Here is a 115,343-nt window from a genome sequence, read left to right on the forward strand (position 1 = left end):
CCCCACTTTGAGGCAGGTTACCCACGTGTTACTCACCCGTCCGCCGCTAAGAACGCTTCTATGTAAACATATCCGCATTCTCCGCTCGACTTGCATGTGTTAGGCACGCCGCCAGCGTTCGTCCTGAGCCAGGATCAAACTCTCAATTTAAAAGTTTGAACTAGCTATTCATTACACTAGCTTCTGAACTCCATTTTCATGAAGTTCGCACTTTCTTTTCAGAAAGTGGTTTTTTTTGATTTCTCAAAAAGAATTACTTTGGTTTTTTACCTATATTCTGTTTAATTTTCAAAGAACTGTGTTTGCTTTCGGCCGCTCTCATCAAGCGACTTGTCTATCTTATCACGGAGAAAGAATCTTTGTCAACATCAAATTGTATTAATTTCTCAAAAATTTTAGTTATTTTTATACAATTCACTTTCCTGTTGCCAGGCAGTATATTTCGACATATTCATAAAGTCTGTTCTTCGTGCTCTATAATCATACCCGATTTACCAAAACTTTACAATGACCCTTCTGAAAAGTTAAATGATAGTTCATAGACCAGAAAGAGAGCCCTTTCAGGCTCTCTTAGATCTCAAACATTCAGTTATGCGATGTCTGCGGACTTGAACTGTGAGTTGTACAGTTTGAAGTATTCGCCACGTTTCTTCATAAGTTCCGTATGCGTTCCATCTTCTTCTATCCCATTTTCAGTGAGCACTATAATTCGTTCCGCATTCCGGATGGTGGCCATCCTATGGGCAATGATAAAGGTAGTTCTGTCTTTGGCCAGCTCACTAATGGACTCCTGAATCACCGCTTCACTCTTATTGTCCAGTGATGAAGTGGCCTCATCCAAAATAAGGATGGGGGGATTCTTAAGAAACATTCTCGCAATGGAAAGTCTCTGCTTTTGCCCGCCAGAGAGCTTTACACCCCGTTCTCCAATATAGGTGTCAAATCCATTGGGCATATCCATGATAAATTCATAGGCATTGGCTTTCTTTGTGGCCTCAATGACCTCTTCTTTTGTGGCGTCCAGATTGCCATAAAGTATATTTTCATACACACTGCCGCTAAAAAGAAATACATCCTGCTGAACAATCCCGATGTTTCCACGAAGGCTTTCCATGGTCACTTCCTGTATATTCTTCCCATCTATATAGATTCCTCCGCTGCTGATTTCATAGAACCTCGGAATCAGATTGCACATGGTGGTTTTCCCTACTCCGCTGGGTCCAACAATGGCAATGGTCTGACCTTCCTTCACCATCAGATTGATGTTTTTCAGCACTGCTTCCCTGTCCCCATAGGAGAAAGCCACATCCTGGAACTCCACAGTCCCTTTGACGTCATGAAGATCTTCCGCTTCATCTTTGTCAATGATATCCGGAGTAATGGCCATGACCTCACTGAACCTTCTAAAGCCAGCCATTCCGCGCTGGAACTGCTCCACAAAATTCGCCAGTCTCTTCACAGGCTGAATGATGATGCCCATATAAATGATGTAGGCAAAGAGATCCCCTGTGTTGATTTCCTCCAGATGGAGAAAATAGCCCCCGAATGCCAAAGTCACAAGGTTCAGGATATTGGAGAAGAAATTGATCCCGCCGGAGAAGATCCCCAGCTGCCTGACACTTCTTGTCCGAAGCTTTTTGAAGGCATTGTTTCCTTCATCAAACTTCTTTTCCTCATACTCCTCATTGGTGAAAGACTTCACTACACGCACGCCAGAGATGGAGTCTTCCAAGCCTGCGTTGATGTCTGAAAGCTTCTCTCTCATCTGGCGGAAGGTTCTTCTCATCTTGCTGTTGTAGAAAACCGCAAACAGCACCAGGAAAGGAACCACGGCAAAGACGATGAGCGTAAGCTTCACATTCACAGTAAGAAGTAGACCAAAAGATCCAAGAAGCATGAGGCCTGAGATGAAAATATCCTCTGGACCATGGTGCGCCAGCTCACTGATTTCATTTAAGTCGTTGACCAGCCTGGACATGATATGCCCTGTTTTTGTTTCATCATAATACTTGAAGGACAGCTTCTGAAGATGAGAAAACATATCCTTACGCATGTCATATTCCATCTTCACTCCCAGAAGATGCCCATAGAAGCCCACCACATAATCCATCAAAAATCGGAAGATATAAAGGAAGAACATGGCAATGGCCACCTTCACAAGACGCTCCATATCATTGTTTGGAAGAATGTCATTAATAAAAGTCCTCGTGATCTGAGGAAAAATAAGATCCGTTGCCGCGATGAGGGTCGCTGCCACCATATCCAGAAGAAAAAGCCACTTATGCGGCTTATAGTACGATATAAACTGTTTGATCATTTCATTCACCTGCACATATAATTTCGTTCACCTTTCCATTATACCGGAGGAAATCCGAAAATGTGGAAAGGAAGTTCAAATCTGTTCTGGTTTATCGATAATCTCACTAGGTTCCTTTACCATAATTTTACTTTTGCATTCTCATAATTCTGTCACAACAATGCTAAAACAAGGGTATAATAAAACTATATACCAACCTAGAAAACAAACTGGAGGTAATCTATGCGAATTTATGCACACAGAGGTAACTCCTCTGTATATCCTGAGAATACCATGGCTGCTTTCCGATCCGCTCTTCATGTGGGCGCAGAAGGCATCGAAACCGATGTGCATCTGACAAAAGATGGTATCCTTGTAATCACCCATGATGAAGACATCAGCCGGGTATCGGACGGAAAAGGTCAAGTGAAGGATATGACATTGGAAGAACTCCAAAAATACGATTTCGGCAGCTGGAAAGGAGAGGCTTATAAAGGAGAGAAAATCCCAACTCTGAAAGAACTCCTGGACCTTATAAGAGACACCGACCTCATGCTGAATATAGAAATCAAAATGGGGTTTGTCCTCTACCCGGGTCTTGAAGAAAAACTTGTGGAGATGATCAGAGCAGAAGGGTTCCTTCACCGGGTCATCTTCTCCAGCTTCAATCACTACTCTCTTGCCCTGATCAAGCAGCTGGAGCCAGAGGCTAAAACCGCTCCATTATATGAGTGCGGACTCTTCCAGCCCCACGACTACGCCAAAACCCTTGGCGCTTCCTATATCCACCCCTCCTATACATCCATGGATCCGAGGCTCCTGGAAGATCTCAGAAAAAACGGCATAGGGGTCAATCTCTGGACCGTCAATGACGTCCGCACCGCCCACTACTTCAATACCCTCGGGATTGATGGTATCATCACAGATTATCCTGAAGAACTCATACAAGCACTATGGAGGCCGTAACTATGGAACACAAACTGGACTACAAAAAGACCTTTACTCTAGGCTTTGGTTTTTTTGCCATCAGCATCACTTGGAGCGTCTACAACGCTTTTATGCCACTGCTTCTTGGCAACTACCTGAAAAGCGCAGCACTTATTGGTTTTATCATGACCATCGACAATTATCTGGCTCTTTTCATTCAGCCCGCAGTGGGCTTCTACTCCGATAAGATCAACACAAAGTTCGGCCGAAGAATGCCCTTCATCATGGTGGGCATGCCTCTGGCAGCTGTTTTTATGTTTCTGATCCCTCAGACCAAGAGCCTCTATGCACTGGTTTTTGCTTTGCTCTTCATGAACCTGTCCATGAGCATCTACCGCTCTCCGGTGATAGCCCTAATGCCCGATATCACGGCGAAGCAGCACAGATCCAAATCAAACTCCATCATCAACTTCATGGGCGGCATTGGATCCCTCATCGCCTATCTCATTGGCGGAAGGCTTTTTGAGCTGAATGAAGGCTATCCCTTTATCCTCTCCTCCTTCCTCATCCTCTTTTCCTTTGGTGTTCTTTTCCTGAAGATCAAAGAGCACCGGGATGTGCTTCATTATGAATCCGCAGAAGAGAAAAGAAACCTCATTCAGGGTCTAGGCATTGCCTGGAAAGACAAAAATGCCAGAAATCTGCTCTTTGCCATCTGCAGCTGGTTCATAGCCTATAACGGTATTGAGACCTTCTTCACAAAATATGGACAGAGCTATTTGGGCATTCAGCCTGCTCAAGCCACCACAACCCTGGCATTCATCAGCTTAAGTTTCCTTGTGTTTGCCATACCTGCTGGAATCATTGGAACCAAGATCGGAAAGAAGAACACCATTCGTATGGGTGTGGGACTGGCTGTAATTCTCACCCTGACACTGTATCTTCTGAAGCCGCAGCAGAGCAACATGCTCCTCTACATGAGAATTCTCTTTCTTGGGGTAGGATTTGCCTGGGCTTCCATCAACATCAACTCCTATCCTCTGGTAGCCGACATGAGCCCCTTGGGACTTCTTGGCACCTATACCGGAGTTTATTATCTCTTCTCCTCCATCGCCAATATCATCTCCCCTGTACTTTTGGGTTTTCTCATTGATCTCATTGGATATCAGATCGTCTTTCTCTACGGTGCTTTCTTCTTTGGACTTGCGTTCCTCTTCATCAGCCAGGTCCATGACAAGAGAGCAGAAAACGGCAACGACTAAATAACCTTATGAAAGAATGGTGTCATTGTATGATCTACTTTGAAACAGAGCGGCTTCGCTTCAGAGACTGGACCCGGGAGGATCTTCCCCAGTTCAGGAAGATGAATAAAGATCCTCGTGTCATGCGATATTTTCCCGCTCCCCTGGAGGACGCAGAAACCGACGCTTTCTTTGACAGGATTCAAAATGAGTTTAAGGATTCAGGCTATGGGCTCTACGCGGTGGAGCTCATAGAGACTGGCGAATTCATTGGATTCATCGGGTTCCATGAAGCCTCCTTCAAAGCTTCCTTCACTCCTTGTATTGAGATCGGTTGGCGGCTGAAATCTTCTCACTTCAGAAAAGGCTATGCCACAGAAGGTGCCAGAGCCTGTCTAGACTATGGATTCAAAGTGCTGAAGTTCAAAGAAGTTTACAGCTTCACCGCTAAAATCAATCTTCCGTCTGAACGTGTCATGCAAAAGATTGGTATGACCAAAGCTGGAGAATTTGACCATCCCAATGTGCAGGAAGGGAGCCCCCTGAAGGCACACGTCCTATATAGAATAAATGCATAAGACAGAAAAAACCTGGTGTCTAAAAGACTCCAGGTTTTTCTTCGTTCATTTTTCTAGTTCAAATGTCTTCCAGTCGATGATGGATCTCATCCAGAAGAATACCGCATTCTTCATCTGAAATTCCTTCTCTCAATCTTGCGCCAAGGAGCACCGTTTCCCATAAGTAAAGATTCCTTTCCTCTTCCGGAGTGATCCCTCCCGTAAAATAAACCGCATGATATCCACTGAGAAGCTCACCTCTTAAGAGCTGAAGGGCATCTTTGATTTCCACGACCACGTCTGGAAACACTGCAAACTTCAGAATCATCTCCGTTCTCGCCACATCGGCCAAGGGATCCCCACTTCCTGCAGTCATCCAGTCCAAGACTACAATGCGCTCCTCGTCCAAAAAAATGTTATCCGGATGAAAATCCATATGGCAAAGGGATTCTTTTTCAGGCAGCTCTGACAGAATCTCAAGGAGCTTCCTCTTCATATCATCAGACAGTTTCTCAGCGTGTGAAAGTGCATGTTTTGTCCCTTCCTTTATGGATGGCAGGGACTTTAAGCCCACTGCATGGATTTTGTGATGGATCTCTGCCATAAGCTTTCCCATATCGCGGCTTTTCTCCGGTGAGGATGAGAGAAGCTTCGTCATGGAAGAACCTTGCACCTTCTCATAGATGAGGCCACTTCTTCCTTCAACCATTTCCCTCCCATATATGCCAGCGCAGAAGGGAAGGTGCTCACAAAGCAGTTTCTGCATCTGATATTCTCTGTCGGCTTCCTCTGCACTTACGAAGTCATTGAACAATTTGATGACGGTATCCTCTGACCAGTCATATACTTCAGCGGTTCTGCCTTCGCCAATCTTTTTCCCGATCACGCTTATCACCTCAAAGCTTTTTCAGTTGGAACGGTAGAGGAGAAATAAATTACCTTCTATTCTTCCTCTTTCTTCTGATACACTGTAAAATCCAGTTCTATCCCTGAATACTCATCCAAGGCTGTTTCACTATGAATCTCGACAAAGTCTGTAAGTTTATCCAGCGAGAAATACGTATCTCCCTGAAACTCTTTTTTCACATAAGTGATATAGAGCTTTTCACAGTAAGGCATGAAGTACTGGAAGAGCTCTCCTCCACCAATGATCATGACTTCTTCGGATAAGTCTCTATACTTCAGCACCTCTTCCAGATCATGAAGCACTTCTACCCCTTCCGGAAAGGAAAGATCTCGGTTTCTTGTGAGAACCACGTGTTTTCTTCCTGGCAGCATTCCGGGCAGACTCTCAAAGGTCTTCCGGCCCATAACCATGGTTTTGCCCATGGTCACTTTTTTAAAGTACTGAAGATCCTTTGGAATTCTCCAGGCCAGCGTGCCTTCTTTTCCAATGACCCCTTCTTCGGTTGTGGCAACAATAAGGCTCAGCATATCAGACAGACACCTCCATGGCGATTTTCCCCAGATGATTGTAGTCTATAAGCTTGATGTCTTCGATGGTGAACTCATAGAAGTCTTTCACCTCAGGATTGATCCAAAGCTTTGGCGCTTCCGGAGCTTCTCCTCTGGAAAGCTGCTCTTTCATCCCTTCCACCTGATTTTCATAGATGTGGGCATTGTTGATCACATGAGTAAACAGACCAGGCCTCAGCCCTGTCACCTGTGCTATGAGATGCACTAGCACCGCATACTGGGTCATGTTAAACGGAACACCCAGCGGAAGATCTCCAGATCTTTGCACCAGCATGCAGTTGAGTCTTCCATCGGTCACATCCCACATGGTCATGAACGCGCAAGGGTATAGGGATCCGCCTTCCAAATGGGGGATCTGCCAAAGACTCATGATCATCCTTCTGTCCTGGGGGTTGTTTTTCAGGCTGTGTATCAGCTGATCCACCTGATTGTATTCCTTCACCACCCAGCCATAGGAAGTGCCGATGGTACCGTCTTCCTTCATCCATTCATCCCAGATATGGACATTCTCTTCTTGAAGCTTCAAAACAGAATTGGACTGGTCCCGGTAGATCCAGAGCATTTCCTTCACTGCAGTCTTGAATCCCACGAATTTTGATGTAAGAATGGGGAATTCCTTCTCCAGATCAAACTGCATGATTTTGTGGGGGAGTTTATAGGTAGGCATCCCGGTTCGGTTGCCGTCATAGTATCCATGTTCCAGCACCTCTTTGACAATGCTGAGATATTGTATGTCCGCACGATTCATCTAAAATCCTCCTTCAGAAAAAACTTCTTCTATTCATTATAAAAGTTCTGCAGCGATTTTGGTAGGGTGTCCAAGAAAATCATCTGTTTAACAAAAACCATCTTAAAAGAAAAAGCGCCAGATCCTAAGACCCGGCGTACAGTTTCCGTATTTGTTTGTTTGGCATTAAGGGGGGTATGTGTTTGGTGTTCGTATATATACCAGAGACTACGTATAGGCCTAGTCTGCGAGTATTCTCTTTTCTCCCTCGAGCTCACGGATGCCTTTGACATTCTGTGTCACTTCCAGGGTGCCCATGTACTTTCCTTTCTCATCTCTCACCGCATAGTAGGTGATGAGAATGAACATGTTACGGGAATTGATCCAGAAACTTTCCTCATCCTTCACACCTGCTTTGAAGTCCGCCAGGAGCTTCTCCACCGTGCCCACACTTTGTGGTGGATGACAGTTCTGCACCGTACGTCCGATGACGGACTTGGTTCTTGCAAAGATTCTTTCTTTGGCCAGATTGAAGTATTTCACTGTGTCCTTCTCATCAATAAAAGTGATGTCCACAGGCAGAGTATTCATGATTTTTTCCAGTTCTTTCACAGAAAGATAGCCCACTCCGAACCGTACATTTCCATCGGGTGCATTCTCTTCTTTCTTCTTCGGATTCCCGATGAAGGAGACTCTGTCAGGTGCCCATTTGCCTTCAGGGGATACGATGCAGTAGCCGATTTCTTCACTGTCCTCAGCAATCTCCAGCCACTCATCTTCTGTGAAGACTTCCAGAATCATCGGGATGAGGATCTGCTCTTCTTTAAAAATCATTTCTTTGATTTTGGTGAGGGTCGCTGGTGCATGAGTCTTCAGAGCTTCTCTGTTCTCATCGATGACCATCTGCTTCATTTCTTTGATGGCAAGACGGATCTCATCATCCACACCCCACATGACCTTCGGTGGTGCACTCATGCCGTACTTTTCCATATAAGGGAAAATCACATTCTCTTTTCTGGAGTAGTGTTTGTCAATATCCCAGAGCAGATTGATGTCCTGAAGAAGAAGATTCTTGATGGGCGCTTCCGGATGGTTGATAAAAGCCTCCATCTTTGGCTCCAGATCCTCTTCCAGAAGACTGGTCAGGGCATAGTTTTCTTCTCTTATGACTCGCACTGGATGACCAATGCTTTCTTCTTCCTTGCTTCTGGTATGGACCTCATCCACAGACCCCTTGAAGATATCCGCATGGACATCACAAAGTCTCTGGATCTCTTCCACAGGCATGCCTTCCTGTACCAGTCCTTGTTCCATCTGAGTGATTTCAAAGGAGGAGACTCCTGTGAAATTTGCTCGGAATTCTTTTTTCACTTCTTCAGGATCTACGCCATCATGAAGCTTCAGGATCATTCCTTTCAGAAGTTCCTGTCTTTTATTTTTGTTGGTCTCATTCAGTTCACGGTTGTTGATTACGTTGCTCATTTTTCCCTCCACTTTCCATTCTTACTCTAGGATGGTGATGCCACTTTTTGAAAAAGCATCGATGATGGTTTCCAGCGGTACATTTTTCGCTCTGGAAACCTTCGGCAGTGTCATGATTTTTCCCATGGTCTTCAGCATGATGGGGTTCGTAATCTGGTCAAATCCCAGCGACTTCAGAACTTCCGCAGCTTCGGGGCATTTCTTTACAATTTCTTCTACCGTATCCTGCATCTGTATGGTCAAATCTCTTCACTCCCTTCACTTGATGAACTCATTATAAATGGAGAGCCATTGCTAAAACTTTGACCTGCATCAAATTTCTTCAACTTTTCTTTCACAGGACAAATAAATCTTACCATTTTACTCGGATTTTGAAAAGTACTTTTATAAAAAATGAAGATTTTACCTTTTCTTTACCAAAAACCATGATTTTACCTTTATAATATAAGCATAAAAAGAATATTCAGTCTATTTAGGAGGGATCTGACATGTCTAGAGTCGTATTCTACCACAAGAAATTCAAGGTTCTCCAAATCGGAAAATCTTCCTATGTCGTTGTGCGAAAGAATACCACTAACTACAGCCAGCACTCCCATCTTTCTTCCTTGAATGGAGCCATCCGCCTCATTAAACTTCTCGATGAAGGCCGTCTACCCCGCTCAGACTACTTGAAAGAATCCGCACGGCGCCTTCTGAAGGATCAGGAGTATATGAGACTGAAATCCATCACCTCATAGATAAAAGCTTCCACACGGATCGTTCTCCATAAAAGAGAACTTCATCGTGCCGGAAGCTTTCAGTTTTTCCTTATGAAATTATGAACGGATCTGTCCTTGACCAAAAATGATGTATTTGGTGGAGGTGAGCTCCGTCAGTCCCACAGGACCTCTCGCATGAAGCTTCTGGGTGGAGATGCCCATTTCAGCACCCATCCCCATGGCCTGTCCGTCAGTGAACCGGGTGGAGGCATTGACATAGACCGCCGCCGCATCCACTTCATTGAGGAAGGTCATCGCATGTCCATAATTTTCTGTGATGATGGCCTCGGAATGCCCTGTACCATACTTTGCAATATGTTCCATGGCTTCTTCCAGACTTGCCACAGTCTTCAGGGAAAATGCAAGGTCCAGATACTCCGCAGCATAATCTTCTTCCGTGGCTTCGTTAAAGGAAGCAATCACTTCTCTTCCCTTCTCATCGGCCATGACTCTCACACCATGTTTCTTGGTCAGTTTTTCAAGCTTAGGCAAAAAGCGCTCTATAATGGCTTCATGAACCAATAGAGACTCCATGGCATTACAGACTCCGGTTCTCTGGGTCTTCGCATTCTCGATGATGGAAAGAGCCATGGTCTCATCCGCACTTTCATCCACATAGATATGGCAGTTGCCCACTCCGGTTTCAATGACAGGCACCGTGGATTCTTTCACCACTCTTTGAATAAGTCTTGCAGACCCTCTTGGAATCAGCACATCCAAATATTCATTCATTCTCATGAACTCTCCTGCCGTCTCATAGGAAAGGTCTTCAATGAGCTGCACCATGTGGGGATTCAGCCCCTTCTTCACAAGAGCGGCCTGTATCACCGAAACCAGTGCCTTATTAGAGGAGATGGCCTCTTTGCCTCCCCTTAAAATCAGTGCGTTGGAGGACTTGAGACAAAGAGCTGCAGTATCAATGGTCACATTAGGTCTGGATTCATAGATGATTCCCACCACGCCCAAAGATACGGTCTTTTTCCCAATCTGAAGACCATTTTCCAGAGTCTTCATAGAAAGCACCTTCCCGATGGGGTCCTCCATGGTACGGATAGATAAGATCCCTTCCACCATGCTGTCGATTCTCTTCGGATTCAGAAGAAGCCGGTCCAGAAGAGCTTCCGAAAGATTTCCCTCTTTCCCACTTCTAAGATCTTCCTCATTGGCCTGCAGTATTTCTTCTTCCTTCACTTTCAGCTCTTCTGCCAAAGCAGCAAGAAGTTCGTTCTTTTCTTTCGTAGAGAGTCTCGCCAGTTCTCTGGCGGCCTTTTTCGCTTCTCTGCCAATCTCTATCATGGTCATTTCTTCTTTCCTCCCAAAAACAGTGTGCCGATTTCTTTCCCCATGAGGATCTCTTCCACGGTCTCATTTCCTGCACCATTGGCCAGCACCACATGGATGCCTCTTTTTGTGGCATACTTGGCTGCCTTAATCTTCGTGATCATGCCTCCCGTGCCAAGCTTCGTGGAAGAATCTTTGGCGATGGACTCCACATAGTCATCGATCTTTTCCACCAGGCTCATGAGCTTCGCTTCCGGATTCTTTCTGGGGTCATCGGTGTACAGTCCATCGATGTCCGAAAGAAGAATGAGAAGGTCCGCATCCACAAGGGAAGCCACCACTGCAGACAGCGTGTCGTTGTCACCAAAGATGATCTCATCTGTGGAGATGGTGTCATTCTCATTGACGATGGGTACTATGCCGTTTCTCAAAAGTTCCTTCATGGTATTTTTCGCATTGAACTTCATGAATTTGTCTGTTTCCACCTGTTTGGTCACAAGAATCTGAGCCACCTGATAGTTGTACTCCTGGAAAAACTTCTGGTACATATTCATGAGCACCACCTGCCCCACAGCAGCGGCCGCCTGTTTTCCTTCGATGTCTCTGGGACGCTCTTTCAGATGCATTCTCTGTGCCCCTACGCCTATGGCCCCAGAAGATACAAGAACCACTTCATAGCCCCTGTTCTTCAGATCAGAAATCATCCGGGCCAGATGCTCCATTCTATAGATATTGATGAGTCCCCCTGTATGAGCAATGGTGGATGTGCCTACCTTGATGACCACTCTTTTGACCTCTTTGATTACTTCACGTTCTTTTATCATATCATTCCCTCATTATTCGCAATTTCTGCCTGTTCATATTTCTTCATTTTATCCTTCTCACACCAGAAATTCAATGACTGCAACATGAGATTGCCATTCCTTCACCCGTAAACGATACCCATCACTATTCTTGCAAGGAAAAGGGAAAAAGCAGGTCATATCCTTAGGAAGAAGAAAGCCCCTCAGCGGTCCAGCCTTACGATCTCCGCATAGGGATTCTCTCTGCCCAGGAGAAGATCTTTTATGATTTTTGCTCCAGCCATACTGTAACAGGTGCCATTCCCCTCATACCCCAGCAGATAGTAGCGGTTTTCCCTGCCAGGTTCTTTTCCAATGAGGGGCAGTCCATCTTTCACACTGCCAAAGAGCGCATTGTAAAAATGTTCCACTTCTAAGGGCAGTTTATGAAACAGAAGCTTCTCGCAGGACGCTTTAAGCTCCGCTTCCTTCTCTTTGAGTTTTTTCTCCTCTTTTTCCACATGGCTCACTTCTTCGTCCAGTCCTCCCGCTACAATCCTTCCCTCCTGGCTGGTTCGAAGATAAAGGTACGGATCTCTCGTCTCCCAGATCATCACTTCATCTTTCCAGGGGCTTCCGCTGATCTTTTCAGTCACCAGAGCATAGGTCCTGCCAATTGCAATCTTATCTTTCAAAAAGGGATAGACATAGGCATATCCTGTGGCAAAGATCACTTCCTGGAAATGGATCTTATGGCCGTCTTTGGTGAAGATTTCCTGCTCCTTCACAGAGGAAAGATCCACTTCTGTATCCTCATAATACTGTACTCCTTTTTCCGCATTCTCTCTTGTGAGGGTTTCGATGAATTTCACCGGGTCCACATCTGCATCTCCATCTATGAGCAGGGCGCTGTAGCAGTCTATATCATACTCTTTCCTGGCTTCTTCCCTAGAAAGATACCGAAGGCGCATTCCCTGGCCTTTCAATGCCTCATATTCTTTTCTGAGCTTTTCCTCATGGTCCTTTTCTGTGGCCATATAGAGGCTCTGCCTTTCCCTTAAGGAGCATTCTGGAAAGATCTCCCGGATGCTGTGAAGATCCATCAAGGCTTCCTGACACATCCGGTAAAACCTTCTGGCGTTTTCTTCACCAATGGTCTCCATGAACGCACTGAGCATCGTGTCGCTGGATACTTGCAGAAGCCCCGTGTTGGCTCTGCTGCTTCCTGAGGCAATGTCTTTGCCGTCGATGACCGTGATTTTCCTCTCCGTTGACTTTGAAAGCACGTACGCTGTGAGGGTGCCTGACATGCCTCCCCCGATGATCAAAACATCTGTTTCCAGATCATTTTTCACCTTTTCAAAATGGAACCGTCTATTTCTTTCATCCCAGTGGGTATCTCCGTATATCAAATCCTTCATAGTCTCCTCCTTCAGCACTTTTCTTTCTATGCTACCCTTGTGCCATACAGGTGGCAAGTGAACATAGTTTGAAACATCTTTGAACAAGAGAAGAGGAGTGGAGCCTGCAGAAGGATTATCTAAGCGTAAAGAAAGAGAAGCTTCATGCTGAATACTTCTCTTTCTGTCTTAGAATACTATACTGCTTCTACTTCACTTATGGTCTTTCCTTCCTTCAGAAGGCTCTTCTTATGGAAGGTTTCCACAAGGATGGCCAGAGCATTGTCACCGGAGACATTAGCGGCTGTGCCGAAGCTGTCCTGGGTGAGATAAAGGGTGATGAGAAGCTGTCCCATGGTTCCAGTGGGATCAATGCCCACCAGAGTCAGAAACGGCAGTGCACTCATGATGGCCCCACCAGGGGCTCCTGGTGCTGCCACCATAGCTACACCAAGGGTCGCTATGAAGGTCGCCATGAGAGAGATTCCATGGGGCAGATCATAGATGAGAAGCACCGCTGTGACACAGCTGGTGATGGTGATGATGCTGCCTGCCAGATGTATGGTGGCACAAAGAGGCACCACAAACTCCCTAATTTCTTTAGACACACCATTTTTTCGTGCACATTCCACATTTACCGGAATGGTGGCTGCACTGGACTGAGTCCCCACTGCTGTCACGTAGCCTGGAATCTGATTCTTAAGAAGCATCCATGGATTCTTCCCAGAAACACCACCTGCCACAAAGAACATGAATCCCACATAGAGCAGGTGCAGCGCGATGATGAGGAGAAATACCTTCCAGAAAATGGACAGGATGGAGAAAACGGACCCTGAATAGCTGAGATTCAGAAAGTTCCCGAAAATATACACTGGAAGAAATGGAATGATGATGGTGGACAGCACTTTGGAGATGATCTCCGAAAATTCTTTAAAGAATCCATAAAGATACTTTCCGCTTCCCTTGGATTTCAAAGCCGATATCCCCACTCCCATGACGAAGGAGAACACAATGGCTCCTGTCACATCTAACAGTGGTGACAGCGGAATGGAAAATAAAGTGCTGAGGCCCTCACCGGAACCGCTGATCTTCTCTACCAGTGATTCTCCGATAAAAGAAGGGAAGAAAGCTGAGGCCATAAGATAGGAAAGGATCCCCGCCGTAAGCGTCGAACCATAGGCCAGGACCGTTGTCATGCCCAGGAGCTTTCCTGCTCCTTCCGTCAGGTCCGAGATCCCCACAACCACAAAGCCCAGAATCATCAGTGGAATGATAAAGGAAAGGAAGGTGGAGAAGATACTGGAAAAGGTGACAGGAAGCCTCAACACTCCTTCTGGAAGGAATCTCATCTGACCCACAAGAATACCCAGAATAATAGCAATGATCAGTTTCGGGACGAGTCCCAGTTTCTTTTTCTTCATAACAGTTCCCCCTGCTTTATTTCTGCACTCACAGAAACACATTTCATTTGTTCTTCCATTAAAGACAGTTGTCCTTAACACGAGAATGTTTTGATTATACTATCGCGTCAGAAGGAAGGCAATAGGAGAAATTCATGTTTTCGTTTACAATTTAGAAATATTTTATCTGGGCTGAGTACAGCAAAAAACAGCAAAATAAAAAAGCCTTCTCGCATTACATTTCTGTATCTGCAAAAAGACTTTGTTTTGGTGCCCCATGAGCGACTCGAACGCCCGACCAATGGTTTCGAAGACCACTACTCTATCCAACTGAGCTAATGAGGCAAAAGGATATCTTTTGAAAAAAACCTGCCATCAGGCAGGTTTTAGTGGAGCGGGTGAAGGGAATCGAACCCTCACGACCAGCTTGGAAGGCTGGAATTCTACCATTGAACTACACCCGCAAGTGGAGCGGAAGACGAGATTCGAACTCGCGACGTTCACCTTGGCAAGGTGACGCTCTACCACTGAGCCACTCCCGCATAAAGAGTTTTTGGTGCAGATGAAGGGAGTCGAACCCCCACGCCTCTCGGCGCTAGATCCTAAGTCTAGTGCGTCTGCCAATTTCGCCACATCTGCATTATTATTGTTCTGAATGGCTGGGATAGCTGGATTCGAACCAACGAATGCCAGAGTCAAAGTCTGGTGCCTTACCACTTGGCGATATCCCACTAGATAAAAATGGGGTGAACGATGGGACTCGAACCCACGACAACCAGAATCACAATCTGGCGCTCTACCAACTGAACTACGTCCACCATAATGGTGCGTCTTAAGAGATTCGAACTCCTGGCCCACGCCTTAGAAGGGCGTTGCTCTATCCAGCTGAGCTAAAGACGCAAAATGGAGCGGAAGACGAGATTCGAACTCGCGACATTCACCTTGGCAAGGTGACGCTCTACCACTGAGCCACTCCCGCGTATTTTAAAATTAATGGTCGGGGTGACAGGGATTGAACCTGCGACCTCATGCTCCCAAAGCACGCGCGCTCCCAGCTGCGCTACACCCCGAAGGTATTTGGTTAAAATGGAGCGGGTGAAGGGAATCGAACCCTCACGACCAGCTTGGAAGGCTGGAATTCTACCATTGAACTACACCCGCATAGATGGTGATCCACCGGGGAATCGAACCCCGGACACCATGATTAAAAGTCATGTGCTCTACCGACTGAGCTAGTGGATCATAAGAAATGGCTGGGATAGCTGGATTCGAACCAACGATGCCAGAGTCAGAGTCTGGAGCCTTACCACTTGGCGATATCCCATTAATGGTGCGTCTTAAGAGATTCGAACTCCTGGCCCACGCCTTAGAAGGGCGTTGCTCTATCCAGCTGAGCTAAAGACGCATATCCTTTTACCTAAGGACTATGCCCCCGATAAAATGGTCGGGGTGACAGGGATTGAACCTGCGACCTCATGCTCCCAAAGCACGCGCGCTCCCATCTGCGCTACACCCCGTCAGTCATCTGTTTTCGACGACAATAATGATTCTATACTAAAATCCGGGGCCCGTCAATAGCTAACTTGGAAGATTTTTTGAAGATTTTCACCCGGGAGGCTAAACTCCTTAGGACTCAATCTAAAAACACGAACATTTTTTTTAAGGACTCACGCCTTAAGACACTTTGTGCTACCTGATGGCTGATTTTTCTCATTCCGCTCTTCAGGAGTCAATTATGATTATAACCCAACTTCCTGAAGTTGAAAAGGCCAAAAAAAAGAAAATTCCCAGAAACCTAGGAATTTCCATCCACCTTTTCTTGAGGCACCGCTGTGATCAGCTGCTCCTTGTTCTTCAGAAACAAGGCCAATGGTTCTTTCAGGAAAGCTGAAAAAACACCAACAAATTTCCCAATAAGCAGTGCCGAAATAAGCGTACCAAGACCAATCCCCTTAATGCTGCCAAGGAAAAACACGGAGAAAAGAACACTGATTGCGAGCATGGTGAGATCAAAAAATACTTTCACTTTTGAAAAAGGCTTCTTCACCTTCACGGAGATCACCTCTGTGAGGCCTTCAGCAGGCAGCGGCATCACCCGGACCCCCACATAAAGAAATATGCCAAGACCGCACACCGCAGCGCTCAGTACCGCCAAAAAGAGCCTCACAGGGAGATTTGACGGCACCTCTATAGAAAAGAGCAGCGCATTGGAAAAATTGACAAAATATCCGAATAAAACAGAGCACAGCACCTGAAGAGAAGAAGTGAACTTAAACTCTTTTCCCAAAAGAAGAAACTGCACCAGAATAAACAATATGAACACACCCATGGTGAAATATCCCATCTTCACTGGAAAAATCAGACTCAGCACATAAGCCAGAGAGCTTACGGGCGAGACGCCCAGATTTGATTTCACAGAAATGGATACCCCAAGAGCAAGAATAAAAAGACCCAGGACATAAAGTCCGATTTTTTTCAGCATGATTTCCCCCAACTTCTACTTTTTTTACAGATGAATGAGCTTGAATGAAGCCGATGTGCCCACCGTCACCATGGCAAGACTGGGCTTCTGTCCTCTTTTCGGCAAAGCTGCGCTGCCGGGATTAAGAAGAGTCACCCCATCCACGACACTCTCATCCGCAATGTGCGTATGGCCGTAAAAAGCCACCTGTGCGCCTCTTTCTTTTGCGTGACGGGCCAGAAGCCCTAAGGTGCTTTTCACCCCTTGAGCGTGTCCATGGACCGCTAGAAGCGTCAAATGCTCTGTTTTTATGAGAAGTTCCTGGGGTTCGTGGACACTGTAGTCACAGTTTCCTGGAACCCTTCTCACTTCCCTCTCCAAGATGGCTTCCATGACCTCCGCATCGTCCATCACATCCCCCAGATGGATGATGAGATCCGGTTTCTCTTTCTCGATGATTCTGCAGGCTTTTTCTACAGAAGACAGGATATGGTGGGTATCAGACACCAAAGCGATCTTCAATCTTTCTCAGCTCCTCCTTCAGTTTCATCAGGGCATTGGCCCGATGGGAAACAGCATTCTTTTCCTCTGAGGAAGCTTCCCCAAAGGTTTTATGCAGGTCAAAGGAATAAAACAGAGGATCATAGCCAAATCCGCCGCTTCCTGTCAGCTCCTGAAGGATTCTTCCTTTGGCGTATCCTTCTACCCGGATGTCCACCTCATTTCCTAAAAACACAATGGCAGAAACAAATTGTGCGGTTCTGGCTTCTTCCTTCACAGAAGAAAGCTCTCTCAGAAGCTTCTCGTTGTTCTCCGCGTCATTATGGCCTTCTCCCGCATACCGCGCAGAATAGACCCCTGGCGCCCCATCGAGATAATCCACGGCCAGACCTGAGTCATCAGACAGCACAAAAGACTCTGCCTTTTCCTCTTCACTTAGTGCCTCGTAGAGCTCAAAAGCCTTTTTGTGGGCGTTGCCCAGAAAGGTATCTTTATCCTCCACCACATCCATGTTGATTCCAGCTTCACTCTGGCTGATGATCCTCAGCGGAAACTCCTTCAATATATCTTTGATTTCCTCAATTTTATGTGCATTATTGCTTGCAATGATCAGTGTCTTCAAAATTCTATCCTCCCTAAATCGCTGCCAAGGGTCTCTTTCACAAAGTTCTGGAGATCCATGTTTCCTTTTTCTCCAAGAGCCAGAAGCGCTGTGAGCTCTTTGGCTGTGAAAGGACGTTCTTCTCCTGTCCCCTGCAGCTCGATGTATTCTCCTTTATGGTTCATGATGACATTCATGTCCACCATACAGCTGGAATCCTCCACATAGTTGAGGTCCAGGATCGCTCCCTCCTCATGGATGCCCACACTGACGGCAGAAACCATCCCCTGTAGAGGATACGTCTCAAAAGGCGTCAGCTTATCGACGGCATTCAATGCGTCCACCAGGGCCACAAAAGCACCTGTAATGGAAGCGCATCTGGTTCCACCATCTGCCTGGATCACGTCACAGTCGATCCAGACGGTTCTTTCTCCTAAGGCTTCCAGATTCATCACAGAGCGCAGTGAACGCCCAATGAGCCTCTGGATTTCTGTGCTTCTGCCATCCAGCCGAAGCTTTGCAATATCTCTGTTTTTTCTCGTCTGGGTGGAACTTGGGAGCATCGCATATTCCGCTGTAACCCATCCTTTTCCTGAACCCTTCAGAAACATGGGTACTTTCTCCTCCACCATGGCGGTGCAGAGCACTTTGGTATCTCCCATTTCTATAAGCACAGACCCCTGAGCATGTTTCGTGAATCCACGGGTCATCTTGATCTGTCTTGTTTCGTCACTCTTTCTTCCATCAAATCTCATTTATCATTCTCCTATCAAAATTATTCATCATACATCTTATATATCTCATCCCGAAGAGGTGCCTCCACTTGGAGCTCTATACTGCCGGACACAAGAGACGCTCCTTCTTCTGTGATTTCTCCAATGACTGTGGCTTTAATTCCTTCCTGTGCCAGGAGGCTCAGCGCTTTTTTCTCATCCTCCACGGTAATCAGCATGCTTCCGGAGGAAATGAGCCTCAAGGGATCCAGGGAAAAGCGGGCACAAAGCTTCTTCGTCACTTCTGTTACAGGCAAGAGCTCCTCAAACACCCGAAAGCCTTTTCCCGATGCTTCCTTCACTTCCCACAGCGCGCCCAGAACTCCACCTTCTGTAATATCATGCATGGAAGATGCAGCTTTTCCCATGAGGCTTCCCTCTGGCAGTACAGATAAAGCGTGTGCATAGCTTCTAGCTTCCTCATATTCATCCTCTGTGAGAACCTCCAATGCCTGCTTCTTGAAATCAGATGCCAGGATGGATGTACCTTCCAGTCCTAAGGTTTTGGTCACAAGGATTTTGTCTCCCGCTTTCGCTCCACTGGTCCAAGTCACTTTTTCTGAGCGGTTCATGGTACCCAGGGCAGTGACCGATACCACCATGCGGTTCACAGCGTCCGTCACTTCAGTATGACCTCCAAGGATCATCACCTGATGCTTCTTGGCTTCTTCCGAAATCTCTCTCATAACGGTTTCGATATCGGAAATCTCTGCGCTGGGTGGTGCAAGGATGGTCACCATGATGCCCAGAGGCTTTGCTCCGGTGGTGGCAATGTCATTGATATTGATATGGTAGGCAATGTGCCCGATGTTCTCTGAAGCCGCCGTCACAGGATCTGTAGACAGAATGAGCCTTCCCGCTTCCAGGGAGACCACAGCGCAGTCTTCTCCAACGCTGCCGCCTTTCTCCACTTCCTTACGGACTGCTCCCTGATTCTCATGAAGGAGCTTCTTCAGCACATCCCAGTTGAGTTTTCCAGTGTTCATCTATATCCACCAAACTTTCCTTAGTTTTACAAATCTCTTTTCATTTTATCACAGAGAGAAAGAAAGAGAAAAGAATCATAACACGTCAAAGAGCCTGGGCTTCCCCAGGCTGCTTCTCATTTACTGTATTCTTCTGTCCAGCTCTTCTTGCACCAGTTTGTTGATGATGGCAGGATTTGCCTTTCCTTTGGTGGCCTTCATGGTCTGACCCACAGCAAAGCCCATGATTTTGGTTTTGCCGTTTCTGTAGTCTTCCACCACATTGGGATGGGCATCCAGCACTTTCTTCACTTCGTCGAGAATATAGCCCTCATCACTGTTCTGAACCAGGCCATGCTCCTCCACGAGGACCTTAGGATTTTTTCCTTCACTCATCATGAGCTCCACCACTTTTTTAGCGATGGCTGTGGAAATGGTTCCTTCCTTAATAAGCAGGAGAAGATCGCTGAGATCCTGTGGGCTGAAAGGAAGGTCCTTCGCCAGGATATCCTTTTCGTTCATGAGCCTAGAGATGTCTCCCATGAGCCAGTTGGATGCCCCTTTGGGATCCTTGGAGATCTTTGCGGTCTCGTCAAAGAAGTCCGCAAGACTTTCTTCCAGGGTCAGCACCATGGCATCATACTTCGGAATGCCATACTCTGCCACGAAACGTTCTTCCTTCTCATGAGGCAGCTCTTTGATGCTGGCTCTTATTCCTTCAATCCATTCCTCACTGATCTTTAAGGTGACCAGGTCACCTTCTGGGAAGTAGCGGTAGTCATTGGCCATCTCTTTGGAACGCATGACCACGGTCTTCTCTTCTGCCTCATCCCATCTTCTAGTCTCCACTCGTAAGGTTTCCCCTTCCTGCAGAGCTTTCACCTTACGGTCAAACTCATAGCGGAGGGCTTTCTCCAGAGCTTTAAAGGAGTTCATGTTCTTGATTTCTGACTTCACCCCTAAGACTTCTGTGCCTTTTTCACGGATGGAGATGTTGCCATCGCAGCGCAGGGATCCTTCTTCCATCTTCACGTCTGAAACACCTAGGGAGAAGAGGATGGACCTTAGCTTTGTCAGATACTGGGTCGCTTCTTCTGGAGTTCTTAAATCAGGCTTTGAGACAATTTCAATCAGCGGAACACCGGAACGGTTGAAATCCACCAATGTGCCGTTTTTGGAATGGAGCTGCTTTCCTGCATCCTCTTCCATATGGATTCTCTCGATGCCGATTCTCTTTTTACCGCTTTCTTCGGTTTCCACGTCAATATATCCCTCATAGCAGATGGGAAAATCATTCTGTGTGATCTGATAGTTTTTAGGCGCATCGGGATAAAAATAATTCTTCCGGTCAAAACGGTTCATCCTGTTGATGCTGCAGTTCAGCGCCAGTCCTGTTTTGATGGCTTTATTGACCACTTCCAGGTTGATTCTTGGCAGCGCGCCAGGAAGCCCTAGACAGACTGGACAAACATGGGAATTGGGCTTTCCGCCGTACTCTGTGGTACATCCGCAGAAAGCTTTGGTTTTTGTGGATAATTCTACGTGGACTTCCAGTCCGATGACTGCTTCATAATGCTTCATGAGGCACCTCCTAAAGGGATTTTGGGGACAGCGTAAGAGACAGGGCCTGTTCCACCGCATAGGCGATGTTCAGGATTTCCTGTTCCTTAAAGTAGTCTCCCATAATCTGAAGTCCCAGCGGCAGCCCGTCCACATGACCTGAAGGCATGGAAAGAGCCGGAATGCCGGCGATGTTCACAGGCACGGTATAGATGTCGTTGAGATACATCTGAAGGATGTCCTCTTTATTGTCTCCAATCTTGAAGGCTGGAGTAGGCGTTGTTGGAGAAATGATCGCATCATAGTTCTTGAAGATGCTGCTGTACTCCTCCTGAATGAGCTTTCGCACTTTCAGTGCCTTGGCATAATAGGCATCATAGTATCCGGCGGACAGCACATAGGTCCCCAGCATGATTCTTCTTTTCACTTCAGGACCAAAGCCTTCACTTCTGGATTTTGCGTAAAGGTCCATGACATCCAGAAGATCTTCTGCTCTCTTTCCATAGCGGACTCCGTCAAACCTTGCGAGATTTGAGGAAGCTTCTGCTGAGGATACGATATAGTACACAGCTAAGGAATAGTGTGCCAGGTTAAGATCAATAAAATCCACAGTGGCGCCCAGATCCTTCAGCACCTCGATGGTCTCCATGAGGTTTTTACGGACTTTCTCATCCAGGCCTTCTCCAAGAAAATCCTTGGCGATGGCAATTTTCTTTCCTCTGATGTCTTTATTGAGACCTTCATAAAGATTGACGGTTTCTCGTTTGTTTGTTGTGAAGTCCATGGTGTCATGGCCACTCACGGCTGTGGTGAGAAGCGCCAGGTCCTTCACATCCCGGGCAAAGGTTCCCACCTGATCCAGGGTAGATCCGAAGGCGGTGACGCCATATCTTGAAATATTGCCATAGGTAGGCTTCAGGCCCAGAATCCCGCAAAATGATGCCGGCTGTCTTACAGACCCGCCTGTATCTGTACCCAATGAAAGGGGCACTTCCATGGCTGCCACAGAAGCTGCGGATCCGCCTGAGGATCCGCCAGGAACTCTTTCCAGATCATGGGGATTTCTTGTAAGCTGATATGCACTGTATTCCGTGGAGGAACCCATGGCAAATTCGTCCATGTTGAGCTTTCCAAGGATTACCGCACCTTCTTCTTTCAGCTTGGTGGTCACCGTGGCGTCATAAGGGGCAATGTACCCTTCCAAAAACTTCGATGCACAGGTATTCTGCATCCCCTTCACGGAAATATTGTCTTTGATGCCCACTGGAATTCCACCAAGAAGGCCCTCCTTGTTTCCTTTTTCATCAAAAGCTCTGGCGCTCTTTAGGCTTTCTTCCCGGTCCACATAAAGAAAAGCACCTACTTTATCTTCCACCTGATCCACTCTGTCCAGATGGCTTTTTACGATTTCTTCACTGTTCACTTCGCCCTTTTTCAGAAGCTCTTTAAGCTCATGGGCTTTTAGGCTGTATAATTCCATCTACGCTTCCTCCCGATCAATGACACTGGGCACTTTCAGGTAGTCTTCCACCCGTTCCGGCGCATTCATTAGAAAATCTTCTGAAGTGAGGGAGCTTTCCACCACATCTTCCCGATAAACATTTTCAATATAAAGCGGATTCACCAGCATCTCCACCGCATCGGTATCTACTTCATTCAGCTGGTCCACATATTTCAGGATGCTGTTGAGATCTTTCACAAGTCCCTCCGCTTCCTCTTCACTGACTCGAAGTCTTGCCAGCTCTTTGATATAATCCACGTCTTTTTTGGATACTGACATAGAGCACCTCCATAAATTTCTTTCCATAATCATGAGGAAGTTACAACCTGCTGTCATAACTTCCCCAAAAAACCTTCTATTATTTTAGCATAAGATGACTTAATATACACCTGCAAGGAGAAAAATTAACTGAATCAAGGCAAATACAAACGCAAAAGCGCTGTATCTCAAATAGCTGGGATATTTCCTGGAATTGAGATAGAACCGTATGCCCCAGATAAAAAGCCCAAAGAAAATGGACAAACTGAGGGGGAGATACGTATCAAATACAGGCCAGGAAATGATCCGGTTCAGGTTCAGCACTGTGAACACGAGAAGGAAAAGGATGACAATGAGCATAAACCAGCCCAGTCCGCCCAGAATCCATTCAGATTTTATTCTTTTCTTCTGATTTTCATCCATGGCTATCACCGCTCATTTCCAGAAATTCTGCTTCTGTGAGGGTTTTCACCCCAAGACTCTCTGCTTTGGTCAGCTTGGAACCGGCTTCTTCTCCATAGATCACATAATCCGTCTTCTTTGAAACCGAGGAGGTGACTTTCGCGCCAAGGCTTAACAGCCTCTCCTCCGCATCTTTTCTGGTGAACTGCGTGAGGGTTCCTGTGAGGACCACAGTCTTTCCAGTAAAAGGACTTTCTGTCACTACAGTATCCTCATACTGCAAGGTGACATACTGCAGCAGTTTTCCAATTTCTTCCCGGATTTCTTCTGATTGAAAGAAATTTAGAATACTTTCTGCCACGATGTCTCCCACATCCGGTACCTGTAGGAGCTCTTCTTTCGATGCCCTCATCACTTCCTCCAAGGTCTTGAATTTTGCTTCCAGATCCCTGGCGGTGGAAATGCCTACATTAGGAATACCTAAAGAATAGAGGAAGGCGTGAAGGGGCCGCTTTCTGGAGGCTTCAATGGCACTGAGAAGATTCTCCGCCTTTTTGTCCTTCACCTTGTCCAGACTCAAGAGGTCTTCTTTACTCAAAGTATACAGCCTGGAAAGCTCTTTCAGATCCAGCTTCTCAAAAAGCTGCTCTACGGTCTTCTCGCTGAGGCCTTCTATGTTCATGGCGTCTCTACCAGAGAAATGCACAATGCTCTTGATGAGCTGTGGTTTGCAGGACAAAGTGTTCTCACAGAAATAATGAGCACCATCCAGGATCAATGGCGTACCGCAGGAGGGGCAGTGAGAGGGTGGAAGGATCTCTTCCCTTTCTTTCTCGTCTTCTTCGTCTACAACTCCCATGATTTCTGGAATGACATCGTTGCTTCTTCTTACGAGAACGTTGGCCCCAAGATACACTCCTTTTCGCGCAATATCATCCATGTTGTTGAGGGTGGCTCTTTTCACCGTGACACCGGAAAGCTCCACAGGCTCCAGTACTGCTGTAGGATTCACCCGGCCGCTTCTGCCCACGTTCCATTCCACAGACAGAAGCTTTGTCACTGCTTCTTCCGCCTCGAACTTGTAGGCAATGGCCCAGCGGGGGAACTTGATGGTATATCCCAGAAGATCTCTGGTCCGCATGTCATCTATGGCAATGACCACACCATCAATATCAAAGTTTAGGGAGGAACGCTCTTCCTCAATTTCTTTGATATAGGATTCCAGGGTGACAAAATCGTCTGCTTCTTTAAAGTATCCATCGGTGAGGAAGCCCATTTCATGAATAAACGCAATCATATCCCGATAGGTTTCAAAGGGTGTCCCTTCTTTATACCCGATGTCATAGAAAAAAGCTGTGAGGTTTCTTCGCCTGGTCTCTTCCAGGTTGAGATTCCGCAACGCTCCTGCAGCACCGTTTCTCGTGTTCTTCAGCGGAACTTCAGCCGTCTCGTTGTAGACACGGAGGGCCTCTTTGGTCATCATGGCCTCGCCATGGATCTCCAGCACATCCTCTGAAGCAATCTTAAGAGGCACTGAATAGATGGTCTTCACCTGAGCGGTGACTTCTTCACCAAGTGCTCCATTACCTCTGGTCGCTGCTGTTTCAAGAATACCTTCCTGGTTGTAGGTAAGATTCACCGTGAGCCCGTCAAACTTCCGGGTGACAATATACTTTACTGGAGGCAGCTTGTTCTCATGGTCTTTGTTATACTCTTCCACAAAGGAAAGATTCCTCTCATGCCACTGGGAAAGCTCCAATAGACTCTGAGCCTTATCAAGGCTCCAGAGTTTCGCCAGATGCCTGTGTTTTGGCATGGCGGAGAGCACTTCATCCCCAACCCTCTGGGTGGGAGAATAAGACAGCCGGTATCCTGTTTCCTTCTCCAGAGCCACCAGCCGGTCATAAAGGGCATCATACTCTTTGTCTGAAATGCTTGGCGCATCCAGCGTATAGTATTCTTTGGCATAGACATTGAGCTTCTCCACCAGAGACTCAATCTCTTTTCTCAGATCTTCCATAAAATCACTTCCAAAAAGGAAAGAAAGACCGCAGGTCCTCTTCCCTTTACTCCTTTTCTTCCTATTTCTTTATGCAAGCTCCAGGGGAGCAATGGACAGCATCAGATTCTTGATGCCTTGGTTGTCAAAAGCGATGGTCACTTTCAGATCTCCCTTGGCGTCTGCTGTGGCCACTACGGTGCCCACACCAAACTTCGGATGTTTTACCTTGGCACCGGGTACCACATCCTCCTGACCGAGAACTTTCTTATCTGGAAAATCCAGAATCTTCTTCGCATCCTCCAGGGCTTTTTCCACATTATAGTCCACATACTTCATATTCTTATCTTTATATTTGATGGTATGGGGATTCACATCCCGGTGATGCACTTTCTTCTCTTCGTTGAGATGTTCCTTGATGTTCGATGGGATATCCAGAATAAAATCAGACACTGGGTAGGACACCATACGGCCAAAGACCATACGGTTCTCCGCATAGGTCATATAGAGCTCTTCCATGGCTCGCGTGATCCCCACATAGGCAAGTCTTCTGGCTTCTTCCATCTCATTAGGGTCCGTGAGACAGCTGGCACTTGGGAAGAGCCCGTTCTCAAGCCCTACCATGAAGACCACCGGAAACTCAAGACCTTTGGCGCTGTGAAGGGTCATAAGCGTCACACTGTCATCGGCTTCATTATACTGGTCCACATCGGACACCAGCATCACAGACTCCAAAAACTCCTGGAGAGATGGCTCCTCAGCCTTCATTTCATACTCCAGCACCACATTGAGGAATTCTTCCAGATTCTCCACTCTGGATTCATCTTCTGGATTTTTGGAGGTTTCCAGCTCCTTCATATATCCAGAGGTTTTCAGGATATATTCCACCAGCTCTGAAACCTTCATCTCCAGCTGTTTCTCGTTAAAATCCAGGATCATCTCTCTGAACTTCACAACGGAAGCCTGGGTTCCAGCGGCAAGCAGACTATACTCCTCCAGATTCATGATGGTGTCAAATAGACTCTCTCCCTGATGGTTCGCATTCTCCTGGAGCTTCTCCACGGTGGTGTTTCCAATTTTTCTTTTTGGCACATTGATGATTCTTCGTAAAGACACTTCATCAAAGGGATTGTTCACCAGGCGCAGATACGCCAGAAGGTCTTTGATTTCCTTTCTGTCATAGAACTTCAGCCCGCCGATGAGTTTATAGGGCACCGCTTCCTGCATCAGGATATCTTCAAACTTTCTCGATTGGGCATTGGTCCTGTAGAGCACCGCCATCTCCTTGTAGTTTCTTCCTTCCCGATAGAGCCTCTGCATCTCCCGGACCACAAAACGCGCTTCCTCAAAATCGTCATAAGCCCTGTAAATTTTGATTTTTCCGCCCTCATCCTTGGTTTTTTTCAGCGTTTTCTCTTTTCTGTCCCGGTTGTTTTTGATGACAGAGTTCGCCGCTGCCAGAATATTTCCCATACTGCGGTAGTTCTTTTCCAGCTTCACCACTTTGGCATCGGGAAAATCCATCTCGAAATCCAGAATGTTTCGGATATCCGCGCCTCTGAACTGATAAATACTCTGGTCATCATCCCCCACCACGCAGATGTTCTGGTGGTCTTTGGTGAGAAGATTGATGAGCCTGTACTGGGCATGGTTTGTATCCTGGTACTCATCTACCAGCACATAACGGAACTTTCTCTGGTACTTTTCAAGGATCTCCGGGAACTTCTCGAAGATCTCCACGGTTTTCATGATGATGTCGTCAAAGTCCAAAGCATTGTTCTGTTTGAGCTTTTTCTGATACAGAATATAGGCATCTGCTACTTTATTCATGCGGAAATGGTACTCATATTTCTTTTTGAAATCCACCGGATTGAGCAGGGTATTCTTTGCCGTGGACACATGAGAAATGGCTTCTTTCTCGGTGAGGTCCTTCTCATCCACAGAAAGCTCCTTCAGCACCTGCTTCATCAGAGACTTCTGGTCATAGCTGTCATAGATGGTGAAGTCCTTCTTGTAGCCTAAGGCTTCAATTTCTCTTCTGAGAATTTTAGCGCAGCTGGAGTGGAAAGTGGAGATCCACATATTGTCCGCAGTTTCTCCCACCAGAGAGCGCACTCTCTCTTTCATCTCACCTGCAGCTTTATTGGTGAAGGTGATGGCCAGAATCTCATAGGGCCTGATGTTCATCTCTTTCATCATATAGGCAATACGGTGGGTCAGCACTCGGGTCTTACCGGAGCCTGCTCCAGCAAGAATGAGAAGTGGTCCTTCTACGGTGGTGGTGGCCTCATATTGCTCTTCGTTCAAAAGTTTCTTTAAGTCCAAGGGGAATCCCTCCTTTTCTATCACTCATAATTATATCACAGAACCTGCTGCCTTATGAAGTTATAATTTGAACTTACGTTCTATTTTTAAATACAAAAAAACCTAAACGACAGGCGTTTAGGCTCTCAAAATCGCTGCCCTCTGATAATTGGGGGGAACCAGAGGGAGTAAAAGGCTTTCACAAGACCGATTGGGGGGTGGTCTTATGTCAATAAAAAGGGGCTATTCATCTTTTTATTTGTCCTTACAGATATGATTATAATGCTTTAAGCTGTTCATTTTCAACGGTTTTCCGTAAGTTTCAGAGGATGGTATTTTGAAACCTTTACATTTTATGAAACGCAATCTGTAAACCATTAACTATTTTCATTTCTGAGAAGTCTCAACTCTTCTTCGGTGAGTTCACGGAACTCTCCTTCCTCCAGATCCTCTGGAAGGGTCAAGGAACCGAAGGAGATTCTCTGAAGATACTCCACTTCATTTCCCCGGGCATGCCACATTCTCTTCACCTGATGGAATTTCCCTTCCCGAAGGGTCACATACACCTCACGCTTGTCCTCTTCTCCTATGGAAAGACCTGCCGGCATGCATTTGTAGCCGTCTCCCAGCACAATGCCTTTTTCGAAGGCTCTGATGTCCTCTTCCTTTGCCTCTTCTTTCAGATAGGCATAATACACCTTATCCACATGGTTTTTGGGAGACAGAAGCTTATGGTTCAGCTCTCCATCATTGGTGAGAAGAAGAAGCCCCACGGTATCTTTGTCCAGTCTTCCAACCGGGGCAGGGTCAAAGGATTTGTAATCAAAGGGCAGAAGATCCACCACCGTCTGGTCATGATTGTCAAAGGTGGCCGAAACCACCCCTTGAGGTTTGTTCATAAGAAGGTAGATGTATTTGCGGTAAAAAACTTCTTCTCCTTCAATGATGATCTTGTCTTCCTCCGGATCCACCTTGAGCCCCGGGTCCTTCACCAGTTCTCCTTCTACGGTCACCAGGTTCTTCTTGATTTTTTCTTTGATTTCTTTCCGGCTGCCATAGCCCATATTGGACAGCACCTTATCAATTCTTTCTTTTGGCATAACGTTTCCTCCTGCATCGCATCTGAGAAATCCCTACCTGTGATTTGAGAAAGGCCCGGAAATATTCTTCCGGGCCTTTCTTCCAGGTCTTTCGTCTCTTACAGTCTTTCTTCCAGTTCTTTCTTCAGCTTCTCATATCCAGGCTTTCCAAGAAGTGCGAACATGTTTTTCTTGTAGTCTTCCACGCCAGGCTGATCAAATGGATTGATGCCCAGCATGTATCCGGACACGGCATTGGCCAGTTCAAAGAAGTAGACCATATATCCAAAGCTCTTTTCTTTCTTATCCTTCAGCGTGAGAACGATATTGGGCACACCGCCGTCGATATGGGCCAGTAAAGTTCCCTTGAACGCATTCTTGTTGACTTCATCCATGGTTTTTCCTGCCAGGAAGTTCAGTCCGTCCAGATTGTCCTCGTTCTTCTCTATGGTGAAGCTGGAGTTCATTTCCTCCACGTTGATCACAGTCTCGAAGATGTTTCTTTTTCCATCCTGAATGAACTGTCCCATGGAATGAAGGTCCGTGGAGAAGTTCACAGAAGCTGGGAAAATCCCTTTTCCGTCTTTACCGTGGCTCTCGCCGAAGAGCTGCTTCCACCATTCAGAGAAATAGGTGAGCTGTGGTTCGTAGTTCACGAGGATTTCAATGTCTTTTCCTCGGTTATACAGCGCTGTTCTTGCTGCCGCATACGCGTAGCATTCATTCTCTTTCACAGAATCCTTCTGATAGTCTCCGTGAGCAAGCTTTGCGCCTTCCATCATTTCATCAATATCAATGCCGGCTGCTGCAATGGGCAGAAGTCCCACTGGAGTCAGCACCGTAAATCTTCCTCCCACATCATCCGGTACAATAAAGGTCTCGTATCCTTCTTCATTAGAAAGACTCTTGAGGGCTCCTCTTGCTTTATCGGTGGTGGCAAAAATTCTCTTGGCCGCCTCTTCTTTTCCATACTTCTTTTCCATATAGTCTTTCATCACACGGAAAGCCACTGCAGGTTCTGTGGTCGTTCCGGATTTACTGATGACATTGACAGATACCTCTTTTCCTTCCAGCATTTCCAGAAGATCATTGAGATAATCTCCGGAGATGTTCTGACCTAGGAAATAGATTTCAGGACCCTTTCTTTTTGCTTTGGGCAGTGCATTGTAGAAATGATGGCTCATCATCTCTATGGCTGCTTTTGCACCCAGATAAGATCCTCCAATACCAATGACCACAAGCACATCAGAATCCTTTCTGATTTTCTCCGCAGCTTTTTTTACACGGTCAAACTCCTCCTTGTCATAGTTCAGGGGAAGATCCACCCAGCCCAGAAAATCATTTCCAGGACCATTTTTTTCTCTCAAAAGTGTGTGGGCAGCCTTCACCAGAGGATCCAGATACTCAATCTCGTGGCTTCTCATAAATCCGTCCAGTTTCTTCAAATCTACTTTTAACATAGGGTTTGCACCAACCTTTCATTTCTTTGGTTTTAAATCATCTCTTTTAATAGTATACCATAGGGAATTATAGCATTTTTTGAAGGTTTCTAGAATACAGCTTCCTTTATTTTAATCTTCCCGTGACAGCAGGAGGATACTTTTGTTCTCACAATGCTTTTCACCGCATCTGCACGCCTTCTTCTGCCAATGGTTTTTCCGCAGCTTGCGCAAAGAAGAAGATATCCTTTCTTGGGGGAAAGCGCCACAAACTCCTTGAAGTACGTGTGGTCACTGATGCCAAGAGACCGACAGGCTTCCTTGAACACCGCATCATGATGATGATTCACCTGATCTCTCATGTTGACATAAAAATGGACAAATTCATGAAGAATCACCTGCTCCACAATCTCCCCGCTGTAGGTTCCATCCAGAAGCTTTGCTGAGAACCGGAAGGAATGGGGCTCCATCTTTCCGCCACGCATTCTGAAATAGAAGGATCCCATGGTTTTCTCCATCTTTGTGCTGATGACTACGGGCACCTCCTCACAGGGGAACCCCTCTTTCTTCCCTGTTTCAGTCAGGAGTTTTTTCACATCTTCCAGGGACCAGATTTTGTTCATATGCCACCTTCTTCGCCTCTGTTACTTGATTTTCAGAATCAGGTCCAAGGCATCTTCCAGCTGTTCTTTACCAACTTCTTCACCGTCTTTGATCATGCACTCCATCAGGTTCTCCGTGACAATGATGTGGATGATTTTTTCAACGCTGGCTTTTACCGCTGCCAGCTGTATGACCACGTCTCTGCATTCCCGCTCCTCTTCCATCATTTTAACGATGCCCCGAAGCTGTCCTTCTGCACGGTTGACCCGGTTGATTAGTTTTTTACGATCCACCAAAATATATCTCCTTTGTGTTTATTATTCTCTTCCCATTATATCAAATCCAGCGGAGAAATGGACAAAAAATGCACCTGAGGGGTATATTCCCCTTCGGTGCATTTTCTCATCTGCTTTTGAAAATCAGCTTCAGCGCCTGCTCTACTTTGTCCCGCTGGTCCTCGGTGTTTTCTTCTGCCACGCAGGTCATCAGATTTTCAGTGACCATCAGTGCAATGACCTTATCAATACCCGCCTTCACTGCGGAAAGCTGAGTCACCACATCCTGACAGCTTCGGTCTTCTTCCAGCATTTTGGAAATGCCCCGAATCTGACCTTCCAGTCTGGAGAGCCTGTTGATATAGCTTTTCTTATCTTCCAAAGATCACATCACCCCTGTACGCGGACATGCCTCCCATCACATTGACTACCTTGAACCCGTTCTGAGCCAGGTATTTCGATGCCATGGCGGATCTTGATCCGGAGAAGCAGACCACATGGTATTCTTTGCTCTTGTCGAGCTTTCCTAGACTTGTTGGGATTTCTCCCAGAGGAAGGTGCTGTGCACCTTCGATGTGGCCAGACTCAAACTCATCGTCCTCCCGCACATCAAGAATGTTCAAGTTTCCTTTTCTTAACAGCTGTTCAAACTCCATCATCATTACTGAATTAAACATACTTATATAATCTCCTCACTCTTTACCATACTATAAATATTGAATGCGCCAGACAGATTCATGGCCTTGTATCCTTTTTGTTTCAGCAGTCTTTCTGCCATATAGCTTCTCTGTGCACTGGCACAGCTGACCACAACTTCCTGATCCTTTGGAATCTCTGAAAGCCTTTCTCTTAAGCTGTTCAGCGGAATATTCACAAAGCCTCTGATGGCTCCGGCTCTTCTCACTTCGCTCTCGTCACGGACATCCAGAAGAAATGCCCCTTCTTCTCTCTTCTTCTCCAGCTCATGCCACTGGATACTGTCGGAGAAACCTTCCACAATGTTGGTGGCCGCATAGCCCAGCATGTTCACTGGGTCCTTTGCAGAACCAAAAGGTGGTGCATAGGTGAATTCGAGCTCCATAAGATCCTCCACCATGAGGTGCCCCTTGATGGCGGTGGCAATGATGTCGATTCTCTTGTCCACACCCTTTTCACCTACCCCCTGTGCTCCATAAATGGTGCCGTCTTCGGGGTTAAAAAGAAGCTTCAGATAAATACTGGTTGCCCCTGGGAAATATCCAGCATGGTCATTGGCTGTGACATGGACTGCCTTATAGGTCTTTCCTGCCATCTTCAGCTGTCTTTCATTTAGGCCAACAGATGCCCCAGATAGATTGAAGACTCTCACAATGGCTGTTCCGATGGAACCGCGGTTCTTCCTTCTATATCCACTGATGACATCAGCCACTTGGCGTCCCTGACGGTTGGCTGGGTTTGCCAGCGGTATCATGGTGTCTTCTGAAAGAATCTGGTTCTTGACGATGATGGCATCCCCCACCGCATAGACATCCTTCACGCTGGTCTCATAGGACTCATCCACAAGGATTCCACCACGCATACCAAGGGCAATGCCTGCCGTCTGGGCTAAAGTGTTTTCTGGAAGAACTCCCACAGACATGATGGTGAGATCACTCTCAAGCTTCACGCCATTCTGGAGCTCCACAACGTTTCCTTCATTGAGGAAGCCGCTGGCAGCAACTCCAGTATACACATCAATGCCATTTTTCTTCAGTTCTTTCTGAATGAACATGGCCATCTCTTCATCAAAGGGTGGCAGCACATGGGGTGCCATTTCTACTACAGAGACATGCAGTCCCTTATGCTTCAGTGCTTCTGCCATTTCTAAACCAATGAACCCTGCACCGATGACCACTGCATTCTTTGGATTCTTCTCTTCAATGTACTTTGTCACAGCATCCACATCGGGTACATTTCTCATGGTGAACACATTCTTCGCTTCCTGAAGACCCGGTGTATTGGGAACAAAAGGTCTTGCTCCGGGAGAAAGAATCAGCTTGTCATATGTGAGAGCATACTCCCCTTCCTCACCTCGTACATGGATCTCTTTCTGATCACCATCAATGGCTACAGCCTCGGAGTTTACCCGAACATCCAGATTGAATCTGGCTTTCAGTCTGTCTGGGGTCTGCACCAGAAGGTTCTCTCTTTTCACGATCTCACCGGATACAAAATAGGGCAGTCCACAGTTGGCAAAGGAAACATAGGGTCCCTTTTCCAGTATGATGATCTCCGCATCTTCCTGCAGTCTTCTCAGCCTTGTTGCCGCTGACATTCCACCTGCTACGCCACCTACAATTACAATTCTCATGTTTACTTCCTAGCTCCTTTCCACATCATCATACCACCCTTAACATTGGTGGCATCTACGCCCATCTTGGTGAGCTTTTTCGTTGCCTGGGTGCTTCTTGCGCCTGATGCGCAGATCACATATACCGGACCTTTTCCTGAATAGCTGTCAATGGTTCCAAGGGGCACATTTTTTGCTCCAGGAATATGGCCGTTTTTGAACTCATAAGGCTCTCTTACATCAAGGATCACCGGTTTCTCTTTCAATACACTTTGAAGCTCATCGGTGGTGACAGATTTGATTTTTGTAAAAAACATTCTTCATTCCCCTTTATCTATATCTTTTAAATTCTACAGTTTCACGCCAAAAGGATACCCCCTCCCGGCATATTGAATAATACCATAGGGGGGTATCCTTTGTAAAGACCATTTTTTAAAAAAAGTAAAAAGAAACCAAAAAAAGAAGGGGTCTCCCCCTTGAACTACCCCTCATAGAAATGAGGAGGGTTCTTTCTCCATGGACTAAAAAATCCATAGGATCAGCGCTGCAGAGCCTCCACCCACAAGAAGGCCTCCAAGAACCTTATACACGGTTTCTCTTCTGAGTCTTTTCTTTCGCTCCACCGGATCCATGGGGTCCATTTTTCTTCCTTCCATGAACTCCAAGATCTCTTCATAGGTCTGCACCTGATGCATCTTCTTTTCTCTCTCCACCAGAAGCGACGACGCAATCATCAGCAGGGCAAAGATCACCAGAGGAACCATAAAATAAGCACTCACCCGTTTCACAAAAGGCATCATAGATACCATAAGCACAAAAAACAGTATCATGGCATAGCTGCCCCATTTCATTTTTTCACTGACCACTTTTTCTTTCATTTCTTCCACATCTCCTTTAATCAGTTCATCCAAAGAGATGGAAAAAATCTCAGACAAAAGCAATAGACTCTGAAGATCCGGATAGCTCTTCCCATTTTCCCAGCTGGAGATGGTCTGCCTGGACACATACACTCTCTCTGCAAGATCTTCCTGGGAAGATCTGATTTTTTTCCGGTTCATCCGTATCTGTTCACTGATGTTCATGTTCATTCTCCCTTCTCGTTGAACTCTGTTTTCAGGATACTTCTATTGTACTATTTTTGCTGTCAAAATCCTTTGAAAACCTTGGAAAAACCTGTGTCAAAATATCTTTACACCCCATTTTTCTCAAGATTTCGGGACTTTTTATCCAAAATTCCATTTATATGGGACACTTGAATCCTCAGTCCATTTTCTCTCGCTCCTTTTGTAGAGTCCATATCCGACCCTATACGCTTGTATCCAGAAGATCTTTCTCCATCATAACAGATGCATTCTGACGGATTTTTATCAGAGTATATTCTAATTGTATTTTCATTATCAAAATAGTACACTAAATCTAAGAAAATTTGGAGTCCATGGATGATACCGTGTATATCCTGAACCGAGGAGTGAATCATATGACAACAAAAGAAAAGAAATGGATGCTGCCTTTCCTGCTGATACTGACCTTACTGATCACCGGATGCGCCTGTGAGAAGACAGAGAACCCTGGCACTCCCGGCACAGCGCCTAATGAAGAGTCCCCCTCCACTCCGGAGGGAGAAGGAGAAAACGAGGAGAGCCCGGCTCCCTCTGAAGACACCCCTGTGGTGTTCTCCAATCCTTTTTTCGAAGAGAAGATCAAAGAGGAACTGGGTAAAGACACCATTCTTCAGAGCGATCTGGACACCATCAATGGTTTCGCAGTATCTGCGGACGAGTTTATTTTCCTTTGGGGAGAAGGACGCCCCCAAAAGAGCATCATCCACTTCAATGAGGATGAATTCGAATATGAAGATGTCCGCTACAAAGGCTATGGCACATTGACCTCCCTGGAAGATCTGAAGCACTTTAATAACCTGAAAACCCTGGCCATTACCCTTCAGCCGGATATTGATTATGCGACTCTACCCGAAGAGGTCCTGAAAAACCTCACCACCCTGTGGATTTATCAAAGTAAAGTGACTGATATGTCCTTCCTCACGAAGGCAGAAAACCTCGGAGTACTAAGAGTCAACACCAACAATGTGACGGATCTTACCCCGGTGAAAGACCTGAAAAACCTGAAAAGACTCATTATAGACTGGAATGCCGTGGAAGATCTAACTCCTCTCACAGGCCTCACCGGACTCATTGAATTCAGTGCTTACGGGAATAAAATCAAAGATCTGTCTCCTTTGTCAGGACTCACAAGTCTGGAAACCCTGTCTCTCTATGACAATGAAGTGGAGAATCTGGAGCCTCTTACCGCTCTCACGAACCTGAAAGAGCTGGAAATGATTTCCAACAACATCAAAGACGTCTCCCCCCTAAAGGACTTCACTTCCTTCGAATCTCTAAGGCTAAACGGAAACCCCATTGAAAACATAGAACTTCTCAGCCATATTGAGGCTCTGGAGTTTCAGCCCTGATCCCTTTCTCCGGAAGCTGTGTACTTCACAGCTTCTTTTTTTTGCGGTGTCCCAAGGGAAAGTGATGTCAAGGGGGAATAAATCTTGAGGAAGTTCAGCCTTCCCATAGATAATATACTATTTTCTTTGTATACTTAAGGTAAGCTCCATGTTTTTTCGAGAAATCCCTTACACACTCACTTTTCCAGAAAAAATATGGCGATCACATGGAAAGGAGCCCAAGGTCTTTATTTTGAGTCTCTATTTCACTACTGTTTATAGTAAATGCTCAATTTTAACCTTGGATATCGACGATGATGGAACTGGATCAGCGGGTCATAACTCTTCAAAAAAGCTCTTCCCTAGAGAAGGAAGACTTCATAAAGGAATTCACTCCTTTCATACTCTCCACAGCCTCCCAAAGAATCGGCAGATATGTTGAGGTGGAGAATGACGAAGTTTATTCAGTGGCCCTTCAGAGTTTCTATAAAGCCATTCTGAGCTTTCAGGAGGAGAAAGGACACTTTCTTCCGTTCGCAAAGCTTCTCATAGAAAGAGATCTTTTAAACCATCTGAAAAAAGAAAAGCCCTTGGAACCTTCAGTGGAAGAGATTCCTTTCGCAGAGCCTCAGGAAGAGCTTCTTGATCATCTTCTGTTGAAAGAAGAAATAGCCATATTTGTAGAGAATCTAAACCGGTTCGGTATCCAGCTGGAAGATCTGGTGGATCTTGTACCAAAGCATCAGGACACCAAAGAAAAAGCAAAAACGTTAGCTTTTTCCCTGTCAGAAGATGAGGATCTCATGAATATCATCTTTAAGAAATATACACTGCCCATGACCAGGATCTCGTTGAAGTATCAGATTTCACGTAAAATCCTTTATGGTAGCCGGGAATATATCCTGAGTATTCTGGTGGTTCTGAAAAATAATCTGACACTTCTTCATAAATGGGTCTAAGTTGTACCCTAAAAATAATCACTCCTTTGTATTTATATAACAGAGGAGTGATTATTTTATGTTGGAAGGAATTGTTCTAAAAGTAACCAGTGAATACTCTATCGTCAAAACCAAATCTGAATACCTGAGAATCTATACGAAAAATTTCATGGAACCAGGACAAAAAATATACTTTACAAATGAAGACATTATTCATACAACTGCCGCTAAAAAGAAGCCCGCTTCTTACCTTCTGCGCTATGGTGCTGCAGCGGCTCTGGCTGTCCTGCTTCTTTCTTCTCCACTTTTTGAGAAAAAGAGTGCATATGCGGCAAAACTTCTTGTGGAAGTCAACCCCAGTATTCTTCTTGAACTGTCCCAGGATGGTCTCGTAGAAGAAGCCCTTCCTTATAATGAGGATGCTTCCTTGCTTCCTCTTGACCGTTACAAAGACCTTCCCGTAGAAGAAGCCATCGAAGAAATCCTTCAGGATGCTGTGAATGAAGGACTTCTCAATCTGAATGATGAGGAAGAAGACTTTGTGATTCTCACAGAAATACTCTCCTCAGAGGAACGGATCTCGGAGGAAATATACGCCCAGCTGGAAGAGAGAGCCCTTCTTGGTGAACTGCTTTCTGAAACCAGCGTTGTGTTCACCACAGCCTCTGAAGACCTTCTGAAAGAGATGCAAAATGAAGGAAAAGCCCTTGGTCTCATGAGACTGAGAGAAGAATTCAACCTTGGACCCGATGAAAAACTCGGAGATTTCTTTAAAGACCCGGTAAGACGGGAAGCTTATAAAGAACAGAAAAGACTTCTAAAGCGCGATTCTTTAGAAGAGGATGAGACTCTTATAGAGGACCTTCCGGAAGAGATTGAAGAGGCCTTCAAAGAACAGCTTGCCCTCTTCAAAACATCCATCGATGAAGTGAAAGCAGCTAGAAAAGCCTACCAGGAAGCCAGAAAGTCTGGCGATGAAAAAGCCATAGAGGATGCGCTTACCGCATTGAAGGCGGCAGAAGAAAAGAAAGCACAAATGGAAGCGCTGAAAGATCAGCTGGAACAGGCGAAACTACCAGAAGAAAACTCCGAAACCCCTGAAGAAGATCCGGAGAACACTGAACCTACTACAGAGAAACCTGGCAATAATGGTACTGTACCGGTAAAACCAGAAACACCTGGTAACAGCGGAAACTCCACTGGTAAACCTGAAGCTCCAGGAAAAGAAGAGAATCCGGAAACACCCTCAAACTCAGGAAAGAAACCGGAGCAAAATCCTAACTCCACCGGGAGTCAAGGAAACCCTCCTGTAGACAACAAACCAGAAAAACCTGGAACACCCCCATCTGACAATAACGGTAAACCACCTGCCAAAGATGCACCAGGTAAAAACAAATAAAGATCTCTCAACCAGCAGAGTTCATATTAAGCACAAGGCGATTTATGCTGTACGAGATGACACATCTAGGGAGGAACGAACGATGATTTACGCAAATACCGATAAAGAAATCATGGATGAAATCAAGAAGAAAGCCATCGAAATCTTTGCGGCTAAAGGATATGCAGCTACAAAAATCTCTGATATTGCAGACAGCCTTTCCATATCCCGAGGCCCCATTTATTACTATTTCCAGGATAAATTCGGACTGTATACTTCAGCCTACAATCATTTTGAAGAAGAGCTGATGAAAATCCACAAGGAAATATTCAGTACGAAGGATGATTTCCAGACCAAAATGGAGCGTCTGATTTTTGAGTTTTCCAAGCACATCTCTCTCTTTGGGCACAATTTTTTCTTCCGGATCAAAGAAATTCCAGAACTTCATGAAATCAATGTACGTTACGAAAAGATGAACACTCTCTTCTACGAAGAAAAATGTGCCCTCATCAGAGAGGAGCAGGAAAATGGAACCCTCAGCACATCTCTTTCTCCAGATGAAATTGTGAAAGGTGTTTATCTCATTTATCTTGGTATTTTGGAAGCCCTGAACTCAGAACTCTTGTCAAGAGATCAGGAAGAAGAGATCAAAGATTGGATACATCTTCTCTTTGAAGGATTACATAAGAAAATGAGATCAAATTAATTGCATCGTATAAAAACCATAGTACTTCTTCAGGGAAGAAGAAGTACTATGGTTTTTCCTTTGTGATTTACTATTTTTACTCCTAGAAGGAGCGCTTCTCATAGCCTTTTAAGGAGAACAGGACAGAAGCGCCCTGTACGATGCTCCATACAAGAAAAGCAAAAAGAAGCACAAGACCAAAAGACTCCCGGAAGAAAGTCTCAGCATTCAGAAGAAAAGAATGTGGCACCTTATCGAGAAAACCAGACAAAACCACAAAGACTCCGCCAAGGAGCATAAAAGGCAGGTACGAAACCGTCTTGGCTTTCATATAGCCCAGCTTGAAAAAAAGCGGAAACTGAAAAGCCTGCATCAGACTGAAGATCAGGAACAGCCCCAGCAACATCGCCACTGCTTCTTTAAACTCAAAAGGCAGTGACAGCAAAAGAGATAATAAGAAGGACAAAAGCAGACCAAAAAGGATACCGATGAGATTCATGGAAAAAGCCCACAGATATCTTCCTAGAACCACTTCCTTTCTGGTAAGTCCAAGAATCCGATAAAGAGGATCTATGCCGTTCTGCTCCCCCACCGCAAAAGGATAACTCAGATAAATGGTGACAAAGACGCTGACAATGGACAGTGGAATCAGAGTGTTCTTGTTGACAAAGGCGAGAAAAAAAGTGACACCTAGCACAATGAGCAGATTTTTCATCGTCAGATAAGGTTTTATGGTTTTATAGTCCAGCACTGCTACTTTAAGAATCATGACTTATTACCTCCCCTATGAAAGTAGATGATGAGTTCATCCAATGAGACAGGTTCTACCAGAATCCCTTTTGGAAGGTCCACAGCTTCTTCCTTCTTCACAAGTGCTTCAAACCCCACACTGTTTTTCTTCAGTCCGATGAGATGGACATGGGATAGAAGAGGAAGATCAGAAAGGCCTCCTTTCAGAAGCCCATAGGCTTCCATCAGGTCTTCTTTAGGACCCGCATAAAGAATTTCTCCATGAAGAATGAATACGATATAATCTGCAATGGATTCCAAATCCTTTGTAATATGAGTAGAAAACAGAACACTATGGTTTTCCTCAGATACAAACTCCTGCAAAAGTTCACAGATTTCTTCTCTTGCCACAGGGTCCAGACCACTGGTGGGCTCGTCAAGAATGAGTAGCTCTGCTCCATGGGATAAGGAAATGGCAACCGAGAGCTTCACCGTCATACCTCTGGACAGTTCCCGGACTTTCAAAGACTTGGCAATGCCAAACCTGTCCAGAAGGCTTTTGAATCTATCCCCATCCCAGGCACTGTAAAACGGCATCACTGCTTTCTCTACATCCGTAATGGTCCAGTCTTTCACAAGATACGGGGTATCCATGACAACGCCTACCTTTTCCAAGGCAGCTCCCCCTTCTTTCACCTTTTCCCCCAAGAGCTCAATGGTACCTCCATCAGGTTTCAAAAAAGATATGATGGATTTGATGGTGGTGGTCTTTCCTGCTCCATTGGGTCCGATAAATCCTGTAATATAGCCCTTGGGCACTTCAAAAGAAACGCCTTTCAATGCAAAGGAAGGGTAGGTTTTTATAAGGTTTTCTACTTTTATCGCATTACTCATTCTTTTCCGCCTCCATTAACGTTTGAATGATCTCCATAAACTCCGTATCATCCAGATTCATCTTCTCTTTGAGTGCCAGAGCTTCAAAAATCAGGTTCTCCATATTTCCCATGAGCTTTTCATGGACCAGCTCCTGATTCTTGGGCAGCACATAACAGCCCTTTCCCTGAACGTTCACCACATATCCTTCTCCCTCCAGATCCTTATAAGCTCTGGTGGTGGTAATGACGCTGACTTTCAGCTCCTTCGCCAGCTGCCGGATGGACGGAAGCTGTGTGTCTTCTCTCAGCTCATCGGAAAGAATGGCATCGATGATCTGCAGTTTGATCTGTTCATAGATCGGTACAGTAGACCGGTTTGATATGATGATTCTCAAAGCTTCTCCCCCTTTCACTATATACACATATATACAGTAATACCAGTATGAACTTTTGTCAATAGAAAAACCTCACTCCATATTTTAAAGTGAGGTTTTTTCTTATGAAAGTCAAACAGTAGGAGCCAAAGTAGAAACCGCTCCGGATGTTTGATTCTTTTCACTACCCAAAGAAATTGAGAAGCACTCCGGCTGCAATGGCAGAGCCGATGACACCCGCCACATTGGGACCCATGGCATGCATGAGAAGGAAGTTTGATGGATCCTCTTCCTGGCCTACCTTCTGGACCACTCTCGCAGCCATAGGTACGGCAGAGACACCCGCAGCACCGATCATGGGGTTGATCTGTCCCTTGGTCACCTTGCACATGAGCTTTCCAAAGAGGACGCCACCGGCGGTGCCGATGGAGAAGGCGATGAGTCCTAAGGCGATGATGCCCAGGGTCTTAGGATTGAGCAGGGTCTCCGCATCGGCTTTTGCCCCTACGGTGAGTCCGATGAGGATGGTCACAGTGTACATGATGGCATTCTTTGCCACTTCCACCAAGTTTGGTACAATGCCCACTTCCTTGATGAGGTTTCCGAACATCAGCATACCGATGAGTGGCGCTGCGCTAGGCACCAGAAGGATCACCACTACAGTGACCACGATGGGGAAGAGGATCTTCTCCAGTCTGGATACCGGTCTCAGCTGCTTCATCTTGATCTGACGCTCTTCCTTGGTGGTCAGAAGTTTAATGATGGGCGGCTGAATCACAGGTACCAGAGCCATGTAGGAGTAGGCAGCCAGAGCGATGGGTCCCAGCATATGGTCCGCCAGCTGACTGGTGAGATAGATGGCCGTAGGACCGTCCGCACCACCGATGATCCCGATGGAAGCAGCTTCCAGAGCGGTGTACCCAAGCAGGATGGCACCCAGGAAGGCGAAGAAGATGCCCAGCTGGGCAGCGGCACCCAGGAGCATGCTCTTGGGGTTTGCGATGAGGGGACCAAAGTCTGTGGAGGCACCCACACCGAGGAAAATAAGGGAAGGATAAATGCCGTACTCAATGCCCATATAGAGGAGCTTCAGAAGGCCCCCGGTCTCCATGAGACCGTTCTTTGGCAGGTTCACCAGAAGCATACCAAAGGCAATGGGAATGAGGAGATAAGGTTCATATTTCTTATAGATGGCCAGGTACAGGAAAAACAGCGACAGGCCGATCATAATGAGGGCTTTGCCGTCCAAAGCCATGATCCCGCTGGCGGCAAAGAATTCTTTCAGTATTTCTAACATCTTGTCACCTACTTTGCAGCAATGGTGAGGAGCAGCGCACCGCTATCCACGACCTGTCCGTCTTTTGCGGATACAGAGGATACGGTTCCGTCAAATGGGGAGACGATCTCATTTTCCAGCTTCATGGCTTCCAGAATGGCCAGGATCTGACCCTTCTTCACCACAGAGCCCGCCTGAACCTTCATGGACAGGATGGTTCCCTGGATGGGGGCTTCGATCTTCTCATCGGCACTGCTGCCGGAGGAAACAGGCGCTGCAGGAGCAGCCTTCACACTGGCTGTTTCGTTGGCGGAAGCTTCTTCCACTGTGACCTCATATACTTTTCCGTTGACTGTAATCTTATATGTTTTCATGTTCGATTCTCTCCTCTTATCCGATTCTTTTTATGGATTTGATTTTTACATTGCCCTGGAACTCTTCTTTGGCAAGAGCTGCTGCGGTGAGCATAGCCACCATTCTCTCTTCTTCGTCATTTTCCACTGCAGCGGGGGCTGCAGAAGGTGCTGCGCTTTTCTTCTGTCCCAGGTCCTGTGGCAGGAACTTGAAGGAATAGATGATGAGCTGCAGAAGAACGAGAATGAGAAAGACCACCAGCATGGCAAAGATGGACATGGTGACGCCATCACTGAACTGGAAATTTTCTATGTTCATGGTTGATCCTACCTTTCTATAATCATCTCAAACTCCACCACTTCAGTTTTTTCTGTGGCTGCTGAGACGGGCTTCTTTGCTTCTGTTGCTTCTTTCGGCTTCAGAACCGCCTGCTGGGGGTTCATGATATAGGAGAGCACTTCCTCTTCCAGAGCTTCTCTTCCGAGCTTCTCTTCCATTTCCTTTTTGGACTCTTCATAGACTGGAGGCATAGAAGAGATCTCGCCTCTTTCTTCCACCACTTCATCCTTCAGAATCTTCTTTCTGATGTCCTCATCCACCGGTGCAGGAGACTTTCCGTAGCCGCCTCTTAAGTAGACCTTGATCTCATTGGGGATCATCTTATAGCGCTCCCCGCTGATGACGTTTAATACCGCCTGGGTGCCCACCATCTGAGACAGAGGGGTCACCAGTGGCGGATATCCCATGTCCTTACGGACCTTGGGGATCTCCTTCAGCACTTCCGTGAACTTGTGGAACATCTTCTGGTCCTGAAGCTGGCTCATGAGGTTGCTGAGCATTCCGCCAGGCACTTCGTACTGGAGAATCTTCGGATTCACCACGAGAGCTCTTGCCTTGTAGAGACCATTATCGATGTATTTCTGAGCGATTTTGTCCGCCAGCTCATAGGCGGCATCCAGAGCCTCTTCGTTGTAGTCCACCTCGATGCCCATGTTCTTGGCCGTTTCGATGATGGTTTCCCCGGCAATGTGGCTGGTGCCTCCGGAGAAAGGAGAGATCACGGTATCCACCATATCCGCTCCTGCCTCCATGGCCCGGAGCATCACCAGATGGGTGAGACCTGCGGTGGTATGGCTGTGGACATTGATGGGAAGATCCGTCACAGCTTTCAGTGCTTTCACCAGGCTGTAGGCGGCGTCAGGCATGAGGATGCCGGCCATGTCCTTGATGCAGATGGAGTCTGCGCCAAGATCCGCCATCTTCTTCACCAGGTCCACGAAGTATGCCTCGGTGTGCACCGGGCTCACGGTGTAGCTGATGGCCGCCTGGCAGTGACCGCCGTACTTCTTGATGAACTTCATGGAGTATTCGATGTTCCGAAGATCATTGAGGGCATCAAAAACTCGGATGATGTCGATGCCGTTTTCGATGGCAAGGCGGATGAACCGCTCCAGGGTGTCGTTGTCATAATGGCGGTAGCCTACGAGGTTCTGACCACGCAGCAGCATGGACAGCTTGGTGTTCTTGGCTGCCTTTCGGATTTCCCTTAGGATCTCCCAGGGGTTTTCAGAAAGAAAGCGCAGAGATGCGTCAAAGGTGGCGCCACCCCACACTTCCATGGCATTGTATCCCACTTTGTCCAGGGCTTCCACCAGAGCGATGATGTCTTCTTTGGCCATTCTCGTGGCCAGAAGGCTCTGATTTCCATCCCGGACTGTTAAGTCATTCAATAAGACTTTCGTCATGCAAAGTCCCTCCTACTATTTGAGTTTTGGTTTCCATCTGAAGACTCTACATCCCTTAGATGGATAAAATTATAGCAATCTATATCAGTATAAACGATTACATTCTCAAGCACAACTTCTTCCACATAGGAAAAGGCTTGCAAAAAACAAGCCTTACTGAAGATTATTTTATGAATCTGACTTCTTTAGCAATGGATTCGTAAACTTCATCCTTTTTTCTGTTAAATTCTACTTTATTGTTCTCAAAAATATTATTTCCTTCAGTGTCGATGGATACAATGAGCGGTCCAAATTCTGTTACTTCAGACACCCATAAGGATTCTGGCATTCCTAAATCTGTCCAGTGAACTTCTTTGATACGATCCACTTTTCTTGCTGCATATACTGCATTTCCAGCAGGATAGACCAAATGAAGCGCTTTATGTTCTTTGCATCCTTCTTCCGTATTCTTTCCCATGCCACCTTTTCCGACAATAAGCTTGACGCCTGTCTGTTCGATGAACTCTTTCTCAAACTTCTCCATTCTCATACTGGTGGTGGGTCCGATGGAAATCATTTCATACTCATCATTTCCATGATCTTTCACAATAGGACCAGCATGAAAAATTGCAAGTCCATGCAAATCAACTGGAAGTGCAATTCCTTCCTCAATGAGCCGTCTATGGGCAACATCTCGGCATGTGACAATGGTTCCAGAAATGTAGATGATATCGCCGATTCTAATATCTTTAATATCCTCTGAGCTGATTGGTGTGTTTAGTACTTTTTTCATAGTGTTACCCCCTGGTGAGTTGGCATGGTATAGTTCAGATCTCGATCTATAACAATGAGACCTCTTCTATGTGACCAGCACCCTGTGTTCACTGCAACACCGATGGTCGATGGATGTCTTGCTGTATTCACTACATTGACCCCCATGACTGACTTCAGTCCTTTTAGACCTTGTGGTCCAAGTCCTATAGAGTTGATGCCATCTTCCAGAAGCTTTTCCAGTTTCGCTGCATTGGCATTCTCATTTTGACTGCCTACAGGTCTCATCAGTGCCATCTTGCTGTTCATGGCAGCTGTCTCCACAGATGTCCCAACACCTACGCCCACCAGAAGAGGTGGGCATGCATTGATTCCATAGCTAGTCATACGGTCAAGCACAAACTTCACGACCCCCTCATACCCTTCTCCAGGCATCAGTACCGTTGCAACTCCAGGCAGTGAACATCCGCCACCCGCCATATAGGTGTAGATTTCTACCTGATCGCTGTCTTCTTCAATTTCCCAGAATATACTTGGGGTTCCTTTACCAATATTCTTCTTTGTATTGTATTCATCAAAGGTCTCCACAGAATTATGTCTCAGTGGTGTTTCCATCGTAGATTTATAGGTAGCATCTCTCAAGATCTTGTTCAGTTGTCCAATGAGCGGGAAATTCTCACCACACTTAATGAAAAACTGAAGAACGCCTGTATCCTGACAGGAAGGTCTCTTAAACTCATAAGCAAGCTTCTGGTTTTCTTCCATGGTGCTGTAGATGATTTTGGCCAGTTCATTGGTTTCTTCTTCTCTCAGCTCTTTCAGCTTTTCTTCCACATCATCAGGCAACTTATAACTTACCAAGGAAATGAACTGGGACATGATCTCAGTCAATTTCTTTGAATCCTCAATTTTATTCATATAAACTCCTTTAAAACATCTTTTGGTCTTCAGTGACCTTGATAGAAATGTTAATTGATCTTCTGTCTCTTCTTATCTGAACTTTATGGATAGAAAGGGAAAAGTATTGGAAGCAGAATGGCTGCAACAACTAAGGAGACAAGAATCAAAGGACTTCCAGCCTTCACATAATCTCTGAACTTGTATCCACCGATGCCATACACCATTGTATTGGCAGGCATACCAATTGGCGTCGCATATGCCATGGATCCGCCAATAACAGTTGCCATCAGCACTGCTCTGGGGTCCGCACCCATGGAGTTTGCGATAGATAAACTGATTGGGACAAGAAGGGCTGTGGTTGCAGTGTTCGACATGAAATTTGTCATTACAGCAGATAAGACCAATACTACAATGAGAAGCAAGAATGGAGATGGATCGCTACCTAAAGTATTCACAATGGTATCCGCAATGAGCGCACCCGCTCCAGACTGATCCAGTGCTTTTGCTAAGGCTAAAGACCCCACAAACAGAAAAATTGTGTGCATATCGATGGACTTCATTGCTTTCTTCTCGCTGATGACCCCGGAGATGACAAGGGATAAAGCACCAATCCAGGCGGACACATAAAGCTTTATGCCAAGCTGATCTTCAAAAATCATGGCCAGTACAGTCAGAACAAGAATAATCAGAGACAAGTACTGTTTCCATTCTGGAACAGTAGAATAATCATCCTGCTTCGCAAATACAGAGTCACTGTCCAGCTCCTGATCCTTGTGGTTTGGCAGAAGCTTGTACCCGATGGTAGCCATAAATAGAATTCCTGCCATTAATATCGGTAATCCAACTTTTGCATACTCAAAGAATCCAAACTTAAGTCCAATCTCCTCCAAAGCAGACTGCGCTATCATGTTGCCAGGAGCTCCAATAAGGCTTAGATTGCCTCCCATGGCTGCAGCAAGAACCAGTGGAATCATAAGCTTGGATCTGGCAAACCCCGATTTAGCTGAGATTCCGATAAGTACAGGAATGAGTACTGCTGCAGTTCCTGTATTGGAAAGGACACCTGACATGAGACCTGTAATGGTCATAACTGCAACAATGAGCTGTCTTTCTGTCTTCGCAAACTTCGTCACCAGTCCCCCAACCTTTTGAGCCATACCTGTGTCGAAGAATGCAGCACCGACAATAAACATCCCCATGAAAAGAAGCACATTGCCATCCACGAACCCTGAGAATGCATCCTTAGGTTCCAAAACGCCTGTCAAAGTCAGACCAATGGCCACCGTCATGGCAGTAATTGATAGAGGTAACTTCTCCCATGCAAACATAACAACTGCAAAAACTAGAAATAGTAAAGTGATGATACTAGAACTCATATAATACCCCCATAAATTTTATCAAGACGTCTCAAAAAGTATTCTAGTGGAATGAAAACAATTACTCTATCCAATTTTTTGTTATTTTTATATCAATTATAACTTTCTAAGGTGATAATTTTCATAATGACCCTTACAGTAAAGTCAAAAAAATACCCAGATATCATCTCAGCAAAAGCCCATGATACCTGGGATATCAAATATACACAAGTCGCACTTCTTGTTTGTTCCTAAAAAATTAGGATAGGCATTATTTTAGTTTATCTATTTTTTCTGCCAGTTTATCAAATCTATTCCGCAGCTGCGCAATCTCCAGTGTTACCTCCTGAAGAATCTCTTCCTGGAGTTTTGAATCGTCAATTTTCTCCTGTTCTTGTAACAGATTCTTCTCAAAATCCGGACCGGAAGACTTCTTGGAGGAGCCATTTAAGATTTCTCGCAATGTTTCAAGCTCAACATAGATTTTATCATTGCTTGATCCCTGCTTTTGTGAATGCACAAGACTCTTTCTATATTCCGAAGGCGATTTGCCAAACCTCTCCTTAAATGCGGTGTTAAAGGACTTCACATCAGAGAATCCATTATTGAAGGAAATATCTGAAATACGTTCTTTTGTACTCGTCAAAGAATAGATTGCTTCTCTCATTCTGACTCTGGTGAGGTACTCATAATAGTTGATGCCTAAATCCTGCTTGATTATTTGAGAGATATAGCTTTTGTTGTATCCCGTCACTTCTTGAAGAACTTCCAACGTGATTTTTTCTCTAAAATGATTGTTGATATAGTCTATGATTTTAATAATCTTCTCATTTCCAGATGTCGTCAAGGCATCATAGGTCTCATCTGGATGGGGAGGGAAATGGATGAAAAGATCCGCAATAATACTATGAAAGAGAGATTCATAAATGATTTCCTCGCTTTTTGATTTGAGCTCCATATAAGACGTCATCTGAATCATTTTATGCCTGATTTCGTCAAAAAACTCTTTCTTGCCATGGCGGGTCATTTCCAAAGAATTTAGGTGAAAGATCGGCTGCTCTTTAAACCAGTGCGAAAAATACTCTGGACTGAAATGCAGCACCATGGCAATGGAATCAGGCTTCCTCGCCATGGTTGCATGGCCAATATTAGAGTTGATCAGCATCACATCTTTTTCCTTCATCACATAACTTTCCCCATGTATGTTGACTTCGATCTCACCTTCTAAAAGTGTGATAAGTTCTACGTCCCTATGCCAGTTATACTTATAATAAGTGATATAGTATGCATACTGCTTTAGCGTGAGATTCGATCGCTTATTTTTATATATGACATGCGCTTTCATAAATTGCTCCTCCCGACGGATCCATTTGTGTTATTTCTTAACATTGTACAATTGCTCATCCTGATTTACAAATTAAATTAAGATGAAACAACTCCACCTCAAAAGAAGTGGAGTCATTCACTGATTTCTATTCTGATGCTTCATCAAGGATTTCGCTGTGATAAAGCCCTACCTAGAGGATTCTTTCTCTATGCCAATGTTTTCAACATAAGGCGAACCGTTCTTTCATGGAGACGTTTTATCATCTCCTCGCTGTTTTCAAGGCTCAGATCAGGCTCCACCTTGATCCCACAATGGATGGATTTCAAAGGCAGCAGTTCATGCACAAAAGCGCTGAAAAATCCGAGAACAGTCATTTTTAAATCCATTAAGGTAAGATCTGCTGCAACGCTGCCCTCATTTTTTCCGATCAGCATCGCTCTTTCCAGTTCCCTCATGGTCACTGCATCCATCTTCTCCATCATGAAGGGATCCATATAGTGCCCCTTATCTGATTTTGCCTGATGCTCTGACATCGCGAGAAGAAATATTCCAGTGAATCTTTTTTCCAGGCTGTCTTCCAAGTAGATGAGAGCCTTCTCCAGAATCCCTTTGAAAGTATTCGCCTCAAAGACAAACTGGACCATATTTTTGAAGTTTTCACTCATATGATAGGTAAGGGCTTCTCTGATGATTTCTTCTTTGCTGGAAAAGTACTCATAGGCGGTACTTTTCCCCATACCGGATGCTTCGGCAATCTCCGCCACCTTCAGCTCATGAATGGGTCTTCCCTCCTGCAGCAGATTCATCACCCCTTCAAAGATGAGAATCTGCTTTGGGGAATACTGTATCTGTTCATCCATTAGGAAGACACCTCCTCGGAATTTTCACTCTTCAAGGAGTTCCTCTTTTTCACGCGGACAAAGAGATCATAAAGTACCGGTACCACAAAGAGTGTCAGGAGTGTCGCATAGGTAAGGCCTCCCACCGTAACCACAGCCATGGGCTGCATCATTTCTGCTCCGCTTCCATAGCCTAAAGCAAGAGTCGTCAGAGCGAGAATAGTGGTCAGTGCTGTCATGATGATGGGTCGGATTCTGGTGGCGCCAGTTCTTAAAATGGCTTCACGCTTCTCTATCCCTCTCTCTCTAAGCTGATTGACGTAGTCCACAAACACAATACCATTATTTACCACCACACCTGCCAGAACAAGGAACCCGAGCATCGCAATGATGGACAGCTCCATGCCAGCAATGTAGAGAAGAAGAAGACCTCCTGTGAAGGCTAGGGGCAGTGTGAACAGCACTATAAACGGTGATAGAAGGTTCTGGAACTGAGCCACCATGATGAGATAGATGAACACCACAGCAAGGGTGATCATGATCACGAGATCTCCTAAAGTATCATTGATGGTCTCATTTTCTCCTTCAAAGGTAATCTTATATCCTTCAGGCACTTCAAATGATGCAAACTTCTCTTCCACTTCTCTGCCCACAAGACCGATGTTGTAGCCGTCTTTAATGCTTGCCGATACGGTCATGTATCTGCTCTGATTCTCTCGGCTGATGGACTGTACACTTTCTGTCACTTCCACAGTGGCAATATCTTTCAGTATGACCGTCTTTTCTGAACCGTCTCTTTGCTGCACCACCATAGAAAGATCTCCCACGGTGTTTCTATTAAGACCTTCCTGTATAGGCTTCAGAAGCACCACCGGATAGCTGGCGCCCATTTCTGTCAGCTGCGTCGCCGTCATTTCCTGGCTCAGCGCTTTGGATACTTCTGCAAAGACCTGGGCTACTGTAAGACCTTCTCGAATGGCCTTCACTTTATCCACAGTGATTCTGATTTCTTCCCCTGCATCTTCCAAGCCCGTGGTCACATCTTCTGTTCCTTCTGTTTCAGATAAGACTTTCGCCACATCTTTGGCAAGGACTGCCATCTCATCTGGATCAAATCCTTCCACCTTCACCTGAATACCGCTGCCACCGAAGGCTGAGATGTCCATGTTGCTGGCGCTCACGGACATTTCTCCCCCAAGATCCTCTGTATTCTCATAAATCAGCTGCTCCACCTCTTTATTGCTGAGGCTTCGTTCATCCTTCAATAAGATGTAGAAGGTGCTGGCGTCTCCATTATTTGTACCTCCGCCGCCGCCGAATCCCATGAAGCCACTGCCGCCTCTCATGACACCCACAGTCTCAACTGCATCTATGGAAAGGATTCTTTCTACGATATCGTCATTGAGAGCATTCACCTCATCGGTTTCAAGACCTTCCGACGCCTCGTAGGAAGCGCTCATCTGAGGAGAGTCCACTTCTGGAATGAATGCTGTGCCCATGGTGGTCGTCAGGTAGATGCTAAGACCGAGCAGTCCCACAGCAAAAAGCACCACAATCATCTTATACTTCAGGGCGATTCCCAGCAGCTTCTCATACCTTTGCACAGTTTTATCAAACCACTTGTGTTCTTTTTCCGAGGTGGTCTTCAGCATGGTGGCTCCCATGGAGGGCACCAGTGTAAGGGCTACAATAAGACTTGCGATGAGGCTGTATCCGATGGTAAGCCCCATATCCGTAAAGAGCTGTCGAGAGATTCCTTCGGTAAACACAATGGGAAGAAATACGCTGACCGTGGTGAGGGTGGATGCAAAAATCGCTCCTGCCACTTCGTTGGCTCCAGTGATGGCCGCTTCCTTCGCTGGCATTCCTTCTTTTCTCAGTCTGTAAATATTCTCAATGACAACGATACTGTTGTCCACCAGCATTCCTACACCCAAAGCAAGTCCTGAAAGGGAGATGACGTTGAGCGTGACATTGCTGAAGTACATGAGCACCACAGCAAAGGTCAGACTGATGGGAATACTTAAAGCAATGACAAAGGTTGGTTTCAGATCCCGAAGGAAAAGAATCAGCACCAGAATGGCCAGAATTCCACCAAAAAGAAGATTCTCCATGACGCTGCTGGTGGTCATATCAATATACTCTCCCTGGTCCATCATGGGCGTGATGGAGAGATTCTCATGAAGCCCTTCCAGCTTTTCAATCTCACTGTGAATGAGATCAGAAACCTCTGCCGTGGAGGATGTGCTTTGCTTCTGGAAGGTTAAGAGCACACCATTGTTTCCGTTGATTTTTGTATAGATCTCATCGGAGTTGTCTCTTTTCTCCACCTCAGCCACTTCATTCAGCTTGATGTCTCCGATGGGCTCCATGCTGAAGACCACAAGGTCCCTGATGTCCACAGGTTTTTCAAATGCGTCCCCAACTTTCACAAGGATCTGTCCATCTCCCTCTTCAATGTACCCTGCAGGCATACTGAAGTTCTGGGCCATGAGTATATTCTTCACCATTTCTTCTGTGAGGATTCCTGTAAGATCCGCACTTTCCAGTGCCTGCTTTTTTGCATCCTCAAATGCGGCAAGGCCTTTCTCCAGTTCTGTTTTTCCTGTGGCCATCTGCACTTCTGCTTTTGCCAGCTCAACAGCCATGGTGATCTTTCCGGCTTCCAGCTGCTCCGCGGCAGCCTTGGACTGATTGAGGCCTTTCTGAAGCTCCGGCTTCATGGCGCTTAAAGTCATCTGACGGACATTCAGACTGGAAAGTTCCAGTTCTACTGCCACCAGGGTCTTCACCGCTTCCTGCACCTGGTCCGAAAGTCCAGAAATCATCTCTTCTGTCATCCCTTCCATAGCTTCAGGTGCGCCCGACTCCATGGAAGATAAAATCAGCTGAAGATCTTCCAGTGTCAGGTTTTCTGTTCCTTCAGGAAAGAGAGCCGTGAAGATGGCATTCATATCAAGGACGCTTCTCAGCTGATCTCTAGTGGCCTCTAGAGCAGCTTTCTCAGCGGTAAGCTTTGCTTCTTCTGCTAAGAGTGCATTCAGATTGGCCATGGCGCTGGAAAGTTCCACACTGGCTTTGGCCACCTGTTCTTTCTGGTTCTGAGATTCGGCAGCTAAGGTTTTCTGTCCGCTCTCAAGGCTGGTCATGGCATTTTTCAGTTCCGTCTCATTTTTTGCAAGTTCCGCCAGAAGGTGATTCTTCACCCGCTCATTGAGTACTGCAATCTTCTCGGGAAGAAGACTCACTTCAAGCTGTGACGCTACAAGACCACTGCCTGTTACCGCAGCTACACCGTCAAGCCGCTCAAAAGAGGGCATGATCTCTTCTTCTGTAAAGGCAGAAAGCTCGTCTAAACTCATCCCCTCCACATCTACACTGGCTACAACAATAGGAAGCATATCCGGACTGATTCTCATGAGAATCGGCGTACCGATGCCTTCCTCCAGTCTTGCTTTCACCTGATCAAGGCTTCCGGAAAGCTCAATCATCACGCTGTCCATATTGGTGCCTTGCACAAATTCCAGGAAAATCAAACTGGAATTTTCACTGGAGGTGGAGTTCATGCTGCTTAATCCGCTGGAAGTGCCAAGGGCTGCCTCCAGGGGTCTTGTGACCAGCTGTTCCACCTTTTCAGGACTAGCTCCAGGATAGGGTGTGATTACCACCACAAAGGGCAGATCCAGAGATGGCAGAAGATCTGTCTTCATCCCCAGAAAGGAAATAACACCCAGAAGGATGGTCAGAATCACCGCCACCACAACGGTATATGGTTTCTTTACACTGTATTTTGAAATCACTTCAGGTCCTCCTCATTCAACCGACCGAACGGTCGGTCGGAAATCTTGCTTCATTCTACCACCACCCAAAACCCCTGTAAACAAAGAAATTCTTAGACTTTCCTTAACTTGTCTCCAGGAAGAAGTACAATCCTCAAGTTCAGCTATGTCATTGTTTTTCTGCTTCTTTTATTTGCTTCCATAGTCTTTTCTCCTAAGACAAACTGTAATACTCTACTTTTCTTCTCAAAAAATAAAGTCCATTTATGACATATGTTGTTTTTTTAATACGGGTAAGGGGTATCTATTTCACTTTTTCTTCTTCTGTCTCTATAAAAAAATAGAAAACCTGATATTACCGCACTGTTTCAGACAACACCTTCAAATTCTCATAAACGAAACTAAAAATGACCCGGATCCACCTTCAGATAAAAGCTGCTTCTGTAAAATTCCAACGAATTTAAAGTGTGTATTCTTCAGATTTCTAAAATACATCCATCTTTTTGCCAATATGAAAAATGAATATCATAATTTTATACCCTGTTGTTTTTTTAAATCCTCATTTCTGACCCTTGTCAGAAATCACATTTGTGAAACACAAAACCATTCTTTTTTAATTCGTTTTCATGCATCTAATCACAAAAATGATTCGACATCATTCTACATGACTATATTATATTTATCCATATTTATAATTCTATTAATATGTGATTTTATATATCACTAAGCAATCTGACTTTTTTAATTAAAAGCATTGAAACCCAAAGCTTATCAGAATTATTAATTTTATGATCATCATGACTTATTTAATATTTTAACAATAATTTTAAAGATTGTTAATATATTGACCTTTTATGAACAGCATGCCATAATCGACCTATCAATTAAAAAACGGAGGTAAACAATGTCTAAGAAAATTTCATTATTTCTCGCTGCTCTTCTTGTTGCCAGCTTCACCGGATGTGCCGCCCCACAGGAAACAACTGAAACACCAGTGGAAGGCGAAGAGCAAACCACACCTGCTGGTGACATCAACCTGGAAGAAGTCAATGAGTTCCTCAACACCAGCGCAGGCTTAGGGCCTGGTTCTATTGGTAATGTGGTGCAGGTTATCCCTCACGCACATATTGACGGACCCAAGAATGAAACACCCTTTTATGCTTTTGTGAACTTCAAGTACACAGCAAGAGACTACATCAAATATCAGGTCACCTATCTGTCCTGTACCTGCCGTTCTGCTGATGTGAACTTCTGGCAGACTGCCTATATTGAACTGAGTCTTCCAAGCAGTCGAAAAATTGAGGATGCGGAGGTTGTGACCCTCTCCTTTGATAAGGACTCCACCGATCATTATCTGGGCGGATTCTGGGGAGATTCAAATCCAACTCCTGCTGGTGTCACCTATGAGACATTCAAGACCGAGTATCTCCCATTTTTTGAAGGGAAGAACCAGGCGTATATGAAGGCCATCAGCACCATCTGGGACATTAAAGCAGAAGACTATACGACAGGTGAAGGAAGAACAGACTTAACCATCGATACCTTCTCCGGATCTTCTGTTTCCGCAAACAACATCATCAGAATCATCAATGCACTCATGGATTACCACGCCACAGACGAATTTTTCCAATAAGATATTTTAGGAGGAACCACCATGTTAAAAAAACTCATAGCTATACTTTCACTTGCTGTTGTGCTTACAGGATGCGCAGCCACTGCTGCACCAAAAGAGGAAGCAAAAACTGATGACCAGCTCATCGCTGAAGGCTGGGTGAAGAACCCTGAAGAAGCAGGATACGCCAAAGTAGAAGAACTGCCTGCCCCAAGAACTGCTGAAGGAGACTACTCCATTGACAATTCCGCCATCAGTTCTGAAAACCTTGTGGAGTATCTTGGCAGAAACGATGTGGTCTATATTGACCTGAGAGACTACAACGATTATGCAAAAAAACACTTCAAGAACTTTGAAGCTGTTCCCTTCTTCGCTTACATCTGGAATGAAAATGCCCATACTGACGCTTCCATGGTGCAGCTCTATGGCGGACCTCAGGATGCACCAGTTGCAGTATATGAATCATCAGAAGCCATCCTGAACACTCTCTTTCCAAAAGACAAGACCCTCTTCCTCATGTGTCAGTCCGGCGGCAGAGTAGCCATGATGATGAAGATCCTGGAAGCCAATGGTTATGACATGAGTAAAGTCTACAATGTAGGCGGTATGGCGCAGTATACCGATGGAAAGTATAGAGAGTTCATCACAGACACGCCTGAATTCATCATTGATGTCACCTATAAAATCGAAGGTGCCACCAGAAACTAATTTCTTTTCACTTTATATGTTTCCCCATATATAGAAGTAAGAGCGCAGACGCCGGATGGTCTTTCCGGTATCTACGCTCTTATCTTATTTATCATGCTTAGTAGAGTTTTGGGAGAACCGACTGCAGAGTCAGTTCTTTATTCATCTCACTTGCTTCATAGGTCTTTAAATAAAATTTCGTATAAAGGATATCCAGAAGATACAGCTGAGCCACCTTAGCAGAAGTGGATCCTCCTTGAAGGGGTCCTTCCACTGAACCTGTGAGAAGCACAAGGTCTGCGTACTCTGTCAGCGGGGATTTCTGGTATCTCGTCATGACAATCACCGTGGCCCCGGCTTTCTTTGCTTCTTTTGCCACTTCGATGCTGTCTTTGGTCTGGCCTGAGAAAGAAATGATCACAGCCACTTCACTGGGCTTCATGAGAGAAGCTGTCATGGCCTGAAGATGGGAATCAAAGGCTGCACCGGTTTTACTGGTGATTCTTAGAAACTTGATGTGCCCTTCCAGTGCAGTGGTAAAAGAAGAGCCTACTCCAAAAAAGGTGATTTTGTCTGCTGCCACCAGGTAGTCCACAGCTTTTTCCATATGTTCAGGATTGACCAGCTGTGCTGTGCTTTCAATAGCAGAGATGTTCGCCACCCGGACCTTGTCTGTCAGAACATCCATGGAGTCTTCCTTTTGAATGGTGCTGTAGATCTTCTGGCTGGTCTTTTCCTCACTGGATGCATTGGCCAGGGCGATTTTAAACGCCTGATACCCTTCCAGCCCTACGGTTTTACAAAACCGGAAGATACTGGCTTCTCCCACTTTGGTGGCATCAGACAGTTCCGTGATGGACATATACATGATCTCTTCCCGGTGTTTCAGCGTATAGTCTGCAATCTTTTTCTCGGATTTCGTAAAGGTATTGTATAAGGTTTCTATGGATTGATAAATATCATAGGTTTTCATAGGACACCCCCTCTACTACTTTACCACGAGATGTCTTATTTTTTAACAGCTACCATGAATCTTTTTGTGATTTCCAAAGGCCTGGTGATGGCGGAACCCACCACAGCGCAGAAGGCACCGCTGTTCATTACCATTTCCAGTTCCTCAGGTGTGGAGATGCCACCCTCCGCAATGAGTGGTGTATGAAGCTTATTTACGATTTCTTCCATGAGAGAAACATCCGGAAGCTGTCTTTCTTTTGTGTAGTCTGTATACCCAGACAAGGTTGTCCCAAGAAAATCAAATCCTAAAGCTTCTGCAGTCTCCGCTTCACTGAAAGTGGAGCAGTCTGCCATGAAAAGCTGATGGGGATACTTCTCCCGGATCTTCGGAAATGCTTCCTGGATGGTTTCTCCATCTGGCCGTACTCTGTTTGTGGCATCCAGCGCAATGATCTCCACCCCTTCTGCCACCAGGGCATCAATCTCTTTCATGGTGGGGGTAATGAACACTGGACAGTCTCCATAGACTTTTTTGATGATCCCGATGAGCGGGAGATTCACATTTCTTTTGATTTCTTTGATGTCTTCCACAGAGTTTGCCCGGATTCCTTTGGCACCGCCAAGATAGGCTGCATAGGCAAGTCTCCCCATAATAAAGGAGCTGTGAAGAGGTTCTCCAGGAAGCGCCTGACAAGAAACCACCAGGTTTCCTTTGAGAGCCTCCATAATTTCTATTTTATTCATTCGGTCTGCCTTTCACCTGTTCAGGGAAAAGCTTCCTCCTTTTTGTGCATTTTTATATTCTAAATTTCTATTTTTCCATGGACTATGCCATGAACCTCATAGGATGAAATCCCCAGAAAGAAGCAGACCGCTTCCTTCCGGAGACTTACTATGGTGTCTTATCTTACTTTGTTGATGTCATTTTTCAGCACTTCAGCCAGTGCTCCATACACCACCTGGACACCATTGCCTTTTCTGAAGACTCCTCTTGCCTTGAGCTCTCCTTTCCAGGTGGCGTCATCCGCAACCTTGGAGACATCTTTTACCGTAACACGAAGTCTTGTGATGCAGGCATCCACATCCACCAGGTTTTCTCTTCCCCCCAGGGCGTCAATGACCAGTTCAATATCCATATCCTTTGCAAGGACATCTTTCTTGGAATACAGCTTCACTTCCTCGTCTCCACGACCAGGGGTTTTGAAGTTGAATTTCAGAATGAGGGTTTTAAACACATAGTAGTAGATCAGCGCCGTAGGAATACCCAGGATAAGAATCCAGATGAAGTTTGTTTTCGCATTTCCCTGAAGGAGACCAAAGAGAGTAAAGTCAATGATTCCTCTGGAGAATGTCACACCTACCGCAACATCCAGCATATAGAGCACTGCATAGGCAATGCCTTCCAGAAGCGCATGGATTCCGTAGAGAGCAGGAGCCACAAACAGGAAGGTGAACTCAATGGGTTCTGTGATTCCTGTGAGGAAAGATGTCAGCGCTGCGGAAAAAAGAAGACCGCCCACAAGCTTCTTGTTCTTGGTATCTGCCACTTTATACATAGCATAAGCAGCTGCAGGAAGTCCAAACATCATGGGCAGATATCCACCTGTAAAGAACTTGGTGCCTTCCGCACTGAATCTTAAGGTGTTGGGATCTGCCAGCTGAGCGAAGAAAATATTCTGTCCGCCCTGAACCAGTCTTCCTGCCACTTCCATTTCTCCACCTAAAGAGGTGAACCAGAAGAGCGGATAGATGGCGTGGTGTAATCCAAAGATGTTTAGAAGTCTCATGAAGAATCCATAGAAGAACACACCGATGGGTCCGGTCTTTCCAAAGAACTCTGCGAAGGTGGAGATTCCAAGATGCACATAAGGCCATACAAAAGGAATCACTGCACCAATGAGGCTTGCTGCCAGAACACTGATGATGGGCACAAATCGGACGCCAGAGAAAAAGGAAAGAGCTTCTGGCATTTTCTTGTCATAATATTTATTGGTTAAGAACGCAACTACAATACCGATGATGATACCGCCAAGTACACCAATACGAACGGAGAACATTCCCAGCTCATAGCCATACACATTGGCCTGCTTTGCAGCTTCCACTGCATTCATTCCTTGGGAAACAAAATAATCAATGGAGGTGGTTTCTGGTGTATGTCCCAGGAAGGATAGCACCTTGCCAATGACAGAATGCATTACAACAAAAGAGATGGCTGCGGAAAGACCCGCTGCTCCTTTTTCCTGAAGCGCAAGACCAGAGGCGATGCCCACAGCAAAAATGAGAGGAAGGTTGCCAAAGACCACATTACCGATGGCAGCCATGGTGCTTAAGACATAGTATAGGAATGTTCCTTCACCAAGGAGCCATGTGAGGCCGTAGGTCTCAATCATCAGACCATTGGTGAAGGCGCTGCCAATACCAAGCATAAGACCAGCAATCGGCAGAACCGCGATGGGAATCATGAAAGCTTTACCAAGACGCTGAAGCTTTTCAAACATATTTTTTACCTCCAAAATAAATTCAATAAGTGCCACCGGCTGTAATCCATTACCGGTTACCAAAAGAGTACCACGTTCATTTTCAGGTTTCAATAGTTTTTGGAAAATATTTCCAAAATGAATATCAAAATGGAAATAATTGCCAATTTGTTAGGATTTCAAAGTATTTTACTCAAAAAAAGAAGAGCCATGAAAAGGAAAAGCGAATGAGACCCAGCTCTTTTCATGACTCTCTCTATTTACTTCCGAGTTCTTCCAATCTCCATTACATCGATATTTCCCAGTTCCCTGGCCCACTCAAAGAGCCTTCTGTGGCAGGTGAACAGCACCGCCTGAAGAGACTCTTCTTTCTTCACTGCATACTCATATAAGAACCGAAGACCTTCGTAGGCTCTCTCATCGTCATACTGGGTGAATACGTCATCCAGGAAAATCGGCAGGTTCTCTTCCCCAGACATCACTAGATCCGAGATGGCAAGCCGCAACGAAAGATAGGCCTGATCAATGGTTCCTCCACTCAAGAAGCCCCACTCATAGCTGCTCTTTCTTTCAGGATCCTCCACGGAGATGGAGAAGTCTTTGGTGACACGGACCTTCTGATATTTTCCATCTGTAAGCCGTCTGAAGATCTCTTCTGTTTTCTCATTCACCTTTGGACCAAAGCTTCTCTGAAGCTCCGAAAAGGCTCCTTCCATCTGTTCTCTTGCAATTTTCAGCGCATCATAAATCCTCTGCCTCTTCTCCACTTTCTCTTTATAGAAGTCCAGTTCATCATCAATCTGACTGAGATTCTTCCTGTGCCTGTATTTTTCTTTCAGTTCCGTTTGTTTTTTGGTGATTTCTTCTCGGAGGCTTTGGACCCTTGTCTCCAGAGCTTCTTTCTCTTCTTTTCCCTGACGGACCTTCTGAAGGTCCTCTTCCGTGTAGTTCTCTTTGCCAAGGAGCTTCCCTATGGTGTTCCGAAGCTCCTCTTTATTACTTGCCAGCTCTTCTCTTGTCATGGAAAGCTCCAAGGGCTTTCTTTCAGATTTCAGGTAGGAAACATGCCGATACAGCCTGTCATATTCTTCTAAAGCATCTTCCATCTTCAAAAGCACCTGCTCTGCAGCGCTGAGATCTTCGACCTCTTTGATATCTGCAATTTTTTCAAGTAAGATCTTCAGATTTTCTTCCCCTGCTCTCTTCAGCTTTAAAACCCCTTCGCTTTCTCCCTGAAGGTTTTCTTCCTTCTCTTTTAGCTTCTCCTGATGCCCTCTATAGAGATGATGCAGTTGGAGAAGCCCATCATAGGTGTCCACTTGAAAACTGTCAAGAAAATCATCAGTCTCCTTCTTCAGCCTGTGCCTTTCAGTCTCTGTGTCTGTGATTTTACTTGAGAGCTCTTGGCGGTCCATAAATCCTTTTTCATTTTCTTCTTTCTTCAGAAGAAGCTCCTGCTCCTTAAGATCTTCTTCAGCCCCCGCAAGTCTTTCTTCCAGCTGAGCAGAAAGAATCGTCTTTTCCTCCAAGTCTTTCTTAAGGCCCGTTACAACAAAGGCTTTCTCCTTCAGCTTTTCCACAAGCTCTCTTAAAAGGCTTTCTGTCTTCAGAACTCCCTCTTCTGTCTTTTCGAGTTTTGTCTTCTGCTCCTGAAGGGCTTCTCGGATTTCACGTTTCTTTTCTTCTGATTCCTTTTGCACCGTCTTCAGCTCATCTCGGTATCTCGCAACAAGGCTTTCATCCACTATTTCTACGACTCGCATTACAGAGCTTTTCTTTCTTATGGAAAGTAGAATGAGAATACCCGCAAGGAGCAGTCCGCTGTAAAAGATCGGTTCTAAAACCATAGCCAGCACCACGGAAGCGGCTGCGGTTAGAAGAGCCAGCCCAAGCATCCCTTTATGCACCACTTTCCCGCCTGCAGTTTCTTCAGTGACCTTTCTTGGTTTCTCTGCTTCCTGAAGACGCTCCATGGCCTCCTTTATGCTGCGCTCTCTCTTGATGGACTCTTCCTTTTCTCGTTCTTCAGTACCTCTTACCTTCTCTTTCAGGATGGCGGCTTCCACCTGCAGATTTTTCAGCTCCAGTTCCATCTGTTGTTTTTCTTCTTCCAGTCTTTCCTTTTCCGCAGTGCCTTCCCTGCACGTGATTTCTTTCTCCTGCAGATCTTTTCTTTCACGATGATAGGTGAGCTTCAGCTGTGTATGCTTCTCTTTCAGTGCAGCTCTTTTCTTTTTGATCTCTTCCAGTTCATCCAGTTTCTCTTTCTCCAGATGAAGATGGGTTAGAAGCTCCTTGCACTTTAGAAGATGTTCTTCTTTCTCCTTCAGTGCCTCCAAATCCTCTTTTCTCACTTCTTGTATGGGATTTTCTTTCAGACTTGTAAGGTCCTGTTTCAGTCGCTTCAGCCTCTCCTCTTCAGCTTGCAGCTTTTTCGAGAGATCCTCCTGGTCTTTCAGAAGCTTTTTGAGATGCTCCAGATGTTCTTTCGTGAGCATTCCTTCTCTTGTCGAAAGCTTTTCCTTTACTTGGTCCGCCTCTTTTTCTGCTATAAGAAGTTTCTCTTCCCGGTAAAGAGCTTCTTCTACTTTTTCCATCTCTGAAGCATACTCAAGTACCTTCAGCTGTTCTTTCAAGCCTCTCTCCTTGGCTTCCTCTTCCATGAGCATTTCCTTCAACTGGCCTATGGAAAGGTGCGCCTGTTTTTTATCCAGCTCATCCTGTTCAGCCTCATAACGCTCTTCCTTCAGCTTCGCCATCTCTTCTTTGGCTTTCACCAAGGTTCCCTGCTTTCCACTTTTGGAAACCAGCGCTTCCATAGAAGATGTCAAAGTATCCAGCGCCTTCTTATAGCTGACATCTTCACTTCCTGTGGTGACGAGATTGAGAAGCTTCTCCGTGATTTCATCTTTTTTGCCGCTGGCATCCACAAGAATACCGCCCTGCCCGATGAATACACTCTTGGAAAAGGCCTCTTCTCCAAGGCCAAAAAACTCCTGTCCCGGGTCCTTTGTGCTTGCCCATTTGATGGTTTCTCCTGTGATCTCATCGAGAATCTTTACCTTATCGGAGCTGTTGCTCTTGCCAAAGGTTCTTTCCAGCCGGTAGAGGATCCCTTTATGTTCAAAGAGAATATGACCCTTCATCTCGTTTCCATTCCAGGGTCTGTATTTGTCTCTCAGGTTCTTGGAGAGATCTTTCGATCTTCCGCTGTACCCGTAGAACATCATGAGGATGAAGGCCATTATGGTGCTCTTACCGTCCTCATTCTGACCAAAGATGACGTTCATTCCTTCTGAGAGCTCCAGGTCATAGTTTTCAAATTTGCCAAAGCAGTCGATATGGATCTTTCTAATCTTCAATGATATTCACCTGCCCCTCAAATGATGTCATGCCGTATTCCAGTGCTTTCTCATAGGTGGCAAGAAGCACTTCATCTCCTGTTTCTCTTGCCTCCTCCAGAAGGCCTACAAGATTTCTCACATAGAGTCCACGAAGGCTCACTTCCTCCCGAAGGATCTCATAGTCTCTTTCCACCACTCTTTCATCTGAAAGCTCCAGATGGTATATGGATTCGGAGAGGTTCTTCTCGATGGTCTTCACAGGTACAGCCTCTTCTTCTTTACGGGTTCCAGTAAGAGAGATCTGGTAGATGTTCTTTTCATAGTCTTTGCCATAGGATGTTTGTAGGGTTTCCCTGATCTTATGCTCCACCTCCAGCTCCCGTACCAGTCCTGTGATATCCATGGCTAACCGAATATACTGCCTCTGGCAGACTTCCACATAACGAAGCCCATGGTGACCTTTATAAAGTTCTCCAAGATATACGCCTCTACTGCCCAGCTCGTCAAATCCTCTGCCCTCTGGGCATCCAGGATAGGCATAGAACGTGTCGCCAGCTCTCCCAATGTCTTCCCGTTTATGGATGTGACCTAGGGCCACATAATCCATACCGCTTTTTCTGAACTCTTCCAGCGTCATTGCATGATACTCACTTTTTTGTCCTGGAGACACCACATCCCCATGGATGCAGAGGAGATTGAGCCGCGAAGGGTCCACTTCCTCAAACTGAAGCATGGACTTTTTCTGATAGGTTCCAGTGAATCCCGCGCCATAAACAGCGACGTTCTTGTCTTCAAGAAGCACCCTTTCCATGGCTCCCTTAAAGATCTTCACATTCTCCGGCCATCCTTCTTCGAGATAGGGAGAATCCAGCGAAATATAATCATGGTTTCCCGGAGAGATGAAAACGGGGCATGAAAGAGCCCCAAGATAACTTTTCACGGACTGCACGGTCTCTGAATCCACATTGGACCCCTCAAAAAGATCTCCTGCAATGAGAAGAATCTCCACATCTTCTTCCCGGCAGAGATCTGTGATTTTTCGAAAGGTCCGGAGAAGCTCCCCTCTTCTTTCCTTGCTTTTCTTTGGCAGGGTCATCATTTCTGACCCCAGATGTACATCTGCACAGTGGAGTATTTTAATCTTCTGCATCTTTCCCCTCCTGATTCCTCAACTACATGTGAATACTTCATTGGATCTTTCCTATAATTCTATCAGGTCCCTCTATCCATTGCCAGATAAAAACGAATGATTGTTCTTTTTTGCTGCACTAAAATAGTTCAGGAGATACTGCCCGTTGTGGTGCATCTCCTGAACCTTTTTAATGCTTGTCATTTCCTTTTAAGAAGATGATACAGCACCATGAACGGTAGCAGTAGAATATAGAGACAGCCGTTCATAAAAATCCTCCTCATCACTCATTGAGAACTCTTCATCCATCACCTTATATATAATGGTCATTTATCTATCGTATTTCTACTCATATCGCATTGTAGATAATTTTTATCTATCTCAATATATTCACTTCCATCTACAATCTAACTGAATTTTCAAACTATATATCTGTTTCAATCATACTCTATTTATTAGCTTATCGTAAAAAAGTCATAACAAATCTATACTTTTACTCGTTTTCGCAAAAAAACAGGAAGATCTCTCTTCCTGTCTCAAAATCTGCTGCACTATAGAATGAATGCGCCAATGAGCTTCTCCAGCTCTTTCGCCAGACCATTCAGCTTCTCTGTCTGAGTGTTGATCTCCTCGACTCCTGCCAGCTGCTCTTCTGTGCTGGCTGTGACTTCTTCCGTACTCGCTGAAATTTCTTCCGTACTGGCTGAAATGCCGTTCATGGAATCCACAATGACTTCTTTTTTCTCGGTCATCTTCTCCATTTCTATCTGGATCTCCGAAATCACAGCCACCACTTTCCCGATGCTTGCCATGATGCCTTTAAACTGAACCTCCGTCCCCTGTACTGTGACATTCTGCTCTTCCATGGCGGAAGTAAGACCTCCCAGGGTTACCTTCGACTGCACTGCACCTTCTTCTATGATCTGTATGAGGTCCCGGATTTCCGTGACGGACTTTGAGGATTCCTCTGCAAGCTTTCTGATTTCTTCTGCAACCACCGCAAATCCTCTACCTGCTTCCCCAGCTCTTGCTGCTTCAATGCTGGCATTTAGAGCAAGAAGATTCGTCTGCTGCGAAATACCGGTGATGGTTTCTGTGAAGATCTTGATTCTTCCTGTAGTATCCGTCACACCAGAAACCACTTCACTGATTTTCTTTGTGGCTTCCCCGGATTTTTCTGTCACCTCCAGAAGGTCCCTCACGGTCTTCAGACCTTCTTCACTCTGGACCACAGTCTCTTTGGAAAGAGTTTCTACAGTTCTTGTTTTCTTTGCTACTTCTTCAATGCTTTCTGCCAGGTCCTGAGCTTCTACAGCGGCTTTCTCTGTCATGCCTGTCTCTTCTGATACAGCCTGTGCCACTTCCTGAATGGTTCGCGTAACCTCATTCAGAGCCATTTCCGATTGGGTGGTCACTGCAGCCAGGTTGCTGGAAAGATCCGTCACGGAGGATGCACTGGTTTTCATGGTGCCTACCAGATCAATAAAGTTCAGAAGCACTCTGTTGAAGGATCTGGAAAGCACTGCCGTCTCATCTTTTCCTTTGACAGGAAGCTCGGAGAGATCCAGGCGGTTCTCAGACATTTTCTCCAGACTTTCTGTGACTCTTCCAAGAGGCTTTGTGATGCTCCTGGATAAGAGAATGATGATGACAGCTCCAAGAAGTACAGCCCCAAGGAACACATATATCACGATCGCGCGGATATGATCTGCTCCGGCGTTGAAGTCCATCTCATAGGCTCCTGCGGAAACAATCCAGTCCCACTCTTCGTCATATTCCTGATAGGAGATTTTTGGTGCAGCTTCTTCACTGCCTGGCAGGGTCCAGGAATATGTGACAAAACCCCCTCCTTCCTTGGCTGATCTGATCTGTTTCTGGGCAAATTTCATCCCTGCTCCTGATTTATCGGAGGTCTCCCATAAGTTCTCTCCTTCCAGGCTGGGATGCATCACCAAAGTCCCTTCACTGTCGTAGGCAATGAAGTACCCATTCTCACCAAGATCAATGTCCTTCTTTATGGTTCTTTTTCCATCCATGTCTTTTTCGGACATGAGAATCTGGCGGATGGATTCTTTGGCTTCTTCCAAAGTCAGTTCTCCCCACTCCACTTCTTTCTTCTTGACCTCTATGAGCTGCCTCACCTGATGCACGCCATTTTTCAGGATCACTTCGCCTTTGGTGTTCAGCTCTTCCTTGGCTGAAAGATAACTGGCAGTCCCCAGAATCATAATGGGCAGAAGCAGCAAGAGACTCGAAACAGTGATGAGTTTGGTTCTTATGGATGTAAACATGAGTCCTCCTTCGGGATGTAATTATCCGATTTTTGTTAAGATAGTATCAATACTTATAAGTGATTGTTTAGAATTATTTAAATGAATCACTTATATATCTATACCTTTCTAATCGGGTGCAACTTAATTTTGTTAAGTGCTTTTACAAAGAAAATGGAGAATTATTCTCCACAAAGGATGATTCCACTTTAGCTCGTTTATAGCACTGTTTCTGCCCAAAGGGAAAAGGGATTCCGAAGAACCCCTTTGTCTGTATCCTTACTTCGATTATAATCTGAACTCTTTGATCAGATGCTCCAGCTCTTTGGCCAGTTCATTGAGTTTATCCGTCTGGGCATTGATCTCCTCGATACCGGCCAGCTGCTCTTCTGTGCTGGCGGAAACCTCCTCCGTGCTGGCAGAGACTTCTTCCGTACTGGCGGATATGCCTGTCATGGCATCCACGATTTTCTCTTTCTTGAGGTTCATGGTCTCTACATCCTTCTGGATACCAGATAGCACATCTACTACGCTGCGGATGCCCCTTTCAATGGATGTGAACTTATCCTTGGTGAAGACAACACTCTCATTCTGCTCCTTCATGGCAGTCTCCAGTTCTTTAAGAGATTCAGAAGACTGAGAAGACTGACGTTCAATCTCTGAGATCAGGTCTCTGATCTCATGAACAGAGTGAGAAGACTGTTCTGCAAGCTTTCTGATTTCTTCCGCAACCACTGCAAAGCCTCTGCCCACTTCCCCTGCTCTGGCGGCTTCAATGCTGGCATTCAGCGCCAGAAGATTGGTCTGGTCTGCGATGCCCGTGATGGTGGAGGTGAATACACTGATGTGCTTGGTACTGTCTTCCACCTTGGAGATGACCTCTGCGATTTTCCTGGTGGCCTCATTGGATTTTCCGGTGACTGCAATGAGGTTCTCTACGGCTGAAAGTCCCTCTCTGCTTTCTTTTTCAGTTTCCTTGGACAGCTTTTCTACGGATTTGGTCTTTTCGGCCACTTCTTCAATACTTCCAGCAAGATCTTCCGCCATGACAGCCCCTTGCTCTGTCATGGCACTTTCCTCACTGACCGCTTCCGCCACTTCCTGGATGGTTTGGGTCACTTCATTCAGAGCTCTGGTGGACTGCTTTGTGATGTCCAGAAGATTTCCTGAAAGCTCTGCCACGGACCCTGAGGTGTTCTGCATGGTGCCAACAAGTCCTCTTAGATTCTGTAAAAGCCGGTTGTAGGAATCGCCCAAGACTCTGATTTCATCTCTGCTTTTCACCTGAACTTCAACAAGATCCAGATCCTTTTCCGACATTTTCTTGATGGAGCTTGCGATGGCCTGAATGGGCTTTGTAATATTATTGGCCAGAAGCACAATGACAAGAAGTCCCAAAACAGAAGAGACGGAGAGGACGATACCGATGAGCATCAGAATATTCTCTGCACCTTCATTGAAGTCTTCCTCATAGGCACTGGCAGATACCACCCAGTCCCAGTCCTTGTCATACTCCTGATAAGAGATCTTATAGCCGATTTTCTCAGAGTTTGGCAGTGTCCAGGCGTAGCGTAGAAATCCACCACCGTTCATACCGATCTTAATCTGCTCCTGAACAAATTTGAAGCCTGTGCCTCCCTTCTCCTCCACTTCCCACACATCCTGTCCTTCCAGGCTGGGATGCATGGCTTCCAGGCCTTTAGAGGTGTAGGCGATGAAATATCCGCTTTTCCCAAGATCAATCTCTCTTCGGATGGGCCTTTTCCCTTCCGAATTCTTCTCCCCCAGAAGCAGCACTCGAACGTATTCCTTTGCTTCTTCCTCGGTGATTTCTCCTCTTTCCGCTTCTCCTTTTTTCACTTCAATGAGCTGCATCACCTGACGCACGCCATTTTTCAGAAGCGCCTCTCCCTTCTTGTCCAGCTCCGATTTTGCAGACAGATAGCTGGTGATGCCCAATATAAGAATGGGTGTCAGTAAGAGGATGCTGGTGATGACAACAAGTTTCGTTCTAATTTTTTTAAACATAGATTGCTCCTTTATCCTTGGTTTCTTCATGAGGGTGTACTGCTGTCCAGGTATTTCATTTCTTTTTCCTCAAAATACAAGAAAAGCAGAAACCTTACACTTATCTATCGGTATGCAATCACCAGACATTAAGAGGATTTTAGTTTGAAACCCAAATATTTTTATGCCTAAAAACGCAAAAAAAGCCAAGCTGCGAATCACCTGACTTCATCTAATTATGAAAAAACAATCCAACCAAGGAGTGCCCCCCAGAAAATGAGGATGGGCACACTGTAGTACCATCTGGCCTGAAGACCTTTCGGCCATAAGGCTTTTGCTCTATCCATGCTCTCTGCCAGAACTTCCTTCGGAATGAGCCGGATGGCAAGCCCTCCAAGAAGTGGCAGAATCAGAAGATCATCCACATATCCGAGGACTGGGATGAAATCCGGGATCAGATCTATGGGGGACAGGGCATAGATCAGGGTGCCAGCAGCAAGCACTTTAGCCAGCAGCGGAGTCCTTATGTCCTTCAGGGCGAGAAATAGAGCTGGCAGCATCCGTGCCAGCTGCTCACTTCTTTCTTTCAGTACTTCAACAATCTTTTTCAATCATTTCACCTTTTCAGTAAGATTCATTCCGTTGATCAGGCTTTCACCACTGGATACTTTTCTTCCACTTTTTTCATGGTGGATGCCATGAGTTCCTTCAGGACGGAAAGATCAATATCCTCCAGTTTTTTCACATAGATGCAGGCTTTTCCCATTTTGAATTTACCCAGCTTCTCCAGAAGCGCATCCTGATCTTCTCCTCCAAAATACACATACAGGGATATGGCCGCTTTTCTTGGAGAGAACCCTAAAATGGGCCAGTCCCCTTCCTGGTTGCTTCTGTCCGACTTGTAGTGGTACTGTCCAAGACCAATGATGCTGGATCCCCACATCTTTGCTTTCCACCCGGTGAACTCTTCCATGAGAGTCAGCAGCGCCAAAGCATCCTGGGCCTTTTTCTCTGTATCTGAAAATGCATGGATGAACTCCACCACATCTTCCTCTGTTTTCTTGGTTTTGATGCCAGCCATTTTTCTACCCCCTTCTCTTCTCATATGCTCAAGATGAAGGATTCTCGATCCTTTCTCTTCTAGTCGGCTTTTTCTCCAAAGTCCACGTCGATGGATCCTCTCTCTGTATGAAGCTCTATGATTTTTTCTTTTCCTTTAAACAGAAGAAGTGCCATCCTTCCATCCAATGACTCCTTGATCTTCGCCCGCATCTCCCCATGGTCTGGAGACGCCAGAGCCACCGGATTGAGCTGCTTCGCTTTCAGCACCACTTTATAGCGCCCTTTTTGAATCACAGCCACAAAGGCATCCTCCCGGACCTTAAAGTCCAGCATAAAACTTCCTTCAATGGAGCTGAACCGGTACTCTTTCCCTTCATGATGAAGAACCAGGAAAAATCCTTTGGCGGATTTTCCCAGCATGGGCACCGTAGCATAACTGAAGGCGATGGAGGAGTTTTCAAAGTCATTGGCCTGAGCCCAGACATAATTTTCCGGAAAACTGATGCCCCAGTCTTTCTCCATATATCCTTTGGCACCTGATATGAGAAAGCTGTCCTCTCCCACTGCAAGGTTTCCGGACACCTCATGGTTCATGCTGATGATGCCATGATTGCATTCATTGGGAAAGTGGGTGAGCCATCCCATGATACCGGGCTTCAAAAAGGAGGTTCTGATGGGAGAAAGCTCTCCAAAGCTGAAGCTGCCTTGAACTTTTTTCCCATCCATCACAAAGTCCAGAACCATCTTCTCCTTTGTCAGGATGTTGTTCCCAATGTGCAGCACAAAAGGATTCTCCTCCACCCACATTTCTTCTATGGGGTAGGAGATGTAAGCCGTGTCGTGATCCAAGCTGCTGGTGAACTGAAGAAAAGCATGTTTTGTCTTCTCGTGGGTGGTATAGCCCCAGATGACCGAAAACAGGATCCCTGCGGCTTTGGCATCCACCTTGGAGAACCATCCTTCAAAGGCATCTTTCTTATCTAAACCGACCATGAGTCCAAATGCGTCCAATATAACCACTCCCATCCAAAAAATCTAGTTCCTTATATTATAAGTCAGCCGCCAGCGAAAAGGCATGAACAATCTGTGTTATTTTAAAAAGAAATAGAAACAGCCTGCAGAAGCTCCGCAGACTGTACTCTTTTTACTATAGCTCTATACCCAGATCCTTCAAGGTCTCTTCATCAAAGATCCTGTCTCTGAAGTAATACTTCCGGTCTTCTTCTGTAATCAAGCGCAGCACTCTACAGGGGTTACCAGCAGCCAGTGCATTGTCCGGTAGATCTTTTGTGACAACACTGCCAGACCCTATGACCACATTGTCCCCGATGGTGACGCCAGGTAAAATCACCACATTGCCGCCAACCCATACATTGTCTCCAATGGTCACCTCAATGCCGTACTCATATCCTGTGTTTCTCATCTCTGGATGCAGTGGGTGTCCTGCCGTATAGATAGAAACATGGGGAGCAAACATCACATTTTTACCGATGGTGACTTTGCCCACATCCAGAATGGTGAGATTGTAGTTGGCATAAAAGTTTTCTCCCACATGAATATTATACCCATAATCGCAGTGAAAAGGCGGATTCACCTGAAGCTCTTTTCCTGTGGAACCAAAAAGGTTTTTAAGAAGATCTGGAAGCCTCGTCCACTCCTTTGGGTGCAGATGATTGATTTCGTAAATCTTCTCCCTGCAGATTGCTCTTTCCTCTGAAAGTCCGTCCATCCAAGCCTTATAGGGTAGCCCCTGCAGCATTCTTTCTTTGTGATCCATCAAGTTTCCTCCAAAATATTCATTCGTCTTTAGACCATTTTAATTCATTTCCACTGAGACTTCTATGCATCAGTTCTCACGTTCAACAACCAGCTTTTTCCTCAGCGGGTACTGTAACAGTTTATCTGAATCCAGATTCTCCTTCTGAAGTGAAACAGCAGTCAATGAACTGTTGTCATAGGTCTTATAGTAGTAGATCCCTTTTTCCGTATTCACGCAGGAGCTGTAGATGGTGTATTCAAAGTGACCTCCTTCCACCTCCGTGCATCCCTTGGGCTGGGAAACGGCATCCAGTATATGGAAGAACTGGCTGACACTCTCTTCTTCTCCCTTGGGCTCATAGTCCTGGACCTTCACAAATGCAGCTCTCACAAACCGTGAGCTGGAAGAAAGGTCCCCAGGCAGTCCCATACTGCCCATACCAAGACTGTAGGGTTTTAAGGGAAGCTTCTCTGAAAAGAGATTTACAGGAGTTTTTCCGGTAACCTGCATAAAGTCATTCAGACGATGAAGGTGGTAGGTGAACTCCGGATTATTCGCAAGGACTCCCACTGGATTCTCATGGATTTTCAGCCCGTCAGCCACGGATTCCACCACCAGGGACTCATCTTTATACGCGATCATATAATGCAGAGGTGCCAGTGGAACATCTTTAGAAAAAGGCTCATCATAAAGATGAATTTTTGAAAGAAGCTTTCTCACCTCTGCCATATTCTGGCATTGACCAAGGATCCAGAGAATGAACTCAAAAGGAGACACATTGTCTTTTCCTTCTTCAAAAGGATGAAACACCGCATTGCCCGGAAAATTAAGTCCAGCCATGCTGACCCCCTTCTCGTTGGTGGCGTCATAGTAGAGAGGATATCCTTCCATCTCTGTAGCCATGCCGATGATGGCATAGTGATTTTTAAGCTCTCCCACAGAACGGAATTTCAGTGGAAAGTTCCGAGGCGTTATGGTGACTTTTTCATCATAACTGTAGTGCAGATCCAGATTACGGCCAAAGTAAAAACCATCTGTCTTATAGTTCACAGCGGTACACATAAATACCCCTCCTATGCTTTTCTTGTATTATAGTATACTTTATTCAAGAAACTATGGAATTCACAAAATGTATACATACTACACGCTTCATTCAAAGATTACAGCGGTACGTATTGCGTGGATGCCTATTCTCCCTCGCATTATCGCTTCTATTCATAATTTGATTGATTCAGCTTTTCACCACAAAAATTGAAATCATTCCAAAACAAGACCTGCGAAGATTGTATTATTTCTCGCCGGTCTTGTTTTGGATGGTTTCTGTATTTAGGTACAGCCTCTTGTATTACTTGAGTTCAGGCCAATAATCTCTATTGACTTCTATGAGAGCGTCTAGAACTTTTCGAGCTTTCTTGGCATCCACAACAGTTCTATTTAATGTTAAAGCTTTCAGTGCTTTGCTGTATGAACCCTCAAAATATGCATCTGCTGTAAGTTTCTCATATGCAAGTTGCTGCTCTATCATGCCTTTATAAAACGTGTCAACATTCCCTACTCCATACGGTCTTGGCCCATTGGCACCTAAGGTTGCAGTGACCTCTACCATAGCATCGTTCTGAATGTTTCCAATAAGCCCGTTGTTCTCCACGATGACCACATACAGCCGATGTTTATTATACGCAATAGATTCCGCCACCTCCACAATCATGTCTCCATGTGCGTCATTATGAACTACATGGGCATTTTGAGTGGTACCTTCCTCGGCCACACGTCTGCATTCCTCGAAAACTCTCCTTTCCCGTCCCTCAATCACTTCATTGGCTCTTGTAAATTCCGGATTCATTTTTTTGAACTTATACTCTGGATACAGATAATACTGGAGATAGGTATTGGGCAGGTATTCCGGGAAATCTTTCAGCATATCCTCCACCATGGCATAGGTCTCCAGCCACGACTTATCTCTCTGCTCCGCATCTGCTGGCGCAAAGCCCCTTTCCTTCACAATGTTCTTAATCACAGGAACCAGATCATTGCCCTCTTTGTCATAAAGATGGGTAAACCAGCCAAAATGATTGAGTCCAAAGTAGACCGGTTCAAACTCATAGGGATCCATGTCCAGAATCTTTCCATAGGATCGCAGAAGATTTACGGGCTGGTCACAGATATTGAGAATTTTCTTGTCATCATGGAACACCCGATTCAACGCTTCTGCCACAATCGCAGCGGGATTGGTATAATTTAGAATCCAAGCATCCTTGGCATACATCCTCACATCCTCCACCAGCTGAATCATATCCCGGATGGATCTCATGCCATAGGCAAATCCCCCAGGACCACAGGTTTCCTGTCCGATTACTCCAAACTCCATGGGAATCTTCTCATCTTTTTCCCGCATCGTGTATCCACCTGTTCTCATCTGACAGAATACAAAATCTACATTTGTGAATGCTGTTTCTTTGTCAGTGGTGTAGTTAAAATCCAGCTCCGGATACTTTTCCTTGAATAGTATCTTTGCAAACTCACCAATGACACTCTGACGTTCCTCATCGATGTCATACATCACAAGTTTCCCAAGTGGGAACTCACTTTTCTTTTTACAAAGACTGTTGAGCAGCCCTGGTGTCCAGGTGCTTCCTCCCCCTACAATGACTATGTTGAACTTTTTCATGATAACTCCTTTCATAATAAACGAAGACAGGGCTCGTTCTGCGAAGCCCTGTCCCCTTTTATCTTCAATGCTGTTCCTGGCTTCTTAGCTCATAAACATAATTGTCTACAATATTTCTGATTTTGGTGATTCTGCCTCCATATACCACATGGATGGTATTCCGATCTGGTCTGATGATACCATTGGGATTGGATTTCTTGATGAGGTCTTCTTTGATTTTTGATGCGTCCAAAACCTCCACTCGAAGTCTTGTAATACAGTTGTCAATATCTGTGATATTCTCTAGCCCACCTAAGCCTTCGATGATCTGCTTGGCAATGACTCTGTCATCCTGTGAGATGGATACGGATCCTTGCAACTCCTCATCCTCTTCTGTAAAGTCAGACTCTCTTCTGCCTATGGTCATTACATTGAACTTCGTGATGATGAACTTGTAAGTGAAATAGTACATGGCAAAGAATACTGGACCTGCAAGCAGATAGAGATACCATTTGGTTTGTGCTCCTTGGAGTACTCCAAACACAAGCCAGTCAATAATTCCACCTTGGATGTTCCCTATGGCCGCCCCGAAAAGTGCAGGCACCAGAAACGCCAGTCCAGCAAAGATTGCATTAACAATCCAGAGTATGGGTGAAATAAAGATGAAGGTGAACTCAATGGGTTCCGTGATTCCTGTCAAGATGACAGCTGTAACTCCCGCGAGAAAGAACTTCAGAACTCTATCTCGCTTTTCAGGCAGCGCTGTATGATAAATGGCCATGACTGCAGCAGGCATACCGAACACCATATGCAGGATCTTTCCCTGTGCCAGGAATTGTGTGGCTTGCGTAGAGAACTGGAGCTGATTATCCAGCTGATACAGATAAATCTGAAGAGCTCCTACAAGGGATTCCCCATTGATGGTTTCTACTCCACCAAGAGCTGTAAACCGGAATGTCTGGTTGAGGATGTGGTGCAGTCCCGTCGGATTGATGATTTTTTCAGTAAATCCATACAAGAACACTCCAAAGAGTCCCGTTTCACTGATCAGTTTTCCCATGGCGATGATGGCGGTATTGACTACTGGCCAAACAAAAGTCAGGAGAATACCTACAACTGCCATGATCAGAGCAGCAGCAATGGGCACAAAACGTTTGCCGCTATAGAAGGTCAGTGATGGATGAAGTTCAGTTTCCCTGAACTTGTTATGAATATATACTCCCATCAGACCCGCAATGATTCCGCCAATGACATTCGTGTTGTATACAAAGATGCCAAGAACATTGGTAAAAGCCGAATTTCTAAGAGTTGCATCCACCTGGTTTAATCCACTGTTCTGCATCAGATAGTCCACTGACGTTGTGGCTGATGTAAGCCCCTGAACCTGCAAAATATAGCTCATGCCCATAAGCATAGCGATATATCCCACAGCCCCTGCATATACTGCTACCCCTTTGTCTCTTTTCACCATGCCTAATGGAATGGACATGGCAAAGAGCAAAGGAAGCTGCCCGAAGGGGAGTCCTGCCAGCCTTCGGATTAAGCCCAGGACATTCTGGATCCCTGTGTTTGCAAGAAAAGGCAGTGTCGCGATGATATTTTTGTTTTGCAGCGCTGCTGCGAGCCCAAGGAAAATAGCCATGAATGAGAGCAGACTGATTGGAAATAAGAGAGATTTGCCGAAGCTTTGAAAGTTTTTCTTGAAGTTAGACATCATTACGCTCCTTCTTATTTATATTTCTTCCATTGAAGACAAAATTACTTGGAGAATTTCCTGAGGTCTCAACTGGGCCTTCTCCAACGGTCTTAGTTTTTCTTCCATGCCATTGGCAAGGAAGGTTCCTTCCGGAAACTCTACGGTGATATCTCTATTCTCTGGATTGAAGATTCTTACGAAAACCTCATTCCCTTCTTCTGTTCTCTTTACGGCCGACACCGCTGCTTCCTGTAAAGGAAGACTCAGCTTTTTCTGCGGCACAATCAAGGCATTTCTTCTGTTGATATTAAAACGGTTGAACTCTTTTTTATGGTATCCCATGATGGGTGTCAGATACTTTTTTGATTCTTTTGAAGGGTTCACGTCCTTCAGATGGAAGGAAAATGCAAATCTGAAGTGAAACTCCGTTCCCTGGAGCTGGTTGTCCGGGGTTTCGATCTCAATTCCTGAAGGCCTTCCAGGCCGATTGACAAGGTTTCTCTTGCCTAGATGAGAGAATGCTCGGAACAAAGTGAAATGAATCTGATCCTCCAATACTTCATACTCCTTCAGTCCTTCAGAATAAAGGTATCCGCTTCCCCGGTTATCATAAAGAACCGCATAGCTTTGCATAGTTTCAATACTCACAGGCTTCTCTACCCACTGATCCTTTTCCCAGATGGCGAGCTCCTCATTCAAATATACTTTCTTGTTCTGACTAGACAGATATCCATCCACCTGAACTTCATCTACAGTAATCCCGGTTGAAAAAACTCCACGGAATCTGGAATCCTTCACTATATTTTTATGCTTCAGTTCACAGTATACTTTCGGGTCCTTTTCATAAAGTCGGAAAACCGCCTCAAAGGTCACCGTTTTATCTAGAACTTCCCTCTCTCTGCTCTCCTCGGACTCTGGCACGTTGAACTGAATGTACAGCTGAAGCTCCTGAAAACCCATTCCACTTCGTCTTTTTCCTGTAATCTCAGCTAAGTCCGCCGATCTGACAAGAAGATCCTTTACTGGTGGGGAATAATCATAGCTGTCTCCAGCATCTCCTGAGTTCTCGAGATAAAAGACATTCTGGTGATTAATACCGGTAATCTTATCCTCATAACTGATCTGATTTCCCTCTACCTTCAGTACTCCCCACACATTTTCGATGATGAGTGTCTCCTCCGCTTTCATGAGTGGTGCTACACTGCTAAGCTCCTCTTGCAGCTGAAGATATTTTACGGACAATCCAGCCATTTTATCTACTCTCAAAAGCAGTTTGCTCCGGTATACTTTGATATCCATGAGCCTTGCCGCCACCTGTCGGTCTGTAAGCCCCGCATCCTCTTCCTCTTGAGAAAGAAGGGAGAATGGAATCTCCTTATGATGCTCATCCAGAATCGTGAAGTTCTTTTGTCTCGTAAGTGTGACAAGTTCCACCATCTCCTCTTTTCTCTCTTCAGGCAATGGGTTCACCAAGACAATGGTGTTATTTTCAGGTCTTGCCAAGGACAGAAGCCTCAGATGCAGCTCCAGCTGTGTATCCACCATTTCTTTTGCATTCAGAAGTCTATGGTATATATCCCGGTTCACGGCATCCGAGTTGCATCCGCCGATGCTGTCATGGGCATGTACACCAAAGAGAATCTTCAAAATCTCTTCAATCACCCCATGCGGATACTCTATCCCGGCCTCCACACCAATGACTGCTAAGGGCTCCAGCTGATGAAACAGCTTATGTTCAATCTCGGTGTTCAAAAGTTTGATATCCATTCTGGTAGAGCCGATGGTTCTGTGTATTCTGGCGTGCTTGCTGTGTGTAAGCTCACCTTTCACAGTCTCCAGATTTTCAAGCGGAAGTGTGTCAAGATAGCTCTCAAAGTCACCAATCTCAAGCTCATCTTCCGGGTAAAGTTTTCTGAGTGTCTCAAGAATATCTTCAATATTTTTCTGGATCGGCATTTGATCATGACCGTTCATCACCAGTCTTCCACTTCCGCTTGAGTAGGTATCCAGAACCTTCATAATTTTCCCCATGCGTTTTTTCAGTGCTTCTTCTTCCTCTTCCAGATACTTTGCTCCCTGATATCCTGCAGCCAGGTTTACCCCAAGAATCTTTGTGCCATCTGTTCCTTCCCAGAAAAAATCTGAATGCTGGGCTTTTAGCTCACTGAAACCTCTCCAGAAAAAAGTGGATCCTATGGAAAACGCTTTGTAAATCTGAGGCATCTGACTAGCATGACCAAATGTATCCGGCGCATAACCAATGAGCATTGGATCCCCAAACTCTCTTGCCCGTTTGATGCCATAGTAAAGATTTCTGAAAACAGATTCTCCATGAACCAGCAGCAAATCCGTTTGAGTATAAAAGGGTCCAACCCGGAGCTGACCATTCTTTACAAACTTGCGCAGTCTTGCTTCTGCGCCTTTATCCATTTCCAGATAATCATCAATCATCACGCTCTGTCCGTCTAATATATAAATACAGTCCGGATGTTCTTCCAGATACTCTAGGACTTCTTGCATATGGTTCCTGAGCAGTACTTTTGTCTCATCCTTAGTGAAGTACCATTCTCGATCCCAATGGGTATGCATTAGGATTTTGATTTTTCTATTCAATACCTCAGCTCCTCTTTTATCACTATATTTGGATTATAACGGTTTCATAAGTTCTTCCGTTCCAAAGTTCTGGATAATTATCCATAAGAAAAGTCCCATCTGTTGGGATGGGACTTTAGTTATCCATTTAGATTCGGTCTATGAGTTCGTTGACCATCAGAATAATGTGCAACTGCTGTTCTCTTGAAATTCCTTTCTGCTTATCCACGGGGACTTCATGATAAAAAGTCAAATCACTGAATTGCATGAGGGTAGAGTCCTTCTTCGTAAGAGTCAGCACCTTCAGTCCTCTCTTTTGGGCTTCTTTTGCCATCTGATGACAACGCTGGGTTTCTCCTGAACTTGAGAGGATGATAATTGCAAAGTCCTCGAAATTTTTCAGCATCTGCACTTCCGCAATAATCGTCGAGGGAATCCCCTTATAAAGAAGCTGCCGTTGGAGATATAGCGCTGAGATATTAGATGCGCCTAGTCCAAAAAGAAGCAGCTTGCGTCTGTTCTCCGAAACCGCTTTTGCCACCTCATCCACGCTGTCAAAGGAAATCTTTCTGAGAATATATTCTGTATGGGCAATATGTTTTTCACTGGAGGACTTCATGAGCACAAGATCCTCCTCCACAGCATACTTCAGTTCACTATACCCCCTAAAGCCTAGGATCTTGCAGGTTCTGTTTATTGTTGCTTGAGATGTGAAGCTCTCCGCTGCCACTTTGACAACAGAAATGTGGGGTATCCTATCAAAGTTCTTTTCCAGATAATCTAGAACTTCCATCTCGCTTCGGGTCACAGCTTTGTCAAAATTTCTCTCACGAAGCTGATGAATCACTCTATACCGCATAGCGTACCTCCTGTTGGACTGCTTTTATCTAAACTTGATTCCTTCTCTTCTGCAGTGTTCCCGCATGCATTCATAGGCTTTCTGTGTCATGATGCAGTCTGCCATGGACCGGTGCGCTCCATCGCGCTCAATGCCGAACCTCTCCGTCAGATCCTGGAGTCTGTGTCTTGCGTTCTGGTAGAGTTTTCTGCTGATTCTCATGGTGTCCAGATAATCATTGGGAAATGGCGTGCTAAAGTGCCTCTCATAGGCAGCATTGAGAAATCCTAAATCAAAACTTGCATTATGGGCAAGAACTGGACGTCCATCAAGAAAGCCATGAAGTCCAGGAAGTGCTTCTTCGATGGTAGGAGCATATTTCACCATATCATTGCTGATGCCTGTAAGATTTGTGATAAACCCTGAGATTCTCATCTTAGGCCTCACAAGGGTAGAAAACTCCCCTGTTTTTATGCCATTTTGAAAAGCGATGGCTCCGATCTCAATGATTTCATGGGTCACAGGAGAAAGTCCGGTGGTCTCCAGATCCAGCACCACATACTCCTCCAGAAAATCTTCGATGTATTTCCCTGTTCTTGGAATGCTACTACTTTTTTCCATATCCCTATTCCTCTCATTATCTATAAGGCCAGGAAATCCAGCATCGTCTGCATCACTGCATCTTCATGATGATTTCCTGTGATATATCTTGCCCGGTCTTTGACTTTATCCACCGCATTTCTCATGGCAAAGCTGAAATGAGCCCGGTCCAGGAGCTCCAGATCATTATACCCGTCACCAAAAGCCATGGTTTCTTCTCGGCTCACCGAAAGCATCTCCTGAAGCCTTGCCACCGTTGTTCCTTTATGAACACCGTAGGCCGCAATATCCAGCCAGGTGTCTTCGGAAGCCACGAGATAGGCCTCCTTTTGATATTCCTCCATCTTTTTCAGGGTATCATAACAGTTTCCTTTTGGATCATGCACTGTAATTTTCACAAAAGGCTCTTTGATTTCCGTAAAGTCTTTCACAACAATCACCGTCTGATAGGAGTTTCTGACAATCTGCGCTTCCGACTCTGGGACGGTGTCTTTCAGATAAGCTCCCACACTGGTACAGGGAATCAGCGTCTGGTGAGCACCTACTTCTTCCAGCTTTGCAAGGATCCTCTCCCCCAGGCTGTTCTCTATGAGAGATTCAAACATCACTTCTCCATCTTTTTTAATTCTTGTGGCACTGTCCCCTAGAATCCAGACATCTTCTTTCTCCTCTTCCAACAGCTCCTCCACCCGCTCACACTGTTTTCCTGTGACGCAGGCAAAGTGCACCCCTTTTTCCTTCAGTTTTTTCTTCACTTCTTTAAAGAGGGTTCTGTTGTAGTCCCCTTCTTTATTCAGAAATGTACCGTCCATATCTGTCAGTATCAGCTTAATCAATCGTTCTCTCTCCTCACATCTCATCTTGCATCTTTCTTCTATTCTACCATGGAAACCAAGCCTTTGGTGAGGATGAAAAGTTCTGAAGAGTGAACAGGAAAAATCTTAAAGGTTTCTACATTCTTTCCCAAGAACTTTATGTTATATTCTTGGAGAATAGAATACAGCCCTCTTATGAAAGGAGACCAGTGAAGATGAATCAAAGAAAATGGATAAAAAATACAGCACTGACTTTAGCACTCTCAGGCCTTATGCTTGCAAGCTTTGCTATGCCTTCAGAAAAAGTCCTGGCTGATGAACTGAAAGACCCGGTTTTTGCCTATGGAGAAAGCCTCACAGCATCTGAAAAGGAAAGAACCGCAGAGCTTCTTTCTAAAGATCCAGATGCCAAAGAGATTATCGTGAAGATCAATGAGCTTAATGACATCCTTCATAACAGCTACGACTATTATCAGGTATACTCTTCCGTCTATCTGAAGCCTGGAAACACTGGGGAAGGAGTTCGCGTGGAGATTGTCACCCCAGAGACCATCACAAAAATCACACCAGCCCAGTACCAGAATGCGGCCATCACCGCAGGGGCTGTGAATCTCACCATCCGAATCGCTTCCGTAAAAGCGGTGGACGGATCCGGTGCTTTGGCTGGGGTATACAAAGCCTTCAGTGATGCGGGCTTTGAGCTTCCAGAAGAAAATGTCATCGTAGCTCAGGAAGAGCTTCAGGAAACCTCTGACATCAGTGAAGAGAATGAAGGCAAAGAAGGGTACTCTGATGAGCTCTTAAACGCAGCCATCGCAGAAATCAAAGCCCAGATCCAGAAAGAAAAAGAGGAGAATGGCGGAGACATCAATCAGGTAAACATCACAAATATCGTAAACAACGTCCTCAACAACTACAACCTGGGCGATATTCTCTCTGAAGAAAACAAAGAAAAGCTCATTGAGCTCATGAAAAAGTTTGGAGAACTGGAGTTTACAGAAGCCCAGAAAGAAGCCATCAAAGAATTCGGTAAGAATCTCATTGAAAACGGCGGAAATCTTCTGGATGACGTGAAGTCCACCTGGGACAATCTGGATGAAGATGTGAAGACTGGAATCTCAGGATTCTTCAGAAGCATCCTGGAAGCCATCGGCAATTTCTTTAAGGGGCTGTTCGGCTAAGAACCTCCACAACAACTTCATTCAAAAAGGAAGAGGCTCCGTGCCTCTTCCTTTTTGCTTTTATATAAGGAAGAGGCTCCGTGCCTCTTCCTTTTTGCTTTTATATACTGTATTCATCAGCTGCTTATGCCGTTAAAATCCTCTCTGCAGCATCCTCTGGTGATTCACTACTGGAATCCACCAGAAGCTTTGCCTCTATGCCTTCCCAAAGATGCATCTGCTTCTCCAGCATCACCTCAAGTGGTTTGGGAAGAGTTCCGCGCATGCGCTCTGCAAATCGCCTTTTAATGTCTTCCGGTGTTGCCGTAAAGCGTACAGTGAAGATGTTCTCCGTAACACGGATGCGGTCAAAAAGCTCCTTCTCTGTACACACAAAAATAAGGGATTCTTCACCATCAGGTTTTGAAGCTTCTTCCAATTTCTCGTGGAAGATCCTCCAGGCATCCCCTTCCGCTTTCGCAAGTCTCAGATAATCCTTACCAGAGTATATCTTTGCACCTGTTCTTTTTCCTACAATCTCAGCTGCTGTGGATTTCCCGCTGCAGCTGGGACCCATAAACACAAATAACATCTCTCGTCCTCCTCAATTGTCCAACATATTTTTTCAATATAAACGCATCACATTACATACTTTGCTCTTTCAAAAGAACCATGCATCTTTTGTAGAGCGGATCCAGTTCGCAGCCGCAGCTGCCGCATTCCTCATCTGCCTTTTCCACAGCTTCCAAAAGAGTTTCTCCGGAAACTGTTCCGGCCAAATATCCTTGGGATGGTATGGAAATCAGGTCCCACCCAGAATCCACAAATTTTTTCAGTATATTTTTCAGCTCTTCCATTTGTAATCCTCCGATATCATCATTCATTCTTATCTTTAGAAGGCTTTTCTCAGAAGCCATTCCATTCTTTATAGAACTCCTGGAGAAATCTCTTCATGAACTCTTCCCGCTCCCGGGCTATTTCTTTGGCTGCCTCTGTGTTCATGAGATCCTTCAGAAGAAACAGTTTCTCATAAAAATGATTTACCGAGCTTCCGTTACTATTTCTATACTCTTCCGGTGTCATGGAAAGATTCGGTTTCTCCTTGGGGTCATACATCGCCCGTCCCCGGCTACCGCCAAAGGCAAAAGTTCTGGCTATTCCTATGGCACCTAAGGCATCCAGGCGGTCCGCATCCTGAACAATCATCCCTTCTATGGTGGAAGGAGCATTCTCTCTGCGGTTCTTGAAAGATACGGTACGGATGGCTTCCAGAACCCGCTCCTGAAGTGCCGGAGTTATATCAGCTTCTTCCAGGAACCTTCTTGCAAACTGAAGCTCCTTGCTTTGAAATAGCTTCTCATCATCCACATCATGAAGAAGAGCGGCTAGAGACACCACCTCCAAAGAGCAGTCTATTTCTTTCGCCAGCATCAGGGCATTCCGATAAACCCTTAAGGTATGATAGACATCATGACCCGATGCTTCCCCTAGAAAATGACTTTCTACCAGCTTCTTAATCACCTCGGTCTTCTCCATAAAAGCAAGAAAATCCTCAATCTTCTCTACATTCATCTCCAAAGGATCTTCCCCGCTTAGGTTCAGCTGAGGGCACGGAAGAAGCCTCTGCCAGAGATTATGCTTTTCACGACTTCTCATATGGGCGCTTCCTGTATCATACTTTCCAGCCCACTCCAAAAACCTCAGATGCTGCTCATACATATCTCCCTCCGGTAGGATCCGCTCCCCAAATTTCTCATATTCTCTTTCTTTGATTCGATGAAGCCTGACTTTCGTCTCTGTATCCAGGCGCACTGCCAAAGTGAACTCTTTCATGAGTTCATCCCCCCAGTCCACCAGAGAGCCAGAAAGAACGGTCTTCTGGGAAGCCTTGATCTTTTGGAGAATCATGGACACCGCTTCTTCCGGCTCTCGTCTTTCACTGTACATGGGATTGGTTCTTTTCCAGAAGAATTCATCCGTATCCAGAAAAGTATACCCCAAGAGCTCACTGACTTTCCTCCCTAGAGCGGATGTGCCAGAGCCAGAGGCACCATAGATATGTATCACCTGTTTCATCATTTCACCACTTTCTTCATCTGATCTGCGTATATCCACCTGAAGACTCTTCTTTCGTTCTGAGCGTCAACCTATATACTTTACGGTACTCTATCTTTTTGAAATTTTCAATCATTTTGTAGACATCCGTAGATAACGGTGAAAAAGACTGCTCCCTTCTTTGAAAGTGGAAGCAGTCTTATCTAGTTTATTATAACAGCTATGGCGCAACCTCTTCCATCAGGGGAAGGAAGCTTTGCTCCAGTGTTACGGGATCCAGCACTGAAATTCGCCTTTTCTCATCATTGTTATGATAATACAGTTTTCCATTTACATAGTTCAGACTGAACGCAATCTGTACCTGAAGAAGAAGCTCTTCTTCTGATCCATCTGGTCTGCTCTTGTAAATACCCTGGTCTGCTTTATCCTGCCGGCGGCCTGACCAATAATAGTAGATGAAGTCCTCTGCCTCAGTGACACCGCTGATTGCTTTATCCAGCTGAGAAAATTGACCATTTTCCGTATTAAATCTTGTCATACCTCTGCTGCCATTCACCCTTGGCTCATATAAGATGGATCCCTTGGTTGGGAAAAGGTCCGTACCGAAGGTATCCTGCTCGTCCACCTTCTCCGGTGTTCCGCCAGTAAGAGGAAGCTTATAGACATAGGACTCGCTGGCTCCATCCAGATAGTTATTCAGATAGATCATATCATTCACCAAAGCATAGCCTTCGTAAACATCCTTCACCAGCAAGGTTTCTTCCGTTCCATCATACTTGAGCCTAAAGAGGCCTCCCTCATCGCTGTTAAAGAAATATAGATACTCGTCATACAGTAGAAGATCTGTAATGTATCCTTTTTGGAGCAGCATGAGATTTTCTCCATCCGTATCCATTCTGAAAATACCATAGGAGCTTTCTGTAGCTTCCTCTGGATAATAGGAACCTGCAAAAAAGAGTGTTCCATCTCCATAGTTCAGAAAACTGAACTGGCCTTCCACCAGCACCTCTGATTCCTTTGTCTCCAGGTTGGTCCGAAGAATATTTCCAGTAATCATGCTGTCCATGTGATAAAGATAGGGCGCCTCATAGACTGCCATACCATCATTGATGATATTGGACATGGTATTGCCAAAGCCCTCCAGGGAAAGTGCTGCAGGTTTTTCTTCTTCCGGATTTTCCTCGGAAGGCTCCTCCGTCTCAGGATTCTCAGAAGAAGTTTCTACCGAGGGCTCTTCCTCCTTGGGCTCATTTCCCGGAGGATCCACAGATTCACTTTTGCCACAGCCAGCTGCAACTATCAGAAGCACTGCCATGAGAAAAGGGAACATCCACTTTTTTTTCATAAAACACCATCCTTTCTCTTTCTTTATTCCTGTGAACTATAGTCTGCCAATGATCCTTCACCATTTCATGGACCCCTACCTATTCTCTAATGAAGACATTCTTTTTTCTGCCCATTTTAAAACCGGAATTAGATTTTCTTCTTTTACTCCATCAAAGCCATGAACGATGATCTCCACCGCCTCCTTTTTCCGTTCATCCTTCTCTGCGCTTTTCCTCATCGCTTTCACAAACATCGAAAGCATCACCTTATCCATCCCCTTGAGATCACGAAGAGGTCTGCATCCTCCCCGAAGATAAAAGAACGATTTGTTCTCAATCCTATTACGCCTTTTCACTTCTTCTTCACTGGGTTCTGCACTCCTGCCTGTTCCGGATCCGCATACCGCAACCACCTTATGTCCCTTCATCTTCTGAAGTCCCTGAACTTTCCCCACTTTCATCCAGCCTAGATACAGCACCTCCGACTCCTTTGGCACCTTAGGAAGCTCCTTCACATCCACTATATCCACCCCAAGCTTTTCCGACAGCATACTCGCATACTTTTTCGTAAACCCGGTTTTTGACGCATACACAATGATCAAGCTGCTTCACCCTCTCTAAAACTCCAAATTCCTGAGCTCTATCCCACGGAATTTCTAATGATTTCACAAAGATGCAATTCTTTGTTATCTTACTCTCATCATACTCTGTAGAAGCCTCTCCCGCAACGATTTTTACACTTGTGATGAGGTTCTGGAACACTCTTTTTCGCATATTAAAAGTGCCTGGAATCTCTTCAAGGCACTTCCCTGTTTCTATGCTGTTTCATCACTCTCCCACACATAGGTGGGCTCCTCCTGGGAAAGATCTTCGTACCACTTCATCCCAATATACCGGTAGCCAGCTTTTTCCAGCACCTTTTGGGAGGATGTATTTCTGGGGTCTGCAGAAGAAATGATGCTTCTGAGATGCAAAATTTCTTTGGCATACTGAGTCACTCCAAGGACGGACTCTGTAGCATAGCCTTTTCCCCAGTGTCTTTTTTTAAAGTGGTAAAGAAGCTCCGCATCAAAGCTTTCCACAGGCGGATTGAATCCGCAGACGCCTACTGCTTCTTCCGTTTCCTTTAGAAGAACAAGGTATGGAGAAAACCCCCGCTCCTTCTGCATGGTCTGATAAAAAGAGATGGACCGTTCTTCCTGCTCTCTGGTTCCAGCACCACCGCTCCACGCCATGACCTCGTCATCTCCCCAGATCTCCATGATCTCCTCCAGATCCTCTTTCTGAAGGGCTCTAAAATAGAGCCTTTCCGTTTCAAAAAGCATATCTTCCATGTTCAGTCCACTTCCTTTCTCGCTGCATCCTCACTGCATCTCACCAGTTTTTTCACCACCGCATCCATTTCCTCATCCTTGATGCCGCTGTAGGAGAAGACGAGGATCCTGTTGTCCTGATATTCCTCTACCCCTTCCAAGGCAATGCCTTCCGCTTTCGCCCGTTCCACCATATCAGGCAGCGACACTTCTTTTGCAAAGGATAAAACCACATGAAGTCCTGATTCTTTGCCCACCAGCTCAAAATATTTCGTGGGATATTTTTTGAAGGCCTCCACCAACAGCTGGTTCTTTTTCTTATAAAGAATCCGGATTCTTCGAAGGTGCCTCTCAAAGGAGCCATCCCGCATATATTCTGCCAGCGCCAGCTGCTCGGTTTTAGACACAGACTGGGAGTAGCGGCTTCTCACCATGTGGAAGCTCTTCAGGAGCTCCTGAGGAAGAATGAGAAAACTGATGCGTAGAGATGGAATAAGTAGTTTCGAGAAAGACCCTGCATAAATCACGCGGCCACTGGTGGATATACCCTGGAGAGCAGGCACCGGGTATCCTTCATAGCGAAGGATGCTGTCATAATCATCTTCAATGATGTAGCCTTTCTCCCTTTCCGCCCAGCTTAACAGCTGCATTCTCTTTCGGATGGGCATGACACTGCCTGTGGGATACTGATGGGAAGGAGACACATAGACAATTTTCGCTCTGCTCTTTTCCAGGTCTTCAATCCTTAACCCATCTTCTTCAATGGGAATCTTCAAGGTCTCATAGCCATGGTCCTCAAACACATACATGCCCTTGGAAAATCCTGGGTACTCAAAGGCGATCTCCTGGGTAGAGGTCCGAAGAAAGGAAGCCAGCAGACTGAAAAGCACCTGGATCCCTGCCCCCACCACCACCTGACTGGGCTCTGCCCGAACGCCTCTGGACTGACTGATGAACTTGGCGATTTCCAGGCGCAGCTCATACTCTCCCTGAATGTCTCCAACGCTTAAAAGGGAATCGCTCCGATACTCCAACACATGGTTTATGGCTTTCTTCCATTCCTGAAAATTGAAGGTGCCCTCACTGGCCCGGTCCTGAGGGATTTCTTCCACCATATGCTCCATCTTCTCTTTTTCTCCAGGGTCCTTGCCAAAATCCCAAAGGGTGCTCTCTATGTCCTGAACATAGAATCCGCTTTTGGGCACACTTTCCACAAATCCTTCCAGCTGAAGCTGGGTATAGGCATTTTCCACCGTGATCTTGCTTACACCTAAGGATGCGGAAACGGACCTTACGGAAGGGAGCTTCTCCCCTTTTTTCAGGATTCCTTTGAGAATATCTTCTTTCAGCCGTTCATACAGCTGAATATATTTAGGGATGCCTGTTCCATCCTCAAACTTCATCATATATCCGATCATGTTCTCACCTCATCTGACCTTATTGAAATCACTTAAATTGTACCTATTGATGATGTCAATTATAAAGTATACTCAAGTTGAATACAAGATGAAGAAGGAGTACCTATGAAAAGCAACATTAGAACTTTGACCTATACAGCCCTGATGACGGCTTTTGTGTTCATCACAACATCAGTCATCAAAATTCCCATTCCCTTCACCAATGGATATATTCATGCAGGAGATACCGCTATTTTTCTAGGGGGCATTCTTCTGGGACCTGTCCATGGCGCAGTGGCTGCAGGCATCGGATCTGCCATGGCAGACCTTCTTGGGGGCTATGCCCACTGGGCACTGCCAACGCTCCTCATAAAAGGCCTCATGGGCTTTATCGTCGGATACTTCTCCAGTGAGAAAAGAAACCAGAAGCATGTGCTCTGGGGGACTTCCCTTATATGGATCGGTTCCCTCTTTGCCTTTATCTACACCGCAGGGAACACCACTTTAGAAACCATCATGGAAAATGTGGAAGGCGCTTCCAGCATCGCCCTGGCAGGAGAGATTGTAAAGAACCTGAACATCCAGCTCCTTGTGGTGGCCATCGGCCTCCCTCTCCTTTCTCTCATCCTCTTTAAGCTGAAGGACCGCTATGGCATCACCTTCAGTCAGCTGGTGGGCATGATTGTGGCAGGCATTGTCATGGTACTGGGCTACTATGTAGCTTCTGGTATCATATACGGGAACTTCCTGGCTTCCATTTTCAGTGTGCCCTGGAATATTGTGCAGTTTGGCATCGGTGGCATCTTAGCCTTTGTCATCAACGCAGGACTCTCAAGATCTCCTGTGAAAAGAAAAATTCTACAATACCGCTCCTAAAAAAGGTGCAGAGTAGTTTCTCTCATGAAGAAACCTCTGCACCTTTTCCCTTTTCGTGTCTTGAACACATCAATGGTTCTCAATCATCTTCTTCAGAACCTTTTCTCCTTCAAGCCCAAGCTCATATCTGCTGTATTTACCACCAGAAACATTCTGGAGAATCCCTTTCTCTACTAAGCTTCGGATGAGTAAAACCGCAGTAGCCTGAGAGACTGAAAGTTCATCTTCCACTTCTTTTCTATAGATACTGCTCTTTCTCATGAACAGCTTCAGAATTTTTTCCTCCCTGGATTCTTCGTGAAGAACCCTGTATTTTCCTACTTTCTCTTTAAGAGCAGGGATATCTGCTGCATGCTCGAAGTTCCTGTTCGGCAGGATTACTTTGAATGAATTCTCTGCCACCTTGATTTCCGGCTTCCTCTGCTCGCCTTGATAGCTCTCCTGAATCTTCAGCATTCCTGTCCCATAAGCTTCAATCAGTTTCAATCTGTAGAGGATCTGACCTAGCCTTTCATTTCTAAGAACCGAAACACCAAGCATAAGATCACTAAACGCAATCCCACGAACCAACCCGCCTAAGGTCACAAATTCGATTCGATCATCAAAAATACTGATTAGAGTGGATCCTCTCACTGCGTAATCACGATGTACAATGGCATTCAGAAGAGCCTCTCTGATGGCCTCTTCAGGATAATCCTGCCGGTCTACTCTCTCCAGTCCCCTGAATTCTGAGCGGTTTCTGTTGTACTTGTGTATAAACCCATACGCTTCCTCCAACTGATGGAGAATGGACCCTGTGAATTCTCTTCGATCCCGGAATACAGTTTTCTTGCTGCCTTCAAACACCGCCATCTTTATGGAAGACACGCATTGATCAGAAAACAACATCGCTAGATTTGTATACATATTGTCTTCATCCTGGAAATTCAGGCTTCTCATTTGAGCTTCTCCAAACTCGATTTCTTTTTTTCTGAAGTAGTCCCATGTCTTCTGGAAGGTGAGCTGCTGGTTTATGGCCCTTGCTTCCTCAAAGCGGTCTCCGCTGGTCTCTTTGATCATATGTAGAATGTTTGTCTCTGAAGCAGGAACGGATGCTGCACCTTGCCTGATATAGACGCCTTGTGGTCTGATACCTTTTCCTTGCAGATAATAGGGGCGGCCTGTCCCTCGAGAAACTTGAAGAAGCAGCACTTCTTTTTCCTCCAGAGATAGAATCTCATACTGGACAAACATAGAAACATCAGGCTTCACCGTATCTCTAATCATATTGCTTACTCTTACTATGAGGTCCTCCCCTTGATCCACGCCTCGAACTCTTCCATCATCCTCAATGCCGATGTAGAGTTTCCCTCCATCACTGTTGGCAAATGCAACCACTGCGTACTTCAGGTCTTCTGTGAACTCTCTCTTGAACTCAACGGTACTGCTCTCTCTCATTTTCCTCTCACCTCACTGATGATGAATTTATGTCATTTATCCTTACTAATCATCTCTCTGATTATTATTAATTATACTTTAATCAGTAAGAATAAGTCAATCAGAACCACTGCGTACTAAGGTTCAAATCAACCCCCTGTCTTATTCCAGTCCTCCTACAAGTTTTTCTGAACTTGTTCCAACCCCTCCTTTTCCATATATCCAAAGGTCTCCTGATCTCTCAGAGCCTGCAGAAGATTCTCTCTCATCTCATTTTTGAAGTCCGGGCTGAAAGCTTTAAAGGTCATATGAGCATATAAGGGAGAACGGGTGAAATGATCTAGGTTCTCTATCCCCTTCAGCATCTCCTCGGCGATTCTCTTCGTTTCACCCGGATCCTTCTCATAAACAGCGGGCTCAAGCCTTGGTGACGCCTCATAATAAAGCCCCATGTCAAAGGCTTTGGCAAGGGCCGTCTGCTTCTCTATAAGAAGCTTAGCCCGATCCATATCCTCTTTCTTCATGGCCAGAACGGTCATTTCCTGAAAAGTCTCATTGGCCATCTGGAAGGTGGCAAAGAGCAGCTCCTCATAGGTTTTCCAGGCTTCCTCCAGGTTTCCGGTCTTCGTTTTCAGCAGCGCCTTTTTTCTCTTCCACTGGGGATTTTCCTGAGAGAAATAGGTAAGCATCTCTTCCGCTTTCTTATAGTTTTCGTCTCTCAGATAGAAATAATAGAGCCTCTCTGCAGCTAAGAGTCTCTCCTTTTCCTCTCCATGCTCAAGAGCCCTCAGATACCATTTTTCAAATAGGTCCTTATTCTCATCAGGCACTTTTTCCTTAGACATCACAGTATGGGACTCCAGAAGGCTCGTGACCCAGAGCATAAGATGATAGGAAGAAGGATACGTAAGGAGAATCTCCCTTGCCCACTGGACTGCTTCCATGTAAGGCTCTTCCTTCAGCTTTCTATGAAGTTCTTCCAAGTATCCTTTTTCCATTTCTGGAGACAGCTCCCGCTGAAAGCTAAGCAGCTCCTCCAAGGACACCTTAAGAAGTCTTGCCAAGGGTCCAAGGAGGGTCACATCAGGCAGAGCCTTGCCCTTTTCCCACTTGCTCACTGCAGAAGAGCTGACCCCGACATACTCCGCCAGATCTTTCTGAGAAAGGTTCTTTTCCATTCTTTTCTTCCTGATGATTTCCTGCATGTTCACGATAACCACTTCCTTTTCTTCTCTCTGTCTTCATCATACTGGATTGAAACTGAAATACAAGGGAGCTGTATTCAACTCATAGGCTTATCAATCAACCACCATTCCAGCGAATGAACATACTAAGCCCCAGGTTTCCTTTACGCTCCACTAAATTTCATGACACTCAAAAAGCGGGCGTACCCTGCGATACTCCCGCCCATGATTAAAAATCAGCTTCTTCTGATATTTTATTACCTGCTGCTTCTTTTTTTATTCCGTTCTCAAGGCAACCACAGGGTCCTGCTTCGCTGCTTTCTTTGCTGGCAGAAGACCACCGAGCACGGTAAGAAGAATACTGAGCACGATGAGTACCATTCCACTCACCGGTGGAAGCACCGCATTCACAGTATCAAGGCCCGTCATGGCATGAATCACCGCATTTCCTGGAATGAGAAGAAGCAGCGTTACCCCCACACCAATGAATCCAGTGATGATCCCAATGATGAAGGTTTCCGCATTGAACACCTGAGAGATGTTCTTCTTGGATGCCCCAATGGCTCTTAAAATCCCGATCTCCTTGGTTCTTTCCAGTACAGAGATATAGGTGATGATGCCAATCATGATGGAAGACACCACCAGAGATACTGCCACAAAAGCAATGAGCACATAGGTGATCACATTGATGATGGTGGTGACAGAAGACATCAGAATGGCCACATAATCGGTGTAGACGATCTTGTTTTCTTCCGCCACAGTGCCATTATAATGTTCGATGGCCTCAGAAATCTTGTCCTTGGCGTCGAAGCTGTCCGCATAGATGTTGATGGCAGACGGAGCATCCAGACTTACCACCCCAAACTTCTCCATGTTTTCCTCATAGCTTCCAGGAGAAATATAACTTTCGTAAATCGCTAGGATGGTCTCATCCTCAGGGTCCTGAAGATAGCTGTCAAACATGGCTGCTAGCTCCACTTCTCCCATTTCCCCGCTCTGTCCTGGCGCTCCTGTCCCTGGCATACCGTTTCCGCCTCCAGGTGTGCTGCCTTGGCCGCTGGCCATGATGGTCCGGAAAAGATTTGCCTTCTCTGTAACACCTAGGGTAGCAAGATAGGTTTTCGCATCCTCGATTTTCGCTTCATCATCAGCAGGAGCAAAGCTCACACCTGTGAGCACATTGATCTCTTTGGAAGCCTCCTGCTCTTTGACGATCTCTGAACCATTGGTATAGTCAATGAGATAGTCTGTAAGAGCCTGAGTGTAGCCAAAGACACCACTGACAAAGGCATACTCCGCATCCTTTTTCAGTCTGATGATGCCGCTGACTTTCATCTCCACCGCATTCTCCAGAAGATTCTCCAGTTCGTCTGCTGTCGTTTGCTGTCTGTACTGTCCATTCTCCTCTTTCACAAAAGTATCTACGGCCGGCAGCAGATAGAAGGGCTGATTCATGATTTCCTCATAATCGAGCTTTCTGTTTTCGATGGTGACGACTTCTCCGTTGTCCATCTTTTCCATGATCTCTTTGTATTCAGAGGTAGGCAGCACGCCGATCTCATAGAGCTTGGTGGCTGAAATCTCACTGTTTTTATCCAGGGCCAGCACCATCTCATTGAACTCTTTCGGCCAGGCTCCTGCCACCACATCATAAGTATCTGTAATGGCAGTGCTGATGCCCTCCCCATTCACTCCAGGAAGAAGCTCTGTAAAGTTCCCTGTGCTTCCGCCCATGAGATTTCCACCGAACATCCCGCCGCCAGGTCTTCCAGTACTTTCTTCTTTGTCCTCCAGTGTACTGCCGTCGGTGTTCACCAGAGCATCTTCACTGTCTCTTGTGAAGATGCTGAAATTGGTGTTATAGCTGTAGATGATGCCATTCTCACCCACATATTCATGAATCTCACTGTCTTTTTGATCCAGATACTTCTTGAACTCCGTGAGATTGTTCTCGTTGTAGTTGGTTTGAACCTTGGAAGCCTGCTCCAAATCGGAGCCGTTGACATAGACCCCGTCCAGGGCATGGTCCGCTTCTTCCTCAGTAAATCCTGGGCCTGGGGTCTCTGCAATGACAGTGCTGAGATCAAAGGTCCTCTCTTCGATGGTGATGGGATAGGACGCCATGGTGCTCTTCTGGATGTCCTCAATATACTGATTCACGCCAGTGGAGAGGGATAGAATCAGCGCAATGCCGATGATTCCAATGGAGCCTGCAAAGGCTGTGAGGATGGTTCTTCCCTTCTTTGTCTTCAAGTTGTTGAAGGACAGGGAAAGAGAGGTCATAAAGCTCATGGACGCTTTTCCCATGTTCTTATGCTCGGCTTCTTTTAAAGAATCCGCTTCCACTTCATAGGGGTCGGTATCGTCCACAACCCTTCCGTCTCTTAAACGCACCGTTCTTGTGGCATACTCCTCCGCAAGCTCCGGATTGTGGGTCACCATGACCACCAGCCTGTTTTTTGCCACTTCTTTTAGAAGCTCCATAACCTGAACGCTGGTTTCTGTATCCAGTGCACCTGTGGGCTCATCGGCCAGCAGAATATCCGGGTTGTTCACAAGAGCTCTCGCGATGGCCACTCTTTGCATCTGTCCACCGGACATCTGGTTCGGCTTCTTATGGATCTGCTCGCCAAGTCCCACTTCTTCCAGTGCTTTTTTTGCTCTGTTTTTTCTCTCTTTTCTGGAGATGCCGGAAATGGTCAAGGCCAGCTCCACATTGGAGAGGATGCTCTGGTGGGGGATGAGATTATAGCTCTGGAACACAAAACCGATGGTATGGTTTCTGTAGGAATCCCAGTCTCTGTCTTTATACTTCTTGGTGGAGATGGCATTGATGATGAGGTCTCCGCTGTCATAGCGGTCCAGGCCTCCGATGATGTTAAGGAGCGTGGTCTTTCCGGATCCGCTGGGACCCAGGATGGCCACGAACTCATTGTCTCTCAGGTTCAGGCTCACTCCGTCCAGAGCAGTCTGAATGAGGTCTCCTGTCTGATACTTCTTACTGATGTTTTTAATCTGCAGCATATTTTTTGTCTCCTTCTTTTGATCTAACGACTGCTATTCTACTGCCCTTAGAAAAACTGAAGATAAACTGAAAACGTATCACTCCTTTTTTTCAACATTTTCTACCGGAATATTTCTCTCTTTCACTGCGAGCGAGTTTATATTCAGTTTATGTTGTATGGTATAATTTTCCCATTGAAGGAGTGATTTTTTATGTTTCAGCTTATGGTCGTGGAAGACGACAAAAGCACTGCAAAACTCATGAAGGCTGTTCTTACGCTGTCCGGCTATAAGGTGGTTTCTGCCACCGATGGACTGGACGCCCTACAGATTATGGAGAATCAGCACATAGATCTCATAGTGCTGGATGTGATGATGCCGAACATGGATGGCTATGAATTCACAGAACATCTTCGAAGTGTTGGCGACAACACCCCTATTCTCATGGTCACAGCGAAGCATCTTCCGGAAGAGCTCTCCAAAGGATTCATTGCCGGAACAGATGATTACATGGTGAAACCGGTAAAGGAAGAAGAAATGCTTCTTCGGATCAAAGCGCTTTTAAGAAGAGCGTCCATCGCCAACGAACATAAACTTCATGTAGGACAAATCACCCTGGACTATGATGCTCTGACGGTGACAAGAGATGGCGAGAGCCAGACCCTCCCCCAGAAAGAGTTCTATCTCCTCTATAAGCTCCTTTCCTACCCGGATAAGATTTTTACAAGGCTTCAGCTCATGGATGAAATCTGGGGTATGGATACAGAAACGTCCGATGTAACGGTGAATGTCCACATCAACAGGCTCCGAAAGCGTTTTGAAGATGCTCCTGAGTTTGATATCATGGCCATCCGTGGCATCGGATATAAAGCGGTGATCCACCATGGATAGAGTGAAAAGAAAGCTCAAAAGAGTACAGCTGGCTCTTCTTTTTGCCCTCATCGTCTGCATCATCATGTTTGGATCCTCTGTGGTGATCTTTCTCTTTGGTTTCATGCTCCTGAAGATGGGGGTCAACGTCATAGACTATGACCACAGACTCTCTCTTCTTATTTTTGCCATCATCAGCCTTGTCATTGGAACTGTCTTTGCTTTCCTCTTCAGTGAGAAGCCCCTGAAACCCCTTCTGGAAATCATGAAGGCCACAGACAGGATTGCAGAAGGAGACTACAGTGCGAGGATCCACCTGAAGGGTCCCTATGAACTGAAGCAGCTTTCGGACAGCTTCAACCATATGGCAGAGGAGCTGGCCAGTGTGGAGCTTTTAAGAACCGATTTTGTCAACAACTTCTCCCATGAATTCAAAACACCCATCGTTTCCATCCGAGGCTTTGCGAGGATTCTGAAAAGAAAAGATCTGACAGAAGAGATGCGGAGCGAGTATCTGGACACCATCATCGGTGAATCTGAGCGTCTTGCGGACCTTGCGGATCAGGTACTGAGCCTGTCAAAGCTTGAAAACCAAGCCATCATCACCGATAAGAAGGAGTACAATGTCAGCGAACAGATCCGCCTCATCATTGCCATGATGTACAGCAAGTGGAGTGAGAGAAACATCGATATTGAGTTTGAAAGAGGAGAACTGATGCTCCATGCCAATGAAGAACTCATGAAGCAGGTTTTCATAAACCTTTTGGACAACGCAGTGAAGTTCTCTCCGGATGGTTCCGTCATCAAGGTGCACATCCTAGAGAAGGTCTCTTCTTTAATCTTTGTTATCCGGGACCAGGGACCGGGGATGGATGAGGACACAGCTCCCCGCATCTTTGACAAGTTTTATCAGGGAGATACTTCTCATGGGGCCAGCGGCAATGGTCTTGGTATGACCATCGCCCATAGAATCGTCACCCTCCACGGAGGCTCCATTCGTGTGGAGACGGCTCCGGGTAAAGGCACCTCCTTTTATGTGGAGCTGCCAAACACATCAAAAGGTACGATGAACTGAAACAAAATAGCTTCTGAGAAAGAACGCCATGAGTCATAATCCATTGGACTCATGGCGTTCTTCTGTTTTAATCAAGCAGCACATTACTGTCTGCTTCTACTCTGCTCTTCTGTTTTCAAAATCAAAATGATAGAACATCTCTCCATGGTTGATTCGTAGGGTGCCCTTCTTCAGATGAATGGCTAAAAAGCAGCAGTTCTCATCTGCTTCATTGTTGGCAAAATCATACCAGTCCTTGAAGACAGTTCTGAGCTTCGATCTGAGTTCTGCATTTTTAGGGTCCAGCACCCAGCCCAGATTTTCTCCTCTGCCACTGCCAAAAAAATCTTCAAAATTCACAGAAACAGATACCTCGGGATTCGCCTCAATCTGCCGGATCTTATTGGATGTTCCATAGGTCACCACATAGAAAGCGCCATCTTCATAATAAGCATCCACATCCCGGACACAGGGCACCGGATATCCATCTTGGCTACTCTCCAAAGAAATGGTTGCCAAGGCAATGACATTGTCTTTACCTTTTCCAAAACGTTCTTCTAGAATATTCATCCCTTCTTCAAATTTTGTCATAATCCCTCTCCTTTTTCAAAATTAAAGCCCTAGTAGCTGCTTTTTCTTTGCATTAAACTCTTCTTCAGAAATAACACCGTTATCAAAAAGATTTTTGAACTTCAAAATCTCATCTGCTTCTGAAACAGAATTTACTTGCTCCGTTTCTGAGCTATCAACCATATCTACCGCTAGTTGTAACGCGGAGAGAGTGTCTTGCGCAGACTTATACATTGTCTTGTAGATAAAACTGCTAGTTTTTGTAGAAGTTGTGATAAAAGGTAAATATACAGTTTGTCTTGGACTATTACGTAGTGTTATTTTTATCTGTAGTGAGTTGCAGACACCCTTTGTCTTTTTGCCTCCAGTAACTCCTCCAACTACAGCACCCACACCACCAAATAAAAGCCCCCCTGCAACTGCTCTGCCCAGACCTCCTTTTGTTATGGTTTCACCATCTTCGAGGAGTTCAAAATTAAGCAGTTGACCGTAGTTATATAGATTCGTATCTTTTTTAGACTTTTTAATGACTAGTGTCCTTGTATGATCGTCAAAAGAAATCACACCAACCTTCTTCGTTGCATTGAATTGATCAACAAGTACTTGGTTCTTTTCTTTCATTTTTATCATTTCTTTGATGGCTTCTCCATGATACTGTTTTCCGCTGGAAAGACTATTTATACTGCTATCTAGCCCTGCCTTGGTCCAACATTCAATGCAAATATAACCATCTGACACTTGAACTTTTCCAGTAAAAACACCCATAGGTTTATCACAAGCTAAACAGTCTTTTGCCATAAAAATCCCTCAGAACTCTTCTTTTCACAATTATATCACTTAATAAGACTCTAACCATATCCAGTAACAATTAAAATACAAGTCTTACAATCTCTAGTGTCATCAATCCATCCTGATAATCAAAACCCCAGATGAGTCACAAAACAAAGTTCTACCAGTTTATATTGAAACCCAGGATTGGTATAATATCAATTATACTGGCACCGTCGGCGTTTCATTCATCTACAGGCCTTATAATCTAACAATAATGACTTGCTTGCTCTCTACATAATTGAACCTGATCTGTTTATAGATTGATCAATCCTAAGATTCATTACCCGAAAATCTCCCGAAAAAATATCAACCAGAATTCTATCTTTTGTCTGAACCTCATTATCTACAACAACACAGCCAAGCTTCCTGTAATATTGATTAGAAGGTGCAGAATGATAATTGTATATAATCATCTTCTTCGCTCCTAACAAAGAGAAGTCCTCCAATAACCTCTTAAGAAGAATTAGCGATACGCCTTTTCCTCGATGCTTGGGATATACCCACAGTCCATTGAGCTCCACTCCATGCTGCGGATCCTCTTTTGACTCCACAAAGCTTCCAAAAGCCACCCCCAACATTTTTTCTTGAGCGAACACACCATAAAGAAGGCGTACATCATTGTTTTCTTTGGCTCTGTTTTTCCAATCCATCCAGAATGCATACTCTTTAGTATAGTCCAGTTCAACGTTTGAAAGCCCGCCTACCTCTTCTGGCCAGCATGATATTCTTAGTTTTACAGCTTCTGCCATTTCTTCATCTCTTAACTCACGTATATGCATTTCCGGCCCCTTCCATTGTGATATCCAATGCTTGAATGATGTTCTAAACAACTTTATATTCATCTTACCAATTTATATACAATCATACAATTGATGTCTTCAGGAACTAGATATAAAAACTCTACTGACTTCTAAATGAACTCAGTAGAGTTTTTTGTTGGTCTATTTATCAATCCAAATTCATACTGGATTGACTTTATTGTGTATTTCCACTAGAAACACTCCGCAACTTAAAAACGTTATATCAGTTTTTTTCACACTTCTTCATCAGTCTCACAATATTCTCTGTGGTTCTCGCAATATTTACGGATCCTTCCTGTAGAAGCTTTTCCAGTTCTGATGCGCCTGGCGCAATGCCAAATATGGCGTCAAACCCAACCTCATAAAGGCTTTCAATCCCTTCCCCAATCATCCCTGCAATTCCAACCACAGTGATTTCTTCACAAACTTCCTTCGCAGTTTTTGCCACTCCATAAGGAGTCTTTCCGAACTTTGTCTGGAAATCTATGCCACCCTCACCCGTGAAGCAGTAAGCTGCTTCTTTCAGCTTTTCCTTCAGATTCGTATACTTAATGACAATCTCCACTCCTGGTTTCAAGGTGCAGTTTGTGAAGGCAAGAAGTCCGGCACCTAATCCGCCTGCTGCCCCGGCGCCTGGTATGTCAGAAACGTCTAGTCCAAGGTCTCGCTTGATTACATCCGCATAATGTCTGAGATTTTGATCCAGAATCTCAACCATGTGAGGAGCAGCTCCTTTCTGCGGACCAAAGACATGGGATGCCCCAGTGGGACCACATAAGGGATTTGTCACATCACAGGCAACTTCAAAGATGCACTCTGAAAGACGTGGATCCACCTCGCTTCGGTCAATCCGGTCCAGTGAGCTTAATGAGCCGCCCCCCCAAGGAATCATGCTCCCATTCTCATCCAGAAGCTTTATTCCAAGAGCTGCCGCCATACCTGCTCCACCATCGTTGGTGGCACTTCCACCAATTCCAAGGATGATCTTTCGGATTCCTTGGTCAAGGCACTCCTTTATCAGTTCTCCTGTTCCATAGGTTGTGGTGATCAGGGGATTTTTGGTCTTCTGATCCACAAGATGAATTCCGCTTGCTGATGCCATTTCAATGACTGCTGTCTTTCCATCGCCAAGGATTCCATACATGGCTTCCACCTGGTTCCCAAGAGGTCCCGTGACGATTTTTTTCACAAGTCTTCCTTCTGTAGCATCCACAAGAGCTTGAGTAGTTCCTTCTCCTCCATCCGCCATGGGCACATGGACGATCTGTGCATCAGGACAGGCTTTTCTGATTCCTTTTTCCATGGCTTCGCAGACCTCTTTTGCAGTTAAACTGCCCTTAAAAGAGTCCGGAGCCAGCACATATGTCTTACGTTCTTTCATAAATTCTTCTCCTTAGTTGGGGTTTACAGGATACCGATGACTCCATAGATGATGGTGGATACGATGGTCATGGCCAGTCCAATCATGGACTCATAAGGAATCAGCGCCAGTCTTTCTTTAAACGCCATAGATACACTTCCGCCAGTGGCATGGAAGAAAGAACCATGTGGCAGGTGGTCAAGTACTGTAGCACCCGTATGAATCATCGCTGCACCAGCCAGAGGAGCAACACCCGCTCCAGTTAAAGTACCGCCAAATACACTGCTCGCAACTGCAGATCCTGATGTGGTAGAAGCTGTTGCAGCGGACATGAGGATACCTGCGATAGGAGCCAGAAGATACGTAGGCAGTCCCAGTACCTCAATGGCGTTGATAAATACATCTCCAAGGGTTGAGTTTGAAATAATACCCGCAATGAGACCTGTTCCAAGAAGGATGATGGCCACATTGGTCATTTTATCCAGACCATATTGGGTGTATTCTACGACATGCTTCGCTTTTCCAAGGACGATGACAGCCACAAGCCCTCCCACTGGCAAGGCAAGCATTGGATCGATGTTGATATCAAAGATCGGTCTCAAGGAAAGAAGAACAATGGCCACAACTGGTCCAAGTATTGACTTTCCAAAGGATGGAAGGTTGTCAGCATTGGATACTTCTCCGCCTTCCTCAAGGCTGAAGCTTGTGCCTTTTCCACTTTTACTGAGTTTTGTGGCCACCACAAATGTCAATGCGATACCGATGACGGCTGGAATGATGCCCGCCATCATGACACTGGTCAGTGGCACACCAAAGGAATCGGAAACTGCGATGGCATTGGGATTCGGGGACATCATATTCCCCGCTTTTCCTCCTCCAATCATGGCAAGAAGAATTGTTGTTCTTGAAATCTTCAGCTTCTTTGCAATCTCAATGGCAATGGGTGCTACTGTGATGACTGAAATGTCAATAAATACACCCACCATGGTAAGAAGCATGGTGGCGAGAGAAATGGCCAGCAGGGCTTTCTTTGCCCCCAGCTTATCGATGATGGTGTACGCCATAGATGCTGCTGCACCAGACTTGATTAAGATTCCAGCCATGATTCCTGCGGCAAGGATTCTCAAGATGGCCGTGATCATTCCAGCTGCTCCGCCTTTCATCAGTCCAATGGTGTCCACGATCGACGCTCCGCCGATGAGTCCTCCTAGGATGGCTCCGATGAACAACGCGTAAAAAGGTGCGACTTTCTTAAAGATTAAAACGATAGATACGATGAGTGCAACCAGTGCCCCAAGGGCGGTTATTGTGACTTGTGCGTCCATATAACGATCTCCTTTTAAGTTGTTATTTTTTTATCCTTCCTTATCTTATCTGATTGTCGTTTACATTCATACGGTACCTGTACCATATTAATCCTTTTCACTTTGACTAATTTTTGTTACAATTACCAAATACGAGGTGGGAAAGATGAAAATATCAAGTAAACTTGCACAGAATATCGTACAGAGCATCAAGGAAATCATACAGCATGAGATCAACTTCATGAACATGGAAGGCATTATCATTGCGTCTACTGATCCTATGAGAATCGGACAGCAACATGAAGGTGCTCTAAAAGTATTAAAGACAAAAAGAAGTCTATCTGTAAAGAATGATGATGAGTTCAAAGGCACAAAGAAAGGAATCAATCTTCCTCTGTATTTTGAGGAGGAGATCATTGCTGTGGTGGGCATCACAGGAAATCCAGAGGATGTGTCGAAATATGTGCACATCCTGACAAAAATGACAGAAATTCTGATAAAAGAAGCATATCTGCAGGAAGTATCCTTTAATACAAAAGAAAACCAGCGCATCATCATTGAAAACTTACTTTACAACACCCAAAGCACAGACTTTGAGAACGTCAGCTATCGTGATATCTATAAGTATGATGTCGCGATCCCACGAAGAGTTGTGCAAGGAATGTTTCTGACAGATCATGCTGTAGATACTGCTCTTTATAAATATCTGCAGAAAATGGTTCCAGATCCGTCTCAGACTATTTTCGCCCTGAACCGGAATACGCTGACCATCCTTTCTACCCTCACAAAGCCCGCTTTATTGAGGCTGAATCTTTCTGCTATACAAGAACTCGTGAAAAACTCTTTTGGACTGGAACTGGTTTTCGGTGTAGGCTCCGTTTGCACCACGAGTGCTGACTCAAGAAAGTCCTTCTCTGAAGCTCAGAAAAGCCTCATGTGGGCAAAAAACTTATTAAAGGTTCCCATTCAGTTTTATGAGGATTTGGATCTTGGAATCCTCCTTCTTCCGGAGCTCAGCGGCTCCGCCCCTCTCTTTGAGTCAAAAATACTGGGCCGATTGAGTGATAAAGAGAAAGGGGACTTCATGGTGCTTCTGAAATCCTATGAAAAACACAACGGTTCCATCACGAGGTGCGCCAATGAGCTGTTTATTCATAAAAACACCTTGCAGTACCGCTTGAACAGTCTTTATGAAAAGACTGGCTATAATCCAAGAGAACTCCATGACTATACCATTTTAAAGCTTGCTTTTCTGATTTATGAAATTGGTCTCCGAAATAGATAACTCTATGTATCTGTGAGTAGTACATCAAAAATAAACTCTTGAGAAACTGCCACAAACAAGCAGCAAGACATCAACAAAAAATCCTAGAAGTGTTTTTACCTTCTAGGATTTTCCCGGTTGCTCATCTATAGAGTCTTCCTTTTTTAACCATCTTACTTCAGTTTTGTGTTTATACAGTAGACTTCCGTCAGCATTTGCTTAATCTGATCCATCGTGGTATTTCGAATCCCTAATTTTTTCAAGAAATTGTCATCTTCTTCAATTTCAGCTACAAATTTACGGATATCCCTTTGAATAATCATTGGAACTTCCGATAGCATTCCAATCTTTAAGAGTTGGGATAATTTATAAATATCATTCTTGTGCTTTTTGATGTCCCCCCTCTGAATATTTTCACCATTCTCCCTGCGCTGTTTATTATCTATCCAGGCTCTTGCTTTCAGAGGAATAATACAACTTACATCTGCAATCATCAAGCCGTTGAGTTCAATCTTCTGTTTCATAACGAAATCATAATAATCTTTATTTAGCAATATCGCGGAAAGACTAACAATCTCGTCTTCCAGCAACATAGGAAGAACCATACCATCTTCCCCCAATTCAAATCTTTCAGTTTTGCAAGAGAGTATTTCTAACATTATGGGAAATTCAGTACTACTTGGATGCGTAAATCTATAGAATCTTCTTTTCCCAGTAGACTTTCTGACGCAAGTGTAACCTCCGGCTTTAACAAACTTCCAGAATTGACTTATAAACGTATCAGTTAGCGCTTCCACACTCAATACTAGATCAATATCTTTTGTTGCTCTAGCCATGTCAAACCCAGCATCATCTAGAAGCAAATAGCTTGCTAATCCACCAATGATTACATAATTATCTTTGAAATCTTGAAAGTATTCCCGGAACTTATCTAATCCGTGTATCATTTCTTCTAGTCTCTCACCTCAAAAATCGTTCTACTAAGATCTCCATTTCTTTTTCGATTCTTTCATCTTCCTCATTTATGAACATAATATACAAGGCTATTGGATGCACTCTATTGCTTATTTTAGGCAGCTGATACCTCCATAACTCAACTTGGCAAACACCAAGATCTTCATGAGGAACCTCCTCAATATCAGTGCTTAACACTTTCCATTTCCTATTCATAATTCCAAAAACATCCACTCTAGGTCTCATCAGCATTGTTTCTTCAGACAATGCACTTTCCCCGGAAACCGATAATTCTCTCCACAAATCCTTTTGTATTGAATCTCGCTTCACATATATTTTTTTCATGATGGGTCCGGCGAATATCTGTTTCGCATTTCGGATGATCTTTTTAGTGAAATCACCTATGTCTTCGACATTATTATACGATGTTATTTCATTACTATTCATTTCTTTTATCGCTCTTGAAATTGACATCTCGCTAACATCCAGTTTTCTTGCCAGCTCACTTCTATGCTTCGGAAACTCATTGGAACAGATGATTTCAAGTATCAACGCTTCAGTAGTTGGTGATATTTTATAAATGGAATCCTTTTGCTTACTATACCGGTTCATCCTTTTCTCTGTAAATATTCTTCCAACGGTGGGTAAAAATATCTGCTTTCCAGGAACAACAAAAGAAACTCCTTTTTCGATCAGCTTATTCCTCAAGTATTTTGTAACGTCATCGAATACGAGTATAACTTCAATATCGTACCCGCAGACCTCTTTCACTTTTCTTACATGCTTTTCCAGAGATGGGATACTCAGTTCAATAGTTTTACTGCAGTCCATCAGTAAAAAATCATGATCAGAATAACTGATCATACGAAAGTTATAGGTTGAAGATAAGTATAGCGGTAATTTTGATGTAGGGAACGGATTTTCAAGCAACACTTTTCCACTGAAATTAAATTCTATGTAGCTTGCTGCTTCTTCTATATTCAAAGACAACATCTCCTTTACAACATAGTTTTATCGTTTACACCTCAAATTTTCAAAATAATCTAATACGTTGTCACATTATAACATTTATTATTTTCTTTATCAATTAAAATGTTAAAGTAAATATATATGTTAAAACGTAAAATAACCATAGCTACCGTCATTAATAGACATTTCAGCTATGGTTATTTCCATTACACTTCTCCATCAGTTTCTGGAACACATTGAATGTACCAGAAACACCTGAGAGATGATAACTATTCAATAGTGATACTCTGGAATGAAACGCTGTGTGTTTATTCCCACTCTATGGTTGAAGGTGGCTTGGAGGTTACATCATATACGATTCTGTTGACCCCAGGCACTTCATTGACGATTCTTCTGGATACAATATCCAGCACCTCATAAGGGATTCTGGACCACTCGGAAGTCATCCCGTCTGTGGACTGCACTGCTCTTAAGGCAATGAGGTGTAGATGTATTTAGAAACCACTTCATACGGAAGCTATTGATACCTTTGATAATTAAAAAAATATCTTTTTGATACTCTTCTTAACTGTATTATAATCTAGTTCCGTTTAAACGTAAATAACTATTAGTCATAAAGTCAACGTACTCAACCTTTGACGTTATTGGTTTAAATTACTATTCAGTCTTTAAAAAAATCATTCATTTTTGTTTTTATTCTATCACGATTCTTATTCTCAGATTCGATATCTAAAAAATCTATCCAATCTTGATTTGATACAGAATTCAGCATTAAGAATCATCAATTGAAAAACCTTGAGAAATCTAAAGTAAGACGGATCAATACTCAGAAATATTATTATATCCTATCATACTAGTAATATGTACTAGACTAGCACTTACTACGAATCGAACTTACGTTTACTTTATTGCAACTTAAATCAGATTAGCATTAATTGATAGGAATATTAAAGTATAAATCACAAGAATATGTATAATGATATATGAAAGGGCTTTTATTTCTACTATACTATAAATTTTAAGGTGGTGTTCATTATTGAAGTATGATGAATTAATTGTCGGTGCTATTATAGGATTTGTATCAAGCATCCTAACTACATTAACTATAGGATTCTTAAATACATTTGGGAAAGTAGAGCTTTATGTCAAGATTTCAAGCACTAGTAGCTTTCGTAAGTGGGGTTTTGTAAATCAAATAGGTAATGAGATTTCGTTATTCTTACCTCTAGTTATTCAGATTCAAAACACTTCTAAAACAACAAAAATTGTTAGAGATCTGAATGTTTATGCTTATAATAATGGTCGTTGTGTTGGAAGGTTTACTCAAGCTCCTGTTTCAAAGAATGGAAAATATGGTAATAATGGATCTTACACCTTTTTATGTAATCCAACAAGTATTGAAAACTATGAGTGCTTATTTACTATTAGTAATAATGAAGTACGCACATCATTTGATGAACTTCGAATTCAATACTTCGATACAAGAAATAAAAAGAAAAAGTTCAAATTCAGAGATATTGATAATTGTTGGATTGATGCACCTAGAGATTTTGATGAGAGCTGGAGCAATCTTAAATCATACAAGTAAACAAAAACTCTACGATAATTAATGTTCAAATTAAAGTACACCTCATCATGTTCATTATTTTGAACCATATTTTTATGTTTAAATACTTCTAATAGCTCCAAATTATGTACAAAAATAATAATACACCCTATTTTGATAATTATATTGACATACCCTATTTTGTACACTATTCTAAAAGAAAGAAATAAAGGAGCTGGATACTATGGTTTTTGGTTATATTCGAGTTTCAAGTAAAGAACAAAATGAAGGTAGACAAATCAAGGCACTTAGAGACTATTGCAACGAACTAAAAGAAGAACATATCTACATTGATAAACAATCTGGTAAAGACTTTGAGCGCACACAATATCAGGAACTGAAAAAGCTTCTTCGGGCAGAGGATATTGTATTAATCAAAGAACTGGATAGACTTGGCAGAAATAAGGATATGATAAAACAAGAACTAAAGGAACTTCAGGATAAAAAAGTAAGAGTTAAAATACTAAACATCCCTACAACACTAATCGATTTCGATAAGAATCAAGCATGGCTTCTAGATATGGTAAACAACATACTTATAGAAGTACTTGGAGCTATTGCTGAAGAAGAACGCAATAAGATAAGGCAAAGACAAGCAGAAGGAATAGCCCTTGCAAAGGAAAAAGGAAAATACAAAGGCAGAGATAAAGGTACTTTTAAAGCAGATCTGAAGAAGTTTTCAAAAATATACAAACAGGTAGAAGCTGGGTATATAACGATAAATCAGGCAATAGAGCTTCTTGGATATAAGAGCCGAACATCCTATTACAACATGGCAAAGCAATACGAAGCAATGGAATAAGCCCATTAAAGAGCTACTTTATAGTAGTTCTTTTTAATTATTAGTGGGGGATAGTTTCTCAGATGCCAAGAATCTTCTTTTCTCAACTCACTGGAAGCTGGTACATCCACACAGAAATAATTTATAAAAAAAAACCTGTTGACAACGAACTAATATGTTTTATATATTTGCACGAAAATTATTATATAATATAATAGATGATATATTACTTAAAAGGAGAAATCATGGCAAAGAAAAAAGAAGCAAACTATGGAATACTAGCAGTAGGTCAAGTATATAAGGGTTACGCTGAACTATGTAGAAAACTCGGAGTACCCGTACGCCAATCTAGTTCAGGTAGCCAAATAGCACAATTCAATGAATGGGCAAGGTATTTTGAATTTGAAGAATACAAAATTGAAGGTCGTAAACGCAATGGCATTATAATAACCAAAGTGTATGATACTCCACTTTTATCATCTATGAAAAACACTAAATACGCGGACATTATAAGATCAATAATACTAACTATGCTCTATGAAAGTGATGATGGTTGCATAAGATGGACTACTAACCAAAGGTTACTTGGAACTGGTCTTATTAATGAAAACTACAATAGAGTTCAATATTTAAAGGATGAAGAAAAGAGGAGCTTTCTTAAAGAGAACCATATCTCTTTAAGAACATTCAGTGACTTCTTTGATAGAAATAAGAATGTGTTTAGAGGCTATTTTAATACAGCTTATAAGTTTCTTGAACAAGACAAAATTATCAATCCTATATTAATATTGTATGTAGTAAAATTCAAAGACTCTGCTGAACATCATTTCCTAGAAAAAGATGATGCTCTAAATGGTAACCTTGATGATATTAGGAGTTCCTTACTTAAAAACAAGTATAAAGTTAGGAATGAATGGATGCTAAGTGAACTCCGAAAAGTAGAGTTTTTCTCTGACTTAAATAATGCACTAAAAGAAATCAATTATCCTATCTCATCAGATATTGAATTTGTTTATCAATATAACTTGATTGAAGCCATCAATAAAAACGAGATACCTTATAAAACTGAACTTATTAATATTGATGAAGCAACGAAAGAACTTAATATGAAACATGTTGATGAAATTATTAAGCAGGCAAAAGCTGATTCGGAAGACAAAAATAACTTCATAGCAAAAGAAAAATATGATGAAATTATTCGTATAATGAAAGAAGATGAAGATACTTATAAAAGCATGAATGAAGAAAAGTTCTGGAAAAAGTACTTTGAAAAAGTTCCAGATACAGAAGTTTTCGATCTCAAGCATGTTCTATTTGATGAAGATAAACTTGAAGAATTTTTAAAACGAATGAGACAGATAGGAATAAAATCAACAAAGACAATTGAAGAAGAGCTAATGCCAAATGCAAATAAAGCAAGACCAGAGTATTTTGAAGAAATTCAAAAGCTAGTAGATAAGGTTATACGATTAGATGAATAATAGCCCTTTGTGAGTGTTACTTAAGCTCGCTTCGCTCGTTTATCCCTTTCAGGGATTGCTCCGCGCTTCGCTTGGTTGCCCCTATCGGGGCATACAAATAACACTAACAAAAACACCCTGAATCATACACATATAAATATAATAAATATATATGTGCTTGAATTAGGGTGTTTTTGAATCTAATATATTTTTTATTTCCTCAAATTTAGCTATATAAACAATTTTTACCATTATTAACGAACTCCAACATAAGTATTAATACTTTTGACATGGAGCGAAGCGGAATGTCAACACCGAGGAGCGTAGCGACGCTGGTAAGCTTTTGTGTTTGAAAAGACAATAATATTAATACTAAAATATATAACAAAGAAACGCTCCATGTCGTTTCTAAGCATATATAAGCGATTTCAGGCGTTATGATTGTATTCTAAGAATATCACATTCTTTCCATCAAAAACTTCTACAGCGCTTGGAATTGAGCTGTAGAATGGACATGCACACACACATCTAAAGTCACAAAAACATGAATTTGCTATGTCTTGATTGGAGTTTCATGAGTAAAATGAGAATAAGGTGGAATATACTTAATTAACATAAATACTCTATTTTATCTTAATCTTCTTTCTTGATACAAATCACTCTAGATGTTAATATGTATATGTATTTATCAATCTAAGGGGGTAATTAAATGTCTCAACCAAATTCATCAATTAATTGTTATAAATGTGGAGATCCAATCAACTCATCAGTAAAATTCAAGATTCATGGAAATGAGTATTGTTCTGCTTGCTTTAACAATGAGACTTCAAACTCCGATTCAAATACTATCACATCAGCAACTGTCGCTTCTTATAGCACTCATAAAAACAAATACTCTAAGTATCTTGGTGTTATTGCTATTATTGAACTTATTTCAAGCATCTTTTTAGGATTTTATATATGGGTAGAGTTTAATTTTGGCTTAGGATTTGCAATTATATTCCAAGGAATCGTATTCTTTATACTTCTCTCAGCGCTAGAAATAATGGCTGAAGATATTGCACATATTAGAAATAATCAACACTAACTACTTATTGAACTGTAGCATAATAAATTAGGAGGAATAATGGATAGCTTAATTCAGGTTATTACCAATATGAATAATAGAACTCGAAATCGAGCTGTGATTATTATCACTGCATTGATAATTCCTTCCATAACATATTTCACCTTAAATTTCCCACAGCAAATGTACTCAAGTGACCTTATAAAAGTGCTTGTAATGGGTGTTTGCATAAACTTTTTTACAGTGTGTATCTCTCTTACTTTGCATTTCATCAAGTTTATGATAGTTGCTGACAAGACTGTGTCCTCATTAAAATCCACATCAAATACTCTTTCAAATATTATAGTAGACTTAAGAGAGCGTAATTCGAAGCAGCACACAACATTGAAAGATGTTCGCATATCACTCGAGAAAGAAATTCAAAATGAGGACGAGATTTCAATTAATGACGAAATGATATCAAAGGTTGAAGATGATATTAATAAATCAGATATCATCTTAAAATCGACCGAAAACTTGCAGAATGAGCTTATCAGCTACTTAAATGATTTATTAGATCCATTAAGATTCCTGAGTGAATCTTCATTAATAACCATAGTACAAGTTCTATTATGTTGTCTAATAAACATTATTACATCTCAAAATATAGACTTTAGTATACGAGGTGTATTGTGGAACGTATTTCAATACATATCATTCTATTATTTAATAGCTACATTTTATGAGTGCTTTAATAAAGATTTCCGGCTTAAAAATATTGAAGAAAAGTTAGAAGAGCTCAACAATCTCCACTGAATAATAGCTAGACATACAAAGCTTTCAAATTTGAATTTAATAACTCAAAAGCGACCATGATAGAAATCATGGTCGCTTTGTTTATAATCGTTCTTTCCAATATCTTTGGTAATACTAAAATATTGACCAGTTTTCGATATTTGGGATAAACAACTCTATGGATCCAGTATCTATATTTACTTAATGCAAAATGTGTAAACTGAGAAAATTAAATGATGAGCTTATAAGTTGATGTCTTTAATTAAGTATTTGATTTTCTCAGAATCAGTGATATTGTTTATTTGAATATCAATGAATTCAGTTTCAATTATCTTTACATACCCTTCAAAGACCATTCCTCTATCAACTTGTTGTTTTAACAGAAAACTCCAAAGCTCTTCTATTATTCCAATTAACCTATCATCAGAAGAAGTAACTACGAACTTGCTTCTTCTAGTTCTCTTGTCTTGTTGCTCAATAATTTTAATTTTCATTTTCACAGTTAACCAATCAAGTGAATCGGAAAGGTTCTTTTTATCAATTTTAATGTTGTATTTATTCGAGTTTTTGCTTCGTTTCGTCCACCCATCTAATGCTGGTAATAGTTGGTCTAAATGATACATATCTAATTCATCAAAGGTTATAAGCTTAAAATCCGGATACTGCTCTATAAAAGTAGAACATTTATATAAACTTTTATCATCCCATGCTCCCTTAACTTCTATGAAGCAATTATCACCTAACTCGAAATCAGGTGTGTACATATTCGATAGTCTGAAAGCGTCATTCTCTTTACTCGGATTTATTACATAATGTTTTTTTTCATATTCCCAACTTATGCCATATTCATTTAGTATCGCTACCATATTTCTTTCTAGTTTTGACCTAAGAGCTATTTTGAGTTCTGGATAATAAATTGGGAGTGTTTTTTGATATTCTATTAATCCAAAACTACGTGCCGAAATGATTCCATCACCATCGTTTATTATGTAACAGATAGCATGATCAATTAAGTCAAATGGCTTCTTTATTGAAATACCTCTAGACGATATAAAGAAGCCTTTTAATGGTGTTAAGTCCATCACGGTAATAGGTACATAATTTTCATGAAATTTAAAATTTAAGTTATAAAATTCATAAATATAATGACTTACTCCATTTTCATCCTTATACTTGTCTGTCAAAGAACTTTCAATCTCATCCAAAATAGGAAAATAACTTTGATCAATATATTTAAAAGATAAAATAATAATTATATTGTTTGATTTATCTGGATCCATTTCATATAATCTTTCGAAATTAATAATTTCTCTTGGAAGATAATCTAAGTTCTCATATAGCTCTCTGATTTTATTAGTAACTAGAATCGCAGATTCTTTTTTACTTATATCTCCTTTAAGAATCTTTTTATTAATTTTATCTTGAAATCTACTGTATTTATCATAAGAATTATCATGCTTCACTCTACCAATAACCATTCTCATTTCTAATCCCCCCCATATTCATCAATATTTTCTGTCTAAAATCCTAAACTCCAAATTCAGTTTATTACATAGTATGATTATAGTCTTCAATGAAGGCATTGTTTTCCCCACTTCAATATCACTCAAATAGGTATTGCTTTTACCTAATATACTCCCTAACTCTTTTTGTGTTAATCCAAGATACTTTCTTCGACTCCTTATTATTTGCCCAATATCCTGGATACTATCAATGTTAATATCAATTCTGTTCATCAAACTCTCCATTATACTTATGCTTATCTAATACATCTCTAAGATAAGTAATTAGATTTTCAACTTCAGCAGGTTCTAGCATCTCTTGGATTGTTTTCTCGAATGGATCTGTAATGGTCAAAGCTAATTGCCCATAGTCACAGCTTGGTGTTAATTCGATTTTGATATTGTCTAAAGATAAACTCTTGTTACTCATTATTATTACTCTTAATATATAATTTATTTTCATTTTGTAATTTTTATTTTTACTCTAGTATATCATTTTTCCCTTGAATGGGAAGTGTATTTAAGTATTCAATTATTACTACTCATCCTTACTCCTTATATTTGACCTTTTTTTGAAGTTTGATTGCTTGTTTTTCATTTTAGGTGCAATCGAATCGATAATCTCGACGAGAGAACTCGTATTATTATGATAATATCGATTGAGTTCCTTAAAAGTAGAATGCCCTGTAATACTTTTAAGAATAATAGGAGATACATTTTTTAGTACACTATTTGTGATGAATGTATGCCTATGTATATGTATTCCTTGTTTTCTAACCCCTCTCTCTTTAGCGTAATTAGAAACTGATTTTTGTAGAGTTGTACTGCTCATCATGTCTCCATATACAGTTGGGAACAAGTAATCCTCAACTTCCCCCTCTCTATATTGCATGTATTCAGATAATATTACAGCAAGTGAGTTGCTAATTGGTAAATATCTTGCTTTCTTGTTTTTTGTATGATTACACACAATTGTTCTTCCAATAATGTCAACATTTTTAACTCTTAAATTTCTAAGTTCACTAGCACGAATTCCAGTACTGGCAAGAACCCAAATAATAACATATGTCCTGATAGTAACAAAATCTGTCTTTTTTGGACTCTCTAATAGCATTTTTAATTCTTCATCAGTTAATACTTCTTTTATTTTCTCTTGCCCTTTAACTCGAGGAATCATAAAACCATGTTTTATATACCCTTTTTTGATACAAAATTTTATTATTGGACTAATATTTTGTAGATAACTGTTTATTGATACTGCTCTTATGTTTTTATTATGCAAGTACAAAATATACTTATTCAAAGTCTCTTCATTTATTTCGCTACATTTCACATTTCCGCCTAAAAAGTTAAGAAAGTACTTCTTATGATGATTATACGTTCTTATTGTTTCTTCAGATCTTCCTATTATTTTGAGGTTATTAATATACTCCTCATGTGCTTCATCAAATGATTTATTTGGCATTTGATTTGTAGATTTAAATAGTTGGTTTCCTTTTGATACTCCTTTTTTCATTATCTAAACTCCCTTCTTTTCTTTGAAGAATACTAAAAAAAGCACCTATGATATCCTCATTATCGAAAAATATCATAGGTACTCAGCTAAAGCTGTATTCTTTTAAAAATCAAGGATTTTCAATAGTTTTCTTATTCCCACTCTATGGTTGAAGGTGGCTTGGAGGTTACATCATACACGATTCTATTGACCCCAGGCACTTCATTAACGATTCTTCGGGAAACAATATCCAGCACCTCATAAGGGATTCTGGACCACTCGGAAGTCATCCCGTCTGTGGACTGCACTGCTCTTAGGGCAATGAGATGGGAATAGGTTCTTCCATCTCCCATAACGCCTACGCTTCTGACATTAGGAAGTGCTGCGAAATACTGCCAGATGGTTTCATCCAAGCCATGCTTCTTCACTTCATCTCTGAAAATGAAGTCTGCTTCTCTCACAATCTCCAGCTTCTCTTCTGTCACTTCACCCAGTACACGGATGCCAAGTCCAGGACCTGGGAAGGGCTGGCGGTATACAAGATCATGAGGAATCCCCAGCTCTTCTCCAAGGACTCTTACTTCATCCTTGAACAGTTCTCTTAAAGGCTCGATGAGCTCGAACTCTATGTCTTCAGGAAGTCCGCCCACATTATGGTGGCTCTTGATGACCTGGCTTGTCTCGGTTCCGGATTCCACAACGTCTGGATAGATGGTGCCCTGCACCAGGTAGTCGATCTTGCCAAGCTTATTGGACTCTTCTTCAAAGACACGAATAAACTCTTCACCAATGATCTTTCTCTTTCTCTCCGGATCTTCCACGCCTTTCAGCTTTCCAAGGAATCTGTCCTGAGCGTTGACTCTGATGAGGTTCATATGGAATCTTTCTCTGAAGATCTTCTCCACTTCATCCCCTTCATTCTTACGAAGAAGACCATGGTCCACGAAAATACAGGTGAGGTTGTCTCCGATGGCTTTATGAACAAGGACAGCCGCCACAGAGGAGTCTACTCCGCCTGAAAGTGCGCATAGAACCTTCTTCCCATCAGCCTTCACTCTGATTTCTTCAATCTTCTCCTTGGCGAAATCCTTCATCACCCAAGTTCTCTCCGCCTTGCAGGCACCATGGATGAAGTTTGAAAGGATTTCCTTGCCCAGTACGGAATGGACCACTTCTGGATGGAACTGAAGTCCATAAAGATTCTTTTCCTTATTTTCCATGGCTGCCACTTTGCAGTCTTTGGTAAATGCGGTAACTTTAAATCCTTCTGGCACTTCCACCACTTCATCCTGATGGCTCATCCAGACCACAGACTCTTCAGGGAGCCCCTGGAACATGACGCTCTCAGACTCAAAATGGATGTGGGACTTTCCGTATTCTTTCACGGTTCCTGTGTTTACTTTTCCCTTCAGCTTATGGGTCATGAGCTGATGGCCATAACAGATGCCCAGAACAGGAATCCCTAAGGAGAAGATTTCTTCACTAACCGTCATGGATCCTTCCTCATACACTGAGTTTGGACCACCAGTCAGGATGATGCCCACTGGATTTCTTCTCTTGATTTCTTCAATGGATGTTTTTGCAGAGATCAGTTCACTGTAGACGCCCGCTTCACGGACACGTCTTGTGATGAGCTGATTGTACTGACCGCCAAAATCCAGGACTAGGATTACATTATTTTCCATATATTCTCTCCTACGCTTCTTTATTGCTGTAATTAGGGGCTTCTTTTGTAATATAAATGTCATGTGGATGACTTTCCTTAAGACCATTGGCTGTCTGAACCACAAAGTTTGCGGTCTCAAAGAGGGTAGGAAGATCCTTGGATCCCAGGTATCCCATACCGGAGCGAAGTCCGCCCACCAGCTGATATAGGGTATCTGATACAGGCCCCTTGTAGGCTACTCTTCCTTCTACGCCTTCAGGCACAAGCTTCTTGGCATTTTCCTGGAAGTATCTGTCACTGGACCCCTTATTCATAGAAGTAAGTGAACCCATGCCTCGATAAACCTTATAGTTTCTTCCCTGATAGATTTCAATCTCTCCTGGTGACTCCTGGCATCCTGCAAGGATGGAGCCCAGCATCACAGCGCCTGCGCCTGCTGCCAGAGCCTTCACGATGTCTCCAGAGTACTTGATGCCTCCATCGGCAATGACGGGAACACCAGTGCCTTCTAGTGCCTCCACACAGTCCATCACTGCAGTGAGCTGTGGAACACCTACTCCAGAAACCACTCGGGTGGTACAGATGGAACCAGGTCCGATACCGACTTTCACGGCATCAGCGCCGGCTTCCGCAAGGGCCTTGGCACCTTCTGCGGTTGCCACGTTTCCTGCGATGACAGGCAGTTCTGGATAAGCGGCTTTGATCTTCTTCACGCCTTCCATAACGCCCTCTGAATGTCCATGGGCTGTATCAAGAACTACTACGTCCACACCTGCGTCCACGAGAGCTTTTACGCGCTCCATCATGTTGGCGGTAACGCCAACACCAGCGCCGCAGAGGAGTCTTCCTCTGGCATCTTTAGCAGCGTTCGGGAAGAGTCTTGTCTTCTCAATGTCCTTGATGGTGATGAGTCCTTTCAGATTGTTGTCCTTATCCACCAGAGGCAGCTTCTCAATCTTATGGGTACGGAGGATTTCTTTCGCTTCATCAATGGTGGTGCCTTCCAAAGCGGTGATGAGGTTGTCTTTTGTCATGACTTCCCCGATGGATTTTTCCATATCAAACTCGAAGACCAGATCTCTGTTGGTGACAATGCCCACAAGCTTTCCTTCTTCTGTGATGGGGACACCGCTGATTCTGTATCTTCTCATGAGCTCGTTGGCTTCTCTTAAGGTCTTGTCCGCTGTCAGATGGAAAGGGTTCACAATGACGCCATTTTCCTGTCTCTTGACCACATCCACCTCATGGGCCTGCTCTTCTATGGACATATTCTTATGGATGATGCCAAGGCCACCTTCTCGAGCCATGGCAATGGCCATGGTGGATTCTGTCACTGTATCCATGCTGGCGCTGATGAGTGGAATGTTCAGGGTCAGTGTGCTCGTCAGCTTTGTCTTCACCAGTACATCCTTTGGCAGCACCTCAGACTTGTTTGGTACCAGCAGAACGTCATCAAATGTGTAAGCAGTTTTCAAAATTTTTCCCATGAAGATCCTCCTTATTCTATAAAAAAAGCATACCCAAATTCACCATGGTGACAAGGGTATGCCAAAGAAGCACCTTTGCCACTCATAGACGGAAATTACAATGGTTTCCGGTAGAAACGCCCTTCCTTATTAAGGGCATATACGAGTAACGCGTTTTTAATTTAAACTTTATTATAGACATCCCCACAGGCAAAGTCAAACAC

General features: G+C 44.2%; 104 protein-coding genes, 14 tRNA genes, 1 rRNA gene, 1 pseudogene and 1 riboswitch. Of the genes and pseudogenes, 20 read left to right on the plus strand and 100 right to left on the minus strand.

Translation table 11 applies throughout. The features are described 5' to 3' along the window. Window positions 1-150 (minus strand): 16S ribosomal RNA (locus BM243_RS07470); the annotation flags it as partial. Window positions 151-589: 439 nt separating this feature from the next. Then, on the minus strand, window positions 590-2,317 hold the full coding sequence (locus BM243_RS07475) for an ABC transporter ATP-binding protein (RefSeq protein ID WP_074911768.1): 1,728 nt from the start codon (window positions 2,315-2,317) through the stop codon (window positions 590-592). A gap of 222 nt (window positions 2,318-2,539) precedes the next feature. Between BM243_RS07475 and BM243_RS07480 the strand changes: the two genes are divergently transcribed. The 3 genes from BM243_RS07480 to BM243_RS07490 are packed head-to-tail and all read left to right on the plus strand — an operon-like array spanning window position 2,540 to window position 5,042. Continuing rightward, the gene (locus BM243_RS07480; protein WP_074911769.1) at window positions 2,540-3,262 is read left to right on the plus strand and encodes a glycerophosphodiester phosphodiesterase; all 723 of its coding nucleotides are present in this window, start codon (window positions 2,540-2,542) and stop codon (window positions 3,260-3,262) included. Window positions 3,263-3,264: 2 nt separating this feature from the next. Next, window positions 3,265-4,485, plus strand: a complete 1,221-nt coding sequence (locus BM243_RS07485; protein WP_074911770.1) for an MFS transporter — start codon at window positions 3,265-3,267, stop codon at window positions 4,483-4,485. Window positions 4,486-4,514: 29 nt separating this feature from the next. Next, window positions 4,515-5,042 (plus strand): GNAT family N-acetyltransferase, encoded by a 528-nt coding sequence (locus tag BM243_RS07490; RefSeq protein ID WP_074911771.1) that lies wholly within the window; start codon window positions 4,515-4,517, stop codon window positions 5,040-5,042. Window positions 5,043-5,100: 58 nt separating this feature from the next. On the opposite strand, the gene BM243_RS07495 is transcribed toward BM243_RS07490, so the two are convergent. The 5 genes from BM243_RS07495 to BM243_RS07515 all read right to left on the minus strand — a co-directional run bounded on the left by BM243_RS07495 (window position 5,101) and on the right by BM243_RS07515 (window position 8,949). Beyond that, on the minus strand, window positions 5,101-5,907 hold the full coding sequence (locus BM243_RS07495) for a phosphotransferase family protein (RefSeq protein ID WP_074911772.1): 807 nt from the start codon (window positions 5,905-5,907) through the stop codon (window positions 5,101-5,103). Window positions 5,908-5,963: 56 nt separating this feature from the next. Further along, on the minus strand, window positions 5,964-6,455 hold the full coding sequence (locus tag BM243_RS07500; RefSeq protein ID WP_074911773.1) for a dihydrofolate reductase: 492 nt from the start codon (window positions 6,453-6,455) through the stop codon (window positions 5,964-5,966). A 1-nt stretch (window position 6,456) separates the two neighbouring features. Beyond that, the gene (locus tag BM243_RS07505; protein WP_074911774.1) at window positions 6,457-7,245 is read right to left on the minus strand and encodes a thymidylate synthase; all 789 of its coding nucleotides are present in this window, start codon (window positions 7,243-7,245) and stop codon (window positions 6,457-6,459) included. A gap of 219 nt (window positions 7,246-7,464) precedes the next feature. After that, a complete protein-coding gene (locus tag BM243_RS07510) occupies window positions 7,465-8,706 on the minus strand; it encodes a DUF438 domain-containing protein (RefSeq protein ID WP_074911775.1) in 1,242 nt (413 codons plus the stop codon). A 21-nt stretch (window positions 8,707-8,727) separates the two neighbouring features. Beyond that, on the minus strand, window positions 8,728-8,949 hold the full coding sequence (locus BM243_RS07515; RefSeq protein ID WP_083422685.1) for a DUF1858 domain-containing protein: 222 nt from the start codon (window positions 8,947-8,949) through the stop codon (window positions 8,728-8,730). 245 nt (window positions 8,950-9,194) lie between these two features. Here BM243_RS07515 and BM243_RS07520 point away from each other — a divergent pair, with 245 nt between their 5' ends. Beyond that, window positions 9,195-9,443 carry a hypothetical protein gene (locus BM243_RS07520; RefSeq protein WP_074911776.1) on the plus strand — a complete coding sequence of 83 codons (249 nt, stop codon included), beginning with the start codon at window positions 9,195-9,197 and terminating at the stop codon, window positions 9,441-9,443. 78 nt (window positions 9,444-9,521) lie between these two features. Here the strand turns inward: BM243_RS07520 and BM243_RS07525 are convergent, their stop codons facing one another. The 38 genes from BM243_RS07525 to BM243_RS07710 form a co-directional block, all read right to left on the minus strand. After that, window positions 9,522-10,766, minus strand: coding sequence for a glutamate-5-semialdehyde dehydrogenase (locus BM243_RS07525; RefSeq protein WP_074911777.1), 1,245 nt, complete (start codon window positions 10,764-10,766; stop codon window positions 9,522-9,524). Next, window positions 10,763-11,569 carry a glutamate 5-kinase gene (gene proB / locus BM243_RS07530; protein ID WP_074911778.1) on the minus strand — a complete coding sequence of 269 codons (807 nt, stop codon included), beginning with the start codon at window positions 11,567-11,569 and terminating at the stop codon, window positions 10,763-10,765. The genes BM243_RS07525 and proB overlap by 4 nt, the downstream gene beginning before the upstream one ends. A gap of 182 nt (window positions 11,570-11,751) precedes the next feature. Then, window positions 11,752-12,948: an NAD(P)/FAD-dependent oxidoreductase gene (locus tag BM243_RS07535; RefSeq protein ID WP_074911779.1), complete on the minus strand. Its 1,197-nt coding sequence runs from the start codon at window positions 12,946-12,948 to the stop codon at window positions 11,752-11,754. Between the two features lie 176 nt (window positions 12,949-13,124). Further along, window positions 13,125-14,348, minus strand: coding sequence for a dicarboxylate/amino acid:cation symporter (locus tag BM243_RS07540; protein ID WP_074911780.1), 1,224 nt, complete (start codon window positions 14,346-14,348; stop codon window positions 13,125-13,127). 247 nt (window positions 14,349-14,595) lie between these two features. After that, window positions 14,596-14,672, minus strand: a tRNA-Arg gene (locus tag BM243_RS07545). Between the two features lie 45 nt (window positions 14,673-14,717). After that, a tRNA-Gly gene (locus BM243_RS07550) sits at window positions 14,718-14,791 on the minus strand. 3 nt (window positions 14,792-14,794) lie between these two features. Further along, window positions 14,795-14,869 (minus strand) — tRNA-Gly (locus BM243_RS07555). Between the two features lie 12 nt (window positions 14,870-14,881). After that, window positions 14,882-14,966, minus strand: a tRNA-Leu gene (locus BM243_RS07560). A 17-nt stretch (window positions 14,967-14,983) separates the two neighbouring features. Next, window positions 14,984-15,058, minus strand: a tRNA-Gln gene (locus BM243_RS07565). 11 nt (window positions 15,059-15,069) lie between these two features. Next, a tRNA-His gene (locus BM243_RS07570) sits at window positions 15,070-15,145 on the minus strand. A 5-nt stretch (window positions 15,146-15,150) separates the two neighbouring features. Continuing rightward, window positions 15,151-15,227: transfer RNA gene (locus tag BM243_RS07575), tRNA-Arg, on the minus strand. A gap of 4 nt (window positions 15,228-15,231) precedes the next feature. Continuing rightward, window positions 15,232-15,306 (minus strand) — tRNA-Gly (locus BM243_RS07580). 15 nt (window positions 15,307-15,321) lie between these two features. After that, window positions 15,322-15,397: transfer RNA gene (locus BM243_RS07585), tRNA-Pro, on the minus strand. Between the two features lie 17 nt (window positions 15,398-15,414). Continuing rightward, a tRNA-Gly gene (locus tag BM243_RS07590) sits at window positions 15,415-15,488 on the minus strand. A 5-nt stretch (window positions 15,489-15,493) separates the two neighbouring features. Then, window positions 15,494-15,569: transfer RNA gene (locus BM243_RS07595), tRNA-Lys, on the minus strand. A gap of 8 nt (window positions 15,570-15,577) precedes the next feature. Beyond that, window positions 15,578-15,651: transfer RNA gene (locus BM243_RS07600), tRNA-Gln, on the minus strand. 4 nt (window positions 15,652-15,655) lie between these two features. Next, window positions 15,656-15,732: transfer RNA gene (locus tag BM243_RS07605), tRNA-Arg, on the minus strand. 36 nt (window positions 15,733-15,768) lie between these two features. Continuing rightward, window positions 15,769-15,844, minus strand: a tRNA-Pro gene (locus BM243_RS07610). Between the two features lie 278 nt (window positions 15,845-16,122). Next, entirely contained in the window at window positions 16,123-16,809 is a 687-nt protein-coding gene (locus tag BM243_RS07615; RefSeq protein ID WP_074911781.1) for a YczE/YyaS/YitT family protein, read from the minus strand. A gap of 24 nt (window positions 16,810-16,833) precedes the next feature. Continuing rightward, window positions 16,834-17,310, minus strand: coding sequence for a metallophosphoesterase family protein (locus tag BM243_RS07620; RefSeq protein ID WP_074911782.1), 477 nt, complete (start codon window positions 17,308-17,310; stop codon window positions 16,834-16,836). Beyond that, the gene (gene rdgB / locus BM243_RS07625) at window positions 17,288-17,911 is read right to left on the minus strand and encodes an RdgB/HAM1 family non-canonical purine NTP pyrophosphatase (RefSeq protein ID WP_074911783.1); all 624 of its coding nucleotides are present in this window, start codon (window positions 17,909-17,911) and stop codon (window positions 17,288-17,290) included. Before rdgB ends, BM243_RS07620 begins: the two co-directional genes overlap by 23 nt. After that, on the minus strand, window positions 17,908-18,645 hold the full coding sequence (gene rph / locus BM243_RS07630) for a ribonuclease PH (RefSeq protein ID WP_074911784.1): 738 nt from the start codon (window positions 18,643-18,645) through the stop codon (window positions 17,908-17,910). The genes rdgB and rph overlap by 4 nt, the downstream gene beginning before the upstream one ends. A 20-nt stretch (window positions 18,646-18,665) precedes the next feature. Continuing rightward, window positions 18,666-19,649 (minus strand): AIR synthase family protein, encoded by a 984-nt coding sequence (locus BM243_RS07635; protein WP_074911785.1) that lies wholly within the window; start codon window positions 19,647-19,649, stop codon window positions 18,666-18,668. A gap of 120 nt (window positions 19,650-19,769) precedes the next feature. Next, entirely contained in the window at window positions 19,770-21,209 is a 1,440-nt protein-coding gene (gatB, locus tag BM243_RS07640; RefSeq protein WP_074911786.1) for an Asp-tRNA(Asn)/Glu-tRNA(Gln) amidotransferase subunit GatB, read from the minus strand. 10 nt (window positions 21,210-21,219) lie between these two features. Then, window positions 21,220-22,668, minus strand: coding sequence for an Asp-tRNA(Asn)/Glu-tRNA(Gln) amidotransferase subunit GatA (gatA, locus tag BM243_RS07645; RefSeq protein ID WP_074911787.1), 1,449 nt, complete (start codon window positions 22,666-22,668; stop codon window positions 21,220-21,222). Beyond that, window positions 22,669-22,968, minus strand: coding sequence for an Asp-tRNA(Asn)/Glu-tRNA(Gln) amidotransferase subunit GatC (gatC, locus tag BM243_RS07650; protein WP_031577468.1), 300 nt, complete (start codon window positions 22,966-22,968; stop codon window positions 22,669-22,671). 99 nt (window positions 22,969-23,067) lie between these two features. Next, the gene (locus BM243_RS07655; protein ID WP_074911788.1) at window positions 23,068-23,370 is read right to left on the minus strand and encodes a hypothetical protein; all 303 of its coding nucleotides are present in this window, start codon (window positions 23,368-23,370) and stop codon (window positions 23,068-23,070) included. After that, window positions 23,363-25,369: an NAD-dependent DNA ligase LigA gene (ligA, locus tag BM243_RS07660; protein ID WP_074911789.1), complete on the minus strand. Its 2,007-nt coding sequence runs from the start codon at window positions 25,367-25,369 to the stop codon at window positions 23,363-23,365. Before ligA ends, BM243_RS07655 begins: the two co-directional genes overlap by 8 nt. Window positions 25,370-25,438: 69 nt before the next feature. Continuing rightward, window positions 25,439-27,673, minus strand: a complete 2,235-nt coding sequence (pcrA, locus tag BM243_RS07665) for a DNA helicase PcrA (protein ID WP_074911790.1) — start codon at window positions 27,671-27,673, stop codon at window positions 25,439-25,441. Between the two features lie 356 nt (window positions 27,674-28,029). Next, window positions 28,030-28,752 carry a pseudouridine synthase gene (locus BM243_RS07670; protein ID WP_074911791.1) on the minus strand — a complete coding sequence of 241 codons (723 nt, stop codon included), beginning with the start codon at window positions 28,750-28,752 and terminating at the stop codon, window positions 28,030-28,032. Window positions 28,753-28,850: 98 nt separating this feature from the next. Beyond that, window positions 28,851-30,191, minus strand: coding sequence for a glucose-6-phosphate isomerase (locus BM243_RS07675; protein ID WP_074911792.1), 1,341 nt, complete (start codon window positions 30,189-30,191; stop codon window positions 28,851-28,853). Between the two features lie 89 nt (window positions 30,192-30,280). Then, window positions 30,281-30,793: a SprT-like domain-containing protein gene (locus tag BM243_RS07680; protein WP_074911793.1), complete on the minus strand. Its 513-nt coding sequence runs from the start codon at window positions 30,791-30,793 to the stop codon at window positions 30,281-30,283. Window positions 30,794-30,814: 21 nt separating this feature from the next. Continuing rightward, window positions 30,815-31,066 carry a metal-sensing transcriptional repressor gene (locus BM243_RS07685; RefSeq protein ID WP_083422708.1) on the minus strand — a complete coding sequence of 84 codons (252 nt, stop codon included), beginning with the start codon at window positions 31,064-31,066 and terminating at the stop codon, window positions 30,815-30,817. Window positions 31,067-31,175: 109 nt separating this feature from the next. After that, window positions 31,176-31,430: a metal-sensitive transcriptional regulator gene (locus BM243_RS07690; RefSeq protein ID WP_074911795.1), complete on the minus strand. Its 255-nt coding sequence runs from the start codon at window positions 31,428-31,430 to the stop codon at window positions 31,176-31,178. Then, entirely contained in the window at window positions 31,420-31,725 is a 306-nt protein-coding gene (locus BM243_RS07695) for a rhodanese-like domain-containing protein (protein ID WP_074911796.1), read from the minus strand. The genes BM243_RS07690 and BM243_RS07695 overlap by 11 nt, the downstream gene beginning before the upstream one ends. Window positions 31,726-31,727: 2 nt before the next feature. Further along, window positions 31,728-33,377, minus strand: a complete 1,650-nt coding sequence (locus tag BM243_RS07700) for an FAD-dependent oxidoreductase (protein WP_074911797.1) — start codon at window positions 33,375-33,377, stop codon at window positions 31,728-31,730. A gap of 2 nt (window positions 33,378-33,379) precedes the next feature. Then, a complete protein-coding gene (locus tag BM243_RS07705; RefSeq protein ID WP_074911798.1) occupies window positions 33,380-33,673 on the minus strand; it encodes a rhodanese-like domain-containing protein in 294 nt (97 codons plus the stop codon). A 204-nt stretch (window positions 33,674-33,877) separates the two neighbouring features. Further along, a complete protein-coding gene (locus BM243_RS07710; protein WP_074911799.1) occupies window positions 33,878-34,438 on the minus strand; it encodes a helix-turn-helix domain-containing protein in 561 nt (186 codons plus the stop codon). Between the two features lie 395 nt (window positions 34,439-34,833). Between BM243_RS07710 and BM243_RS07720 the strand changes: the two genes are divergently transcribed. From BM243_RS07720 to BM243_RS07735, 4 genes are all read left to right on the plus strand, one after another. Further along, window positions 34,834-35,826, plus strand: coding sequence for a leucine-rich repeat domain-containing protein (locus BM243_RS07720; protein ID WP_074911801.1), 993 nt, complete (start codon window positions 34,834-34,836; stop codon window positions 35,824-35,826). A 293-nt stretch (window positions 35,827-36,119) separates the two neighbouring features. Further along, window positions 36,120-36,764, plus strand: a complete 645-nt coding sequence (locus BM243_RS07725) for a sigma factor (protein ID WP_074911802.1) — start codon at window positions 36,120-36,122, stop codon at window positions 36,762-36,764. A gap of 58 nt (window positions 36,765-36,822) precedes the next feature. Continuing rightward, on the plus strand, window positions 36,823-38,142 hold the full coding sequence (locus BM243_RS07730; RefSeq protein WP_074911803.1) for an anti-sigma factor domain-containing protein: 1,320 nt from the start codon (window positions 36,823-36,825) through the stop codon (window positions 38,140-38,142). Window positions 38,143-38,224: 82 nt separating this feature from the next. Beyond that, on the plus strand, window positions 38,225-38,827 hold the full coding sequence (locus tag BM243_RS07735; RefSeq protein ID WP_074911804.1) for a TetR/AcrR family transcriptional regulator: 603 nt from the start codon (window positions 38,225-38,227) through the stop codon (window positions 38,825-38,827). Window positions 38,828-38,909: 82 nt separating this feature from the next. Here BM243_RS07735 and BM243_RS07740 read toward each other — a convergent pair whose 3' ends face one another. The 13 genes from BM243_RS07740 to BM243_RS07800 all read right to left on the minus strand — a co-directional run bounded on the left by BM243_RS07740 (window position 38,910) and on the right by BM243_RS07800 (window position 53,130). Beyond that, a complete protein-coding gene (locus BM243_RS07740) occupies window positions 38,910-39,575 on the minus strand; it encodes an ABC-2 transporter permease (protein WP_074911805.1) in 666 nt (221 codons plus the stop codon). Next, the gene (locus tag BM243_RS07745) at window positions 39,572-40,429 is read right to left on the minus strand and encodes an ABC transporter ATP-binding protein (RefSeq protein ID WP_074911806.1); all 858 of its coding nucleotides are present in this window, start codon (window positions 40,427-40,429) and stop codon (window positions 39,572-39,574) included. The genes BM243_RS07740 and BM243_RS07745 overlap by 4 nt, the downstream gene beginning before the upstream one ends. Beyond that, on the minus strand, window positions 40,422-40,805 hold the full coding sequence (locus BM243_RS07750) for a GntR family transcriptional regulator (RefSeq protein WP_074911807.1): 384 nt from the start codon (window positions 40,803-40,805) through the stop codon (window positions 40,422-40,424). The genes BM243_RS07745 and BM243_RS07750 overlap by 8 nt, the downstream gene beginning before the upstream one ends. Before the next feature lie 163 nt (window positions 40,806-40,968). Further along, window positions 40,969-42,081 (minus strand): sodium ion-translocating decarboxylase subunit beta, encoded by a 1,113-nt coding sequence (locus BM243_RS07755; protein WP_074911808.1) that lies wholly within the window; start codon window positions 42,079-42,081, stop codon window positions 40,969-40,971. A gap of 8 nt (window positions 42,082-42,089) precedes the next feature. Beyond that, entirely contained in the window at window positions 42,090-42,434 is a 345-nt protein-coding gene (locus tag BM243_RS07760) for a biotin/lipoyl-containing protein (RefSeq protein WP_074911809.1), read from the minus strand. Between the two features lie 16 nt (window positions 42,435-42,450). Continuing rightward, window positions 42,451-42,732, minus strand: coding sequence for an OadG family transporter subunit (locus tag BM243_RS07765; RefSeq protein WP_074911810.1), 282 nt, complete (start codon window positions 42,730-42,732; stop codon window positions 42,451-42,453). 8 nt (window positions 42,733-42,740) lie between these two features. Beyond that, a complete protein-coding gene (locus BM243_RS07770) occupies window positions 42,741-44,159 on the minus strand; it encodes a pyruvate carboxylase subunit B (RefSeq protein WP_074911811.1) in 1,419 nt (472 codons plus the stop codon). 163 nt (window positions 44,160-44,322) lie between these two features. Next, window positions 44,323-44,931: a L(+)-tartrate dehydratase subunit beta gene (gene ttdB, locus BM243_RS07775; protein ID WP_074911812.1), complete on the minus strand. Its 609-nt coding sequence runs from the start codon at window positions 44,929-44,931 to the stop codon at window positions 44,323-44,325. Next, window positions 44,928-45,827, minus strand: a complete 900-nt coding sequence (gene ttdA, locus BM243_RS07780) for a L(+)-tartrate dehydratase subunit alpha (protein WP_074911813.1) — start codon at window positions 45,825-45,827, stop codon at window positions 44,928-44,930. The genes ttdB and ttdA overlap by 4 nt, the downstream gene beginning before the upstream one ends. A gap of 83 nt (window positions 45,828-45,910) precedes the next feature. Then, window positions 45,911-47,185, minus strand: a complete 1,275-nt coding sequence (locus tag BM243_RS07785) for an SLC13 family permease (RefSeq protein ID WP_074911814.1) — start codon at window positions 47,183-47,185, stop codon at window positions 45,911-45,913. A gap of 250 nt (window positions 47,186-47,435) precedes the next feature. Further along, entirely contained in the window at window positions 47,436-48,509 is a 1,074-nt protein-coding gene (locus tag BM243_RS07790; protein WP_074911815.1) for an AraC family transcriptional regulator, read from the minus strand. Window positions 48,510-48,697: 188 nt separating this feature from the next. After that, window positions 48,698-49,351: a TetR/AcrR family transcriptional regulator gene (locus tag BM243_RS07795; protein WP_074911816.1), complete on the minus strand. Its 654-nt coding sequence runs from the start codon at window positions 49,349-49,351 to the stop codon at window positions 48,698-48,700. Then, window positions 49,351-53,130 (minus strand): efflux RND transporter permease subunit, encoded by a 3,780-nt coding sequence (locus BM243_RS07800; protein ID WP_074911817.1) that lies wholly within the window; start codon window positions 53,128-53,130, stop codon window positions 49,351-49,353. The genes BM243_RS07795 and BM243_RS07800 overlap by 1 nt, the downstream gene beginning before the upstream one ends. Before the next feature lie 883 nt (window positions 53,131-54,013). On the opposite strand from BM243_RS07800, the gene BM243_RS07805 reads away from it, so the two are divergent. Further along, window positions 54,014-54,742 (plus strand): hypothetical protein, encoded by a 729-nt coding sequence (locus tag BM243_RS07805; protein ID WP_074911818.1) that lies wholly within the window; start codon window positions 54,014-54,016, stop codon window positions 54,740-54,742. A gap of 21 nt (window positions 54,743-54,763) precedes the next feature. Next, entirely contained in the window at window positions 54,764-55,429 is a 666-nt protein-coding gene (locus BM243_RS07810) for a rhodanese-like domain-containing protein (RefSeq protein ID WP_074911819.1), read from the plus strand. Window positions 55,430-55,526: 97 nt separating this feature from the next. On the opposite strand, the gene BM243_RS07815 is transcribed toward BM243_RS07810, so the two are convergent. The 18 genes from BM243_RS07815 to BM243_RS07900 all read right to left on the minus strand — a co-directional run bounded on the left by BM243_RS07815 (window position 55,527) and on the right by BM243_RS07900 (window position 79,619). Then, entirely contained in the window at window positions 55,527-56,381 is an 855-nt protein-coding gene (locus BM243_RS07815; protein WP_074911820.1) for a MurR/RpiR family transcriptional regulator, read from the minus strand. Between the two features lie 35 nt (window positions 56,382-56,416). Further along, window positions 56,417-57,106 (minus strand): N-acetylmannosamine-6-phosphate 2-epimerase, encoded by a 690-nt coding sequence (locus BM243_RS07820; protein ID WP_074911821.1) that lies wholly within the window; start codon window positions 57,104-57,106, stop codon window positions 56,417-56,419. Between the two features lie 158 nt (window positions 57,107-57,264). Beyond that, the gene (locus tag BM243_RS07825; RefSeq protein ID WP_074911822.1) at window positions 57,265-58,860 is read right to left on the minus strand and encodes a PTS transporter subunit EIIC; all 1,596 of its coding nucleotides are present in this window, start codon (window positions 58,858-58,860) and stop codon (window positions 57,265-57,267) included. A 239-nt stretch (window positions 58,861-59,099) separates the two neighbouring features. Then, window positions 59,100-62,201, minus strand: coding sequence for an AAA family ATPase (locus BM243_RS07830; protein WP_074911823.1), 3,102 nt, complete (start codon window positions 62,199-62,201; stop codon window positions 59,100-59,102). Then, window positions 62,191-63,333 carry a metallophosphoesterase family protein gene (locus tag BM243_RS07835; RefSeq protein ID WP_074911824.1) on the minus strand — a complete coding sequence of 381 codons (1,143 nt, stop codon included), beginning with the start codon at window positions 63,331-63,333 and terminating at the stop codon, window positions 62,191-62,193. The genes BM243_RS07830 and BM243_RS07835 overlap by 11 nt, the downstream gene beginning before the upstream one ends. 530 nt (window positions 63,334-63,863) lie before the next feature. Then, window positions 63,864-65,603 (minus strand): methyl-accepting chemotaxis protein, encoded by a 1,740-nt coding sequence (locus tag BM243_RS07840; RefSeq protein WP_074911825.1) that lies wholly within the window; start codon window positions 65,601-65,603, stop codon window positions 63,864-63,866. Window positions 65,604-65,870: 267 nt separating this feature from the next. Continuing rightward, complete coding sequence (locus BM243_RS07845; protein WP_177213485.1) at window positions 65,871-67,610, minus strand: methyl-accepting chemotaxis protein; 1,740 nt, start codon at window positions 67,608-67,610, stop codon at window positions 65,871-65,873. Window positions 67,611-67,825: 215 nt separating this feature from the next. Then, a complete protein-coding gene (locus tag BM243_RS15570) occupies window positions 67,826-68,200 on the minus strand; it encodes a YkvA family protein (protein WP_242943530.1) in 375 nt (124 codons plus the stop codon). A gap of 35 nt (window positions 68,201-68,235) precedes the next feature. Beyond that, window positions 68,236-68,670: a DUF1801 domain-containing protein gene (locus BM243_RS07855; protein ID WP_074911827.1), complete on the minus strand. Its 435-nt coding sequence runs from the start codon at window positions 68,668-68,670 to the stop codon at window positions 68,236-68,238. Between the two features lie 59 nt (window positions 68,671-68,729). Further along, window positions 68,730-69,662: a tocopherol cyclase family protein gene (locus tag BM243_RS07860; protein ID WP_074911828.1), complete on the minus strand. Its 933-nt coding sequence runs from the start codon at window positions 69,660-69,662 to the stop codon at window positions 68,730-68,732. Between the two features lie 136 nt (window positions 69,663-69,798). Next, window positions 69,799-70,428, minus strand: a complete 630-nt coding sequence (locus BM243_RS07865; RefSeq protein WP_074911829.1) for a sugar O-acetyltransferase — start codon at window positions 70,426-70,428, stop codon at window positions 69,799-69,801. A gap of 69 nt (window positions 70,429-70,497) precedes the next feature. Further along, window positions 70,498-71,472 (minus strand): choloylglycine hydrolase, encoded by a 975-nt coding sequence (gene bsh / locus BM243_RS07870; RefSeq protein ID WP_074911830.1) that lies wholly within the window; start codon window positions 71,470-71,472, stop codon window positions 70,498-70,500. A gap of 283 nt (window positions 71,473-71,755) precedes the next feature. After that, window positions 71,756-73,078 carry a 6-phospho-alpha-glucosidase gene (locus BM243_RS07875; protein ID WP_074911831.1) on the minus strand — a complete coding sequence of 441 codons (1,323 nt, stop codon included), beginning with the start codon at window positions 73,076-73,078 and terminating at the stop codon, window positions 71,756-71,758. A gap of 64 nt (window positions 73,079-73,142) precedes the next feature. Then, window positions 73,143-74,774 carry a PTS transporter subunit EIIC gene (locus BM243_RS07880; RefSeq protein ID WP_207646178.1) on the minus strand — a complete coding sequence of 544 codons (1,632 nt, stop codon included), beginning with the start codon at window positions 74,772-74,774 and terminating at the stop codon, window positions 73,143-73,145. Window positions 74,775-74,789: 15 nt separating this feature from the next. Further along, complete coding sequence (locus BM243_RS07885) at window positions 74,790-77,366, minus strand: glycoside hydrolase family 38 N-terminal domain-containing protein (protein ID WP_074911833.1); 2,577 nt, start codon at window positions 77,364-77,366, stop codon at window positions 74,790-74,792. Between the two features lie 127 nt (window positions 77,367-77,493). Then, window positions 77,494-78,204 carry a MurR/RpiR family transcriptional regulator gene (locus BM243_RS07890; protein WP_074911834.1) on the minus strand — a complete coding sequence of 237 codons (711 nt, stop codon included), beginning with the start codon at window positions 78,202-78,204 and terminating at the stop codon, window positions 77,494-77,496. Window positions 78,205-78,228: 24 nt separating this feature from the next. Further along, window positions 78,229-78,804, minus strand: a complete 576-nt coding sequence (locus BM243_RS07895; RefSeq protein ID WP_074911835.1) for a 3'-5' exonuclease — start codon at window positions 78,802-78,804, stop codon at window positions 78,229-78,231. Window positions 78,805-78,824: 20 nt separating this feature from the next. Then, window positions 78,825-79,619: an HAD family hydrolase gene (locus BM243_RS07900; protein WP_074911836.1), complete on the minus strand. Its 795-nt coding sequence runs from the start codon at window positions 79,617-79,619 to the stop codon at window positions 78,825-78,827. Between the two features lie 194 nt (window positions 79,620-79,813). On the opposite strand from BM243_RS07900, the gene BM243_RS07905 reads away from it, so the two are divergent. Further along, window positions 79,814-80,779 carry a DUF1002 domain-containing protein gene (locus BM243_RS07905; RefSeq protein ID WP_074911837.1) on the plus strand — a complete coding sequence of 322 codons (966 nt, stop codon included), beginning with the start codon at window positions 79,814-79,816 and terminating at the stop codon, window positions 80,777-80,779. Between the two features lie 124 nt (window positions 80,780-80,903). Here BM243_RS07905 and BM243_RS07910 read toward each other — a convergent pair whose 3' ends face one another. From BM243_RS07910 to BM243_RS07940, 7 genes are all read right to left on the minus strand, one after another. Then, window positions 80,904-81,350 carry a nucleoside/nucleotide kinase family protein gene (locus BM243_RS07910; RefSeq protein ID WP_074911838.1) on the minus strand — a complete coding sequence of 149 codons (447 nt, stop codon included), beginning with the start codon at window positions 81,348-81,350 and terminating at the stop codon, window positions 80,904-80,906. A gap of 52 nt (window positions 81,351-81,402) precedes the next feature. Continuing rightward, window positions 81,403-81,615, minus strand: coding sequence for a hypothetical protein (locus BM243_RS07915; RefSeq protein ID WP_074911961.1), 213 nt, complete (start codon window positions 81,613-81,615; stop codon window positions 81,403-81,405). Window positions 81,616-81,664: 49 nt separating this feature from the next. Continuing rightward, window positions 81,665-82,873 (minus strand): HD domain-containing protein, encoded by a 1,209-nt coding sequence (locus BM243_RS15395; RefSeq protein ID WP_242943531.1) that lies wholly within the window; start codon window positions 82,871-82,873, stop codon window positions 81,665-81,667. A gap of 160 nt (window positions 82,874-83,033) precedes the next feature. Next, entirely contained in the window at window positions 83,034-84,158 is a 1,125-nt protein-coding gene (locus BM243_RS07925; RefSeq protein WP_074911839.1) for a DUF5050 domain-containing protein, read from the minus strand. Between the two features lie 75 nt (window positions 84,159-84,233). Further along, window positions 84,234-84,731, minus strand: a complete 498-nt coding sequence (locus BM243_RS07930) for a flavodoxin family protein (RefSeq protein ID WP_242943532.1) — start codon at window positions 84,729-84,731, stop codon at window positions 84,234-84,236. A 222-nt stretch (window positions 84,732-84,953) separates the two neighbouring features. After that, complete coding sequence (locus tag BM243_RS07935; protein WP_074911841.1) at window positions 84,954-85,472, minus strand: GNAT family N-acetyltransferase; 519 nt, start codon at window positions 85,470-85,472, stop codon at window positions 84,954-84,956. Between the two features lie 2 nt (window positions 85,473-85,474). Next, complete coding sequence (locus BM243_RS07940) at window positions 85,475-86,869, minus strand: MocR-like pyridoxine biosynthesis transcription factor PdxR (RefSeq protein ID WP_083422690.1); 1,395 nt, start codon at window positions 86,867-86,869, stop codon at window positions 85,475-85,477. 105 nt (window positions 86,870-86,974) lie between these two features. Here BM243_RS07940 and BM243_RS07945 point away from each other — a divergent pair, with 105 nt between their 5' ends. Then, window positions 86,975-87,724: an ECF transporter S component gene (locus BM243_RS07945; RefSeq protein ID WP_074911842.1), complete on the plus strand. Its 750-nt coding sequence runs from the start codon at window positions 86,975-86,977 to the stop codon at window positions 87,722-87,724. 69 nt (window positions 87,725-87,793) lie between these two features. Here the strand turns inward: BM243_RS07945 and BM243_RS07950 are convergent, their stop codons facing one another. The 3 genes from BM243_RS07950 to BM243_RS07960 all read right to left on the minus strand — a co-directional run bounded on the left by BM243_RS07950 (window position 87,794) and on the right by BM243_RS07960 (window position 93,348). Beyond that, the gene (locus BM243_RS07950; RefSeq protein ID WP_074911843.1) at window positions 87,794-89,161 is read right to left on the minus strand and encodes an RNA-binding domain-containing protein; all 1,368 of its coding nucleotides are present in this window, start codon (window positions 89,159-89,161) and stop codon (window positions 87,794-87,796) included. A gap of 155 nt (window positions 89,162-89,316) precedes the next feature. Then, window positions 89,317-90,345, minus strand: coding sequence for a helix-turn-helix domain-containing protein (locus BM243_RS07955; RefSeq protein WP_242943533.1), 1,029 nt, complete (start codon window positions 90,343-90,345; stop codon window positions 89,317-89,319). Window positions 90,346-90,600: 255 nt separating this feature from the next. Then, window positions 90,601-93,348: an ABC transporter ATP-binding protein/permease gene (locus tag BM243_RS07960; protein ID WP_074911845.1), complete on the minus strand. Its 2,748-nt coding sequence runs from the start codon at window positions 93,346-93,348 to the stop codon at window positions 90,601-90,603. 192 nt (window positions 93,349-93,540) lie between these two features. Here BM243_RS07960 and BM243_RS07965 point away from each other — a divergent pair, with 192 nt between their 5' ends. Further along, window positions 93,541-94,218, plus strand: coding sequence for a response regulator transcription factor (locus tag BM243_RS07965; RefSeq protein ID WP_074911846.1), 678 nt, complete (start codon window positions 93,541-93,543; stop codon window positions 94,216-94,218). Next, window positions 94,211-95,272, plus strand: a complete 1,062-nt coding sequence (locus tag BM243_RS07970) for a HAMP domain-containing sensor histidine kinase (protein WP_074911847.1) — start codon at window positions 94,211-94,213, stop codon at window positions 95,270-95,272. The genes BM243_RS07965 and BM243_RS07970 overlap by 8 nt, the downstream gene beginning before the upstream one ends. 96 nt (window positions 95,273-95,368) lie before the next feature. On the opposite strand, the gene BM243_RS07975 is transcribed toward BM243_RS07970, so the two are convergent. From BM243_RS07975 to BM243_RS07995, 5 genes are all read right to left on the minus strand, one after another. Continuing rightward, the gene (locus BM243_RS07975) at window positions 95,369-95,842 is read right to left on the minus strand and encodes a pyridoxamine 5'-phosphate oxidase family protein (protein WP_074911848.1); all 474 of its coding nucleotides are present in this window, start codon (window positions 95,840-95,842) and stop codon (window positions 95,369-95,371) included. 21 nt (window positions 95,843-95,863) lie between these two features. Next, window positions 95,864-96,619: an SHOCT domain-containing protein gene (locus BM243_RS07980; RefSeq protein ID WP_074911849.1), complete on the minus strand. Its 756-nt coding sequence runs from the start codon at window positions 96,617-96,619 to the stop codon at window positions 95,864-95,866. A 263-nt stretch (window positions 96,620-96,882) separates the two neighbouring features. Then, window positions 96,883-97,401, minus strand: coding sequence for a GNAT family N-acetyltransferase (locus BM243_RS07985; RefSeq protein WP_177213486.1), 519 nt, complete (start codon window positions 97,399-97,401; stop codon window positions 96,883-96,885). 274 nt (window positions 97,402-97,675) lie between these two features. Further along, entirely contained in the window at window positions 97,676-98,833 is a 1,158-nt protein-coding gene (locus BM243_RS07990; protein WP_074911851.1) for a glycerate kinase family protein, read from the minus strand. Window positions 98,834-98,856: 23 nt separating this feature from the next. Then, a complete protein-coding gene (locus tag BM243_RS07995; RefSeq protein ID WP_074911852.1) occupies window positions 98,857-100,137 on the minus strand; it encodes a GntP family permease in 1,281 nt (426 codons plus the stop codon). A gap of 145 nt (window positions 100,138-100,282) precedes the next feature. On the opposite strand from BM243_RS07995, the gene BM243_RS08000 reads away from it, so the two are divergent. Continuing rightward, complete coding sequence (locus tag BM243_RS08000) at window positions 100,283-101,401, plus strand: CdaR family transcriptional regulator (RefSeq protein ID WP_074911853.1); 1,119 nt, start codon at window positions 100,283-100,285, stop codon at window positions 101,399-101,401. A gap of 152 nt (window positions 101,402-101,553) precedes the next feature. Here the strand turns inward: BM243_RS08000 and BM243_RS08005 are convergent, their stop codons facing one another. From BM243_RS08005 to BM243_RS08015, 3 genes and pseudogenes are all read right to left on the minus strand, one after another. Beyond that, window positions 101,554-102,327, minus strand: a complete 774-nt coding sequence (locus tag BM243_RS08005; RefSeq protein WP_074911854.1) for a hypothetical protein — start codon at window positions 102,325-102,327, stop codon at window positions 101,554-101,556. 13 nt (window positions 102,328-102,340) lie between these two features. After that, the gene (locus BM243_RS08010; RefSeq protein ID WP_074911855.1) at window positions 102,341-103,318 is read right to left on the minus strand and encodes a hypothetical protein; all 978 of its coding nucleotides are present in this window, start codon (window positions 103,316-103,318) and stop codon (window positions 102,341-102,343) included. 293 nt (window positions 103,319-103,611) lie between these two features. Further along, window positions 103,612-103,788: pseudogene (locus BM243_RS08015) on the minus strand (glutamine-hydrolyzing GMP synthase); the annotation flags it as partial. A 551-nt stretch (window positions 103,789-104,339) separates the two neighbouring features. On the opposite strand from BM243_RS08015, the gene BM243_RS08020 reads away from it, so the two are divergent. The 5 genes from BM243_RS08020 to BM243_RS15250 all read left to right on the plus strand — a co-directional run bounded on the left by BM243_RS08020 (window position 104,340) and on the right by BM243_RS15250 (window position 109,011). After that, entirely contained in the window at window positions 104,340-104,891 is a 552-nt protein-coding gene (locus BM243_RS08020; RefSeq protein WP_074911857.1) for a hypothetical protein, read from the plus strand. Window positions 104,892-105,093: 202 nt separating this feature from the next. Next, window positions 105,094-105,711 (plus strand): recombinase family protein, encoded by a 618-nt coding sequence (locus tag BM243_RS08025; protein WP_074911858.1) that lies wholly within the window; start codon window positions 105,094-105,096, stop codon window positions 105,709-105,711. A 224-nt stretch (window positions 105,712-105,935) separates the two neighbouring features. Continuing rightward, the gene (locus tag BM243_RS08030; RefSeq protein WP_074911859.1) at window positions 105,936-107,171 is read left to right on the plus strand and encodes a hypothetical protein; all 1,236 of its coding nucleotides are present in this window, start codon (window positions 105,936-105,938) and stop codon (window positions 107,169-107,171) included. A 688-nt stretch (window positions 107,172-107,859) separates the two neighbouring features. Continuing rightward, window positions 107,860-108,237, plus strand: a complete 378-nt coding sequence (locus BM243_RS08035; RefSeq protein ID WP_074911860.1) for a hypothetical protein — start codon at window positions 107,860-107,862, stop codon at window positions 108,235-108,237. Between the two features lie 39 nt (window positions 108,238-108,276). Next, entirely contained in the window at window positions 108,277-109,011 is a 735-nt protein-coding gene (locus BM243_RS15250; protein WP_074911861.1) for a hypothetical protein, read from the plus strand. A 221-nt stretch (window positions 109,012-109,232) separates the two neighbouring features. Here BM243_RS15250 and BM243_RS08045 read toward each other — a convergent pair whose 3' ends face one another. The 6 genes from BM243_RS08045 to guaB all read right to left on the minus strand — a co-directional run bounded on the left by BM243_RS08045 (window position 109,233) and on the right by guaB (window position 115,140). Then, the gene (locus BM243_RS08045; protein WP_074911862.1) at window positions 109,233-110,474 is read right to left on the minus strand and encodes a PDDEXK family nuclease; all 1,242 of its coding nucleotides are present in this window, start codon (window positions 110,472-110,474) and stop codon (window positions 109,233-109,235) included. Between the two features lie 21 nt (window positions 110,475-110,495). After that, a complete protein-coding gene (locus BM243_RS08050) occupies window positions 110,496-110,726 on the minus strand; it encodes a helix-turn-helix domain-containing protein (RefSeq protein ID WP_207646179.1) in 231 nt (76 codons plus the stop codon). Continuing rightward, complete coding sequence (locus BM243_RS08055; RefSeq protein ID WP_074911863.1) at window positions 110,713-110,922, minus strand: hypothetical protein; 210 nt, start codon at window positions 110,920-110,922, stop codon at window positions 110,713-110,715. The genes BM243_RS08050 and BM243_RS08055 overlap by 14 nt, the downstream gene beginning before the upstream one ends. Window positions 110,923-111,030: 108 nt before the next feature. Further along, complete coding sequence (locus tag BM243_RS08060; RefSeq protein WP_074911864.1) at window positions 111,031-112,008, minus strand: tyrosine-type recombinase/integrase; 978 nt, start codon at window positions 112,006-112,008, stop codon at window positions 111,031-111,033. A gap of 131 nt (window positions 112,009-112,139) precedes the next feature. Then, window positions 112,140-113,672, minus strand: a complete 1,533-nt coding sequence (guaA, locus tag BM243_RS08065) for a glutamine-hydrolyzing GMP synthase (protein ID WP_074911865.1) — start codon at window positions 113,670-113,672, stop codon at window positions 112,140-112,142. 10 nt (window positions 113,673-113,682) lie between these two features. Next, a complete protein-coding gene (guaB, locus tag BM243_RS08070) occupies window positions 113,683-115,140 on the minus strand; it encodes an IMP dehydrogenase (protein ID WP_074911866.1) in 1,458 nt (485 codons plus the stop codon). A gap of 65 nt (window positions 115,141-115,205) precedes the next feature. Next, window positions 115,206-115,305, minus strand: a riboswitch (purine riboswitch). Between the last annotated feature and the right edge of the window lie 38 nt (window positions 115,306-115,343).

Origin of the sequence: Proteiniclasticum ruminis (assembly GCF_900115135.1) — a bacterium.
Lineage (GTDB): Bacteria > Bacillota > Clostridia > Clostridiales > Clostridiaceae > Proteiniclasticum > Proteiniclasticum ruminis_A.

What these genes read in the sequence shown, in the direction of transcription:
- BM243_RS07475 (WP_074911768.1), bottom strand. Translation starts at nt 2,317, where the DNA reads ATGATCAAACAGTTTATATCGTACTATAAGCCGCATAAGTGGCTTTTT.
- BM243_RS07480 (WP_074911769.1), top strand. Translation starts at nt 2,540, where the DNA reads ATGCGAATTTATGCACACAGAGGTAACTCCTCTGTATATCCTGAGAAT.
- BM243_RS07485 (WP_074911770.1), top strand. Translation starts at nt 3,265, where the DNA reads ATGGAACACAAACTGGACTACAAAAAGACCTTTACTCTAGGCTTTGGT.
- BM243_RS07490 (WP_074911771.1), top strand. Translation starts at nt 4,515, where the DNA reads ATGATCTACTTTGAAACAGAGCGGCTTCGCTTCAGAGACTGGACCCGG.
- BM243_RS07500 (WP_074911773.1), bottom strand. Translation starts at nt 6,455, where the DNA reads ATGCTGAGCCTTATTGTTGCCACAACCGAAGAAGGGGTCATTGGAAAA.
- BM243_RS07505 (WP_074911774.1), bottom strand. Translation starts at nt 7,245, where the DNA reads ATGAATCGTGCGGACATACAATATCTCAGCATTGTCAAAGAGGTGCTG.
- BM243_RS07510 (WP_074911775.1), bottom strand. Translation starts at nt 8,706, where the DNA reads ATGAGCAACGTAATCAACAACCGTGAACTGAATGAGACCAACAAAAAT.
- BM243_RS07520 (WP_074911776.1), top strand. Translation starts at nt 9,195, where the DNA reads ATGTCTAGAGTCGTATTCTACCACAAGAAATTCAAGGTTCTCCAAATC.
- BM243_RS07525 (WP_074911777.1), bottom strand. Translation starts at nt 10,766, where the DNA reads ATGACCATGATAGAGATTGGCAGAGAAGCGAAAAAGGCCGCCAGAGAA.
- proB (WP_074911778.1), bottom strand. Translation starts at nt 11,569, where the DNA reads ATGATAAAAGAACGTGAAGTAATCAAAGAGGTCAAAAGAGTGGTCATC.
- BM243_RS07535 (WP_074911779.1), bottom strand. Translation starts at nt 12,948, where the DNA reads ATGAAGGATTTGATATACGGAGATACCCACTGGGATGAAAGAAATAGA.
- BM243_RS07540 (WP_074911780.1), bottom strand. Translation starts at nt 14,348, where the DNA reads ATGAAGAAAAAGAAACTGGGACTCGTCCCGAAACTGATCATTGCTATT.
- BM243_RS07615 (WP_074911781.1), bottom strand. Translation starts at nt 16,809, where the DNA reads ATGCTGAAAAAAATCGGACTTTATGTCCTGGGTCTTTTTATTCTTGCT.
- rph (WP_074911784.1), bottom strand. Translation starts at nt 18,645, where the DNA reads ATGAGATTTGATGGAAGAAAGAGTGACGAAACAAGACAGATCAAGATG.
- BM243_RS07635 (WP_074911785.1), bottom strand. Translation starts at nt 19,649, where the DNA reads ATGAACACTGGAAAACTCAACTGGGATGTGCTGAAGAAGCTCCTTCAT.
- gatB (WP_074911786.1), bottom strand. Translation starts at nt 21,209, where the DNA reads ATGAAGCATTATGAAGCAGTCATCGGACTGGAAGTCCACGTAGAATTA.
- gatA (WP_074911787.1), bottom strand. Translation starts at nt 22,668, where the DNA reads ATGGAATTATACAGCCTAAAAGCCCATGAGCTTAAAGAGCTTCTGAAA.
- gatC (WP_031577468.1), bottom strand. Translation starts at nt 22,968, where the DNA reads ATGTCAGTATCCAAAAAAGACGTGGATTATATCAAAGAGCTGGCAAGA.
- BM243_RS07655 (WP_074911788.1), bottom strand. Translation starts at nt 23,370, where the DNA reads ATGGATGAAAATCAGAAGAAAAGAATAAAATCTGAATGGATTCTGGGC.
- ligA (WP_074911789.1), bottom strand. Translation starts at nt 25,369, where the DNA reads ATGGAAGATCTGAGAAAAGAGATTGAGTCTCTGGTGGAGAAGCTCAAT.
- BM243_RS07670 (WP_074911791.1), bottom strand. Translation starts at nt 28,752, where the DNA reads ATGCCAAAAGAAAGAATTGATAAGGTGCTGTCCAATATGGGCTATGGC.
- BM243_RS07675 (WP_074911792.1), bottom strand. Translation starts at nt 30,191, where the DNA reads ATGTTAAAAGTAGATTTGAAGAAACTGGACGGATTTATGAGAAGCCAC.
- BM243_RS07680 (WP_074911793.1), bottom strand. Translation starts at nt 30,793, where the DNA reads ATGAACAAAATCTGGTCCCTGGAAGATGTGAAAAAACTCCTGACTGAA.
- BM243_RS07695 (WP_074911796.1), bottom strand. Translation starts at nt 31,725, where the DNA reads ATGTTTAATTCAGTAATGATGATGGAGTTTGAACAGCTGTTAAGAAAA.
- BM243_RS07700 (WP_074911797.1), bottom strand. Translation starts at nt 33,377, where the DNA reads ATGAGAATTGTAATTGTAGGTGGCGTAGCAGGTGGAATGTCAGCGGCA.
- BM243_RS07705 (WP_074911798.1), bottom strand. Translation starts at nt 33,673, where the DNA reads ATGTTTTTTACAAAAATCAAATCTGTCACCACCGATGAGCTTCAAAGT.
- BM243_RS07710 (WP_074911799.1), bottom strand. Translation starts at nt 34,438, where the DNA reads ATGAACATCAGTGAACAGATACGGATGAACCGGAAAAAAATCAGATCT.
- BM243_RS07720 (WP_074911801.1), top strand. Translation starts at nt 34,834, where the DNA reads ATGACAACAAAAGAAAAGAAATGGATGCTGCCTTTCCTGCTGATACTG.
- BM243_RS07725 (WP_074911802.1), top strand. Translation starts at nt 36,120, where the DNA reads ATGATGGAACTGGATCAGCGGGTCATAACTCTTCAAAAAAGCTCTTCC.
- BM243_RS07730 (WP_074911803.1), top strand. Translation starts at nt 36,823, where the DNA reads ATGTTGGAAGGAATTGTTCTAAAAGTAACCAGTGAATACTCTATCGTC.
- BM243_RS07735 (WP_074911804.1), top strand. Translation starts at nt 38,225, where the DNA reads ATGATTTACGCAAATACCGATAAAGAAATCATGGATGAAATCAAGAAG.
- BM243_RS07740 (WP_074911805.1), bottom strand. Translation starts at nt 39,575, where the DNA reads ATGATTCTTAAAGTAGCAGTGCTGGACTATAAAACCATAAAACCTTAT.
- BM243_RS07745 (WP_074911806.1), bottom strand. Translation starts at nt 40,429, where the DNA reads ATGAGTAATGCGATAAAAGTAGAAAACCTTATAAAAACCTACCCTTCC.
- BM243_RS07755 (WP_074911808.1), bottom strand. Translation starts at nt 42,081, where the DNA reads ATGTTAGAAATACTGAAAGAATTCTTTGCCGCCAGCGGGATCATGGCT.
- BM243_RS07760 (WP_074911809.1), bottom strand. Translation starts at nt 42,434, where the DNA reads ATGAAAACATATAAGATTACAGTCAACGGAAAAGTATATGAGGTCACA.
- BM243_RS07765 (WP_074911810.1), bottom strand. Translation starts at nt 42,732, where the DNA reads ATGAACATAGAAAATTTCCAGTTCAGTGATGGCGTCACCATGTCCATC.
- BM243_RS07770 (WP_074911811.1), bottom strand. Translation starts at nt 44,159, where the DNA reads ATGACGAAAGTCTTATTGAATGACTTAACAGTCCGGGATGGAAATCAG.
- ttdB (WP_074911812.1), bottom strand. Translation starts at nt 44,931, where the DNA reads ATGAAAAAAGTACTAAACACACCAATCAGCTCAGAGGATATTAAAGAT.
- ttdA (WP_074911813.1), bottom strand. Translation starts at nt 45,827, where the DNA reads ATGAATAAAATTGAGGATTCAAAGAAATTGACTGAGATCATGTCCCAG.
- BM243_RS07785 (WP_074911814.1), bottom strand. Translation starts at nt 47,185, where the DNA reads ATGAGTTCTAGTATCATCACTTTACTATTTCTAGTTTTTGCAGTTGTT.
- BM243_RS07790 (WP_074911815.1), bottom strand. Translation starts at nt 48,509, where the DNA reads ATGAAAGCGCATGTCATATATAAAAATAAGCGATCGAATCTCACGCTA.
- BM243_RS07795 (WP_074911816.1), bottom strand. Translation starts at nt 49,351, where the DNA reads ATGGATGAACAGATACAGTATTCCCCAAAGCAGATTCTCATCTTTGAA.
- BM243_RS07805 (WP_074911818.1), top strand. Translation starts at nt 54,014, where the DNA reads ATGTCTAAGAAAATTTCATTATTTCTCGCTGCTCTTCTTGTTGCCAGC.
- BM243_RS07810 (WP_074911819.1), top strand. Translation starts at nt 54,764, where the DNA reads ATGTTAAAAAAACTCATAGCTATACTTTCACTTGCTGTTGTGCTTACA.
- BM243_RS07815 (WP_074911820.1), bottom strand. Translation starts at nt 56,381, where the DNA reads ATGAAAACCTATGATATTTATCAATCCATAGAAACCTTATACAATACC.
- BM243_RS07820 (WP_074911821.1), bottom strand. Translation starts at nt 57,106, where the DNA reads ATGAATAAAATAGAAATTATGGAGGCTCTCAAAGGAAACCTGGTGGTT.
- BM243_RS07825 (WP_074911822.1), bottom strand. Translation starts at nt 58,860, where the DNA reads ATGTTTGAAAAGCTTCAGCGTCTTGGTAAAGCTTTCATGATTCCCATC.
- BM243_RS07835 (WP_074911824.1), bottom strand. Translation starts at nt 63,333, where the DNA reads ATGCAGAAGATTAAAATACTCCACTGTGCAGATGTACATCTGGGGTCA.
- BM243_RS07840 (WP_074911825.1), bottom strand. Translation starts at nt 65,603, where the DNA reads ATGTTTACATCCATAAGAACCAAACTCATCACTGTTTCGAGTCTCTTG.
- BM243_RS07845 (WP_177213485.1), bottom strand. Translation starts at nt 67,610, where the DNA reads ATGTTTAAAAAAATTAGAACGAAACTTGTTGTCATCACCAGCATCCTC.
- BM243_RS07855 (WP_074911827.1), bottom strand. Translation starts at nt 68,670, where the DNA reads ATGGCTGGCATCAAAACCAAGAAAACAGAGGAAGATGTGGTGGAGTTC.
- BM243_RS07865 (WP_074911829.1), bottom strand. Translation starts at nt 70,428, where the DNA reads ATGGATCACAAAGAAAGAATGCTGCAGGGGCTACCCTATAAGGCTTGG.
- bsh (WP_074911830.1), bottom strand. Translation starts at nt 71,472, where the DNA reads ATGTGTACCGCTGTGAACTATAAGACAGATGGTTTTTACTTTGGCCGT.
- BM243_RS07875 (WP_074911831.1), bottom strand. Translation starts at nt 73,078, where the DNA reads ATGAAAAAGTTCAACATAGTCATTGTAGGGGGAGGAAGCACCTGGACA.
- BM243_RS07880 (WP_207646178.1), bottom strand. Translation starts at nt 74,774, where the DNA reads ATGATGTCTAACTTCAAGAAAAACTTTCAAAGCTTCGGCAAATCTCTC.
- BM243_RS07890 (WP_074911834.1), bottom strand. Translation starts at nt 78,204, where the DNA reads ATGCGGTATAGAGTGATTCATCAGCTTCGTGAGAGAAATTTTGACAAA.
- BM243_RS07895 (WP_074911835.1), bottom strand. Translation starts at nt 78,804, where the DNA reads ATGGAAAAAAGTAGTAGCATTCCAAGAACAGGGAAATACATCGAAGAT.
- BM243_RS07905 (WP_074911837.1), top strand. Translation starts at nt 79,814, where the DNA reads ATGAATCAAAGAAAATGGATAAAAAATACAGCACTGACTTTAGCACTC.
- BM243_RS07910 (WP_074911838.1), bottom strand. Translation starts at nt 81,350, where the DNA reads ATGTTATTTGTGTTTATGGGTCCCAGCTGCAGCGGGAAATCCACAGCA.
- BM243_RS07915 (WP_074911961.1), bottom strand. Translation starts at nt 81,615, where the DNA reads ATGGAAGAGCTGAAAAATATACTGAAAAAATTTGTGGATTCTGGGTGG.
- BM243_RS07925 (WP_074911839.1), bottom strand. Translation starts at nt 84,158, where the DNA reads ATGAAAAAAAAGTGGATGTTCCCTTTTCTCATGGCAGTGCTTCTGATA.
- BM243_RS07935 (WP_074911841.1), bottom strand. Translation starts at nt 85,472, where the DNA reads ATGGAAGATATGCTTTTTGAAACGGAAAGGCTCTATTTTAGAGCCCTT.
- BM243_RS07940 (WP_083422690.1), bottom strand. Translation starts at nt 86,869, where the DNA reads ATGATCGGATATATGATGAAGTTTGAGGATGGAACAGGCATCCCTAAA.
- BM243_RS07945 (WP_074911842.1), top strand. Translation starts at nt 86,975, where the DNA reads ATGAAAAGCAACATTAGAACTTTGACCTATACAGCCCTGATGACGGCT.
- BM243_RS07950 (WP_074911843.1), bottom strand. Translation starts at nt 89,161, where the DNA reads ATGAGAGAGAGCAGTACCGTTGAGTTCAAGAGAGAGTTCACAGAAGAC.
- BM243_RS07955 (WP_242943533.1), bottom strand. Translation starts at nt 90,345, where the DNA reads ATGCAGGAAATCATCAGGAAGAAAAGAATGGAAAAGAACCTTTCTCAG.
- BM243_RS07960 (WP_074911845.1), bottom strand. Translation starts at nt 93,348, where the DNA reads ATGCTGCAGATTAAAAACATCAGTAAGAAGTATCAGACAGGAGACCTC.
- BM243_RS07965 (WP_074911846.1), top strand. Translation starts at nt 93,541, where the DNA reads ATGTTTCAGCTTATGGTCGTGGAAGACGACAAAAGCACTGCAAAACTC.
- BM243_RS07970 (WP_074911847.1), top strand. Translation starts at nt 94,211, where the DNA reads ATGGATAGAGTGAAAAGAAAGCTCAAAAGAGTACAGCTGGCTCTTCTT.
- BM243_RS07975 (WP_074911848.1), bottom strand. Translation starts at nt 95,842, where the DNA reads ATGACAAAATTTGAAGAAGGGATGAATATTCTAGAAGAACGTTTTGGA.
- BM243_RS07980 (WP_074911849.1), bottom strand. Translation starts at nt 96,619, where the DNA reads ATGGCAAAAGACTGTTTAGCTTGTGATAAACCTATGGGTGTTTTTACT.
- BM243_RS07985 (WP_177213486.1), bottom strand. Translation starts at nt 97,401, where the DNA reads ATGGCAGAAGCTGTAAAACTAAGAATATCATGCTGGCCAGAAGAGGTA.
- BM243_RS07990 (WP_074911851.1), bottom strand. Translation starts at nt 98,833, where the DNA reads ATGAAAGAACGTAAGACATATGTGCTGGCTCCGGACTCTTTTAAGGGC.
- BM243_RS07995 (WP_074911852.1), bottom strand. Translation starts at nt 100,137, where the DNA reads ATGGACGCACAAGTCACAATAACCGCCCTTGGGGCACTGGTTGCACTC.
- BM243_RS08000 (WP_074911853.1), top strand. Translation starts at nt 100,283, where the DNA reads ATGAAAATATCAAGTAAACTTGCACAGAATATCGTACAGAGCATCAAG.
- BM243_RS08005 (WP_074911854.1), bottom strand. Translation starts at nt 102,327, where the DNA reads ATGATACACGGATTAGATAAGTTCCGGGAATACTTTCAAGATTTCAAA.
- BM243_RS08025 (WP_074911858.1), top strand. Translation starts at nt 105,094, where the DNA reads ATGGTTTTTGGTTATATTCGAGTTTCAAGTAAAGAACAAAATGAAGGT.
- BM243_RS08030 (WP_074911859.1), top strand. Translation starts at nt 105,936, where the DNA reads ATGGCAAAGAAAAAAGAAGCAAACTATGGAATACTAGCAGTAGGTCAA.
- BM243_RS08035 (WP_074911860.1), top strand. Translation starts at nt 107,860, where the DNA reads ATGTCTCAACCAAATTCATCAATTAATTGTTATAAATGTGGAGATCCA.
- BM243_RS15250 (WP_074911861.1), top strand. Translation starts at nt 108,277, where the DNA reads ATGGATAGCTTAATTCAGGTTATTACCAATATGAATAATAGAACTCGA.
- BM243_RS08045 (WP_074911862.1), bottom strand. Translation starts at nt 110,474, where the DNA reads ATGAGAATGGTTATTGGTAGAGTGAAGCATGATAATTCTTATGATAAA.
- BM243_RS08050 (WP_207646179.1), bottom strand. Translation starts at nt 110,726, where the DNA reads ATGAACAGAATTGATATTAACATTGATAGTATCCAGGATATTGGGCAA.
- BM243_RS08055 (WP_074911863.1), bottom strand. Translation starts at nt 110,922, where the DNA reads ATGAGTAACAAGAGTTTATCTTTAGACAATATCAAAATCGAATTAACA.
- BM243_RS08060 (WP_074911864.1), bottom strand. Translation starts at nt 112,008, where the DNA reads ATGAAAAAAGGAGTATCAAAAGGAAACCAACTATTTAAATCTACAAAT.
- guaA (WP_074911865.1), bottom strand. Translation starts at nt 113,672, where the DNA reads ATGGAAAATAATGTAATCCTAGTCCTGGATTTTGGCGGTCAGTACAAT.
- guaB (WP_074911866.1), bottom strand. Translation starts at nt 115,140, where the DNA reads ATGGGAAAAATTTTGAAAACTGCTTACACATTTGATGACGTTCTGCTG.